Source organism: Murimonas intestini (genome assembly GCF_024622195.1).
Lineage (GTDB): Bacteria > Bacillota > Clostridia > Lachnospirales > Lachnospiraceae > Murimonas > Murimonas intestini.
Genome location: NZ_JANKBI010000008.1, coordinates 115,344 through 214,179 on the forward strand (window position 1 = coordinate 115,344; position 98,836 = coordinate 214,179).

At 46.8% G+C, this 98,836-nt stretch carries 81 protein-coding genes and 1 other annotated feature (1 of these 82 running past the window's edge); of the genes, 15 read left to right on the top strand and 66 right to left on the bottom strand.

Translation table 11 applies throughout. From position 1 onward, the window contains the following. On the top strand, positions 1-692 hold the 3' portion of the coding sequence (locus NSB28_RS13165; protein ID WP_109625788.1) for a 6-phosphofructokinase. The gene continues 526 nt to the left of window position 1, outside the view; only the last 692 of its 1,218 coding nucleotides appear in the window; its start codon lies off the left edge, out of view; its stop codon occupies positions 690-692. Between the two features lie 61 nt (positions 693-753). Here NSB28_RS13165 and proS read toward each other — a convergent pair whose 3' ends face one another. Together proS and NSB28_RS13175 are read right to left on the bottom strand one after the other, a co-directional pair. Then, on the bottom strand, positions 754-2,193 hold the full coding sequence (gene proS, locus NSB28_RS13170; protein WP_109625789.1) for a proline--tRNA ligase: 1,440 nt from the start codon (positions 2,191-2,193) through the stop codon (positions 754-756). Positions 2,194-2,256: 63 nt separating this feature from the next. Further along, positions 2,257-2,469: a binding site (T-box leader), on the bottom strand. 71 nt (positions 2,470-2,540) lie between these two features. After that, a complete protein-coding gene (locus tag NSB28_RS13175; RefSeq protein WP_257497784.1) occupies positions 2,541-4,784 on the bottom strand; it encodes a bifunctional diguanylate cyclase/phosphodiesterase in 2,244 nt (747 codons plus the stop codon). A 274-nt stretch (positions 4,785-5,058) separates the two neighbouring features. On the opposite strand from NSB28_RS13175, the gene NSB28_RS13180 reads away from it, so the two are divergent. Further along, on the top strand, positions 5,059-5,223 hold the full coding sequence (locus NSB28_RS13180; RefSeq protein WP_257497785.1) for a hypothetical protein: 165 nt from the start codon (positions 5,059-5,061) through the stop codon (positions 5,221-5,223). A gap of 129 nt (positions 5,224-5,352) precedes the next feature. Here the strand turns inward: NSB28_RS13180 and NSB28_RS13185 are convergent, their stop codons facing one another. Together NSB28_RS13185 and NSB28_RS13190 are read right to left on the bottom strand one after the other, a co-directional pair. Beyond that, a complete protein-coding gene (locus NSB28_RS13185) occupies positions 5,353-8,622 on the bottom strand; it encodes a hypothetical protein (protein WP_109625791.1) in 3,270 nt (1,089 codons plus the stop codon). Positions 8,623-8,766: 144 nt separating this feature from the next. Further along, positions 8,767-10,560, bottom strand: coding sequence for an L-fucose isomerase (locus tag NSB28_RS13190; protein ID WP_109625792.1), 1,794 nt, complete (start codon positions 10,558-10,560; stop codon positions 8,767-8,769). Positions 10,561-10,752: 192 nt separating this feature from the next. Between NSB28_RS13190 and NSB28_RS13195 the strand changes: the two genes are divergently transcribed. Next, positions 10,753-11,676, top strand: a complete 924-nt coding sequence (locus NSB28_RS13195) for a helix-turn-helix transcriptional regulator (RefSeq protein ID WP_257497786.1) — start codon at positions 10,753-10,755, stop codon at positions 11,674-11,676. A 54-nt stretch (positions 11,677-11,730) separates the two neighbouring features. Then, positions 11,731-12,228: a ribonuclease FAU-1 family protein gene (locus NSB28_RS13200; RefSeq protein ID WP_109625794.1), complete on the top strand. Its 498-nt coding sequence runs from the start codon at positions 11,731-11,733 to the stop codon at positions 12,226-12,228. A 190-nt stretch (positions 12,229-12,418) separates the two neighbouring features. Here the strand turns inward: NSB28_RS13200 and NSB28_RS13205 are convergent, their stop codons facing one another. From NSB28_RS13205 to NSB28_RS13275, 15 genes are all read right to left on the bottom strand, one after another. Beyond that, positions 12,419-14,626 carry a transglutaminase-like domain-containing protein gene (locus NSB28_RS13205; RefSeq protein ID WP_109625795.1) on the bottom strand — a complete coding sequence of 736 codons (2,208 nt, stop codon included), beginning with the start codon at positions 14,624-14,626 and terminating at the stop codon, positions 12,419-12,421. A gap of 9 nt (positions 14,627-14,635) precedes the next feature. Further along, the gene (locus NSB28_RS13210; RefSeq protein WP_109625796.1) at positions 14,636-15,739 is read right to left on the bottom strand and encodes a DUF58 domain-containing protein; all 1,104 of its coding nucleotides are present in this window, start codon (positions 15,737-15,739) and stop codon (positions 14,636-14,638) included. Positions 15,740-15,744: 5 nt separating this feature from the next. Beyond that, complete coding sequence (locus NSB28_RS13215; RefSeq protein ID WP_109625797.1) at positions 15,745-16,692, bottom strand: AAA family ATPase; 948 nt, start codon at positions 16,690-16,692, stop codon at positions 15,745-15,747. Positions 16,693-16,854: 162 nt separating this feature from the next. Continuing rightward, positions 16,855-17,484, bottom strand: coding sequence for a uracil phosphoribosyltransferase (gene upp, locus NSB28_RS13220; RefSeq protein WP_109625798.1), 630 nt, complete (start codon positions 17,482-17,484; stop codon positions 16,855-16,857). A gap of 125 nt (positions 17,485-17,609) precedes the next feature. Next, entirely contained in the window at positions 17,610-18,038 is a 429-nt protein-coding gene (gene rpiB, locus NSB28_RS13225) for a ribose 5-phosphate isomerase B (protein ID WP_109625799.1), read from the bottom strand. Further along, complete coding sequence (locus NSB28_RS13230) at positions 18,032-18,493, bottom strand: arsenate reductase/protein-tyrosine-phosphatase family protein (RefSeq protein WP_109625800.1); 462 nt, start codon at positions 18,491-18,493, stop codon at positions 18,032-18,034. Before NSB28_RS13230 ends, rpiB begins: the two co-directional genes overlap by 7 nt. A gap of 15 nt (positions 18,494-18,508) precedes the next feature. After that, entirely contained in the window at positions 18,509-19,555 is a 1,047-nt protein-coding gene (locus tag NSB28_RS13235; RefSeq protein WP_109625801.1) for an L-threonylcarbamoyladenylate synthase, read from the bottom strand. Between the two features lie 290 nt (positions 19,556-19,845). Further along, complete coding sequence (locus NSB28_RS13240; RefSeq protein WP_109625802.1) at positions 19,846-21,333, bottom strand: DUF6612 family protein; 1,488 nt, start codon at positions 21,331-21,333, stop codon at positions 19,846-19,848. A gap of 341 nt (positions 21,334-21,674) precedes the next feature. Next, positions 21,675-22,451: an N-acetylmuramoyl-L-alanine amidase gene (locus NSB28_RS13245; protein ID WP_257497787.1), complete on the bottom strand. Its 777-nt coding sequence runs from the start codon at positions 22,449-22,451 to the stop codon at positions 21,675-21,677. A 60-nt stretch (positions 22,452-22,511) separates the two neighbouring features. Then, positions 22,512-22,682, bottom strand: coding sequence for a hypothetical protein (locus NSB28_RS13250; RefSeq protein WP_187374393.1), 171 nt, complete (start codon positions 22,680-22,682; stop codon positions 22,512-22,514). A gap of 146 nt (positions 22,683-22,828) precedes the next feature. Further along, positions 22,829-23,290, bottom strand: a complete 462-nt coding sequence (locus tag NSB28_RS13255) for a hypothetical protein (RefSeq protein WP_257497788.1) — start codon at positions 23,288-23,290, stop codon at positions 22,829-22,831. 118 nt (positions 23,291-23,408) lie between these two features. Continuing rightward, positions 23,409-24,239, bottom strand: a complete 831-nt coding sequence (gene rhaD / locus NSB28_RS13260) for a rhamnulose-1-phosphate aldolase (RefSeq protein ID WP_109625803.1) — start codon at positions 24,237-24,239, stop codon at positions 23,409-23,411. A gap of 189 nt (positions 24,240-24,428) precedes the next feature. Next, entirely contained in the window at positions 24,429-25,544 is a 1,116-nt protein-coding gene (locus tag NSB28_RS13265; protein ID WP_109625804.1) for an aldo/keto reductase, read from the bottom strand. A gap of 242 nt (positions 25,545-25,786) precedes the next feature. Beyond that, a complete protein-coding gene (locus NSB28_RS13270) occupies positions 25,787-26,620 on the bottom strand; it encodes an alpha/beta hydrolase (RefSeq protein ID WP_109625805.1) in 834 nt (277 codons plus the stop codon). Between the two features lie 321 nt (positions 26,621-26,941). After that, positions 26,942-28,369, bottom strand: coding sequence for a DUF6612 family protein (locus tag NSB28_RS13275; RefSeq protein WP_109625806.1), 1,428 nt, complete (start codon positions 28,367-28,369; stop codon positions 26,942-26,944). Between the two features lie 228 nt (positions 28,370-28,597). Here NSB28_RS13275 and NSB28_RS13280 point away from each other — a divergent pair, with 228 nt between their 5' ends. The 7 genes from NSB28_RS13280 to NSB28_RS13310 are packed head-to-tail and all read left to right on the top strand — an operon-like array spanning position 28,598 to position 34,119. Then, positions 28,598-29,302: a lantibiotic protection ABC transporter ATP-binding protein gene (locus tag NSB28_RS13280; RefSeq protein WP_109625807.1), complete on the top strand. Its 705-nt coding sequence runs from the start codon at positions 28,598-28,600 to the stop codon at positions 29,300-29,302. Next, positions 29,302-30,063 carry a lantibiotic immunity ABC transporter MutE/EpiE family permease subunit gene (locus NSB28_RS13285; RefSeq protein ID WP_109625808.1) on the top strand — a complete coding sequence of 254 codons (762 nt, stop codon included), beginning with the start codon at positions 29,302-29,304 and terminating at the stop codon, positions 30,061-30,063. Before NSB28_RS13280 ends, NSB28_RS13285 begins: the two co-directional genes overlap by 1 nt. After that, a complete protein-coding gene (locus NSB28_RS13290; protein WP_109625809.1) occupies positions 30,060-30,788 on the top strand; it encodes a lantibiotic immunity ABC transporter MutG family permease subunit in 729 nt (242 codons plus the stop codon). Before NSB28_RS13285 ends, NSB28_RS13290 begins: the two co-directional genes overlap by 4 nt. 16 nt (positions 30,789-30,804) lie before the next feature. Then, a complete protein-coding gene (locus NSB28_RS13295; RefSeq protein ID WP_109625810.1) occupies positions 30,805-31,479 on the top strand; it encodes a response regulator transcription factor in 675 nt (224 codons plus the stop codon). Further along, positions 31,455-32,807, top strand: coding sequence for a sensor histidine kinase (locus NSB28_RS13300; protein WP_109625811.1), 1,353 nt, complete (start codon positions 31,455-31,457; stop codon positions 32,805-32,807). The genes NSB28_RS13295 and NSB28_RS13300 overlap by 25 nt, the downstream gene beginning before the upstream one ends. A gap of 35 nt (positions 32,808-32,842) precedes the next feature. Beyond that, positions 32,843-33,676 carry a helix-turn-helix domain-containing protein gene (locus tag NSB28_RS13305; RefSeq protein WP_109625812.1) on the top strand — a complete coding sequence of 278 codons (834 nt, stop codon included), beginning with the start codon at positions 32,843-32,845 and terminating at the stop codon, positions 33,674-33,676. A gap of 35 nt (positions 33,677-33,711) precedes the next feature. Continuing rightward, positions 33,712-34,119 (top strand): VOC family protein, encoded by a 408-nt coding sequence (locus NSB28_RS13310; RefSeq protein WP_109625813.1) that lies wholly within the window; start codon positions 33,712-33,714, stop codon positions 34,117-34,119. 75 nt (positions 34,120-34,194) lie between these two features. Here NSB28_RS13310 and NSB28_RS13315 read toward each other — a convergent pair whose 3' ends face one another. The 13 genes from NSB28_RS13315 to NSB28_RS13370 form a co-directional block, all read right to left on the bottom strand. Further along, complete coding sequence (locus NSB28_RS13315) at positions 34,195-35,406, bottom strand: DUF4185 domain-containing protein (protein WP_109625814.1); 1,212 nt, start codon at positions 35,404-35,406, stop codon at positions 34,195-34,197. 11 nt (positions 35,407-35,417) lie between these two features. Beyond that, a complete protein-coding gene (locus NSB28_RS13320; protein WP_109625815.1) occupies positions 35,418-36,257 on the bottom strand; it encodes a carbohydrate ABC transporter permease in 840 nt (279 codons plus the stop codon). Continuing rightward, positions 36,254-37,108 carry a carbohydrate ABC transporter permease gene (locus NSB28_RS13325; RefSeq protein ID WP_109625816.1) on the bottom strand — a complete coding sequence of 285 codons (855 nt, stop codon included), beginning with the start codon at positions 37,106-37,108 and terminating at the stop codon, positions 36,254-36,256. Before NSB28_RS13325 ends, NSB28_RS13320 begins: the two co-directional genes overlap by 4 nt. 95 nt (positions 37,109-37,203) lie before the next feature. Beyond that, complete coding sequence (locus NSB28_RS13330) at positions 37,204-38,454, bottom strand: ABC transporter substrate-binding protein (RefSeq protein ID WP_109625817.1); 1,251 nt, start codon at positions 38,452-38,454, stop codon at positions 37,204-37,206. A 101-nt stretch (positions 38,455-38,555) separates the two neighbouring features. Beyond that, on the bottom strand, positions 38,556-40,613 hold the full coding sequence (locus NSB28_RS13335) for an alpha-amylase family protein (protein WP_109625818.1): 2,058 nt from the start codon (positions 40,611-40,613) through the stop codon (positions 38,556-38,558). Positions 40,614-40,730: 117 nt separating this feature from the next. After that, positions 40,731-42,329, bottom strand: a complete 1,599-nt coding sequence (locus tag NSB28_RS13340) for a response regulator transcription factor (protein WP_257497789.1) — start codon at positions 42,327-42,329, stop codon at positions 40,731-40,733. After that, the gene (locus tag NSB28_RS13345) at positions 42,322-44,112 is read right to left on the bottom strand and encodes a sensor histidine kinase (RefSeq protein ID WP_187374390.1); all 1,791 of its coding nucleotides are present in this window, start codon (positions 44,110-44,112) and stop codon (positions 42,322-42,324) included. The genes NSB28_RS13340 and NSB28_RS13345 overlap by 8 nt, the downstream gene beginning before the upstream one ends. 64 nt (positions 44,113-44,176) lie before the next feature. Further along, positions 44,177-45,070, bottom strand: a complete 894-nt coding sequence (locus tag NSB28_RS13350; protein WP_109625821.1) for an ADP-ribosylglycohydrolase family protein — start codon at positions 45,068-45,070, stop codon at positions 44,177-44,179. A gap of 212 nt (positions 45,071-45,282) precedes the next feature. Further along, positions 45,283-45,510, bottom strand: a complete 228-nt coding sequence (locus NSB28_RS25140) for a helix-turn-helix transcriptional regulator (RefSeq protein ID WP_416388932.1) — start codon at positions 45,508-45,510, stop codon at positions 45,283-45,285. A gap of 367 nt (positions 45,511-45,877) precedes the next feature. Next, entirely contained in the window at positions 45,878-46,846 is a 969-nt protein-coding gene (locus NSB28_RS13355) for an aldose 1-epimerase family protein (RefSeq protein WP_109625823.1), read from the bottom strand. Between the two features lie 13 nt (positions 46,847-46,859). Beyond that, positions 46,860-48,344, bottom strand: coding sequence for an FGGY-family carbohydrate kinase (locus tag NSB28_RS13360; RefSeq protein WP_109625824.1), 1,485 nt, complete (start codon positions 48,342-48,344; stop codon positions 46,860-46,862). Between the two features lie 90 nt (positions 48,345-48,434). Further along, the gene (locus tag NSB28_RS13365) at positions 48,435-49,841 is read right to left on the bottom strand and encodes an L-fucose/L-arabinose isomerase family protein (RefSeq protein WP_109625825.1); all 1,407 of its coding nucleotides are present in this window, start codon (positions 49,839-49,841) and stop codon (positions 48,435-48,437) included. 15 nt (positions 49,842-49,856) lie between these two features. Further along, positions 49,857-50,783, bottom strand: a complete 927-nt coding sequence (locus NSB28_RS13370) for a class II fructose-bisphosphate aldolase (RefSeq protein ID WP_109625826.1) — start codon at positions 50,781-50,783, stop codon at positions 49,857-49,859. Between the two features lie 218 nt (positions 50,784-51,001). Here NSB28_RS13370 and NSB28_RS13375 point away from each other — a divergent pair, with 218 nt between their 5' ends. Then, positions 51,002-51,823 (top strand): PocR ligand-binding domain-containing protein, encoded by an 822-nt coding sequence (locus NSB28_RS13375; protein WP_109625827.1) that lies wholly within the window; start codon positions 51,002-51,004, stop codon positions 51,821-51,823. 158 nt (positions 51,824-51,981) lie between these two features. Then, positions 51,982-52,197: an Lrp/AsnC family transcriptional regulator gene (locus NSB28_RS13380; RefSeq protein ID WP_257497790.1), complete on the top strand. Its 216-nt coding sequence runs from the start codon at positions 51,982-51,984 to the stop codon at positions 52,195-52,197. A 381-nt stretch (positions 52,198-52,578) separates the two neighbouring features. Here NSB28_RS13380 and NSB28_RS13385 read toward each other — a convergent pair whose 3' ends face one another. The 17 genes from NSB28_RS13385 to NSB28_RS13465 all read right to left on the bottom strand — a co-directional run bounded on the left by NSB28_RS13385 (position 52,579) and on the right by NSB28_RS13465 (position 75,234). After that, on the bottom strand, positions 52,579-53,952 hold the full coding sequence (locus NSB28_RS13385) for an alpha-L-fucosidase (RefSeq protein ID WP_109626027.1): 1,374 nt from the start codon (positions 53,950-53,952) through the stop codon (positions 52,579-52,581). A 173-nt stretch (positions 53,953-54,125) separates the two neighbouring features. Further along, positions 54,126-55,976 carry a beta-N-acetylhexosaminidase gene (locus NSB28_RS13390; protein WP_109625829.1) on the bottom strand — a complete coding sequence of 617 codons (1,851 nt, stop codon included), beginning with the start codon at positions 55,974-55,976 and terminating at the stop codon, positions 54,126-54,128. Between the two features lie 47 nt (positions 55,977-56,023). Continuing rightward, positions 56,024-56,938: a carbohydrate ABC transporter permease gene (locus tag NSB28_RS13395; protein ID WP_109625830.1), complete on the bottom strand. Its 915-nt coding sequence runs from the start codon at positions 56,936-56,938 to the stop codon at positions 56,024-56,026. 10 nt (positions 56,939-56,948) lie between these two features. After that, positions 56,949-57,872 (bottom strand): ABC transporter permease subunit, encoded by a 924-nt coding sequence (locus tag NSB28_RS13400; protein ID WP_109625831.1) that lies wholly within the window; start codon positions 57,870-57,872, stop codon positions 56,949-56,951. A 96-nt stretch (positions 57,873-57,968) separates the two neighbouring features. Then, entirely contained in the window at positions 57,969-59,693 is a 1,725-nt protein-coding gene (locus NSB28_RS13405; RefSeq protein WP_109625832.1) for a type 2 periplasmic-binding domain-containing protein, read from the bottom strand. Between the two features lie 330 nt (positions 59,694-60,023). Then, positions 60,024-61,739, bottom strand: coding sequence for a cache domain-containing sensor histidine kinase (locus NSB28_RS13410; protein ID WP_109625833.1), 1,716 nt, complete (start codon positions 61,737-61,739; stop codon positions 60,024-60,026). Next, positions 61,736-62,869 carry a response regulator transcription factor gene (locus tag NSB28_RS13415; RefSeq protein WP_109625834.1) on the bottom strand — a complete coding sequence of 378 codons (1,134 nt, stop codon included), beginning with the start codon at positions 62,867-62,869 and terminating at the stop codon, positions 61,736-61,738. Before NSB28_RS13415 ends, NSB28_RS13410 begins: the two co-directional genes overlap by 4 nt. A gap of 161 nt (positions 62,870-63,030) precedes the next feature. Beyond that, positions 63,031-63,342, bottom strand: coding sequence for a type II toxin-antitoxin system RelE/ParE family toxin (locus tag NSB28_RS13420; protein ID WP_109625835.1), 312 nt, complete (start codon positions 63,340-63,342; stop codon positions 63,031-63,033). Continuing rightward, positions 63,339-63,617 (bottom strand): type II toxin-antitoxin system Phd/YefM family antitoxin, encoded by a 279-nt coding sequence (locus tag NSB28_RS13425; protein ID WP_109625836.1) that lies wholly within the window; start codon positions 63,615-63,617, stop codon positions 63,339-63,341. Before NSB28_RS13425 ends, NSB28_RS13420 begins: the two co-directional genes overlap by 4 nt. Before the next feature lie 153 nt (positions 63,618-63,770). Beyond that, positions 63,771-65,519 carry a glycoside hydrolase family 3 protein gene (locus tag NSB28_RS13430; protein ID WP_109625837.1) on the bottom strand — a complete coding sequence of 583 codons (1,749 nt, stop codon included), beginning with the start codon at positions 65,517-65,519 and terminating at the stop codon, positions 63,771-63,773. 39 nt (positions 65,520-65,558) lie between these two features. Then, positions 65,559-67,853 (bottom strand): glycoside hydrolase family 2 protein, encoded by a 2,295-nt coding sequence (locus NSB28_RS13435; protein WP_257497791.1) that lies wholly within the window; start codon positions 67,851-67,853, stop codon positions 65,559-65,561. Positions 67,854-67,866: 13 nt separating this feature from the next. Next, positions 67,867-69,234 (bottom strand): carboxylesterase/lipase family protein, encoded by a 1,368-nt coding sequence (locus NSB28_RS13440; RefSeq protein WP_109625839.1) that lies wholly within the window; start codon positions 69,232-69,234, stop codon positions 67,867-67,869. Positions 69,235-69,253: 19 nt separating this feature from the next. Next, positions 69,254-70,012, bottom strand: a complete 759-nt coding sequence (locus NSB28_RS13445) for a response regulator transcription factor (protein ID WP_109625840.1) — start codon at positions 70,010-70,012, stop codon at positions 69,254-69,256. 20 nt (positions 70,013-70,032) lie between these two features. Beyond that, positions 70,033-71,751 (bottom strand): sensor histidine kinase, encoded by a 1,719-nt coding sequence (locus NSB28_RS13450; RefSeq protein WP_109625841.1) that lies wholly within the window; start codon positions 71,749-71,751, stop codon positions 70,033-70,035. A 62-nt stretch (positions 71,752-71,813) separates the two neighbouring features. After that, positions 71,814-72,698, bottom strand: coding sequence for a carbohydrate ABC transporter permease (locus NSB28_RS13455; protein WP_109625842.1), 885 nt, complete (start codon positions 72,696-72,698; stop codon positions 71,814-71,816). A 13-nt stretch (positions 72,699-72,711) separates the two neighbouring features. Then, positions 72,712-73,638, bottom strand: coding sequence for an ABC transporter permease (locus NSB28_RS13460; RefSeq protein ID WP_109626028.1), 927 nt, complete (start codon positions 73,636-73,638; stop codon positions 72,712-72,714). 147 nt (positions 73,639-73,785) lie between these two features. Beyond that, positions 73,786-75,234, bottom strand: a complete 1,449-nt coding sequence (locus tag NSB28_RS13465; RefSeq protein WP_257497792.1) for an ABC transporter substrate-binding protein — start codon at positions 75,232-75,234, stop codon at positions 73,786-73,788. A gap of 181 nt (positions 75,235-75,415) precedes the next feature. Between NSB28_RS13465 and NSB28_RS13470 the strand changes: the two genes are divergently transcribed. Together NSB28_RS13470 and NSB28_RS13475 are read left to right on the top strand one after the other, a co-directional pair. Beyond that, positions 75,416-76,312: a helix-turn-helix transcriptional regulator gene (locus NSB28_RS13470; RefSeq protein ID WP_109625844.1), complete on the top strand. Its 897-nt coding sequence runs from the start codon at positions 75,416-75,418 to the stop codon at positions 76,310-76,312. Positions 76,313-76,432: 120 nt separating this feature from the next. Then, positions 76,433-77,182, top strand: coding sequence for an N-acetyltransferase (locus NSB28_RS13475; protein ID WP_109625845.1), 750 nt, complete (start codon positions 76,433-76,435; stop codon positions 77,180-77,182). Here the strand turns inward: NSB28_RS13475 and NSB28_RS13480 are convergent. From NSB28_RS13480 to NSB28_RS13560, 17 genes are all read right to left on the bottom strand, one after another. Beyond that, on the bottom strand, positions 77,177-78,109 hold the full coding sequence (locus tag NSB28_RS13480; protein ID WP_187374387.1) for an AEC family transporter: 933 nt from the start codon (positions 78,107-78,109) through the stop codon (positions 77,177-77,179). The two genes, NSB28_RS13475 and NSB28_RS13480, sit on opposite strands and share 6 nt — an antisense overlap. Positions 78,110-78,477: 368 nt before the next feature. After that, complete coding sequence (locus NSB28_RS13485) at positions 78,478-79,122, bottom strand: helix-turn-helix transcriptional regulator (protein ID WP_109625847.1); 645 nt, start codon at positions 79,120-79,122, stop codon at positions 78,478-78,480. Between the two features lie 136 nt (positions 79,123-79,258). After that, a complete protein-coding gene (locus NSB28_RS13490; protein WP_109625848.1) occupies positions 79,259-80,212 on the bottom strand; it encodes an L-lactate dehydrogenase in 954 nt (317 codons plus the stop codon). 14 nt (positions 80,213-80,226) lie between these two features. After that, positions 80,227-81,600, bottom strand: a complete 1,374-nt coding sequence (locus NSB28_RS13495) for a M61 metallopeptidase family protein (RefSeq protein WP_109625849.1) — start codon at positions 81,598-81,600, stop codon at positions 80,227-80,229. Between the two features lie 17 nt (positions 81,601-81,617). Beyond that, complete coding sequence (locus tag NSB28_RS13500) at positions 81,618-82,559, bottom strand: ornithine cyclodeaminase family protein (RefSeq protein WP_109625850.1); 942 nt, start codon at positions 82,557-82,559, stop codon at positions 81,618-81,620. 28 nt (positions 82,560-82,587) lie between these two features. After that, positions 82,588-84,600 (bottom strand): S9 family peptidase, encoded by a 2,013-nt coding sequence (locus NSB28_RS13505; RefSeq protein WP_187374386.1) that lies wholly within the window; start codon positions 84,598-84,600, stop codon positions 82,588-82,590. Continuing rightward, positions 84,593-86,650, bottom strand: coding sequence for a S9 family peptidase (locus NSB28_RS13510; RefSeq protein WP_187374385.1), 2,058 nt, complete (start codon positions 86,648-86,650; stop codon positions 84,593-84,595). The genes NSB28_RS13505 and NSB28_RS13510 overlap by 8 nt, the downstream gene beginning before the upstream one ends. Positions 86,651-86,675: 25 nt before the next feature. Continuing rightward, on the bottom strand, positions 86,676-87,863 hold the full coding sequence (locus NSB28_RS13515; protein ID WP_109625853.1) for a MalY/PatB family protein: 1,188 nt from the start codon (positions 87,861-87,863) through the stop codon (positions 86,676-86,678). Between the two features lie 15 nt (positions 87,864-87,878). Beyond that, the gene (locus NSB28_RS13520; RefSeq protein ID WP_109625854.1) at positions 87,879-88,841 is read right to left on the bottom strand and encodes an ABC transporter ATP-binding protein; all 963 of its coding nucleotides are present in this window, start codon (positions 88,839-88,841) and stop codon (positions 87,879-87,881) included. Next, entirely contained in the window at positions 88,838-89,884 is a 1,047-nt protein-coding gene (locus tag NSB28_RS13525) for an ABC transporter ATP-binding protein (RefSeq protein WP_109626029.1), read from the bottom strand. Before NSB28_RS13525 ends, NSB28_RS13520 begins: the two co-directional genes overlap by 4 nt. Before the next feature lie 18 nt (positions 89,885-89,902). Then, positions 89,903-90,835 (bottom strand): ABC transporter permease, encoded by a 933-nt coding sequence (locus tag NSB28_RS13530; RefSeq protein ID WP_109625855.1) that lies wholly within the window; start codon positions 90,833-90,835, stop codon positions 89,903-89,905. Positions 90,836-90,845: 10 nt separating this feature from the next. Continuing rightward, complete coding sequence (locus tag NSB28_RS13535; RefSeq protein WP_109625856.1) at positions 90,846-91,766, bottom strand: ABC transporter permease; 921 nt, start codon at positions 91,764-91,766, stop codon at positions 90,846-90,848. Between the two features lie 136 nt (positions 91,767-91,902). Continuing rightward, positions 91,903-93,753: a peptide ABC transporter substrate-binding protein gene (locus NSB28_RS13540; RefSeq protein ID WP_109625857.1), complete on the bottom strand. Its 1,851-nt coding sequence runs from the start codon at positions 93,751-93,753 to the stop codon at positions 91,903-91,905. Positions 93,754-94,219: 466 nt separating this feature from the next. Further along, positions 94,220-94,336, bottom strand: coding sequence for a putative holin-like toxin (locus tag NSB28_RS13545; RefSeq protein ID WP_243134949.1), 117 nt, complete (start codon positions 94,334-94,336; stop codon positions 94,220-94,222). Between the two features lie 169 nt (positions 94,337-94,505). After that, on the bottom strand, positions 94,506-95,723 hold the full coding sequence (locus NSB28_RS13550) for a metal-dependent hydrolase family protein (protein ID WP_109625858.1): 1,218 nt from the start codon (positions 95,721-95,723) through the stop codon (positions 94,506-94,508). Continuing rightward, complete coding sequence (locus NSB28_RS13555) at positions 95,720-97,162, bottom strand: M61 metallopeptidase family protein (protein WP_257497793.1); 1,443 nt, start codon at positions 97,160-97,162, stop codon at positions 95,720-95,722. The genes NSB28_RS13550 and NSB28_RS13555 overlap by 4 nt, the downstream gene beginning before the upstream one ends. After that, on the bottom strand, positions 97,149-98,639 hold the full coding sequence (locus NSB28_RS13560; RefSeq protein ID WP_109625860.1) for a S10 family serine carboxypeptidase-like protein: 1,491 nt from the start codon (positions 98,637-98,639) through the stop codon (positions 97,149-97,151). The genes NSB28_RS13555 and NSB28_RS13560 overlap by 14 nt, the downstream gene beginning before the upstream one ends. Between the last annotated feature and the right edge of the window lie 197 nt (positions 98,640-98,836).

Sequence of the window (98,836 nt, forward strand, 5' to 3'; positions counted from 1 at the left end):
ACACAAAATCAGTCACTATCGTGGAAATCATGGGGCGCCATGCAGGCTGGCTGACAGCAGCGGGCGTATTAGCCAGGAAATTTAAAGGCGATAACCCTGTCCTGATCTATCTGCCTGAAACCGACTTCGACCAGGAACAGTTTATTGCTGATGTTCAAAAGGCATTCCAGTCTAAAAATAACCTGGTTGTCTGTGTATCTGAGGGTATCCACGATAAGACAGGCAAATTCATATGTGAATATGAAAATGAGGCCGGCACTGACACCTTTGGCCACAAAATGCTGACAGGCTGCGGGAAATACCTGGAAAATCTTGTTAAGAGCCGCCTGAACGTAAAGGTGCGTTCTGTGGAGCTGAATGTCAACCAGAGATGTTCCGCTTTCGCCCAGTCCCTGACTGATTCCAGAGAGGCCGCCAAGGCGGGAAGCTTTGGAGTCACCGCTGCGCTTAAAGGTGAGACAGGCAAAATGGTTTCCTTTATCCGGGACAATTCCGTCTCCTATGATATATCATGCGGACTGGTGGATGTGGATGAAGTCTGCAATAAAGAAAAATGTGTTCCCCTGTCCTGGATTACAGGAAATGGAACAGATATCAGCCAGGAATTCATAGATTACGCACTGCCCCTGATCCAGGGAAATCCTGCGATCCCCATGAAAAGCGGGCTGCCTAATTATGCGTACAGAAAATAGCTTATGATACGAAAAACCGCTCTCCAGAAGTAAAGCCCCTGGAAAGCGGTTTTTATTAGTATTAGTATGCCTTGCCCCAGTAAACCATCTGTTTCGCTGGTTTGCCGCAGTGTATGCATGTGCCATTTATCTCTTCCTGCTCGAACGGGATGCAGCGTGATGTCACTCCTATCTCTTCTTTCAGAGCATCTTCACACTCCTGGCATCCGCACCACATAGCCTTAATGAATCCTGGCTTGTTATCAGCAATATCCTTCATCTCTTCCATGTTGTGAGCTGTATAGGTGTGGGCATCCCTGTGGGCTTTTGCCCTCTCATACATATCATGCTGCATAGTCTCCAGCACTTCTTTCACTTTCTCCAGCAGTTCTTCCAGAGAAGACTGGATCTTCTCCCTTGTATCCCTGCGCACGATCACTGCCTGGCCAGCCTCGATATCCTTTGGTCCAAGCTCGATCCTGACAGGTATGCCGCGCATTTCCTGCTCAGAGAATTTCCACCCCGGACTCTTGTCTGTATCATCCAGCCTGACACGAAGCCCTGCTTCTGCCAGTGCTTTTCTGACTTCACATGCCTTATCCAGGACACCTTCCTTCTTCTGCTGGATAGGTATAACCATCACCTGGACTGGAGCGATCCTGGGAGGCAGCACAAGGCCGCTGTTATCACCATGTACCATGATGATCGCGCCTATCATTCTTGTCGTCATTCCCCAGGAGGTCTGATATACGTTTTTCAGAGTGTTATCCTTATCTGCAAACTGGATTCCAAATGCCTTGGCAAATCCATCACCGAAATTGTGGCTTGTACCGGACTGAAGTGCCTTCCCGTCATGCATCAGGGACTCTATTGTATAAGTAGCCTCTGCTCCGGCAAATTTCTCTTTGTCAGTCTTACGCCCTTTGATAACAGGAATAGCCAGGACATCTTCACAGAAATCTGCGTAGACATTAAGCATCTGGATCGTCCTCTCCTCTGCTTCCTCTGCTGTGGCGTGGGCAGTATGCCCCTCCTGCCACAGGAACTCCCTGGAACGCAGGAACGGCCTTGTTGTCTTTTCCCAGCGTACTACAGAGCACCACTGGTTATACACCTTCGGCAGATCCCTGTATGAATGGATGTCATTTGCATAAAAATCACAGAACAGTGTCTCAGATGTAGGACGCACACAGAGCCTCTCCTGAAGGGGTTCCAGGCCTCCGTGGGTCACCCATGCCACCTCCGGTGCAAATCCTTCCACATGGTCCTTCTCCTTCTGCAGCAGGCTTTCAGGAATAAACATGGGAAGATATACGTTCTCCACGCCAGTTTCCTTAAATCTTGTATCCAGTTCTTTCTGGATATTTTCCCAGATTGCATAACCCGCCGGCTTAATTACCATACAGCCCTTAACGCTGGTATAGTCGATCAGCTCCGCCTTTTTAACAACATCCGTATACCACTGTGCAAAATCTTCTTCCATGGAAGTGATCGCTTCCACAAGCTTCTTGTCTTTCGCCATTTTTCTCTCCTCTTTTCTCACTTACTGTCTTGCAAAAAAACCGGCCTCTCATGCATAATATGCACAAGGGGCCGGCAGTCATTCTCTACCCGGCGGTACCACCCTTATCAGCAGCCCTCAGGCTGCCATCTCATTTCACCGTTAACGCCGGATATACGCTGCATTTTCATGCAGGGCTCCAAGGCAGGTTCTATCTGTTATCCACAAAGGCCTCACACCAACAGCCCTCTCTCTGATGAGTTTCCCAGATATACTATCCCTTTTCTCAGCCGGTTTCTCTCAATACGCCCATTCTATGCCAATTTACTGTATTTGTCAAGACACCATTTCCGCAGTTTATCTGGTTGTTACTGTTCACGCTCCGGCTTCCTGCCTGAATATGCCAGCTCTGTATAACTGTCTGCCGGCAGGGGCTTTGAACAGAAGTATCCCTGTATATAGTCACATCCGATACCCGCAAGAAAATCATATTCCTGCTGTATCTCCACACCTTCTGCCACTACCTCCAGTCCCAGCTCATGTGACAGGCTGATAATGCTTTTTAATATCTTCTGCACACGCACGCTCTGTCCATAATCCTCCACAAGTGATTTGTCCAGCTTAATCTCATCTATAGGCATATCCTTGAGCATACCTATTGAGGTGTATCCTGACCCAAAATCGTCCATCAGTATCTGTATACCGGCCCTGCGGAATTCTTCCAAAATAGTTTTCAGCATCTGCTCATTGTCAAAAAGCACTGTCTCTGTTAATTCCAGCTGGAGAAGCTCCACAGGCACCTTATATCTTCTTATGATCCCCAGATACGATTCCACGAAGTCTGTCCTGTACAGGTGGACCTTGGAGACATTGACAGAGACTGGAGTGACCTCATATCCCAAATCCAGCCACCGCCTGATCTGTATGCATACTCTTTCAAACACATACTGATCCAGCCTCACTATCATTCCATTTCCCTCATAGATCCCGATAAAAGAGTCCGGAGCAATCAGGCTTCCATCCGATGTCTTCCACCTGATCAGCGCTTCAGCGCCAAAGAACCTGTCCTTTCTTATATCATATTTAGGCTGATAATAAACTACAAATTCCCCTGCCCTCAGGGCCGCTTCAAAACTGTCTTCAATTTCCTTTTCCCGGATCTTTCTGTCTCTTATGGTATCATCATAAAAGGTACACCTCTGGAAGGGCTTTCTGTCATCCCTGGCAAGGGCCATCTCTGCGCGGTCTGCCATGGTATCGATAGATATCATCTTCTCCTCTATCTTATACACGCCTGCCAGCAGCTTGATCTCATATGGCTTCTTCTCCTGCCTGGCAAAACTGCATGTCTCCTCTATCAGAACTTCCATCCTCTCCTGCATGGCTTCGTCCGATCCGTACTTCATGAGGATTATAAAATGATCCCCCTCTTTGCGCCCAAAGATTTCCTCGCCTGTGAGGCTTCTGGATATAACATCTGCGATATGCCTCAGTACCCTGTTTCCTTCCTCATAACCGAACAAATCATTTATATACTGAAATTTGGAAATATTCAGGACTGTCATGGCATATGTCCCGCCTCTGTCCGTTCTTAAAACCCTCTGTGCATCCATCTTAAACTTGGCAAAGGTATTTCCTCCTGTAACCGGATCCACAAAAGCCGCCTTCTCAATCGCCTCCCTGCCCCGTCTTCTCTCTCTTCCTATATTCAGCAGCAGTATGATAAGCGCTATGATACAAATGGCAGCAAACAGGTACGTAAGTACAAGAGATCCGTTAATATCTCTCTCCACCACAGAGACAGGCACAATATTTAGAAGATACCAGCCATTTATCTCCATAGGCTGATAGTAAATATAAGACTTGTCACCTGCAGTGACCGTAACGCTTCCTGAAGCTCCGCTGCCCATATCTGATTTCATCTGGCTTACAGCCGCCTGATTCTTTTCCGAAGCACCCAGCAGCTCAAAAACATTCTCAAAGGCTCCCAGTCCGCCTTTCATACTCTGGCCCGCTATATGTTCACCATCTTTTTTGACCACATAGCTGTGCCCTGTTCCCTTGAATGTGGTTGTTGAAAGCGTATTTTCAAAGGAAACCATCTCATATGTGGCAAATAAGACACACCTGCTGCCATCCCGGAAAGTGACAGGCGCACTGTATACATTGATCTTGCCGCCGCCCTCTACATCTATGAGAGTATCTGACACCGCCTGCTCACCATTCATTGATATATTAAAATACTCCCTGTCTCCCAGGTACATTTCTTTAGAATCTGTAGTAAATGCCTGTCCGTCAGGCCTAATGATCCCCATCCTCTTAAAACCATTTACATTATCAACTGCCGTAAGCTTCTTAAGGACAGCTTCCATGTCAAGTGATTCATCCTGCCCGATATACACTGCCAGATTATTAAGCGTCTGCTTCCCTTTCTCAATTTCCTTGCGGAGCACCTTCACTTCCTGCTCAGATATTTCCCCCAAAGTATTCAGGATCTTGTCCTGGGAGCTGATATAGAACAGCCTGGCAAAAACGATACCCAGTGTCACGATGATAATAGCCGCCAGAGCTATATTAAAATATCCCCATTTCCTTTTTTCCTGTTTCATCATCTTCTCTCCCGAGTCTTCCAACTATTTGTCCTCCATGTCAGTATAGCATGCAAAAAGCACGGCGACAACGTTAATTTTATTCCTGCCGGCAGCGGGACAAAGTCAGGCCCGCTTGATCCTGACTGCTGTCTAATCCGTGTCCGGCGGCTTATTTTTCACTTGTATTCTGTCCTGAAAGTGATATATTTAAAGTATCAGAAAAGACACCGCTTTATAAGTATTGGGGACTTGCACGCGGGACTAAAGCACATGTCTGCCGGAAAGGAGTAAGGTTATGATAAAATTAAATTTTGAGAGTAAGGAAACAGAAGAATATTACCGCAAGATGAGGCGTGAGCTGGGTATAAGCCATCCAGGACGCTGGAACAACAAACCTTGCATCACAAGAGAAGATGTAGACAATTATGTTAAAGATGCCAAAAATATTCTGGCATGCTGACAGATTTGGGATATTCAGGATCTATATGTATCAAATAAGAGGCTGCCACAGCAAAAAGTGGCAGCCTCTTATTTAATATATTCTAGTGCTTAAGCCCCCCTCCCCTAAGGCAGCTTATTTCCCCGCTGTTTATGCAGACAGTATTTCCACCCTTGACAATATTCCCGCCGGTCTCAGGCACCACGCCTCGCTCCAGTCACTTCCTGCTGTGCGGTATGAATTAGGTCCATACCACTTATATTCAGGATTTGCATTATGCAGCATTCCAAATGTATTGAATCTGTTTCCGTATGCGCATATCTCAAGTGTGTGTACTCCTGCCGCCAGTACCCCAGCCTGCAGAGTGTGAGGCGCAAATGCAATCAGTCCCGCACTCCTGCCATCTATAAATACCTCCAGGACAGACGCAGCAAAATGCGGTACTCTGACAGCTGCCTTTCCTTCATTCTCCAGTTCAAAATGCATTCTGTAATTTACATTTCCTCCATAGAACGGGAATTTCTGCCGTGTGATATCACCAAAATACAGCTTTTCCGTCCGGCTGGTGACTTCCGCCGATGTTCCCCGGACCTCCACCCCAAAATCTCCCAGAATATAAAGATTCTCCAGGTTTGTCCTGCGGCCGAACGGAATCCTCAGGATCAGTTCATTCTCACCTTTTTTGAGCGGCGGTACCTGGACTGTCCTGATGAAGGAGTCTACAAAATACTGTGACACATCACCTTCACATGCTATCCTTGCCTCCTCCCTGGGATGTTCCCACATTCTGACTCTCTCACCATTCCACCACAGTTCTGCCTTCCATGGACGCTCCATGGCAAGAAGAAGCTCTCCTGAATCAATCTCTGACTTTATAGCATATTTCAGAGTGACTGTATGGTCTTCAGGAGCTTCCCTTATGCACCAGGGCTGTTTGCAGGCATCCTGCCTCAGCGGATAGCCAAGAACATGCCTTATCTCATTATCCAGCCTCAATATCTCTTCTGCCCTGTGCTCAGGTCCGTCATCCAGCTTCCAGACAGCTTTGTCCAGGCAAAGTACATTCGGCTCAGACATACTGTAAGAGTCAGGCTCGTAAATAGTCTTCAGAATTTCATTTCCTCCGGTGCAAGCATGACGGGGTCCTGCTACAAGTCCATATGTACTGATCCTCTCACCTGTCCTGATCGGCGCTCTTTTCTCATCTTCTTCACCGATGTTTGCGTCACTCTCCCTCTCTGACAGTTTCCACAGGAGGCTGTCCTGGGCATACATCACTGTCTTTATACATGTCCAGCCTTTTTCTGTCCCCGCTTCTGCCTTCGATATCTCTCCGCTGAGCGCATCGCAGGCCGTCACCTCATATTCACCCCGGATCCTTACTAACAATTCTTGCGCCTGGTCCAGTCTTGTCTTCTTCTGATTCACATGGCAGACAAACAGCCATTTTGTACCACCGTCCTCACGCATCTGATAAAACAGGTCATCCGTAAGTCTGCCGTCCATGCGCTGTATCTCTACACTCCTGTCACTATCAAGGGCAGCCAGTATTTCTCTGCGGTCAAATGATATGACTTTTGATCCGGCAGCCAGCTCTGCTGCTCTCTGTGACGGCAGGGCATCAACCAGCTGCGGGATCCTGCCTGCAAAAATAATATTTCCGCCGGCTGCCGCAAACTGCTCCAGCTTCTCCAGCGTACTGCTCCTTATAGTCCGCAGTCCCGGAACCAGGATGGTCTGATATGACATCTCACCAACCCTGAATTCCGGCCTTTGTCTCTGCCTGTCCCTCCTGGGGTAAGGACAGGCAGCAGCCCCATCCTTCCCGCCAAGCAGAGATTCCGAGATGAGGTCAAAGTCTATCATTCCAAACAGAAGGAATTCCATCAGCTCTTTATACTCCAGATCCAGCTGGTCACGTATATCCTGTGTCTGTGCCACAGGCCCATAACTGATCCAGTAGGATTCAATGGGATGGATAACGCCTACCTTCACATCAGCCTTTCCCCTGGTCAGCACTGTGTTCACCCTGGCAAAATAATTTTCTATATAAGAATATTTCCCATACCAGGGAGACTGGTAATTAATTGATGCAGGCCAGTCCCTTTTCGCCTCCCCCTCCATAGACATAAAAGATAAATGATGGCACCTGACAGTCACTCCAAGGGCGGCCAGCCAGTCTCCCTGTACCTTATGCCCTTTAAAATCAAAGTCCCAGTTTGTCACTCCGTACAGCTCACAGATTACAGCCTCCCGCCCCTTCTGCCTGGCAACACTGACTGCCTGTTTGACTGTTGAATACTCCGGGTCCCCGCACAGGATATCCACTCCGGGAATCTGCTGATTCCTGTAGCACCTCATGGCTTCCCCCAGCCTCAGAGTCTGGGAATACAGGGTTGGCTCTGACATATAGTGTCCTGTCATGGCTATCCCATGTTCACCGCACCACCCAGCAATCGTATCAGAGTATGAGGATACAAACCGCTCTGCCAGATGGTCATGGTAATGATACCTGTTAACAGATACCCTGCCCTCCGGCAGCTCCCACAATATCTCCGGCAATACTTGAAGAAAAGGCGTCCCCCAGCTCTCCTCAAAAGTCTGCGGCAGGTCATCTGTAAACGGAAGCGTCACATCGTAGTCCGACTCACCATCAGGCAGCGCCATGCTCCCCTTGATCTGTGGTTCATCTGTAAAAATGGCAGGTATTGATTTTCCGAATTCTTCTCCCAGCTCCCTGTAATACTTCTCGTGGGTGATCTCAATAAATTTCTCCACAGCCTTCTTATTGAGCACATCCACATAAGTCTGGTCATTGTACCAGGGGCTTTCACGCATTAGCTCCACATACGCCAGCCAGAGTTTTCCTTCTTTTTTCTCATCCTGCACGGTGTCCAATTCCGGTATCTCCCCTTCTATCTGTCTGTATGATACAAGACAGCCGTCCACCGTTTTGATCCTGTAAGCTGTCAGAAAATATCCCGCCGGTTTTCCGCCTTCCACAACCTTCCTCTCGAATTCTTCTATGGATTCACACATATCTGTCTTTCTTTCCCTGCTCAGCAGCAAATGCCTTGCCCTGAATTCAAGTTTTTCTGTAACTATGCCACCGGCACTGCCTGAGGGATATCGGTCTTCATCGTAGAGCCAGATTAACATCCCCTTCTCTTTAGCCTTCTCGTCCGCGTGACGTACCAGTTTCATATACTCGCTGCTCAGATAATCATTTTCCATTCCTGTACGCGGATGCAGATGCACCCCGCCGAATCCCATTTTCTTAAAAATCTCAAGCTGTTCATCTATCAGCCCTTCCGTGACCCTGCAGTTCCAGGCCCAGAAGGGTGTCCCCCTGTATTCACTGCCCGGATCACGGAAAAGCTCTTGTGTCAATTCCTTTTTTTTATTTTTAGGATATAACATAAAAATACCTCCTGCCGCCTCTGATTTATCATGTGATTAAACCAGTCTAGCGGACAGGAGGTGTTTTTTAAATGGAAATTTCTTTTATAAATATGGCTTTTTCATCAATGTTAATCCCATTAACAGATGAAGCCCCAGGTCTATTTATTTGTAAAGCGGACCATATGTTGAGCAGGCTCTGTAATCAGCGCCTTCTTTGTCCATGCCAAATGCATTCCATGATGCAGGTCTGAAGATCTTGTCTTCCGGAACATTGTGCATAGCAACCGGGATTCTCAGCATTGAACACATTGTGATAAGGTCAGCTCCGATATGTCCGTAGCTGATTGCACCATGGTTAGCGCCCCAGTTATTCATTACATCATAAGCTGTCTTGAATGCTCCTTCGCCTGTTGTTCTCGGTGCAAACCATGTACATGGCCATGTATAGTCTGTTCTCTTCCAGAGCTTGTCAGAAACCTCTTCCGGAAGATTAACTGTCCAGCCTTCTGCGATCTGCAGCATCGGTCCTAAGCCCTTTACAAGGTTAAGACGGATCATTGTTGCAGGCATCTCAGCTCTTGTCACGAAACGTGATGAATATCCGCCTCCACGGAAGTATCCGTTGTCAGCTGCATTCCAGGTAGTAGCAGCCATGATGGCATCCTGATCTGCTTCTGTTACATTCCACCATTCTTTCATAACGCCGTTGCCATTCTCATCTTTAGCTTCGCCGCATGCATCCAGGCAGGCTGCACCGGAGTTGATCAGATGGATGAATCCGCCAGCATCTTTCGCTACGCCTTCCAGATCGTATCCTGTAGCTTTCTTAACTGCTTCCGGGCTCCAGTATGTACGCACATCAGCAAAAATCTGAGCTCTGTTTGTGAGGAGCTTCATGAACATCATGCCAAGTCCGTTTAATACGTCATTCTCTGTAGCAAGAATATATGGCTCTCTTGCTCCGTTCCAGTCAAAGGATGTATTCAGAACTGCTTCAGCGAAGTCACCGTTCGGATAGAAGTCTGTCCACTGTCTCTGTCCCTGGAATCCGGCAGCGATCGCATTATGTCCGATAGCTTCCTCGGAGAATTTAGCATCCAGGTTTTTATTTCCGTTCATCAGGTCTTTTACGATAACTGCCATCTTAACAACAAACTCGAACTGTTTTTCTTTCTCTTCCTGGGAAGCCTGCAGTTCTTCTGGGTTCTTGTCAAAACCGATATTGCATTTTTCTTTAGCCCATGCAAGAGCTTTCTGGAATTCTGCCTCGTCATAAATGCCTTCTGTCATACGGCGGATGATTTCCACTTCGTCAACAGATTCTACACGCATGCCTAAGTAGGACTCGATAAAGTCTGAATCAATGATAGATCCGCCGATACCCATACAGATAGAACCGATCTGTAAGTAGGATTTTCCTCTCATGGAAGCTGCTGCAACTGCCGCGCGGCCGAATCTTAATAATTTTTCTTTTACGTCTTCAGGAATTTCCGTGTCATCTGCATCACATACGTCATGTCCGTAGATACCGAATGCTGGAAGTCCCTTCTGTGCATGTGTAGCCAGAACTGATGCAAGGTAAACTGCGCCAGGTCTCTCTGTTCCGTTGAATCCCCATACAGCCTTGATGGTCTGCGGATCCATATCCATTGTCTCTGCTCCGTAGCACCAGCATGGTGTTACAGTCACTGTAATGTCAACACCTTCTTTTCTGAACTTTTCAGCACAGGCTGCTGTCTCGCCTACACGTCCGATCGTAGAATCAGCGATGACAACCTTTACCGGTTCACCGTTTGAATATTTTAAATTCTCTTCGAATAATTTAGCTGCTGATTTAGCCATGTTCATTGTCTGCTCTTCCAGAGAACCTCTAACGTCCAGGGCACCCCTGCGTCCATCAATGGTTGGTCTGATTCCGATAACTGGATAACCGCCGATTAATCTGCTTTCTGCCATTTCAATCTCCTCCATTTGTTTAAATAATTGGGTTTGTTTATACATTTTAACTAATGCGCCTAATTCCGGTCCGCATTTTATGTACTAATTATACAACATAATCTTCCGGTTTGCACGTAAAATTCTGTTATGATATGGACAATTTTTGTGATTTTTGGTATACTCAGTTCAAAGTACGAAAGGAGAGAAATCATGAAGGCATTTCACGAAGTGCGAAGCTATGATTCAGACTTTATGGTCTGGCATTCCTCTTACCAGGATATCAGTTTCCTGGCCCACTGGCATCAGGAAATAGAGTTTATTTTTGTGCGCTCCGGTTCTGCCCATCTGAGTATCAACGAGCACAATTTTACCGCCCATAAAGGTGACCTGGTCGTCATCGATACGGGCGATTTTCATTATAGTGATTCCTCTAAGATGAAAAATGTGCTTGATTTTATTATTTTTGATACCAGTATCTTAAGCTCACTGTATAACCACTCACATTTTGCCTCACCGCTGGTATCTGCTTCAGAACTGAAGAGATACGGCATGGAAAAGGATGTCCTGGCGCTGTTTGCCGATGTCAGCCGTGAGCTGAAGGAGAAGGAGCCTTATTATAAGGAGATCGTGACTGCCAGGCTCAGGGATTTCTGGTATCTTCTGAAAAGGAAACGTCCTCAGAGCTGCCAGGATATGACAAGTGAAAATAAACGGATGAGCCTGTTGTATGACATGCAGCAGCTTCTTTCATATATGGATGAGCACTATGCTGACAACATAACGCTGACCTATGCTGCTGAAAAGATGAATTTCAGCGAAAGCCATTTCTCCAAGGTATTTAAAAAGCTCATAGGCATTAATTTCGTGACCTACCTGAACATGGTACGTGTGGAGCAAGCCGCCGCCAGGCTCAAGAATACCTCCAGCCGGGTCACGGATGTAGCCTTAAACTGCGGGTTTAACAATGTCAGGACCTTTAACAGGGTATTTAAGGAGATCACCGGCTATACGCCCAGCCAGTTTTTGAAGCTGACCGACCCTGATTCCTACAACCTGACTTATTACAAAAGAAAATCCTCTGATCAGGAATTTGTAGAAAACGATTCTTTAACTCTGATAAAAAATGAGACTTAAGATGCGCCCGGATCTGCCTGCTGGACAACGGACGCCTCTGGAAGAGAGGTGCTTATGGAAACATTGAAAATTTACAGAAAACGGCTGATACCCGAAGAATGTATCCTCTTAAAGGATGATATCCTGCTCTATCGTGATGAACATGTGATAATCACTAAATGGGTAACCCTGCATCCCAAAAAAGACCTTGACCATGGCCTGTCATGTTATTTTCTGGAACATGGTGTGAAAGTCAGCAAATTTTATGACAGGGAAGGAAAACTGCTCAGCTGGTACTGCGATATCGTATCCTATACGTATGATAAGGAATCAGACACATATGTCTTCACTGATCTGCTGGCTGATGTGATCATCTCTCCTGACGGCTTTGTGAAAGTCGTGGATCTGGATGAGCTGGCTGATGCCAGAGAACAGGAGATGATCTCCAAGGATATGATCCTCACTTCCCTGAGGCAGCTGAATGCACTGCTGACCATCATATATAAAGGTGATTTCTGCAGGCTTCAGAAATACATAGAGGATCAGGAGGAAAAGAGCGGACAGGCGCCGTGAAACTACATAATGTTATAGTTTAGCCGTGTGAACTATAACAACGCTCCGCGATGCACACAAAATGCTGTAAACAGCATTTTGGCGCTGCAGCTCTCGGGATTTTCGTGCATTTTGCACGAAAACACCTCGCGGAACTGTGGAAGGCTGAACAGTTACCCAGGACGCTCTGCAGGACATATTTTGGAACAGTTTAGTAATAAGCTTTCAGGAACCTGAGTTTTATTTTTCCCCATCTGCCCATAATCTTACCTGTCTGTACACAGATATAGCGGTACATACTGCGCATGTAGAGTCTTTCTTCCTTTGTCATCTTCTCTCTGCCATAATTAGCTCTCATGGCCATTTCCACCATCTTGTCCAGCTCTTCCTCCGACAGCCATTTAAACTGGTCATGGACCTTCGAGACGAAATCCTGTGCGAGACAGTCTGTCTCCCCGGGCAGTCCGGCTTCTGTGAGCACTTTCAGGACATCGCTGAATATTCCGGCCACATCCTTCTTCCTCCGCCTTTCAATGATAACTGCTCTTCTTACAAAGATCCCCGCAGCCAGCAGAAAAATAAAAACTGCCGTGAATACCAGACCGCCAAGTACGCCCCAGACACTTCCGCTGCCTGTTCTGTTCCCGGCTGTCTCTGAAGCTTTATTTTTTCCCTGATCCTCAGTCTGAAGATTTCCCTGGCTGTCCGTCTGCCCCGCCGGCTGCATTTCAGTCTGCATTTCCCCTGGGGCAATAGTCTCAAAGGGAGATGCTGCCTCACTCTGTATCCCATAACCCGGCGTAGCCTCCACAGGCACCCAGCCCGTCCCATCCAAATAGATCTCCGCCCAGGAATGCGCCATGGAGTCCGGCACCTCCGCCATATAGTTTCCGCCGTTTTCATAAAATTCCCCGGCAGGGACGGCATAGCCTGTGGCATACCTGGCAGGGACTCCATACATTCTGAACATGAGCACAGCTGCTGTGGCAAAATGCACACAGTACCCCTCTCTTCTCTCATACAGAAAATATTCTGTAAAATCCTCCCCCGCAGGCAGATCGCCTGACTGAAGGTTATATGCACAGGTACCTGTCAAATAGGAGATAATATAATCCCTGACTCCTGCAATACTCTCCTGAGGATTTTCCCTGCACTGCTGCTCCAGCCTGGAGAGCCTATCCGCCGGATAGCTCAGATAATTCTCATAGACATACTGCTGGTAATCACTGCTGTCCCAGGCAGGTGAAAGTCCCATCTCCTGGCCTCGCAGAATGATCTCCTCAAAATCACGCCTCTGAAAATAAAGAAAAAATTCTGCATCAGACCCTCCGTTGGAAAGCTTCCTTGAAAAATATGGGGCATATCCCCCTCTTGATGCCTGTTCTCTTTTTATAGTAAGTTCATTTTCCCATGATTCACCCACGTAATTCTCAATCGCCTCAGCCCTGTCATAGGGATCCGACTGATATACATCTTCACTCAGAGGTTTCCATGTACTGCCTGTATATTCAGCTCCTGTAAATCCCTTCAGGTAGACCACGTTTTGTGGAATTACGTCAGTTGTCACACGCAGCGCCGTCTCACCTGTAAATCCCGGGTGCTTCTCCTCCGGCAGGTTGCCGCTGGTGATCACTCTGCCGCCATCCTGCTTTTTCGCCTCCGGCAGCAGTCCCCTGGCCCATGTGAGAAGGTCTGTATCCTGTATCGCCTGCCTCGCCTCTGCCTTATCCCCCAGAAATGCCCCCAGGGCCGGCGCCATCAGATAGTAGCTGACTGCAAAAATGATAATAGCTCCTGCCCCTATAAAAAGGACACTTTTCTGGCGGACACGGCTGATATATTTTTCTTCCTCTTCCCAGTCCTGTCCGCCGCCCATGCTGCCGTACTTCAGCCCTCCTGCCGTAAAGGCTCCCAGATAGCACAGCCCAAGCAGGCACAGGGTGAACAGAGAAGGAACCTTCCCTATGGCCAGACCGCCCACTGCCGGTATGGCAGTAGATGCCACTGCAATAAATCTGCTCCCCCTGGCTACCGTACCGTAGAACAGGAATATAGCAAACACGAACATGACAAACAGAAGCACCATTGTGACCTCCATGCTTTCTGTCTGTGTACCTGTCATGATATTCTCTTCCACATAAAGGTAGTTCCGTATCTCCATCCTGATGACATCTACGAGAATATAAGCTCCGGAACTTATCTTTTCTAAATTCAGATACATGGCCCAGATATAAACAGCCATGGTGAACGGCAGCGTCAGCTTCAGATATTTTTTCCCAATGTAAATAAGCCCTAAAAGCAGGCTGAAAAACAAAATACCGGCATATAAAAATGATGCATTATACGGGACCGGAAAAGCTTCCAGGAAGCTGAACACAGTGCCGAATATACCGGCCAGATAACAAATAAACAATACCATTCTTTACACCTAAACTTCCAATTCAAAGGACGCAAACTGCTGCTGCAGGGGCTTGTCTGAAAACTCGGCCGCCAGATCCCCGTTCCTCCACAGCTTAAGGTCTGTCCCAAGCCGGAGCACTGTAGAGAAATTCATCTCATTATACTCCGCCCGGTATGCCTCCATCATGTCATAGTTTCCCATATAAGGCGCTACCCGGAGCATTTCTCCGATAGCCTCATACAGCTGTTCTTCATCCTGGACAAGAAAACGCCTGGCGCTGTCTCTTGCTCCGTCATACCAGAATATATAATGCATACATTCCTGCTCAGTCAGGGCAAACATCAGAGAAGCAGCTGTCTCAATAAATCTGTCCATCTGCTCTTCCCCGCAGTTTCTCCCCTTCTCATGCTGAAAATCAAGGAGGATAAGCACGCTGCACCCTTTTGGAAGACTGTATTCCTTTGTCATAAGCTCGTCCGCCTTGGCGCTTAATTTCCAGTGCACTTTTTGAAGAGTATCCCCGTTCCGAAACTCCCTCACCTGAAATATCTCCGAGACATCATCCCCGCTCCGGGTCTTATCATATTCATCCCCGTCCACAGGAAAGTTTCTCGTCCTGGGCGATATGACAAGATTCATTTCATAGAGATTGGGCAGCACATTGACAGTCTCACTTCCGCTGCAGTTAACAGACATGGAAAAGACCTTCAGGTAGTCCCACACTTTTACTTTCTGCAGCGAAAACTGCAGACGGCCGCTGTACGGATAATCTACCTCATAATGACATACCATGGAATCATGGCCATCAGCCAGTCCCACTATCTTTTCTTTCTCTGACTTGAATCCATAGCTGCTTACATATACCACCTTAAACATCATCCTGCTGACAGGAAGCAGGCCGCTGTTGTCCGCCGTGATCTCCACCTGTATCTTCTGGCCTTTTTGAACTACAGGCACGCGTATCCTGATACCCGGTTTTAAGCAGCTCCGCTGCGAAAGCAGGGTCACAAACAGAAAAACAGGCAGAAGGATCTCAAATCCCAGCAGCACAAGCGGCACATCACTGTCAAACATGATGTATACATATGCCGTGGCAAGTATGAGCACCAGATAAATAATCTTGTTTTTCATAAAATTTATCTCCGCTTTGGTGTAGGCTTCGGCACCTTTTCCAGTATTCCATCCAGCACCGAATCAGGTGTCACATGATTCACCCTTGCCTTGGCATTCAGCTTTATCCTGTGCAGGGTGACATCCTTAAAAACTTTTACAGCGTCATTTGGTGTGACATAATCACGCCCATTTATATAGGCCGCCGCCTTGATCATCCTGGTCAGGGCCAGTGTGCCCCTGGGGCTGACCCCCAGCTCCAGCATGGGATCTTCACGAGTCGCTGCTATGAGCTTAGCCACATAACTGTAGAGCACATCATGGATAAACACCTGCTCCGTCTCCTTCTGCATTTCCAGCAGTTCCTTTGCATGGATGACGGGATAGAGGCGGTCAAGCGGATTCCCAACACTCCTGTCCTTTATGATCGCGATCTCATTCTCAATATCAGGATATCCAAGACTCATACAGATCATAAACCTGTCCAGCTGTGATTCCGGCAGCATCTGGGTTCCCGCAGAGCCTACAGGATTCTGGGTAGCCATAACTACAAAAGGCTTCGGCACCTCCCTTGTCACCCCGTCCACGGTCACATTCCCTTCTTCCATTACCTCCAGCAGGGCTGACTGTGTCTTCGGAGATGTCCTGTTGATCTCATCTGCCAGGAACAGGTTGCACATGACTGCACCCGGCTGAAAGGTAAATTCATTTGTATTCTTCTGATATATCGTAAAGCCTGTAATATCCGCTGGAAGCACATCTGGTGTAAACTGCACCCTGTTCTGTTTCAGGTCCATAACCTTTGAAAAGGCCAGTGCCATGGTGGTTTTCCCAACTCCCGGTATATCCTCCAGCAGGATATGGCCCCCTGCCAGCATGGCCATCAAAACCTTTTCCACACAGTCATCCTTCCCTATAACCGCCCGCTTGACCTCCGCAATGATCTCATTTGCTTTATCTGTATAAAATGCCATAATATCTCCTCACCTATTTATCGCTTATCTTGTTAAACGCAAAAATTGTTACTGTTCACTCTGTGACCAGTAACCAAAAATCTCCTATGTCAGAATATTCCCTCACAGAACCTATTCTAACATAGGAGATTTACTAAAACTACTTAAAATAACCTTAATCCATTATTTAGTGCCAAAAATACGGTCTCCGGCATCACCCAGGCCCGGCACTATATAACCATGGTCATTCAGGCATTTGTCAAGAGCGCCGATATATATATCCACATCCGGATGTGTCTCCTTCATCCTCTTAACACCCTCCGGTGCTGCTATGATGCACATGAAACGGATACGCTTTACCCCTTTGTCCTTCAGCATCTGGATAGCCGCCACTGAAGAACCTCCTGTGGCCAGCATGGGATCTACCACAAATACCTCACGCTCTGATGAGTCTGCCGGAAGCTTACAGTAGTATTCCACAGGCTCCAGTGTCTCAGGGTCTCTGTAAAGACCGATATGCCCCACTTTGGCAGCAGGTATCATAGTCAGCATCCCGTCAACCATACCAAGTCCGGCACGGAGTATGGGAACAACAGCCAGCTTCTTCCCCGCCAGCTCTTTAGCCGTCATCTCACAGATAGGTGTCTCTATATTGACATCAACAAGCTTCAGATCTCTGGTAGCCTCATAGCACATCAGCATGGCTATCTCGCCTATCATCTCTCTGAACTCCTTGGAGCCGGTCTCCATTCTCCTTATGATGCCTATCTTATGCTGTATCAGCGGATGATCCATTACCATTACTTTTGACATGTTCTTTCCTCCAACTCTCTCTTGTAAGTATTTTTTCCAATCTTAGGTTGTTTTATGCTGCTCACAGCTGCTGTTTCCAAAACCTTTTATATTCTGGATAAGCGTGGTTCCGCAACTAGTAACTATCAGTCTTCTATCATTGCTATCCTGTCTTTATGCCTCTGTTCTTCAGAAAACGGAGTATTCAGGAACGTCTCCACGATCTTAATGGCAAGGCCTGCCCCTACCACACGGCCGCCCAGGGCCAGTACATTTGCATCATTGTGGAGCCTTGTGGCTTCGGCGCTGAAACAGTCGCTGCAGAGTGCAGCGCGGATCCCGTGCACCTTATTGGCCGCGATAGAAATGCCGATCCCCGTACCACAGACCAGTATCCCTTTTTCACACTCACCGCTCACCACTGCCTCCGCCACAGCTTTGGCATACACCGGGTAATTGACGGCTTCCGTACTGTGGCAGCCAAAATCCCTGTATTCAATATTCTTTGAATCCAGCCAGGCCAGGATCTCCTTCTTTAATTCATATCCACCATGGTCACAACCAATCGCTAACATAAAAGCTCCTCCTCATTTAATACTACTACCAGTTTCGTGATCAAATCATCTAACAGCTCATAACACTCGCCGTAATCTGCAAGGCCTTTGCCCAGCGGATTGGGGATATCTCCCCTCTCCTTTATGTATTCAGTAAGCAAATATACATTTACCGCCCTGTCATACTCTTCGTATATCTTTATCTTTTCAGACTCTTCCATAACCAGAACAAGGATCCTCTCACCGAAATCTCCCTGCTCCAGCTGGCCGGACATATGTCCTTTCACATTGATCCCCTTTGCAGCCAGGACCGCCTCAGCCTTCTGGTTGACCGGTTCAGGAAACAATACTACTAATCCCTTTGATTCGATGACCAGCTCATCCAGCAAAAACTTTTTTTTCAGTACTGCTTCAGCCATAGGGCCCCGGCAGGTATCGCTGTTACTTACGAATATTAATTTGTCATACCGCTTCATTTTCCAGCCTGCTCCTTATACCTTCATGATCTGATGCCCTGCAGCCTTTATCAGCCGGTTCATGATAGCCTCACCCATCTTTGGAGTGTCAAAAGCCTCCGAATAGATTTGTGAAACCTCCAGTTCATCAAATTCCCTTAAAATCCCATACAGATGCTGTGCAATCGTAATCTCAGAACTCCTCGTTCCGGCCGATTTGACGATGCCCGTCTTATACCTTTCCACTGTCTCTTCTGTGCAGATGATTCCTACTGTTCTTCCGTCTGCCTGCGCTTCCTCCGCCAGCCGGCTGATCCTGTTAATGACTTTTTCGGGATCCCCCTCTACTATCACAAGATCTGCCTTCGGAGCATAGTGCTTGTACTTCATTCCGGGTGCTTTTGGCCTTGCCTTACTGTCAGCGCTTAAAAGCGCCGCGTCCATTTTCACCGGCCCTATCACATCTTCGATCATCTGCTGGCTGATATACCCCGGCCTGAGTATCACCGGCTCATCCACACTCATATCCACGATCGTGGACTCCAGCCCGATTCCCACGCTGCCCCCGTCTACGATCATATCAATCTTTCCGCTCAGATCCTCTATGACATGGGCTGCCTCAGTGGGACTTGGCCTGCCCGAAGTATTGGCGCTTGGAGCCGCCACATACCCGCCCCCGGCCTTTATGACTTTCCTGGCAATCTCATGCCCTGGAAAACGCACAGCTACCGTGTCAAGCCCTCCTGTTGTTGAATAAGGCACTTTCTCATTCTTCTTAAATATCATGGTAAGAGGCCCCGGCCAGAATGCCTCTGCCAGCAGCTCTGCCCTCCCGGAAACTTCCTCTGTGATTCCATACAGGTCTTCTATCGCTGCAATATGTACGATCAGAGGATTGTCAGACGGCCGGCCCTTAGCCGCATATATCCTGGCTGATGCCTCCGCATCAAGAGCATTGCCCCCCAGGCCATATACGGTTTCTGTTGGAAATGCAACAAGACCGCCCCTCTTCAGGATATCCCCGGCCCTTTTTATGTCTTCCTCTTCAGTCTCAGGCCGAATGACCACGATGCTTGTTTCCATAGTTTTCCTCACTCTTCCTTCATTATTTATTTCCGCGGGCAACGAGCTGAGCGGACACGCTGGCGTGTCCATTAGGCGGCTGCCGTCTTCACAGATTATAACTGCCCATTTAGAGTTATTATACCACCAGAGATTTAAAAGGGCAATTGAGAATTTTTTATCCGTGATACGCAGGAAGGCAGCAGTTACTATTCACACGTCACCGTCCCGCGAAGCGTGTTACTGGTCACGGAGTAAACAGTAACAGGCAGCATACTGCCGGTTCCGTTCCCGGTGTATGCCGCCTCTCTCTAAAAAGCCTGGTCCAGCTTACTGATATTCAGGCCGATAACCTTCTGCGTCTCTCTATCTACTGTTATATCCACTGAATTCATATAGTTGTCCGAATCACTATAGTAATACAGCGAGATCCAGGAATCCTCCTCATAATCATATACGTCCTGGGGATTGCCATAGGCCTCCAGCACTTCATCCAACCCGGAACCCAGCTTTATTCCTTGGGGAAATACTATTTTTACCCCGCCCGGCTCCCCTGACCAATTGTTTGTCTGGAGCCCTCCGATCTCGCAGTCCTTCAGCGCCAGGGGACCATCTGTCCTGTTCAGGAAAAATACTGAGAGTTCCGTGCCTCCTGGCTCCAGCATGAACCCATATTCATATTGTCCCTTGTTTATCACATATTCAGAATCCATATAATCTCCATATGTATACCCCATGGCTTCCAGCTCCGACACCTTAAATGGAAGCTCCATCCTTCTGCCATTAAATGAGACCTCATATGTCTGCCACCCTGTTCTCCCTTCCGTTGGCGGCGGAGCTGTCTCAATAGAGGACTGGCCGCCCCACTCTTTTTCAGTCTGAGCCCCCTCCTCTGATCCTTCAGTCTCCGGCCAGGTACCGCCTCCCAGGATCCTCTCCAGGTCGCTCACCCCTAATTCATTTGACCTTGTCTCCTCAACAGCCTTTTTGGCCTGGCTTGGAATAATAATCTCCTCAACATCATTAAAACTGTGATATGTAATGATAAGCTTTAAATCATCCAAGGAAGCTTCATCAGTCACACCTGCTATATAAGCCTGCATCGTCTTAGTCAGATCGATCTCCATAAGCGCCGGAAGCCGGGTCTTCTCATAGATACATATCCTTACAGGAATCTTTGCCTCGCCAAATTCCACCTCCCCTGTCATGCCTCCCACTCTGTCAGCGGCATTTCCTGCACTGTTCAGGATATCCAGCAGTTTATCAGCATCGAAGGTTCCTTTTAACTCATAGCATTTCTGGTCATTGACAACAGACTTGTCCTCAGACAGCAGAAATGCACCTTCATCCCCGGCCAGGTCCTTAAATGCCGTGATCCCCGCCCCAGTGTTTTCTGATTCTACACTCTCTTTCACCCACTGTTCATTCACATTTGTATATGACACGTACCCGTCATTTTCTTTTATGGTATAGTTCTCTATGTCAACAGAGAGATTCACTCCCACCATGGAAATACCAACGCTGCCTCCCATATAGACAGCCGACGGCTCCTTAGTCGACTCAATGTCCATATCCACATTGACGCCTATTGTGGATGTCTGTCCCTCCATGATCTCCCCGGTAACCTCCATCTCCACCAGCATATTGGCAGCATATGATCCAACACTGGCCATGTTCTCTGATACCTCCTGTAAAAGGCCCGCGGGTGTGGGCGGCTCCTGGCATCCTGACATGGCCAGCATGCCCATGCACAGCAGAGCCGCTGCTTTTACAGGTCCGGACTTTAATATTCTTTTCATACTATTTTCTCCTTTTGTTATATTCCAAACCACTATTAACTAATGCAGTATTCTCTTTTAACCAAGTCCTTTACCTTCATATTACCAGATACTTCCCGCCAGTACAAGCTAATAACAGATAATCTGCTGCACCTGTTATCTTATTGTTACTGTTCACACACCACTATTCCGCGAGGTGTTTTCGTGCGAAATACGCACGAAAATCCCGAGTTTTGCAGCGCGAAACGGCGTTTTTTGCCGTTTCTGTGCATCGCGGAGCGTGTTACTGGTCACGGAGTGAACAGTAACATCTTATTGTTACTGTCCCCCCCGCGGGACGGTGACGTATGAATAGTAACATCTTACTTCCTCCCTTCCAGCGCCTTAAGGACACCCTCACCCACTGCCTGGGCAACCTTACTCTGATATTCCTCTGTTATCAGCTTGGACGCCTCCTCAGAATTTGACAAAAAGCCGCACTCTACAATAACAGTGGGGCTTTTTGTCTTCTTCAGCAGATAATATGTATCATTTGCTTTCATCTCCCTGGCACGGTCCACTTCCAGAACTGTATTCAGGGACTCCTGTATGCAGGATGCAATGGCTTCCCCTTCAGTGGAATGGGTATAGTAAAATACCTGAGGCCCATGCACGCTCTCTGAAGTATAGCTGTTTTGATGGATGCTGACTGTAAAAGCCGCACCTGAAGCGTCGATCAGTTCACATCTCTTCTTCATATCCTGCTGTTTCTTATTGGCAGCTCCTGCTTCATAGAGTCCTTCCTGTGTCTCCCTTGTCATCACCACTTTGATCCCTTTTTCTGTCAGGTAATCTTTAAGCTTATGGGCAATTGCCAGATTCACATCTTTTTCCAGGGCGCTGTTGATGCCCACCTTTCCCGGGTCGTCTCCCCCATGTCCCGCATCCACAGCAATAACTGTCTGGGAAGGATCCGCCGCAGCTTTCGCGTCCTCTCCGCTCTGCGCCGCCCCCGACGATACGGCTTTCGTATCCTTTCCTCCAAGGCTCCCCTCCCTTAATTTCGTGACACCCACAGTAGCCAGCAGAGCCACGGCCAGAATCATCAGCAGCCCCATACAAGTCTCCAGGCTGAGCCTGTTCAATGCTTTATCCACCATTACTTTTCACCCTCAAGTATGCTTTCATGAAAGTATATGCGAAAGAGGGCGGAGCGCATACTAAATTTCTTCGGACTCTTTATCTTCTTCATCAAGTTCTTGAACCTGTGCGGTATCTGTTCCCGAAAGAGCTTCAAGCATCTTGGCCATCTCATTTTGGACTATAGGACCTGAACCCAGGGACAGGCAAACTATTAAGGTGAGAAATAATTTATATATTTTTTCTTTCATTCATATTCCTCCAATTCAAGCTCTGCTTCACTCTCGTAACAATTATGCAGCTTATACCTGCTGCTTATTTGCATACAAAAAGAAAGCCATTGTTTGATTTTAAAAATGGCTCCAGAGCATTTGCAATGATTTGAACAGGAATTAATTTAATTATCCAGACGTACCTTCTGATCAACTAGTGTCCAGTCATCAGGCAATAATATAAATAAGGGTAAAAAGAGAAAAACTATGATAAGAAAAAAAGACAGGCTGATTACTTTTGGAACAGCTGCGGTTATGAGTATTGGGAATATACTCTTTGCTATAGTATTATTATCAGATTTATTTTTGTTTAGAAATAAAGTATTAAGACAGGCTGTATTATCACCATCCTCATTGGTCATAACACTTTCTGAAATTACCTGCGTCTCAATTGCAGCTGTATTATCCAACAATTCATAAAGATTATAAGTCCCGCAAAAGAACACATTCATAGTTAAGCATATGGCAAAAAGAAGCATACAGAAAGAAACCCTAATTTGAGACAGATAATGTTTCTTATTATTTATTTCCATTACAAGTCCCTTCCTGGCTGCCTCTCCAGCCACTGTGATCAGCTTAAGCTGCATTTGTCTGAAAATTCCGACCGGGCGCTTTTGCTCCTCTCGAGCAGCTGCGCACAAACGCTTCTAAGCGCCGGCCTTCAAAAGCCAGATTTCTGATCTAACTTTTGAAGGCCGTTTTACTTTACTGTTTTTCATAAAGAAATTTCTCCGGCAGGCTGATATGGAAGCCTTCTGCCAGGTTTCTGAAGTTATCCGGTGTGATAGTCTGGGTCTTTACCGGACTCATGGAAAGGACCTTGATGAGAATCTCAGCTGATTTCTCAATGGTGTGCATAAGGCCGAAGGTCAGGTCAAAATCTTCCCCTGAACAGAACATACCGTGGTGGGCCCATATTGCAGCATTGTAAGTTTCCATCATCCTGCTGGTCGCAACTGCTATGTCCCTTCCGCCCGGTACCATCCACCCGATCACGCCGACACCCTCAGGAAAGACTACAGGACATTCTGTGGCCATCTCCCAGAGCTCCCTTGTGAATACTTCATCGCTGAGGGGCAGTACAAATGTCAGCGCTATGGTATTTGTAGTGTGGGCATGATAGATGACTCTGTGCTTTCCTCCTGTCACCCGTTTTTTTACTTCGTGGTTCATTAAATGGGTGGGGAGTTCACTTGTAGGACGTCCTCCCTCTACCAGTCCCCAGCGGATGCGGTAGTTCTCTCCTGACTCGTCCAGTTCTATGATCGCCAGGCATGCTTCCGGGTCAACTATGATATTCCTGAAATACTTGCCGCTGCCGGTTACCAGAAAGAATTCCCCGGCCAGACCTGGTACACTTGTCCCGATAGGCATCCAGTCCCCGGCTGCATTCAGTCTGGGCCTGATATCCTCCACCTCTGCCTCCCTGAGCCTGTATGACAGATTTCCCCCGTTTCTTTCATGCCATCCCTGATGATAGCCGTCATCCGCCATTTTTATAAATCCCCTCATGAATTTCGAATCTAAGATCCTCATATCTATTCTCCTTCCGTGTAAGCCATCTTTGTTTTATGAACTATTTTCTTGTATTTTTGTTGTTTTTATGTTGCATTTATTTGTTTTTCTTGGTTTTATTATACTTCTTCTCACAAAAAACTCAAGATACATAGTAAACAAAGATTTTAGATTTCTGAGGAATCTTTTATTCGGATTGACTGAGGGCTGCTATTTATCAAATAATTCAGACACCTGTTTCATATAGTCAATAATAGTCAGATGCTGGGGACAGTGGCTCTCGCACTGGCCGCATTCTACACAGTCGCCTGCCAGACCGCTCTTTCCCTCATGATTCTTATAGTAGAATACAGAGTTCGACTGGTCGCCAAACTGCTTATATGCATTATACAGTGCAAAATACTTTGGTATTGGGATTTCTTTTGGACATCCTTCAACGCAGTACTGACACCCGGTACATGGAATAGCTATACTGCTGTTAATGATTTCCGTCACTTTCTGTATTATTCCCATCTCTTCTTCATTCAATGGCACAAAGCCGGCCATATATGAGGTATTGTCCAGAAGCTGGTCATAGTTGGACATACCTGAGAGGACCATCATGACATCAGGCTGGCTGGCAGCAAACCTGACAGCCCAGGATGCGGGTGATGCATCAGGCGCATAAAACTTCATGAGCTCCTCTGCCGCCTCAGGCACCGCCGCCAGCGTCCCCCCTTTTACGGGTTCCATGACGATCACGGGTTTCCCATGCTTTTTACACACTTCATAACACTCTCTTGACTGAATATTTACACTGTCCCAGTCCAGATAGTTCAGCTGCAGCTGGACAAATTCTGTCTCCGGGTGCGCCTCCAGGATCTCATCCAGAAGTACGGCATTATCATGATAGGAAAATCCTATTTTTCTGATCCTGCCCTCTTCCTTTTTCTTACTGATGAAGCCAAATGCATCCAGCTTCTCTACCATCCTGTAGTTAGCGTCATTCAGACAGTGCAGCAGATAATAGTCAAAATAATCCACTCCGCACTTTTCCAGCTGCTCCCCAAAGATCCGCTCCATGGCTTCTTCCTCTGTGATCATTGCCATGGGCAGCTTTGTAGCCAGTGTATAGCTGTCTCTTGGATGGCGTTTTACAAGCGCCTCCCTCACCGCCGTTTCACTGGCATAATCATGATACATATATGCCGTATCAAAATAAGTAAAACCTTTCTCCAGAAAGGTGTCCGTCATCCTGCACATCTGTTCCAGATCAATGCTTTTCTGATCTTCCGGATCTGTCAGCGGCAGTCTCATGCATCCAAAACCTAATTTCTTTTGTTCCATTTCTGATTCCCCCTTTTTCTAACAGTATTATAGTTCATTGTATAAACAAATAAAACGTATTATCGTGACATCTTTTTGTAGTATCTTGTTATCGTTACTATTCATACGTCACCGTCCCGCGAGGTGTTTTCGTGCATATTTTGCACGAAAATCCCGAGGGCTGCAGCGCGAAACGGCGCTTTTGGCCGTTTCTGTGCATCGCAAAGCGTGTTACTGGTCACGGAGTGAACAGTATCTTGTTATCAGATTCCTACATTTCCGCTGCTCAGTCCTGCTGAATCTTCCTCCAGTGGGAGCCAGTCAATGACCTTCTTAATATAACGGTTCCAAAAATCCCATTCGTGCGCACCCGTTCCTTCCTCATATGTAACTTTCACACCGATCTCATCCAGATATGATTTATAGGCCCGGTTAGCTGCCAGCAGGGAATCTTCAATCCCGCAGGCCATAAATATCTTTGGAATCTCACTGCCTCGGTCTTTCAGTTCTTTTGCCAGCCATTCCGGATCTTTATCACTGCCCTTTACCTGGCCAAGATTTCCAAATATTCCTTCTGCATATGCCCTTCCCTCCAGAAAGAAGGGTGTGTCGTCTTTCCTGCCATCTATGCCTTTTGTGATCAGGGCAGAGGAGAGGCCGGCAATACAGCCGAAGGTATCATGGTACTTCAGTCCGTTTCTGATCGCTCCGTATCCGCCCATAGACAGCCCGGCGATAAAGGTATCCTCCCTCCTGCGGCTAAGCGGAAACATTCTTCTTGTTATCTCCACCAGCTCTTTTCCGATAAATTCTCCATAATAATTATTTACTCCTGGCTGGTCCACATAAAACATATTGTCAGCTGAGGGCATCACTACTGCCAGATCCTTTTCCTCAGCCCATCTCTGGATACATGTGTTAGATACCCAGTCTGTATAATTTCCAAACACACCGTGGAGCAGATATAATGTTTTAAACGGGCGTTCCTCTTTCACCGGCATACCGGGAAATGGCAGTTTGTCTGCCGGCAGTATCACATTAACCGTCACTGTCCTCATCAGCGATCCTGACATAAAATTCACTTGTATCAGAGCCATATAATTCGTCCTCCTGTCCAAAGACCTGTTCTTATTTATTTTATTATCCAGTTATTAATCATCCAGCCGGAAAGACCTGCGCCTCTCCAAAAAATCTGCCGCCAGGCCTGCCCATTGTGAAGTTTCCCGGCTCATCTGTCTCCCTTCCCCTGCTGAATAATTACCATTTTTATACTATGTAGCTTACCACAAATATCGAAAGTAAAGTTACACTATTACGACTTCTTTTTTTCACTTTTGGGACTTTTATCTTACAATATAAGGAACCGGTGCCCCAGCATAAATATGCTGGCACACCGGCCTGATTGCTAAACTTATATATTATTCAAATTTCCTGATAGTGATTCCACTTACTTTACCTGTCTCATTATCAATTGTAATATCCATACCGTTCCTATAACTGTCAGAATTGTAGTAGTACATGCTGGTGATGGAATCTCCCTCATATGCATCCTGGGGATTTCCGTAAGCGCTCAAAACCTCTTCCTTTGTAGATCCAAGTGTGATCCCGCCCGGATATACAATACTCATCTTGCTGCCCTCAAGGAACCAGTCATCACTTCCGATACTGGCAACCTTGCACTCAGGTATTGAGAGAGGTCCGTCTGTAGTATTCAGGAAATCTACAGAGATCAGGGCGCCATTCTTATCAGCAAGATAGCCATACTCGTATTCTCCCTTGTTTACTATATATTCCGGGTCTGTATCCTCATCAAGCGTATAACCCAGTGCCTTAAGCTCTGCAAAATTACATGGAAGAGTTATTTTCGTATTATTAAATAACACTTCATATGTCTGCCAGCCTGTATCACTGGCCGGTGCAGCTTTTTCAGTCTCTATTGTGGCCAGTTTTTCTGTACCTGCTGCCGGCTGAGTCCCAGCAGCTTCTGTTGACATCTCAGTTGTCTCTGTGCTTGCTGTTGCCTTGACAGCCTCTTCCGGAACTACGATCTCATCTACATCATCAAAGCTGTCATAAGTAATTGCAAACCGGAATTTATCCAGAGACACATCTTCCGTATTGTCTTCACTGGCTATTATTGCCCACTGCATAGCCTCTGTAAAATCGATCTCCAAAAGAGCCGGCATCAATGTATCTGCGTAAATGCATACTGTTACAGGAACTTTTGAGGTGCCTACCTCTACATCCCCCATCATATCCTCAATGCTGTCAGCTGCATCACCTGCTGAATCCAGTAAGCCGAGCAGATTCTCAGCACCAAACTTGCCTCTTAATTCATAACAGTCTCTCTCGTTTACCTGAACAGGCTCCTGGGAAATTTCAAAAGCATCCGCATCTGATGCAAGATCCTTAAATGCTGTGATCTCAGAACCTGCAGAATTACCTTCTGTGTGCTCCTTTGACCACAATCCATTAACTAATGTATATGAGACATAGTCATCTCCTTCTGCCACGGTATAATTTTCCATATCAACAGACATATTAGTACCCAACACAGACATTCCTATATTGCCATTGATATGTGCGGCCTCCGGGTCCTGGGTCACTTCCATGTCTATATCAAGTTCCATGGTCACGGTCCCCTTCTGCCCTTCAGTAATTTCACCGGTCATCGCCAGTTCCATTGCCATATTACCAGTAAATGATCCTATTCCAGCCATATTCTCCGAGGCGCTGTTCAGCAGTTCTGCAGATGTGGCCTCTTTACTGAATCCAGAAAAAACTAACATACCTGCACAGAGCAGTGCTGCCGCTGATACAGTCTTAGGATTTAAATTTTTTCCCATATCCTATTCTCCTTTAACTTAAACTATAAGGTACTTTCTTGGTACCTTTTTATTCTATCAGATATTTTAAGGCAGTACAAGCGTTTTGTATGCATTTTTATGCATTTTACAATAAATACAGACCTCCTTATAAAATCTTTAAAAATAGCTGTTAACATAACAATAACAAGCCGGCAGCTAAATATTAACCCAAGGCTGGCTGAAGCCAGAGTATAAAAGGAGAAAATTATGGGAAATGAGTACATTATAGAAGCTAATCACGTTTCTAAGAAATTCAAAAAGGCATATGCAATAAATGATCTGTCTATATCTGTACGAAAAAATTCAGTCTACGGATTACTGGGACCTAACGGCGCCGGCAAATCAACGTTATTGAAAATGATAACAGGAATTGTCAGACCAACTTCCGGTGAAATATTATTTGACAATCATCCCTGGACCCGGAAAGATTTATTAAATATTGGTTCATTAATCGAGTCTCCACCGCTGTATGAGAATCTAACGGCATTTGAGAATCTGAAGGTCAGGGCTGCTCTTATGGGAACCGGGATTGATAAATGTAATGAAATATTACAAAAGATGGATCTGGCGGATACTAAAAACAAAAAGACATCCGATTTTTCCCTGGGGATGAAACAGCGGCTGGGTATAGCATTGGCGCTTCTGAACAGCCCTCAATTATTAGTCCTGGATGAACCTACAAATGGGCTGGACCCTTTTGGTATTGAGGAATTAAGGACGATGATCCGGTCGTTTGCAGAATCCGGGATCTCTGTCATTATATCCAGCCATATATTAAGCGAAGTACAGCAAGTTGCCGATGACATCGGAATCATATATAATGGGTCGCTCTTATACCAGGATAATATCGATGCGAGCGAAAACCTGGAACAATTATTTATGGAAATCATCAGAAAGGAGCGTGCATCCTGATGCTGCAGACATATCTTAAAGCAGAAAACATGAAATTTAAACGATCCCTGTTCCGGAAACTGATTCTGTTGGTTCCGGCAGCTTTGATTTTGACATCAGTAGTATTGATGTATGTTGGTATGGGGCTGGACGGCTTCTCCAGTGTTATGGTCTGCAATTGGTGCATGCCTGTTGCGTCTTTGTCCGTTGTGTTCTTATGCCATTTAGTGAACAATAAAGATCAAAAGCACCAGTACAGGACTCTTTACAGCCTGCCCATCAGCCTGAAGAAGACATTTATTTCTAAGACAATTTTGACGGCCCTTAATCTTTTGGTCATATCACTGTTGCTGTCTCTTGTCACTGTTATCTCTGAATGTATATCATCAGGCACTTTGGCCCCGGCCGGTCTCACAGGATATTATATTATGGGTTACTGCTTATTGTGGTTCTCTTTACTATGGCAGATTCCTTTCTGTTTATTTCTGGACCAAAAAGTGGGATTTACCTGTTCTGTAATCATAAATTTGTTCGCCAGTGCACTCGGCGGCCTGTTTCTTTATCTGACTCCTGTATTTTGGTTCTTTCCATACAGCTGGACAGCCAGGTTTATGGTCACACTATTTGGAGTTACCACAAACGGTCTGCCAGCCTCCCCAGGCTCCAGATTGCTTTTAAGCTTAGGTGAAAGTCTGCTGCTGTTATTAATATCTATAACTGCTGTATTCCTTCTCTCCGCCTTGTTTTCACGCTGGTATAGAAAGCAGGTGTACCGCAGATGATCATAAGAGAATTTATATCAGATTTTACAAAAATCAAACGGACACCCTGGATTTTATTGCATTTGTCACTGCCAATCGTGATAACTGCGCTATTTCTGGCTTACTACGCTTTTGCCGGATACCGCATTATCCCTGATGTCCGGTCATTTTTCATCTTACTGCAAATAGGGTATCCAATATTTATCAGTATTGCCGTGCCGGTTTTCATCCACCTGGACAAGAATATAAACGGCATTCAAAATTCTCTTGGTCTGGTGGAATCACGAAGCTGCGTATATCTTGGAAAATTATTCTTTATGCTGTTTTTTTCAGCTATAAGTATGATACTATATGAAGTGTGCTTCTGCATTGGAGTCAATATGTTTCTGGATATAAGCATTACCGGATTCAGTACCTATGCATCAATATTTTGTATATTTTTATTTGACAGCTTATTTATATATTTACTCCATATACCGTTAGCTTTCCGGTTTGGTTCCAGTATCTCTGTTTTGCTGGGGATATCAGGCACAATTTTAGCGGGCCTCTTTGAAAATCCCATCGGTGATAAAATCTGGCCGGTCATTCCCTGGGAATGGGGAGTCCAGTTTTTAAAGAATTATCTGGGGTTTTCAAATGCCCCTGTTTTTCCCGGAATTATTTCTATGGTTATTATGACTTTGACTGCTCTTGCTGTGTCTATACTATGGTTCAGCAAGTGGGAAGGCAAAGTCTTACAAGAATAAAATAGGAGAACTAGCTATGCCGAAACTCTTAGTTGTCGATGATGACCTTGATATGCTGGCGCTGGTACGTACAGCTCTTGAAAAGGACGGCCACCAGGTAGACACCGAGGCGGATGCCTCAGCTGTAACTCCAGCCAGATGCCGTCTGTACGATCTTCTGCTGCTTGATGTGATGATGCCAGGTGAAGATGGATTTTCCCTCTGCAGCCGTATACGCTCCGAGGTGGACTGCCCCATCCTGTTCCTGACAGCCAAAGCGGAAGACTCTGCCCTTGTACAGGGCTTTGGCCTGGGCGCTGATGATTACATTAAAAAACCTTTCAGCATTGCAGAACTGCGTGCACGTGTAAACGCCCATCTGCGGAGGGAAATACGCCAGCCGTCACATACGCTGAACCGGTGCGGCGTGCGCTTTGACATGCAGGCAAAAGCTGCGGCGGCAGGCGGACACACTCTGCCCTTTACTAAGGGAGAATACGCCATCTGTGAGCATCTGGCCCTGCATGCCGGACAGGTGTTTACTAAAGAACAATTATATGAGGCCATTTTCGGCTTTGACGCCGAGGGTGATTCCTCATCTATTGCGGAGCATATCAAAAATATCCGCTCTAAATTAAAGGACAGGGACTTAAGCCCCATAGAAACTGTTTGGGGGGTGGGCTATAAATGGCGAAAAGACAACGTTCTGTGAGCCTTTCCTTCGTTCTTCTGCGATTTGCCATAGTCATGCTGGGCTGTATGCTGTTATGCTGCCTGGCATGGTACGTCATCCAGGTGCGTCTTCAAAACACAGGTGTCATTTATCAGGGAGCCGTCTCCAACCAGCAGGCGGAGAAAATGCTGTCAGGAGACCCGGAAACCTTTATTTCCCCCGGAGATGATTTTCTGCCGGAGTACGCTTTGTTTGACAAAAACGGCAGGCTGCTGGAAAGCAGCACAGACGGAAAGAAGCTAAAGAGCCTAGCCGGCAAGTTACAAGGGGAACTAAACGACATACATTTTCTCCGCCATACTTATGCGGATGGAAGTACAGTGATCTTACGCTGGCATTACAGAGCGGAATTTGCCGACCCTGTGCTGCGCAATATGCTGCCCCCAGCTGAATATCTGGGATTAGCCGCACTTGGTGCGGCATTGCTGCTCTGCCTGGTGTTTAACATTCTGTGGCTCCGGGGCTGTCTGGCTTCAAGACTGAAGCTGTTCAGCGAAGTAAGTGCGAAGGTCGGCGCGCAGGAACTGGATTTTGTAATCCCCCACGCAGGCATAAAGGAATATGACCGGGCGCTGGATGCTATGGAGCATATGAGGGAGGCATTGTATGATTCCCTGTCCTCCCAGTGGGCTGCACAGCAAAAACGTGAGGCGGAAATAGCTGCACTGGCGCATGATCTAAAAACGCCCCTTACCCTGACGGGAGGAAACGCAGAGCTTCTTTTGGAAGAAGAGCTGCCCAAAAACTGCCGGAAAATGGCAGAAACTATAGCGGCAAGCAATGAACGGGCCAAACAGTATGTTGCCGCCCTTCTCGAAACCTCCGCAGGCGCGGATGAGTCTTTTGAAATCGTCTGCCTGCCCGCCATGTTTAATGAACTTTTCCAGAGTTCAAAGTCCATAGCAGAATCCAGGGGCGTTTCCCTGCAGATCATAAATAGACTGGAGGGAAAAGCATCCATTCAAAAGGATCATTTACTACGTGCCATAGGCAATGTGGTGCAGAATGCCATCGAGCACACACCGGCTGGCAGATGTGTTTATTTGGAAGGCAGTATGACAGATGGAGGCTGGCAGGTCACTGTGCGTGATGAAGGCCCGGGCTTTGGTACGGCTGCTTTGCATCATGCTGCAGAGCGCCTGTGGCGTGATGATGCTGCGCGCAGCGCCGACGGCCACAATGGCCTTGGCCTGTGGTTTGCATCACAGGTAATAAAAGCACATGCCGGACACCTGGAACTGGGCAACTGCAGTTCCGGAGGGTTAGTCACCATCCGGTTCCTAAATAACATTAATTTAAATCATTGATTTTCCTTAGTAAATACAAAAAGGACATGTCTGTAATGATAAATAGAAGCAGTTTAATGAATATATCCGGGAACAGAAAGATACTTACCCGCGAAGAAGATTTTGCCTATTTGCTGCCCTGTGAGCAGCTTCAGATCTTAATATCAAATTTCACGGTCAGCTTCCCTGATAAATCAACAATATCGGATGATTATACCGTTATGCCTCATGGAAGCGTTACGCTCGTGCTATTTAGTTATGAAACCGTACTTTATAGTTTTTTATTCGGTCCATTAACAAAGCCAGCAAGAGTAGGCGATATTGCAAATAAATGCGATGTTATTTTTATCATAGAATTTCAGCCGGCAGGTTTTTATCCCTTTGTAAAAATAAACCAAAAGGAACTGACTGATAAGATCCTGCCTTTCTCACAGGTTCACAGTTCATTGGATAATGCAATGAGAAAACTTCTTTTAAGTGCCTTATCTGTAGATGAATTATTATCTGAGGCGGAAAAATATCTGATCCTGAATATTCAGTTCCAGTATCCCGGGGAGCTTGAACATGCTATGAATACCATTATACAGATGGAGGGTGTTCTGACATCTGCAGAGATTATAAATAATGTTTTTTATAGTCCAAGGCATCTGAACCGGCTGTTTAACCAGTATCTCGGCATGAGCATGAAATCCTTCTCCAGGCTGGTGAGGATAAATAAATCTATTCAGCTTTTGAATGAAAAGACAAATTCATTAGCTTTCATATGTGAGAAACTCGGCTATTATGATGTTTCTCACTTTGTAAAAGACTTCAGGATCGTATGTGGTGTGACTCCCCAGGAATACAGAACAAACATGTCCGATTTTTACAGTGAAATAGCAAAATACTGATTTATAATAAAAATAAAACGAAAGGAACTGTAAAAATGAAATTTGATCAAACAACAATCCGTATACTGGTACGGAAAAATTATGGAGAATGTTTCGACTTCTATACTGAAAAAATGGGCCTGGTTCCAGTTTGGGGGGACAGAAACGGTCCCTATACTTCTTTTGCCGTAAGCGACGGCATGCCCCCTTGCTTTGCCATCTTTTCTGGTGAGAATATGCCCATGTTCCGGGGATATGAGCAGCCTGACTCCTGCTCACAGCCGGATACAGTTGTGGCAGTCATCCCTTCTCCTGACTTAGACGGGGACTACCTGCGTCTGAAGGAAACTGGCGTGACGTTTCTTGGCGAACCCCAGTACATTGAAGAATGGGGAATGCGCTGTACTTATTTTAGAGACCCGGAAGGCAATCTGTTTGAACTGAATGATGACAGCGGTGTATAAAAAAAATACAAGTTCAGCTTTATCTTAAACCAAAAAGGGGGCTATCCGATATTAACCGGAGCCCCCAGTCCAAAACTAAATGTCAAGAAACTCAAAATACCGCGCCCCAAGAGGAAACGATCTATCCTCTCTGCACATGACAGCCATCTTCTGTACAACAAAATTATAATCATCCCAGGAGCCAGAGGATACCATACACATTAAACGGCCGTCCCCGCTCATCCATTTTGTGGGGAAGGACGGCTGGTAGTCCCCGTATGTCCCCCAGTTGTCATCACGGTAAAACAGTTTCCATGGCCCCCATGGATGTTCTGATTCATATAAGGTAAGCTGGCTGATATGTGATTGGGGCCATTTCATCTGATGTACAGGCCTGGGCAGCAGCTCTTCATCCACGAACCCGTAATTTCCCATGATATACCTGCCGATTCCCGGATTGTAAGATACATGGTTCTCACCTGTCATTTTATAATACTGGAAGACCGGCACAGCCTTATCCTCTGATTTATCCCAGCAGGCGTTGTCATCTCCTCCTGCATAAAATTCCCATTCCTCCCTCTGCAATATCTTTTCCTTTAATACTCTTCCCAGAAGCAGCCCGTCCCCGTTCTCCCAGTAGCTGCACCCGTCTTCATCGTATGGAAAATAAGCATATACGTATCCGTCCCTGGCACCCCTGTAGCCTCTTCCAAACTGCAGGAAATGGCACGACGAGAGCTTTCCTGTAAAAAAGTCAGGCGGTGTGGCATCCGTATTCCATGTCTTTCCGCAGTCATCTGATGTCACGATCCACCCGTGCAGGTTTTTCTGCCTGTTGAATCTGGGGCAGTCTCCATAATTATGGATCTCAACTGACATAAAAAGTTTCCCTCCTATGTCCAGCAGCCCCGCAGGCTTGATTCCCTCTGCGCTTTTATCAAGGGCATATTCCCTGTACTTTACCGGTTCCGGATTCTGCACATCCAGGGTCCAGTCACCCGTATTTGTGAGCTTCCCGAAGTCAAGTGAATCTGTCCTGGCTCCGAATGCTCCTGATGATGATATCTTCCAGAAATTCATAGGCACGCCTTTGTTATCTCCGGCAGCCCCGTAAAGGCAGCCGTCCTCTGCCCAGGTGACAGGCCACATATCTCCCTCGCCGCAGTGATACCTGACCCTGTCAAATTTTACTCCTGTAATATAATCTGATCCGGGGAACGGCGGCTCTGCCCGGGGATACTTTATATATCCAAAATCCTCCCCCTCCAGCCCTGTACACTTCTTTATCTCTCTGTATCCTTCTCCCATAAATTTCTCCCCTATCCTTTCACTGCGCCGGCCATTACGCCGCCTATGATATACTTCTGCATGAGCAGGTAAAGTATAATGATCGGGATCATTGCCATTACAAAGGCTGCAAACGCCATATTTAATTCAATATTATATTCTCCAAAGAAAAAGTATTGTGTCAGCGGTATGGTCCTGACCTCCGGCCTCTGGGCTATGATCAGGGATGTTGTAAAGTCATTCCACACAGTCAGCGCGTTCAGCACAAGCGTTGAGGATATGATTGGCTTCATGAGCGGGAATACGATCTTCCAGAAGGTATAGAACTTGCCTGCGCCGTCAATGTAGGCCGCTTCCTCCATCTCCACAGGTATTGTCCTGATAAATCCCACATACACAAAGATATTATATGCTGTCTGAAATCCGCTGATGGTCAGGATCAGGCCGATCCTCGTATTCAGCAGCCCCATATTCTTCAGCTGTACATAGAGCGGCATCATCACTACCTGGAAAGGAAGCATGATAGCTGCCAGGAAAAAGTAGTACATTCCCGAATACAGCCTGGACTTTAAATTTCTGGCGATCACATATGCTGCCATAGTACATACCACCATGAGAATGAGCACACAGGCAGCTGTCACTATCACGCTGTTCTTCGCGGCGCTAAAAAAATTTGAGACTCTGACAGCTTCTGTGAAGTTCTCCCAGTATATCCCTGTGGGGAATGCCAGCCCTGTTTTGATAGTTTCCTCAGGAGATTTTACCGCATATACGATGGAAATATAAAATGGTGCAATAAAAAACATGATAACAGTTAACTTTAAAAGAAAAAATATGACAGGCTTGGGGCCTGTTATTTTACGCTTTGTCATAGATCCACCTCCCGCCTTCTGAGGAAGAATGTCACAATGCCTGTTATGACCACAATGGCCGCCATCATGACAATAGCTGCCGCCTGTCCGTAACCGGCTTTATTATATGGGAAGGTGTAATTATAGACATACAGTGCAAACGTCTCTGATGCCCGCCCGGGGCCCCCATGGGTCACTGTCATTGCATAGTCAAATACTTTCAGGCCCCACCCCAGGAATAAGGTGATATTAATGGTCATGGCCGGAGCTATCATGGGAAGGGTCACATACCGGAATTTAGTAAAAGGCCCGGCCCCGTCAATCTCTGCCGCCTCGTAGTATGTATCTGAGATGGCATTCAGGCCCGCCAGATAGATCAGCATGGCATACCCTATATCACGCCACATGCCCATTATGCAGATACCCAGCATAACTGTCTTCTTATTGCCCAGAAGGCTCTTGATGCCCAGCAGCTCATAAAATACATCGCTGTAGATATAGGACCAGATAAACCCTGTCAGAACAAGGCTGATAATAAAGGGCATGAAGACAAATGTCCTGAAAATACGGTTTACCCTGGTATTTTTCTTTAATGCCATAGCCAGCAGGAGTCCGAACAGATTGTTCCCGATCACTGTCACAGCTGTAAAAAATAAAGAATTCTTAATTGGTTCTCCAATCGTAGGGTCTTTAAATATCTTCAGGTAATTCTTCATCCCCACAAAATTATATACTTCCGAAAAACCGTCCCAGTCTGTAAAGGAAATCTTCGCCCCGCTGATAAAGGGCAGGACCACCATGGTGCCGAACAGCAGCAGTGCGGGCAGAAGAAATGCCAGATTGGTCAGTCTCTTTTTCAATTTTATTGTCATGGCTGCACTCCTCTTAAACCGAATGCCGCAAGGGTATATGAACCGCTGCGGCATCCTTCTCTTTTACGGGCAGTGTAATTTGCCCTGGTTACATATTAATCGATCGCTGCAAACTGCTCGTCCAGCTTTTCGATATATTCATCCACATTTCTCTCCTCGTCTGCGGCAAATTCTTCCTGCCATGTCCTGAATGTAGAGTTCTGCTGCCCTACGAAGATCTCTCTGCTTTCATAGTTATAATAATTTCCTTCTTCAATAATGCTGACCCAGTCTTTAATAAGCGGAGACATATCTGCTGTGTCATCGCCTGCCTGGAACGGCACGAAGGCTGCATACTTACTCATGATGGCCACACCTTCATCAGAGGTCAGGAACTCAATAAAATGGATGGCTTCTTCTTTATGTTCAGATGCGCTTGTCACCATATAGCAGCCTGCAGGAGCGATTCCCAGAACAGCATTGCCTTCTGTATTTCCCGGAAGTGCAAAGAATCCAATCTCATTGTCAGCGCCGGCGTTGATAAACTCTGTAACGTCCCATGTACCGCCGATGAACATCCCGGCTTTTCCATTGATCAGCATTGCCCTTGCCTTTGCAGCGTCTGTTCCGAACTCATCGCCGCTCTCAAAAGAAAGCCTCTCAGCTGTACGCTCCATCACTTCCTTAAATCCCGGATAATCAGCAAATTTCTTTTCCCCAACAGCTATCTTTTCAAAGAAATCAGGGTTTTCCTCCAGGAATGTTCCATACAGGTCAGCCTGGATCTCACACTGTGCCGGCCAGCCATCCTGGAATCCTCTTGCAAATGCATAGATGCCTGTATCCTGGATCTTCTGGGCTGCAGCCATCATCTCCTCATGAGTCTTGGGGATCTCAATTCCATTATCCTCAAATACCTTCTTGTTGTAGAAGACACCCATGCCGTCACCGCTGTACGGCACTGAATATACCTTTCCGTCAATCTTCATGGACTCGATCAGGTCAGGATCAAAATCCTTCAGGAATTCCTGATCTGTGATATCCTGGATATGGCCTGCATTTATAAGCTCTATATATCTTTTAGGGGTACCCAGGATCACGTCAGGCGCATCGCCGCCGGCCAGCTTCGTCTTGAGCATATTGTCATACTGGCTGTTGTCCAGGCCCTGAAGCTCATACTTGACGCCCGGATACTTCTCCTCCAGGGCTTTGCAGACTTCCTCCATACCGTCTCTGGATGACTGCTCCTCAATGTGGTGGAAAATAGTTACAGTAACCTCCTCACCCTCGCTGGCCTGCACGCTTGTGCCTCCCAGAAGTCCTGCAGCCATTGCCGCTGATAACATAACTGCCATTTTTTTCTTCATATATCCGTCCTCCTTTATTTTATGTTTAGATTGTACTTCTTTAAGTTCATACAAACTATTATAATTTTTTGACTTTCTATTAGATATTTTAACTCAAATTTCTAATCCCGGAACCTGATCTCAACTGCCTGATATCCTTCCAGCCTGGGCAGGGTAAACTCCACGCTCCCATCCCCTGCTCTGATATCCAGGGGCTTTCCTTCGGGAACCAGAACTGCGGATTCTGCCTCTTTGTCCAGATTCAGTTTAATATGAAGGTCACTGATCGGTATCACATCCTCTACTGTGTGCAGGTCCTCAGCAATCTTCTCAGGAATATAATGCAGCAGATGCAGGATATAACGTTTCTTCTCCTCCTGGACATTTAAGGATGCAAACAAAGTAGAAGGCCCGTCATGCACGACCATCTTCTTTCCCAACAGCTCCATGACAGCATCGTTCATCATTTCCAGGCACCATCTGGGCGCCCTGGCGTTATATATAGCAAATACCGGGCTGGCAAAATAGATCACATTTCCCCTGCGGATAATGGCAGGATCTGACAGCCTGTGTGTGGACGGCGCCTGCCTGTGGGAAGAGAAGTGTTCAAAGCTCCTGTAAAAATACGGAGGCACAAATCGTGCCATCACCTGGACATCCCCCGCGGTCCTGGCCACCTCAACTCCCTTTGCATACATGACATGCTCCGTTTTAGGAAGTCTTTTCCCTATCACCTCCCCGGGCATTATATATTCCGCATAGTCATTTGAATTTGTTATGATCCCTCTTGCCAGACCGCCTTCAGAGGTCCGAAGGGGCGCCCTCAGAGCCTCAATTCCAGTCTCCCTGCAGAGCATATACCTTTCCCCGTCTTCTGCAAAACCTGACTCAAATGTAATGATCATCCTGCCTCCTGATTCCAGATAGCTGTCCAGCTTTTTCTTCAGCCTTTCATCCACAGGAATATTGTCCGGCAGGATCAGAAGGGGATAGCGCTCAAAATCAGCCTGAGAATCAATGATATCAAACTGCAGGGCCAGCTTGTCAAACATATTTTCCAGTCCCATGAGGCTGGCATTTAAGTGCCCCCTGTCTCCCCCATGGAATTCCTCAGGTGTCAGCACAGCGGCTTCCGTGACCTGTACTGCGTCATCGCACCAGGGCTCAAGCGCTTCTACCCTTTCATATACTTTTCCGATCTTCTCGTAGAGAGGCTCCAGCAGCTTCCCGTCCGCCTCCATCTGGTCTCCCACAAGGCACTTGCAGCCCATTGCCAGCATCCTGAAGCATTCGTATTCCAGCGCTTCCTGTGTCTTAAAGGAATGAAGGTCCCCCCACTCCACGTGAAAGCCCCCTGTGTGGGATACACAGTCCAGCCCCAGTGTTCTGGCATAGCGCATAGTAACAGGAAAATGCACATACCCCCAGCCCCCCGGAATGGATTCCAGCTCCAGATGTGTATATGCATCCAGGACAGGGCGCTGCTTTACTCCTATATGGCTTGTATTATAAAAGATGCTGACATCTTTCCTGAAGCTTCTGATAAACTCACTTATCTCAAACTTAAAGTCATCTATCATTTTCTGGCCATATGCCAGGCGTCTGGCGGGATCTTTCACATCTATCCCAGCCCTCTCCATCTCCCGCCTGCACACATGGCATGAGCAGTCACGGGGATACAGGATATCCAGAAAAATGCCGTCCACGTCCAGCTCCTCCAGCAGTTCAGCGATATGCTCTTTTAAAAACTCCTTATATCCTGTATTGACGCAGAGAGTCTGGTAAAAACCTGCCTCATAAGGCTCCTGCCCTATCTGCATCCCATGCTCATCCATAGCCAGCCACTCTGGATGCTCCATGGCAGTATAATAATCCCACTGTACTGTTGTATAGACTGGCACCTTGATCCCCACCCTGTGGCATTCCTCAATCATCTCTTTTAGCATATTTTTATTTTCCAGGCCCGGATGCACTCTTTCAGGGAAACGCTTAGAGTCATAGTACAGCATCCCGTGATGGCATCTGGCAAAGCATGTCACGGAATCCACATGTGCTTTTTTCAGGACAGATGCAAACTCCCTGGCGTCAAATTCCTTTCCTACTCCGGGTATCAGCGGGCTTGTATGGAAATCCAGGTGGATCTGCCTGCCGCGCAGTTTCAGACTGTTTTTTTCTCTCATTTTTTCCTCCTCCAAATTTAAAAAGCCACAAACCACTTTTCTGGTTTGTGACTATTTTACAGGAAATCCCCTGTTCCCATCTATATATATAATTTTACTAAATATTAGTTATTTTGCCTACCTTGCCTTTTTCTTATATTCTGTGGGGGATACGCCTTCCACCTTCTTAAATACCTGGTAAAAATAAGAATAGTCTTTATAGCCCACCATTCCCCCCACCACTGTAGCCTTGCTGCCGTCCTCCAGCAGCTGCTTTGCCTTTTCCAGACGAACAGAAGTCAGTATATCGATAAAATTCATCCCTGTCTCTTTTTTCAGCAGCCTGCTCAGATAAGAAGAATTAACATTTAGGGCCTCCGCCGCTGAGGTAAGTGACAGCTCTGTATCAGAATAGCGCTCCCTGATATAGACTACCGCTTCACCGGCAATGGGGTTTTCATACTCTTTCTCCTCCCGGCTGGTCCTTTGCAGCCTCCGGGCCAGCTCCAGCAGATACTTCCTTGTCTGCCCCATATCCTCCAGCTTATTGATCTCACTCAGGATATCATTAATATTTTTCTTTCTCTCATTCCCCGGAAGCCTGCCCAGATAGTATTTCCTGTACATGGTTATGCATATCTCACTTAAAAAACACTTTATCCTGAACTCATTCCCGCAGGTGATCTGCTCCAGCTTTTCCAGCAGCTTCTCCACCTCCCGGTCAATATCCTCACTCTCCCCATGAGCAATGATCCTGTGGAAATTTTCGATATCCTTAAAGGCCGCATCTCCCTCCCCGGCCGCTGCGGTGTTATAATAGCGGCAGAAGAGCACCTGTTCCCTGGCAGAAAAAAAGTTTTCCTCCAGTATATCCAGAGCCTGATCCCTCATCTCCTTCAGATTTCCCAGTCCTTCTGAAAGGCTGCTCACAGAGAAGCATACAGAGGTGCCGCACTCCTTTTCCACTATCCCTGCCAGTTCCCTGAGCCTGTTCTTCATCCGTATATCTATCATGGAAGCACTGTCCTGCTTATCAGGAAGAAAAAGAAGCTCTATCTCCCTGCCGGAGCGCTGCTCTATACAGATACATTCCCAGGATCTTCTGCTTATGACCTCCACGATCCTTTCCAGCGCCTTCTTTCCGCACTCTTCATCAAGTGTGCGGAGCCGGCCGGCCACATAGATGCACCGTTTGTCCGCACATCCCAGAATATCTTCATACCTCTGGCCTTCCGCCCTGTGCCCCTGGGCCAGGTCCTTAAGCGCCTGTACCCTCATGACCCTGTCTGCATCCTCGATCCGCTCTTTATAATGGATATTCTCTTCCACAAGCTGTTCCTGGAAGATGCGCAGCTTTTTCTCTTTTTTGATCTCTCCGATGGCACGCTCCAGTATTTTTATGAGCTCCCCGTCCTGTATTGGTTTCAGCACAAGGTCAAAGACCCCCAGCTTGACAGCTTTCTGGGCATACTGGAAGTCATTATATCCTGTGATCAGGATGACCTTTGTCTCTATCTTCCGGTTCTTCAGATACTCCGTGACCTCAAGGCCGTCCATACCCGGCATTTTAATATCTGTCAGTATGATATCAGGGCGGTATTTTAATATGGCCTCTTTCTCTTCTATCCCATCCTCCGCCTCTGCTGCGACTACGCAGTCCAGCCGGCTCCATGGTATGGTCTTCTTCAGGGCCTCCCGTATCAGATTGTTATCATCAGCTATGACTACTTTATACATCTTCATCCCCCTCGAATATAATCGGAAGCTTCACTAAAATGGTAGTTCCTTCCTCCTCACGGCTCTCCACCATGATACCATACTCTTCACCATACAGGATCTGGAGCCTCTTATGAACCGTCCATATTCCCACATGGGAATGGCCCGATGTCTTTTCCTGCTCCACGATCATATTGTTTTCTAGCCTGTCAGGCCTGATACCCACACCGTCGTCCCTGATATAGATACAGAGGTCTTTATTGCTGCATTTGATCTCTATCTCAATCCGTCCCTTTCCGCATTTCGGCTCCAGGCCGTGTACAATGGCGTTTTCCACCAGGGGCTGAAGTATCAGCTTGGGAACAATGGCATCCAGGAGTATTTCATCTGCATTTACCTCAAACTGCAGCCTGTCCCCGTGGACTATCTGCTGGATTCCCGCATAGTCCATCACATTTTCCAGCTCCTGTCCAAGAGTGATAAACCTGTTTTCCCTGCTTATGGTATCCCTGAGATAATTCCCCAGAAGCTGGATAGCACGCGCTATTTCCTCCTCCCCATCTATCTTTGCCATGCTGTTGATGCTCTCCAGGGTGTTGTAGAGAAAATGAGGATTTATCTTTGCCTGCAGTGAATCATACTCGGACTGCAGCGCTTTGATCTCCGCGTCTTTATTCTTCAGCTTTTCCTCTGCTATATCCTCCAGCAGGCACTGGATCTCGTCTGACATCTTGTTGAACTCAATAGAAAGCTCACCGATCTCATCACGTGTGTCCGGCTCAATACGGTTGGAGAAATCCCCCTTGGAAAAGCTCTGTATCTTCTGAAGGAGCAGCTTGATGTTCTTAGACATGGTGGATGAGAGGAGTCCGGACAGTATCACAGCCAGGACGATGGCCAGGGCTGAGGCATATAAAAACGGCCTGAATATCTCCTTTGTATCAGACATCAGCCTCTCCTGATTGACTATGTTCATAATATACAGATTATCCTTCTGCGTCTTTTTGAGTGAGTAGATATATTTCTGGAACTGGTAATATATCTCCCTGTCTGACTCCTGTGACAGCTTTTCCTTTTTGATGACAGCCTCTGCAAACGCTCTGCTCTCATCATTAGTGGAGAGAAGCACGTTCCCATCCTGGTCAAGCAGGACCAGCCCGTTTATCTTATTATCTGATATACCTGCATATATTTCTTCAAAAAATCTCTTATCCACGCCGAGAGTCATGATCCCTGCCGTCTGCATGGTATTCCTGTCATATAATACGCGGCTGGCCAGGATCATCTTCTCATCATATGCATGCCATACAAGTCTGCCCCGCGCCTCAACAGCCTGGTCATACGACACAAGCTCTGCCAGCTTTTCTGATGAAGGCGCCAGGTCCTCCAGCTCCCTCATATTTGTATAAAAGCAGCCATGACTGTCCTCCACGGACACCATTTTGACCTCTGTCCTGTAATTCATCAGGTTGTAGGCATAGCTCTCTATGTATTTCTTTCTGCTGTACTGCTTTTTAACTGAATCCTTCTTGGAATCATAGTCCAGGTATTCCGATATGGCAGAGTTCATATACTGGGCTGCCGCAAAATCGCCCAGATCATTTATATGGCTGCTCAGGTTCATACTCAGCTGGTTCATAAGCTTACTGGAATAGGTTTTAAAGGAGTCAACAGCCAGCTGGCCTGAAAACCTGTAAATGGATACTCCCAGCACGAGGAAGATCAGCAGGATTATGGTCAGATTCGAATATAGGATCTTATCACGTATCTTCAGGTTTAAAAATTTTTTCCAATATTTTTTCATATTTATCCGCATTCAATATTAATGTACTTTATCGTGCACAGCACGCCCATCCGGAGGATTTGAATTATGGGATGCACGGAGGTGTATACTTATTTACCCATACCGGGTCTTCTTGGGCGGTATACTCATTGATCCGGCAGCCCATATAAAGATCATCAGAAAGTTCCAGGATTAATTTCTCTAATTCCAGCTTTTCCTTCCACTTATCCGGTATCTTATCATAGCCGCAGATTGCTCCTGCAATATTTCCTGCCACGGCGCCTGTTGAATCGCTGTCCCCACCATGGTTGACAGCTGCAATGACTGCCTTTGAAAAATCGTCCGGGTATCTCAGGCAGCAGTAGACGGCAATAGCAAGAGTCTCCTCAGCCACCCAGCCCTCTCCCAGCTCCCGTATATTCTCTATATCACTGCGGCTGTTGCCCGAAAAGTGCACAGCCTTATCAAGGACGTTATTCAGCCGCCGCAAATATGGCTCGCCGGGAAAAATGGATGCCATTGTATCCTTTGCCTCTATCACTATATCCCGCAGGCTATCCCCATTTGTACATCCCCCTCTGAGTATCCTGCTGATCATGTGGACCAGAACTGCCGCTGAAATGTATCCCAGCGGATGCCCATGGGTGATGGCTGCCGCGCCGGCCCCGATCATGTCAGTCTCTTCTATGGGCTTTTCCCTGAAATACAGAGCCACCGGGGCCACCCGCATGTGCCCTCTGGTAATACCAAACAGGATGCCGTTCGCCGTAAACAGCGACATCTGTGTGTCATCTGAGATCAGGGCTTTGCCCGAAAGGCTGTCACAAGTATACTCTTTGATACCCTCTTCCCCATATTTATCTATGATCTGCCTGTATCCCATAAATTCTACAGGATATCCCAATGCATCCCCCACGGCTCCGCCGATCATGCATCCCCTTACCTTATCCTGTACTCTCTCACTTAACTTCTCTGCCATTTTCAGCCCTCACCTTCATATGGATTCCTTATCCAGCCGGTCTATAATCTGTTTAGGTTCAATTCTGTTTGTTCAATCCACATATTGAGTCCATATATGACTCAAAATGACACGGCAGCTTTGCTTACTTTTATCCGGTTCCCGGAAAGTCTTGACCTCATGTCAGTCGGGAATATATGCCCGCCACTGCCGTTAAGCTTGTTTTTGGCGATTCATCCCTCAACCTTTTCTTTTTCCTGAAGTCTTGGCAACAATCGTTTGATAGTTCTTAATGTGATTCCAGTAGCTTCTTGAAGCTGTTTTTGTGTTATTTTCGGATTACTCCGTATAGCATTTAGTACACTCTGCTCATCTTCCGACAGTAAAGCAGAAAGATTAGTCGCATCAGTCGCATGATTAGTCGCATCAGTCGCACTTTTAGTTTCTAAACCGATCCCCATATCAAAAGAGTATCTATCATCCAACAGCACTACAATACGAAATACATCGCCTTCCTGGAATACCGGGTCTTTTCCAGAATATTTCTGAAAAAGGATGCAAGCACCGTTACAGACAATATGTAATGACCCCCAATTGTAGCTACGTGGTTTTACCGGTATACTATGAGTTGGAAAACATCAAAGGTAACAGGAATTACCGCGTTCAAAAGGAGGTCATCAAATGAATTATAGCACAGTTTACATAGGAATGGATGTACATAAAGAAAGTTTTTCTCTCTGCTGATACACATATGGTTACCGTTCACACGTCACCGTCCCACGACGTGTGAATAGCAACAAGGCGGCCTCTTGATACCCTGCCCTGGCTTTACCTCTGGAATATGTTTACTTTTACCTGGTACTCAGCTTTTCCGCCCGGCTCCAGGAATTTCAGCATCCCTGTCTTTCGCATGATGTCACGCCCGTCAGGATAACAGTTTCCGCATTCCAGGCCAAGCACATAATCCCGGATGCCCATCATTTTCCATTCTACAAATCCGTCCAGTTTTTCTGCATCAAAGGCAATCTCCAGTCCACAGCCCAGCTTCGGCTGATAAATAGATGCCCTGCCATCGGCATCCTTAAATTTGTGATAATAGCATCTCTCCACATAGCCTGCCTGGGGTTTTTCCATCTTAAGGCAGTTTTCTATATCCCCGGCGGCATGTCCGTCCCGCGGCACTATTGATTCTGCCGGTATTACCACCTCACTGTCCTCGTCCAGCAGCGGATAGCCCATATTCATATGATACAGGATCTCTATCGGTTCTTTTCGCGCCCCGGTGTTTTCTATGGTGTCTGTAATAACAAAGCTGTTTTCTTCAAGGCTGATGCGCAGTTCCCTGTTCAGGCGCAGTTTTCTGCCAAAAATCACCTCATCTTCCACAACTGCCTTTATTACCAGGCAGCCCTCCTCCCTGGTCCAATATGAGTGCCCGGCCGGTGTATTGCCAATGGAACCATGCAGAGGCAGCTCCTCCCCTTCATCCACGCAGGGAGTACCGACAGCCTGCAGGCCGCAGGTTGTCAAAAAACCGGCTGTAAAAGAATTCAGCCAGTTACTGCCAACAGAATCATAATATGCAGGAGCTACATAGCCGCACGGGGAAAAATAGCTCATATTGATTCCCTGGAAACGAAGGCGTGATATATCTGCTGCCCTGTCCAAAGACACTGTCAGTTCCAGTCCTTTTCCATTATTCACCTCAAGAAGGCGCATCCCATCGCCTCTGCCCCCTGACAGGCGGTGTTCCTCTATTCCATAAAGCTGTGACTCATTTCCTATATAGGGGTTCATGTTTTTCCTCCCTTCACATTAATGGCCGTACCGCATGGTAGACATCGCGGTAACGTCTGTATACTTTTTCATATTTTTCATGCATTTTGGCCCTTGGAAGGTATACTTCCTTTTTTACCACCATTTTCTCTGCTGCATCCTTAAGACTTTTGAAACAGCCCGTGACGATCCCCGTCAGCATGGCGCTTCCTACGGTGCCTGCATCCATCGTCTCCAGAGTTGTAATCGGGATATTCAGCATGTCCGCCTTCATCTGTGTCCATTCTGCCGATCTGGCGCCGCCCCCGGCTGCATGCAGCATTTTAAAATCCACACAGGATTTTTTAAGGTATTCCATATTGACCATCATCTCGTAGCCTACGCCCTCCATGCAGGCACGGTAGATCTCCGCCGCGGAGGTATCTGCTGTCAGCCCAAGAATGGCTCCTTTGGAACTAGTATCCATGTATGGTGTGGCTGCCCCGGCAAAATGAGGAAGGACCAGTATACCTGTAGGGCTTTCTGCCTGCCGCTCCAGATAGGTGTTTGCTGAAATTCCCTCTTTTTCTGCCAGTTCTTTTTCCTTCTTGGCAATTGTATCCACGCACCATTGGATCAGCGCGCCGCCAGTATAGGAAAAAGCATAACATACATATTTTCCGGGCACGACATAGGGTACCACTGCATAATTGCCTGCACTCATGGTTTCAATCTCCGGAAGGCCATCACATATAGGTGTGATACACTCTACAGTCCCAGCCCCTTCCACAGCTATATCTGGATCAAATACACCCGCACCCACTGCCGCAGCGACCTGGTCATGGCTGATACTGACAATTACAGTATCCCCGGACAGACCCACAGCTGCCGCAATTTCTGATCTAATACTTCCCGCACTTGTCCCTGCAGGCACTGTATCAGACAGCAGGGATCTGTCAATTTCCGCTGCCCTTAAAATCTCATCGCTCCATCTCAGATGCCGGATATCAAAAGCCATGGTGCGGCTTGCAAGAGAATAATCAATCTGGGCTCTGCCCGTGAGATGAAATACAACAAAATCCTCAATTAAAAACAGGTGGGAACCCTTAGCGTATATTTCCGGCTCGTGCCGTTTCAGCCACATCATTTTAGAAACACTGTACATCTCATGAGGGTTGACCCCGGTGATGGCGGCGATCCGCTTTTCCCCTAACTTTTCTTTCAGCTCTTTGCACTCCTTCGCTCCTCTCGGATCCGTATAAAGCATAGCCGGATACAGAGGGCTGCCCTTTTCATCTGTCAGGACAAATGTCTCACCAAAGCTGGTCACACCAATGCCGGCAATATCAGGATGCAGGCTGCCCATTTCCTTCATGACCTTTTTCACACCTTTGAGGATACCGGCGGCATCGATCTCGTGGCCACTGACCTTTCTGGTTACCGGATAATCACAGTACGCTTTATCTAAATAATTTCCGTTCTCATCAAAAACTGTAAGTTTACATCCTGTTGTGCCAATATCCAGCCCTGCAATTTTCATTATTGTCCATACCTCCTTTTGACCTGCCTTTTTAAAAATGGCAACATACGAAAGTACGTCACCATTTTAAAGGTTAATTAAAACAAAATGTCAGCCATCAATATCAACCCACTCATAATTCAGATATGTAGTAAATGCCTCTTTCAGAATTTCCTTCATATGGCCTTCTCCAATTGCGGTGTGATGCTTAAATCCTCCTCTTGTAAGCCTGACCAGCTTGTTCTGCAGGTCTGTAATCTTCGCAACGCCGCCGCACCCAAAGAACGCATCCTCTATGATATCGTCTGTAAATTCTGCTTCACTTGCATAGACAAAAATTTTTCCATCCTTTGTCTGGCAGTTGGAGATAGTGACATCCATAGGTTTGATTCGTCCTTCGTTGCTTCCCCAGCCTGAGCCCGGATCACCCTTATCAAACATTTTATGATTCGTCACCGTTCCTCTGCCAGCCATCAGGGACTGTGCCACCGGCCCGCAGTGGAACAGTATGACCTTGTCCTCTTCATCACCGTAATTGTTGTTCCAGTCCAGTACAGCAGTTGGAATTTCGCTTGCCAGGTTCATGGCCCGCATTACAATTGCCGAACACAAATCAATCTCACAGGATGCAACAATGCCCCTGTCGTTTAATTCGCTTAAAAGTACACATGGACATACACGCAAATATGTTTCCATCTCATTCCAGCATCTTAAGGTAATGGCATCAAGCTGGTATCCATCAATATACTCGTCAATAACAACTGAAATCTTGGCCAAAGTGAATTTGTTCTCTCTGGGAACAAGTGAAAAATCTGTATAATTTTCCAGCCTTTCTGCCTTTGCCAGGACAGCCGGGTCATCATCTTGTTTTGCCTTTACTTTTTCAAACAATTCGGACAGATCAAAAGATTCTACTGTAATCCCATATTTCTGCATGGCGATCTCATCAAAGCGCACTGTCTTAAATGCGGTAGTCCTGGCTCCGATGCACCCGATGGAAAATCTTTTCATCCCGTTTACCACACGGCAGACAGCTGCAAAATCCCTCAGATTTTCAGCAAATTTCGGTGACAGCGGATGCACGACATGCGGCTTTAGTACAGTAAACGGTACTCCATACTGGGTAAACACATCTGTCACAGAAAACTTACCGCAGAAGGCGTCACGCCTGTGATTAAAATCCATTTTACCGATCTCATCCGGATATGCCTGTAGCAGGACCGGCACGTTTGCATCTTTCAAGGCCTCAATAGCTCCGTTTTCGTCTGCAAAAATAGGCATGGAGAAGATCACGCCGTCATAATCTCCGTCATGCTCCTTCAGCCACTGTGCATACAATTTCCCTTCTGCACGTGTCTCAACCCCGCCGTAGCGGGTCGCATTTTCATCCATAATAATATAATCATATCCTGCTTCTGTTACTGCCTTTACCATGTCCGCGCGGGCCCCGTAGATCAATTCTCCCGGCATAAAGCCGCGGTTACAGAAACACAGCGCAAATGTCATTTTTTTACCCATAATAAATACCTCCTGCTATTTTAGATCACTGAAAATTTTCAGGGCATCAAGTACGTTCTTCTTCATCGCTTCCATGCCCCATTTTACAATATCATGGTAGTACACCGGCTGCTGTTCATTTTTCGCCACTAATGCATAATACATGATGTACTCCTTATTCCCCTGCCTTATTTCCTGTGCATTCATATGAAACTGCTTCTCAATCTTCTGCCCGCCGGCCTTTGCCATATAAGTGTAATAATTAATCTTGCGGATTCCCTTTTTGATCACAGTCCGGTAATCTTCTTCACTGACTCCGCTTCCGCCGTGCATCACCAGAGGGACGTGGACTCGTTTCTTTACTTCATCCAGTACCTGCATGTCCAGTTTTGGTTTTGTCAGATACAAGCCGTGGGCTGTGCCAAAGGAACATGCCAGGGCATCTATCCCTGTTTCCCTTACAAACCGGCAGGCGTCCTCCGGATCCGTGTATACCTGCTTTGGGTCGTCCTCTCCTGTCTTTGAAGGACTGTAGCCAAGTTCACGTTTGCCCAGTGTACCGATTTCCGCCTCTATGGATGCTCCCAGTTTATGTGCCATAGCTGCGGCGATCGAGGTATTTGCCACATTCTCTTCATATGGCAGGGCAGAACCGTCATACATGACAGAGGTAAATCCAAGTTCCAGGGCCTTGTTCAGATAACTGAGGCTTTCCCCGTGATCCAGGTGCACACATACCGGAACCTTTGAATCCCTTGCACACTGAAGCATCACTTTGCCAATTACGTGAATCGGGCTCAATGTCTCATGTACTTCAGCGTGCATGATGATCACCGGTACATCCAGCTCCTCCGCCGCGCCGATAACAGCCTGGATGCTTTCCAGATTTGGCGTATTAAAGGATCCCACAGCTATCTTTCTTGCTTCTGCAATTTTTAAAATCTGTTCCAGGTTTACTAACATCGTTCTCCTCCTGTTCTTTACTGCTATTTACTGCTTTTTTTGTTTCTTCTTTTTATTATAAATTTTTCATGTTGTAAGGAATAGTCAATTGCATCTTAAAAACTGTAAAATCGTCCAAATATATTTTTTATATGTTATACTGTAATTTATCAGCAGAACATTGTGACTGTGAAGGTACTGCACAGTTACAGAATATTTAAATCTGGGGGAATCTGTCCATGAGACTGGAATTTAATGAAGAGCATCTTTTAAAACTGATGAAAGACTTTTATATATTAACAAATATCCGCATTGTCCTGTTTGACGATGAATTCAGGGAAGTCCTGTCTTATCCATATACGGACTGTCCTTTCTGTAAAATGATGAAGCAGCATCCCGCTGCCGGCGCCCTCTGTAAGGAAAGCGATACTCATTCCTTCCGGCAGAGCCGTGCAGATAAACAGCTTCTGATCTACCACTGTCATGCAGGCCTTATAGAAGCCACCATTCCTCTGGTGGACAATCACGCTGTCATTGGATATCTGATGTTCGGCCAGATTTCCGATGCAGAGTCGCTCCATGACCTGGAACAGATGCTTCTCGGTGTGCTTAAAAAACATCAGCTCCCGGCAGTAAAAGACTGCTGCAGGGATATTCCTTTAAAAACAAATGAAGAAATCGAGGCTGCCGCGAAGATCATGGAGGCCTGTACCTTTTACGTATTATATGATGAAGCAATCGCTCTGCGGCGTCAGAATTTCGTCAATAATCTGCAGACCTATCTCCGCTCACATCTGCAGGAAAACCTTACCGCAGAGGCCATTGCCGACAGCCTGAATATCAGCCGCAGCAAGCTGTATCTGGCCTGTGATAAAAATCTCGGAATGGGGATCGCAGAATATGTCAGGCTCCTGCGCATTGATGAGGCAAGACGGCTATTAAAGGAAACTGATTACAGCATAACCCGGATAGCCAATATGACAGGCTTTGCAGATTATAATTATTTCTGCCGTGTCTTTAAAAAAATGACAGGTGTTTCCGCGAAAAAATACAGGTCTTAAGAATCGGCACTGTTTCAAGGACAGCCGCACGATCATTCTTCCCGGCATGTGGCTGCCACCGTATGTGCAACCTCAGACGAGCCGAAAGATGTGCTTATGGAAAAGCTGCACCGGAGAATCGTATTATTCGTTCTGTCACCCGTAAGGTGACAGATAAAGTGACAGAAAAAGTAACAGATAATTTGGATGAAAAATCCATTCATATTTTGGCTCTTATTTCCGAAGACCCTGCATATACTTCTACGGCGATGGCTGAAAAATTATTGGTGAGCAGAAAAACTGTATCACAACGATTGAAAGAATTGAAGGAAAAAGGTATTATCGAACGCATTGGCTCTGATAGAAAAGGCTATTGGAAGATAAACAACGAATAACATGCGACAAAATGCCCCCACAGCTTACTACCAGGTAGCTGCGGGGGCATTAATCATACATATCAATATGGCACAGTAATTATTAATCAACCAGAGAATACATATGAACAGAGAATTACCCTTTCACGCCTCCGGCCGTCAGACCTTCGATGAAATATTTCTGTGTAAACAAAAACAGCACATACAGCGGAATTGTAATCACGCAGATTACCGCCGCGGTTGCCCCCCAGTCTGTGGAATACAGTCCCTTGAAGTTCAAAAGACCGAGCAATGATCTTCGCCATGGTTGTCATCTCTGACGCTCCGTCAATTCTGGAAGACTCAATCAGCTCCAGGGGGATGGTCTTAAAGAAATTTGTCAGGATCAGAATGGTTCCCTGCTTAATAAACCTTAATTTCCTTTATAAACACCTCATCTCTCGCTGCGGTGACCTGCACCTTCAGCGTGGATATGGTCTCATCACTGTCGTTAATCAGAGGATTCTGCAGGGCAAAGGGATCCTGAAGCTGGCAGATCTTCTTATGTCCGATGCAGGTTCCCTGGTACAGCGGATACTGGCTGCCGCTGCCGGATTCTGCTACGATGCGGAAGCTCTCCACCCGCTGCCCCTTGGCAATGTCCTCCTTTATGACCACGTATTTCAGTTCCTTCACAGGCCTGTCCAGAGTGATGGTGTAGACAGGCTGAGTGGGAGGCTCTCCCTCCTTCTTTTCCACGGAGGCAAAAAGCTCTGTGCCGAATTCCTTTTTCACCAGATCTCCCAGCTCTTTTAAGCGCTCCACGTCAGCCTCATCCAAAAGCCCTTCCGTTGTCGGAGGCAGATTCAGATGCATACAGGCATTCGCACCTACGCTTGTAAGATATGTGTGGAAAAGCCGTTCCAGAGAATGAGGCTTTTCATCCGGATGCCAAAACCAGCCCGGACGAATAGACATGTTGATCTCGGCAGGCGTATAGGTCAGACCTCTTGAATAAAGAATGGTGGACAGGGTACCCAGCTCCTCGTCAGTATTGTAAAGGTAAGAAAGACTGCCTTCCTTTGCCATTGGTCCCGGACCGGTCTGGATGGGGCTATAGAAGCACAGCTCCGAGGGAACTACGGCCCACTCTTCATGGCGGGCTGCTCCCGCCTCGTTCCCGCACCACCTCACATCAGGACCATAATCATTAAATATCACCGCATTGGGCTGATATTTATGGATCAGTTCAAAATATCTGGGAAAATCATAAATCTGTTTTTTTCCATTTGGGCCTTCACCGCAGGCGTTGTCAAACCAAACGTAAAAAATATCCCCATAACCGGTAAGCAGCTCCGTCAGCTGATTACAGAAATAATCGTTGTACTCCGGGGTACCGTAATATTTTGAATTCCTGTCCCAGGGAGACAGATAAAATCCAAACTTGATCCCTCCCCGGCGGCAGGCCTCTGCTGCTTCCTTTACCACGTCCTTCTGACATGGGCTGTTTTTCACAGAATGCTCCGTATATTTGGACGGCCACAGACAGAACCCGTCATGATGCTTGGCGGTCAGGACCATGCCCTTCATGCCTGCCCCCTTGATGGCCTCTACCCACTGATCACAGTTCAGTTTAGTGGGGTTGAATACGGATTCCGGCTCCGTACCCTGTCCCCATTCCCTGTTCATAAACGTGTTGGGGCCAAAATGAATAAACGCATACCACTCCATATCCAGCCAGTCCATCTGCTTTCTGGACGGCTTTACCTGCGCTGCTTCTTTTAAAAACTGAATCATTCTATCTTCCCTTTCCGGAGTCATACATCTTTCTTTATGTCTCCTGTAACAGTTCAATACCTTCACAGTTACATGCAAAAATCCATTTAGAATCGCCTTCGGCGATGGAATTTTTGCACCCTTGAATCATTTTCTTACGGTCTGTGCAGTAAATGCACAGACCTGCTGAATAGTTACAAATTCCTCAGAATATCGCAATACCCGTCAAGAATACTTTGAATGCGTCCTAACTCTGATTCCTTGCTGACGGCCCTCCAGGTTTCTTTGTAGCTGGCGAACCATTCTTCAAGGGATTGTGCCAATTTCCATGCCTGTTCAGGGTCTGTCTTTTCTCCCGGACCCTCTCTCCTTCCGAGAATACTTCCCAAAAGATTAAAATATCTGACCCCGTCAGCTGAAAGTATGTAGGAAGCCAAAAGCTTCCTTTTTTCAGGCCTGGCCAGAGCCATGGCCCCGGAGAGTTCTCCTTTGATTTCCAAAAGCTCCCGGTTTGCCTCATCCAGATGGTTTATCTTCTCTGGGTCCATAAACTTCTTTTCCAAAATTTCCTGATGAAGCTCCTTCTTATCCTGATCCTCCATCCAGGTGCAGAAGTCCATCCACTGATACAGGCAGTTGGAGCTGATTTTCCACAGGGTGTCAGCCAGTTCTTCCAGCCCGGCTCCAAATTCCAGGCGTGAAACGGCCCGGTTCAGTTCATGGGCTTCCATGGAATCTCCCCAGGAAAACTGTGCGCCATAGATCATTCCCAGCATTGAGTGTTCGGGCTGGGAAAAGAAGTAATAATCTCCCCAATCCGTGTTCAAAAGCCCTGTTCCGTGATTTCTCTTGGCATACTCCGCCATGCGCCTGTTGTTTTCAAATGCCTCCTGAAAGTCAGGAACCAGCCTGGACCAGTTGTTCACCCCCGGACAGTTATAAAAAGGCACCTTGCTCTCTCCGAAAATCTTTGTCACGTCTTCCTTCACGCCTGCATCATAGGCCCAATTCAGAAAAACTGTTCCCTCAGGCAGAGAAGAAAGGAGCTGCGGGTACTCGCAGATCACATCCCCCCACATCATAGGCGTGCAGCCCAGCTCCTTCACGTACTGGCAAAGCTCTCTCACATACCCCACGTAGGCCTTCCCAAGTCCCTGCTCTTCACAATAAGCCCGGCTTCTTCCCTTTCCCAGATCAAAAGTTTCATCCGCACAGATATTAAACCTGCGGCTCCTGAACAGGGGGCGGTATTCCTTCAAAAGTCCCTTGATCAGCTCCAGACTTTTGGGATTGGAGATATCAACAGTGTGATGAAGCTGCCGCTCCCGTGCCGTGAAGGCTTCACCACCGGGATTTTCAAGCTCACACAGATTTTCCCACTGTTTGGTGCGAAGTACCTTGTAAAGATGGCTGCAGGTAGATATGGAGGGCACCAGCTCTATCCCCCTGTCATAACAATATTCGTCCAGTTCCAATATTTCCTCCGGAGTCAAAGGGGTATCATCCCTCCAGACTTCGCTGAAATCCCGGAATAAATAAGTATGCTCAATGTAAAGCTGAAACTGGTTCAGCTTATAACGCATCATCTGATCAGCCAGTGTCTTTAAGTAAGAAAGCCTGGGCACTCTGCCCCTTGTCGCATCGTGATAAAAGCCCCGGAAGGGGAGCCTGGGGCGGTCTTCTACTGAAAGTCCGGGAAGCCTGCCCCCGGACTGCTCCAAAACCTGGATAAAGGTCTGGATCCCATAGATTATGCTCTGTTGTGTTCCTTCTATCCTGACACACTCAGGATCAATCTCCAGCCGGTAATACTCGGGATCCGGCACATTTTCACAGTAACTGATCAAAATATCTCCGGTTCTGGCCTCCCCCTTGGTCAAATGGAGAGAAAATCCTGTGTTTTTTTCAATCGCCTCCTGCAAAAAGCGTGCCTGCCGGTATATATGCCGTGTACACCCTCCCTCCAGAACCAGATAAGTGTTGTAGCTCAGCAGGTAAAAATTTTGATGTTCCTTTAATGACAATGGCTGTGGTATGATGTTCATCTTCTTGTCCTCCGTTTATGCATAGTAGTCTGTTTTTGTTTCTGCCATCAGCCTTTTACTGCTCCAACCATAATTCCTTTAACAAAATATTTCTGCATGAACGGATACACCATGAAGATAGGCAGAGACGCCAGAACGGTGATCGTCATACGCACTCCCTTGGGAGAAATGGACGTGCTGATCTGGCTCATGCCGGCAGCGTTGGTAGTATTTTTGATCTGGTCGGCGAGCCTCTGGGCCTCATTCAGGTAATTATAAAGCAGATATTGGAGCGTTGTCAAACTCTCATTTCCCCTGGCGTAAATATGGTTGTCAAACCAGGAATTCCAATGGTTCACAGCCACAAAAACAGCCACGGTAGCAATAATAGGCTTAGACAGAGGCAGGATAATCTTTGTAAATATTGTCAGGTAACCGGCCCCGTCCAGCTTTGCCGACTCCTCCAGGGAAGCCGGAAGCTGCTCCACAAAGGTCTTGATCAGCACAATATTATAAGCTGATATGAGCATAGGCAGTATGTAGACCCAGAAGTTGTTCAAAAGTCCATAGGATTTTACCACAATGTAAGTAGCGATCATGCCGCCGCTGACATACATTGTCAGGATCAGGAAACGATACATCAGTTTTCTTGCCGGCATCTCCTCTTTGGTAAACAGATACCCCAAAAAGGAGCAGGACAGCACTGATGCAAAAGTTCCCACAACTGTTCTGAGCACAGAAATAAAAAGGGAATGAAAAAAGCCGTTCAGTTCAAAAATATCCTTATAATTAGAAAGAGAAAAACCTCTTGGCAAAAATACCGGTGGATTCACGTCGGCCAGCCTTGCCTCGCTGAAGGTATAGATAATAATATACCAAAACGGATAAATGCAGATAAAGGCGATTCCCAGCATCAAAAGATAATTAAAAACCTGAAATACCTTTCTGGATGCGGAAGTCTGAATTTTATTTTTCTTGTTCATATTGGCCCTCCTATATCACCGTATTTCCACGGATTTTTTTAGCTACCAGATTGGCCAGTACCACCAGGGCAATGCTCACGATGGATTTCACGATGCTGATGGCCACACCGTAAGAATAATCCATGTTTTCCAATCCAATCCTGTATACGTACAGATCCAGTACCTCAATGGTGGGCGCTGTCACGGCATTTTTAAACAGCATGTACTGTTCGTATCCGGTGTTCAGGAAGTTTCCGATATTCAGGATAAAGAGAACCACATAAGTTTCCATCATGGCCGGAAGGGTTACGTGGACAGCACACCGGAAATGTCCTGCACCGTCTACCTTGGCCGCCTCGTACTGCTGCTGGTCAATTCCGGCTATGGCCGCAAGATAGATAATTGAATTCCACCCCAGCATTTTCCATTGCCCCAGAAAGCTCTGGAACCAGTAGACGGACTCCTTGGAGCTTAATACAGAGCTGGGATTTGTTCCTGTAAGCCTTGCAAACGCGTTTGTGAGTAGACCGTCTGTGGAAAACAGGGAGAATGCCAGTGAAAAAATGATTACCCAGCTGATGAAGTTAGGCAGAGTAGTAAAGGTCTGGACGAACTTTCTCACAGGCCCGCATTTTATCTCGTTCAAAAAGATTGCAAAAAACATGGGCAGGGGGGTCAGCGCAATACTAATCACTGCAAAAATTGCCGTATTCTTCAGGGAACGAAGCACATTTGCATCCTTCAGCATCATTTTAAAGTAATCCATTCCCATATAGTCACATTCCAGGATGGGCACTCCCGGTATATAATCAAATACTGAGTAGATCCATCCAAAAATAGGGACATAATTAAACAGGAATATGATCAGCATGAAGGGAAGTACCATAAATAATAAACTGTACCGTTTTTTTGGCTTATGCAGAGCAAGAGCCGCTGTTTTTCTATTTGCCGTCATGGGCTTCTCCTTTCCCGGCTTATGACAGAGAACAGGCGCCGCTGCAGGATCTGATTTTCATCCACAGCAACGCCTGTGCTTCCGCTTCTAAGCCTTTTATTTATTTAATCCCTCTATGGTCGTCTTCGCTTCTGCCCATGCATTAGACCACCATTCTACGGATTCCTCTGCTCCGGCATCCTTCAGCTGTGCTAAAAGATCTGCCTTGGCTGCTTCAAATTCTTCGTCGCTCTCAGCCTGAACCAGATTGGGAATAGCGCTCATGGCGATCTCTTCACAGTTGCTGTCGATACGTGTAATGTTCTTTGGAGTGGTTGCAAGACCCATCTGGATTGCGTTCAGACATGTGCCCAGGTCAATGCTGGTGCCGGCCTCTACTTTGTTTTTCAGAACATCGCTGGGAAGTGTCAGTCCCATGGTTTCACACATATCTTTTTCCGCAAATGTCATACTGTCATCCAGCATATCGTCTTCAAACCACAGATCGATCATGCCGCCATCATCAGCCACGTTGTAATAATCTTCTCCGCAGATATTTACGAGAATGCCGTTTCCGATACCGGATTTTCTCCACTCTTCCACCCTGCTTCCGTTATTCTTCAGATCAATGGTATCTTCTGTGAGAGCCACTTTTCCGTCTGCTCCTGTTTCCCATCTGCCTTCCACGCCGGAATCTGCATCTCTGGAGAATTCTTCACTCTGGAGATAGTCCAGGATCATAACCGCACGTTCTACATTTGGTGAATGGGATGATACAAAGAAATATTTTCCAAACCAGCCTCCCAGGTTCTTTTCATTTCCCCAGCCCAGGTATTCAGGCAGAGTCACGTATTCCTTCAGTGTCTCAGGATCAGCTGCTCTCTGGTTTTCATTGTAGGTTCCGTAATACCAGTTTACATTTCCGCCTATATACTGTCCCTTATTATATTTCTCCTGGACATCCTCAGATTTGGTGATAAAGCAGTCCGGATCTAAAAGTCCTTCCCGGTACAGTTTATTGTAGAATTTAACACCAGACCAGAAGGGAGTAGTTCCTTCCACACCCACATCGTAAAGGTCAGGCACCAGCTCGTTAGTCGTTACGTTCTGGACATACACGCCGCCCTCCAGATTAACATAACCTTCGGCCAGGCAGCCCTTGTAGAAGTAAGCATGAAGCTGGGAATCGTTGTAAGCGCTCATAGCATATGTAGGAAGCCCGTCCTCAGTTTCCGGGTATATCTCCTTCATGGCCTTTAACGCTGCAATGTAGTCGTCATCATTATTAATCTCAGGGCAGCCGATCTGTTTGTACAGATCCCAGCGTACAACATAGCCGTTGTTCAGAGTTGTTCCGTAATTGAATTTGGAACCTTCAAAGGTAACCCGGGGAGTAACAAAATACTGAACGCCCTCACCGTTGCTCTTGTAAGTCTTCATCAGATCGTTCCTGAAGGTCATGTTTTCGGAAAAAATATTCTGAGCCAGTGTATCCTTGTAATCCTCCAGATTAACAGCATGTTTTCCCTTCAGAACTCCTTCAAGATGATCGTCGTTGATCTGAACTATGTCACATGTGGTCCCTCCTGAGAGATCCAGATTCAGGCTCTCGTTGTCATAGTTCTTGACAGTGAAAGTCACGTTGAATTTCTCTTCCAGCTTTTGGACCACTTCGTTTGGCCATCCTTCATTAGAATCAGAACCGTTCACGTTGACTCCCCCAAGGGTGATCTCCACATGTTCGGATAAATCATCCGTTGCGTCCGCCGCGGTTACCTGGGTACACATTCCAGCCGTCATGGCCAGTGTACAAATCAGTGCTAATACTCTCTTTGCTTTCATACTTTTCCTTCCTTTCAATAGAAGATGGTCACACCTTTTTTGCAAAAGGCTTTAGTGACTTGCTTTTGTAAGAGTATTCTAACGGATTTTGTAAATTTTTTGAATGATGTATTTTTATAATCGCTTGTGTTATTTTATGCTTTTTTAATAAAGTGCCGGGGATTTTAGACTTATTTTATGATTGAAACAGAAGGGGTAAAAAATTAGTCAAGTTTCTGTAACTGTTCAGTAAATGCACAGACCTGCTGAATAGTTACAAGTACAGCCGCAACAGCAACACCTAAACTGTTGCTGTTGCGGCTGACTGCAGGCAATTTTTGTCTGCGGAAATTAAAAGCAAATATATACAAGAAGCCCTCTCTCAGGGATGGATTCCAGCCATATTTCCGTGGTGTCCCCATACAGCAGGACAAGGCGTTTACGGATATTGGAGAGCCCGATTCCCTGATCCTCTCCCTCATTCTGGTTTATCTTTTTATTGATCTCATCAATTTTTTCTTTATCCAGGAAGACTCCTGTATTCTGTACTTCGATAGCGAACCGCTCTGTTTTCCGCAGTCTCAGGTAGATATGACGTATTTCATCCTGGCTGCTTCCATGTACGAAGCAATTCTCAATTATGGGCTGAAGGATAAATCTGGGAAATGTAATGTCCTTGATGTCTTCCGGACATTCCAGATTAAATTCCATCCCGCTGCCATAGCGGATACGCATCATTTTCACATAGTTGTCCAGAAACTCCAGCTCGTCTCTCAATTTCCAGGTAAAACTGGGATTGCGGAAAATGGGCATGATGATTTTGCAGAGAGTCACAAGAGAATCTGCCACTTTGGTATTATTTGTCATCATGGCCATCCAGCGGATGGAGTTCAGAGAATTATAGAGGAAGTGAGGATTGATCTGATATTGCAGAGCCCGAAGCTCCTCCCCCGCCTTCTCTTTCTCTGCCGTCTGCAGCCGCAATATATAGCCTTTCAGCTTTTGCACCGTGAAATAAAACTGTTCATTCAAATGGTCAAGCTCCGGCCAGCCCACCTGGGCGGGTTTTCCAATGTCCAGCTGTTCTTTTCCCACCATCTCCATCTGATCCATAAGAATCTGGATAGGGCGCGTATATTTCCGGTTCCAGATCAGACAGAAACCCAAGACTCCAAACATCGCAAGGACACCGGAGATGAGTCCCACATTCCGGATGTCATGGGCTTCTCTTAAATATTCATCCTTTGGGATCATGTCCACCAGCTTCCACTGGTGATAGCTTATGGGATATTCGATATTCTGGTCCTGTCTGTCAGGACTGTACTGCGTCTCCAAAAGCTGTTTATCCGTGCAGGAAATGATCTTGCCTGAACTGTCCACCAGAGCTGCACGGCTTCCATTATAAGACACAGTCTTATAGCTTTTTTGTACCGCCTCTTCGTCCAGAGCCACTATAAGATACCCATCCTCCTCCGGTTCCTCAGCCTCGCCAAGTGACCTGATGCCCAGAAGCACCGGTCTGTTGACCAGACAGTATAAAGGAGAATCTTCAGGAAGCTCCAGCTCCGCCCCCGTAATCCATGCCACGTAGGGATAGACTTCCTTGCTCTTCTTCATGGCAGCTGCAACATGGCTGCTTGTCTCTATCTTTCCTGTCCTGCTCTTTTTTTCAACAGTGGAAACCACACTTTTACCGTCCCCGTTCACCACTGCAAAAGCGTACAGATTATTATCAGCATACATCCTTTGGTCAAAATTCCACACAATTTTCTGGATAGTAACGGAGTTTTCGCTCTTACTTGGAAATACATCATGATAAAACTTCCAGATCAGGTTATCGTTGGCAAACTTCATCAGATAATATTCCGCATTTGCTATCATGACCCTTAAATTGCCCTCGGTCTCCTGAAAACGCATATTGACAATCTGCTCGTTAGTGGCCGTCAGCTTCTGCACGAAATAGTAATATGTTCCTCCAAACAGCAAAAAAATCACCAGCAGAACGGCTCCAAATATGCTCAGAAACCATCTCGTCTTCCAATTCAGTCTTTTTCTTTTTGGCCTCATCGATTCTGCTGCCTCCACTTAGCCGGTGAAACTCCTGTGGCTTTCTTAAATAAACGGCTGAAATATTCAAAATTGCGGAAACCGTTCTTCTCTGCAATGACCGCAATCTTAAAGTCGCTGTTCTTCAAATCCTCCATAACTGCCTTCAGCCGTATTTCGTTCACAAATTCCACATAGTTCTTTCCGGTCTTTTTCTTAAACAGATGTGAAAAATAGCTGGGGCTGATCCCCAGAATGGAGGATATGTCCGTCAGTGTCAGGTTCTCCTGATAATGTCCCTGTACATAGCTCACCGCATCCTGGATAACCTGATCGTTCTCCCACTCTCCGGCCCCTTCTTCCCCGGCCTTCTGAATTCTCTGATAAAGCTCCCTGAGGCTCTCTTTTGGCTGGCGCATCCTTCTTCGGATCCAGAAACGGACTCCCAGGAAATCTTCCACGGAATGGTTAATCCGTTCACAGACGTTTTCTGAGATCCTCCTCTCCCCGGGAAGCAGGAGGCAGAATTCCTGATCTTTTGTCTGAACGATGATCCCCTCCGGCACCTGACGCCGGACCAGGTCAAAGACAAATTTCATTGCCAGGCTGTTAATTTTATCCTGATCTTCCTCCTTAAGGCTAAATACATGTATTTCCTGGATTTCTTTTTCCATGGGCCATTCCGGGTCCTGCTCCGTACCCGACAGATAACCCGCCAGGCGCATCTCCAGGCTCTGGGGCTCCTTACTCTCCTTTAAAGCCCGGCGTCCCGCCTTCTCCAGATATTCCTTCGTCTTTTGAAGGACCTGGAAAATTTCTTCCATGGTCATGCTGGCCTTCAGAATATAAGCAATGATCTTATACGGAATCATTTTCCGCAAAGTCTCAAAATCATCCAGACAGGACAGCACAATAATCGCACATTCCTTGTCCAACTCCCTGATCCGCTGTATAAGCTCAAAGCCATCCATGCCTTCCATGCGTATATCCGTGATCACCACGTCTGGGCGGATCTCCTGAAACAGTTCAAAGGCCCGGACGCCATTGTCCGCCTGGGCCGTCAAATCCATGTCGTACTTGTTCCAGGGAATAGAATTCTGTAATCCCAAACGTATCAACAATTCATCTTCTGCGAATAATACCCGGTACATATAGTCGCTCCCTCCACACTGTTCAGGGTCATCAGGCCTTGCGGCCATGACGCTTTTTCGTGTCTCATGAAGTTAGTATAACATAACCTTCTGAATTTTGCGACCTTAACCCAATAGATGCAGTAAATGCACAGACCTGCTGAATAGTTAAATTGAAATAGTTAAATTAAATTTCTATATTCACGCCTGCTGTCAACTACTGCATAAATTGTTACGATTTTTTCTTTTGTATTAATTTTATAAAAAACGAGATGTTTCTCAACAACCAATACTCTGTATCCCTGCCGCTGGAGAGTGACATATCTGGGCAGACTCCCTGATTCAGGGAAGTCCTCCAGCTTCTTAATACTCTTTTCAATTTTATCCAGATAATTCAAAGCTATCATAACATCTCCTGAATCATCTGCTATATAAAAAATAATATTTCTTAATTGCTCATCGGCCGTAGCTGTTCTGATAACCCTGTACTTCATATACTTTTCTTCTCCATGAGAGCTGCCCTGATGTCATCAAAGGTATCTTGTACAGGCGCAGTCCTTCCCTGGGCAGCATCCTCCTCAGCCTGAGATAATGTTCTCAATAATTCCAGTTCCGACTGCATCTGGTAAAACTCCTGTAATCCTAAAAGTACGGTATCTCCCCGGCCATTTACAGTAATAATGATCGGTTTCCTGTTTTCATGGCATTCCCTTGATATCTCACTATAATGATTCCTTAAATCCTTAGACGGCCTTATTTCAGCATTCATATGCGCACCTCCTTATAGTCATATAATATCACTCTATGTCTATATTGGCAAGATTTATACTTTAAAGTTATCATAAAAGAGATCCAATTCCTCTTTCTGGCGTTCAATTGTATATTTCTGCCCACGGCCGCAAGGCCCATGTTCAAGCATGCCCTAATACCGTGTATCCTCACGTCCGCAGAATACCGTTTCATTTGCAGTTCCTTTAAATTCAGATTTCCCGCAGATTTTTTCAATGGCTGCACGAATATTCTCACGGTTCTCTCCATATGCATTTACATAAGTATGCACCTGGGGAATGTCGATTAAATGATTTGTATAGTTCAGACTGACAGCAACGGTGGGAACCTCTTCCACGTACCAGGGCATCTCACAGGAATGGTTGCAGCTCCAGCGCATGCGGACCACATTCTCCTGGGCATAGCCTCTCACATTGATAAATAGAAAAACCACATCGTATTTTTGCTTAAACACTTCCCTTGAACCACAATTTAACATCTTGATGAAGTTCATTTGAGAAACACCATTGTGCCCCTCCAGATCATAATAATTTGGTGATTGGTCCACTTGAAATCCTGCTGCCTCTAACTCTTCAGTAATCACGCATCGTACGGGATCTCCCGAATATGCTTTACTGTTTGGTGTACTCTGGACGTAAACCAGCAGTGCTCTCTTTCTTTCGTTTGTGCTGATTGGCAGGATACGGTCAGTATCCTTCACAAGAGTAATCCCTTCATCAGCGGCCTTTACAGTATAGCTGTGATGCTCCTTTGTTCCTACCCACTCTTCAAGGTATTTTTTATCTGTGAAGCGGATATCGTCACGATATAATTTCAGATGTGCCTTCATACCGATAATCCTGTGAAGTGCATCTGAAAACCGTTCTTCTGTCACTATTCCCTTTTCCAGTCCTGCCTTAAAATAAGCCATATCTTCTTCTATATCATTTGCAAACAGGAACATATCACATCCTGCCGCAAAACAGCGGGGTACGGCATCCTCCCGTTTCATTACGGCCGCCATGCCGATCATATGAGAAGCATCGGAAATGATAACCCCATTGAATCCCATCTTTTCTCTCAGAAGGTCTGTCAGTAATTCCGGTGCCAAAGAAGCTGGCATTATATCTCTTCCTTTAATTCCGGGACGGAGTTTTCTGCTCATTTTAGGAAGTGCGATCTGACCAGTCATAATTGTCTCAAGCCCTTCATCAATCATAGTCTGATATACTCTTCCAAAAGTCTCCTCCCACTCTTTTGGGCTTAATGTATTTTGTGCCAGCGCCAGGTGGGGATCCAATTCATCTACTCCATCCCCCGGGAAATGCTTGCAGGTACATGCCATATTCGGATTTGCAGCTTTAACTCCTCTGATGTAAGCCCTGACATTCTCTATTACCTTGTCTGCATCGCTGCCAAAGCTCCTGGTGTTTACAATAGTATTTCTCCAATTCATAAAAATGTCCGCCACAGGATTGAACAGCCAGTTTACGCCAATTGCGCTGGCCTCCTTTGCAGCTACATATCCCATATAATATGCCGTATCTGCTGAGGCAGCCGCACCTGCCTCAGCTGCGGTTGCCACAAAAGTTCCTTCCGGAAAGCACCCATTTCCGCCTTCATCACAGTTTGCTGCTATGAATACCGGCACCTTACTATATCTTTGGAACAGCATGTTCCGCTTCCAGGCATCTGCTTTATTTCCCCCCTGCCAGCGATGGCCTCCCTGATGATACTTCTCAACAGCTGCTTTAATTGCCTCTTCATTAACACCTGGCTCAGCCTTTAATAATGTAAAGAGCTGGCCTGTTTTCTCATCTAACGACATCCCTGCAATCGTGTCTTCTACCCACTTGATCTCTTCCTCATTCAGGTAAAATGGTTTTTCTTTTAAATTTACCATCTGATAATCTCCTATTATCTGTACCTCAAGCGGCCTGCACTAATCCTGTTTTTTAATCTTGTTCAGCCGCTCATTTACTATATAGATCAGCTCATCAGGAAGCATCTTTTTAATATGATGCCATATACCCGCAAAGCTCATTGGACCGCCCTTGTCCATTCTGGAAGCCATTGCAGGATTACTAATTGACAGGGGCCTGGCAACAAGCTCCTGTATAATCTGAAAGCCTTCCTTATATTTGTAGACCTCTTCCATTGGGTCATAGACAGATAAGCACCCCTCATTTACCACAAGCTCCTTATTGTCTGCCCTGCCCGGATTGCCGGCCTGTATACCTGCAAACCACTGTGTCACTGCCTCTGATATATTTTTTGTTTCTTTTAGTATATATTCCTCAGGGACCTGTTCCACCTTTTCAAATACTAATGAATCCATAAAGCCTTCCGGCGTCTTCACTAAAATTTCATTAAATTGTCTTGTCAGACTCACATCCTTAAATTCAAAAATTGTTTTCCCGGAGAGCTCTCCGGTAAACACCCCATTTACCCACAGCTCTACATGCTCCAGATTACTGTACGCTTTGATATTTATTTTGCCGTCTGCATGCTTTGTAAATCTCTCCCCACAGAGATAGACAAAAGGCTCTCTGCTCCAGCAGGCTTTATAAAAATAAAATGCCTGCTTTTTAATTTTACGGTCATAGGTCACCAGACCCTTATTATTTCGTCCTCTGCATCCGCCTTCATCTCTGGCATCTGCAGCAAAGTCAAACATATTCCACAGCCATGTGGCCCAGAGATACGGTCTTGCCTCAAAAGCCTTTTCTGCCTTTTCATGCACCAGCGCCTGGTATTCTTCACTATAATCCTTCACCCTGGGCTGTTCACTGTGCCAGGACAATATGCCCTCAGCGCCATATTCACTGATGGCCAGGGGTATTGCCGGTATTTGTCCATGCCTCTCATCGCAGAATGCTCCATGGTCATCCGCAGTTCCCTCATACCAGCCATTATATTCATTGTAGGAGGTGACATCTGTGATATGAAAAAGCGGACTGCCGGTTTTGGTCATGCCAACATTGGCAATAGCTGTCAGCCTTGTGGGGTCCAGCTTTTTTGCCAGCTGATCCAATTCTTTTAAGATTGTATACATGGCTTCTGATTCCCCGCCGATTCCAACTTCATTGGCAATTCCCCAGAAGCAGACAGAGGGATGATTATAATTCTGCAGCACTAATTCCTTCATCTGTTCTCTTAAATTATCATCGGCCTCTTTTCTTTCATCATGGACGCTGATAAATGGTATCTCAGCCCAGACCACCAGCCCGTTTCTGTCACACAGGTCATAAAAGAACGGGTCCTGCTGGTAGTGGGCAAGGCGAACTGTATTTGCTCCGATCTCACGTATCAGCGCCATATCCTCCAAATGCTCTTTTTCTGTGATCGCCCATCCCATATTTTCCCGGTCCTGATGGCGGCAGACACCACGAAGGGGATAGGAAGCTCCATTTAAGAAAAATCCCTCCTCTGCGCTCACAGAGAAATCCCTGAAGCCAAATGATACACATACCTCATCAGCAATCTCATCTGTACTTTCCCCGCACAGAAATACTTTTGCCTGATACAGATACGCACCCTTCGTTCCATTCCAGAGTTTCAGATCAGGCACATGTAATATATAATGCATTGCTTCTGATATTTGAGATTCTGCAGCACATTTTCCGTCAGCATCATAAATCCGGGCATAGCTTCTGCCTTTGCCGTTCACATAAGCATCCACCTGAACCTTCCCGTCCGGAGATGGTGTAATAAATACACCATCACAGCCAAAACATGCCACATCAAAATGAGATGTGCCTGAAAAGCAGATCAATTCCACACTCCGGTATATCCCTCCAAAAAATGTAAAGTCTGCCTGTCTGGGATAAACCGGCAGCTCATTACTGTTATCTGCCCTCACAAAAATCTCATTTTCTCCCTCCTGCAAAAATGGCGTCAGTTCAAAAGCAAAAGAAGAAAAACCGCCCCGATGCTCTCCCACATACCGGCCATTGCACCATACCTGCGCCAGCTTACTTACGGCGCCAAATCTCACATAAACTTCCTTCCAGCCTTCTTCCGCCGTAAAGGTCTTTTTGTACCAGGCAGCTCCCTGATAATAATCATTTCCTCCATCCTGCCCATCCAAAGCATTCCAGGTGTGGGGAAGATCAACGCTCTCCCAGCCCGGCGTTTCACCTGGTATAATCACATTTTTTCCTGACAGTAAAGCATCCTGATCCAGTTCCCCTTTATAAAATCCCCATTTATCATTCCAGTTAAATATTGTTCTCACATTCCACCTCAATTTACTTGTCTGCATCTAATACCTGAAAATATGGTTCCTCTTTCGTACATGGCTTCCACTCATCTTTTCCTTGTTCATTCGGGTTTCCTGTTTTCATAAAATTGCTCCAATAAGATATCATTTTTTTTGAGAGCTGATAATCCGCCGCCTCCAATGGCCTCCAGCAGTAATCCAGGCTTCCAAATACATACCAGAGCTCTGCAGAATGAAATGCCCCGCTTTCATCCCCCGGCATTTTCCTGTCAAAATAGTACACGTATGCTGAATTTGAATCACGCATATTTGCCATCCGGGCAAAGGCAACGTCTCCCTGATGCATCAAATTTGTTTCCGGAGATACGTCCGGCTGGCCTTCTGCCGTAAGATCATTTGCATTAGCTCCTAACATATAGGAAACGTGATGATATTTTCCTTCCTCTATCAGAAGGTTTCCATCTTTTTTTAATAGTTCTCCATCGATCACAGGTACAAAGGGGATTCCCTTTTTCTGTTCAAAAGATGATGCTGTCACCTTTCCAACTGCCTGCATCAAGTCTTTCGCGGAAGTTTTATACAATGCATCTAACGCTGCCTGTCTCTTTTCTTCACTTTCCATCCACTCTTTACCATGGATACCCAGCGCCTCCAGCAGCTCCTCTGCCATCTCAGATGCCTGTTCGATCCGGCGGTATTCTGCCAATGGATTTCTGTAACCGCCTCCGCTTTGTAAGATCATACGCTGATATAAGCCCTCTGCTTTTTCAGTAACAGCTAAAGCCTGAAGGCTCATAGCCCCGGCGGACTGTCCAAAAACCGTGATGTTTTCTTTATCACCGCCAAAATTAACGATGTTTTCTTTTACCCATGTAACAGCTTCTAACTGGTCCCACAATCCATAGTTGCCGCCAGCCTCATTCTCACCTGTCACCCCCAATAGTGGATGGCACAAAAACCCAAAGGCTCCAAGGCGGTAATTGATAGTTACTACGATCACGCCGGATTTTGCCAATTCATTGCATACAAACGGCAGATTGCTTCCGGCTCCCCCCATAAAGGCCCCGCCATGCACATATATGGCTACCGGCAGGTTTTCTTCCGCCCTGTTTACAGGAATCCAGATATTTAAGTAAAGGCTGTCCTCACTCATGGGCAGGTCAAATTCAGGGTTGCTGTAAAACTCTTTATGGTAGAATCCTCCTCTGTCCGGTCCCTGCATACTGCGGAAACGGAACTTGTCCGCCCGGTAAATCCCCTCCCAGCTTTCAGGTTTTTCCGGCTTATGAAAGCGCAGCTTTCCTACCGGCGGTTTTGCATAAGGTATCCCTTTAAAAATCTCGCATCCATTTTCCGTAATACCTTCTATTTTCCCATATTTTGTCGTTACAATCATATCGCAATCTCTCCGTTTTCTACTTTGTCTGCTGTCTGTACTCCTGAGGCGTCATCCCAACCTGCTCTTTAAATATTTTTGTAAAATAAGATGAATATGTGATTCCAACGCGGGCTGACACATCTGTAACAGATAAGCTTGTCTTGGTAAGGAGCTGTTTTGCAACAGCTACTCTCTTTTTAATAATATAGTCTGTCAATGCCAGACCTGTTTCTTTTTTAAAAATTCTTCCCAGGTACCCGGAACTCACATGTACCATAGCAGCTAATTCATCCCGCTGGATATTTCCCACTGATAAGTTCTCTGCAATGATCTTTTTTACCCTGCTGACGATCTCCTCTGAATCCTCCCGGGTACAATCTTCCGCCAGCTCCGACAGATCCACTGTCTTTTCTTTTACAAGAATTTTATTTTCTATTTCATATATGATTTTTTCCAGCTCATCATAAGGAACAGGTTTTAGCAGATAATCCTCCACTCCCAGCCGGAGCGCCTCCTGGGCATAAGAAAATTCAGCATGTCCTGTGTAAAAAACCGATTTGATTTCAGGTTTGTTTTCTTTGACCCACTTGATTAATTCCAGACCATTGCCATTTGGCATCTCGATATCAGTGATAATGATATCCACAGGATACATCTGCATCATCCTTATGGCAGTGTCCTTGCTGTGGCACTTATATACCTTATCAACATTCAGGCCTTCCCAATTGACACCCTCTTCCAGCCCCAGAAGCGCCAGTTCCTCATCATCAGTCATTAATACGTGAAATTTTCTCATATCCTTCTTCTTCCGCCTTTCTACTCTAAATCTGCATCATCCACTGCTATGTATGGAATTCTCAGAACAGTAACCGCACCATTGTGATTTTGAAGCTGGATCTCTGCTTTTTCATCATAGATTAATTTTAAACGGCGGTACACATTCGTCAGCCCAATGTGGCCTTTTTCGTTTTTCTGATCCCAATCCAGGGAAAGAAGCTCATCGCTGTACCCCTCCCCGTTATCACATATCCTGATGATCAGCTGTTCCTTCGTTTCATCTGTCTCCACATGAATGGTGATCTCACAGTTTTTCTTCGTAGTAAATGCATATTTCACGCTGTTTTCTACAAAGCTTTGGATAATGAACGGCGGTATCAGTGCGCTCTTTATCTCTTCCGCCACCTCTATCCGGCAGGAGATCTGCATTACATAGCGTATTTCCTGGATTTCCATATAGTAGCGGACATGCTCGATTTCCCGCTGCAGCTCCACCAATTCACTTGCATCACGGAACATATATCTGGAATAATTTACAATTGCTTTTGATATCCTCTGGATTGTTTCATAATCCTTCCGTTCTGCCAGTGAATAGATAATATTTAGTACATTGGCGTAAAAATGCGGCTTGATCTGAAGCTGCAAATACTGCATAGTAGCTTTCTGCGCCTCCAGTTTTACCTCATATTTTTCGATCTTCAGCTTCTTTATCCGCCCGATCATATGGTTGAACGCCCGGACAAGCTGTGCAAGTTCTATTATTTTAGAATCTTCTTCAACCGCTGCATCCAGTGCACCTTCTGCAATCTGATTCATGGTTCCTGAAATATTCTCAATTGGTTTTTCCACATAACGGTAGACGACATAGAAGGAGCCTGGAACAATAAACATCAAAACTAAAAACATTATCATAAACAGTATACGGAAAATCCACATCTGGCCTATAATACTATCTTTTTCCGTCAGCATGCCAAAATAATATCCTGTTTTATCTGAAACGTACCCTGTCTGCAGATATTGTTTATTGCCGGCTGTAATATAAGAGCCTTCCTGATCGGGAGTGACCACACACTCAAATGGTTTTGACTTAAAAATGACTGTTCCATCTTCTTCTGCCGCAAAGGAAATACTATTATTGTCATACGCTGCATACTGCAGTGTAGAAAGTATTTTCTCTTCTGATACTCCAATCACAAAATAACTGTCCTCAATTTTGATCAGGCGGATCATATAATTATACTGTTCTCCATTACAGATCATATAGCGCCCCAGACTGCCAATTTCACTATTTTCAATTATCTCACTGATGATCTGTTTTACCTCTCTGCGCTTCAGATAATTATCGGCCTTTCCCGCTTCCAGCCATGCAGGCTCATCTTCTCTGTCTGTGTAGATCATAATGAAATCTATCATGTCAGAAAAAACCACGATACTTTGCAATGAGGTTACGACAGTATTGCGGATCGCTGCAAGCTCTACCGGATCTGTCTCATTTTGCAGCGAATGATAAAGCTGTGATGTAGACTGGGTAGTCCCGCTGTACAGGGCTTCATAGATAAAGCTGTCTACAATCTCCAATGACTCTTCAATTCCATTTGAAGCAATGTAAATACTTTTCTGTACATTTCCTTCAGCCTGTTCTGTCAGCATCTTAACCATATAAGATTGTAAGAGGAGATACACGATGGTGAGAAATAAGAACATTCCAATCCAGTATCTTCGCAAGCATCTCTGCAGTGAGACCTCCTTTTTAACCATCCTGTATCTCCTCCTCTTCACTTGTGGAATTCCGTGCCCGTATTTTGCCTATAGGACAAAAATCAGCCCTTTACTGCCCCAATGGTAAGCCCCTTCATGTAATACTTCTGAAAAAACGGATAAAGAGCGATCATTGGAAGCATACCCACCACAGCTACTGCCATGCGGATACCCAAAGTTGGAATATTTGCCATATCTGTAGCTATACTTGAGGCATCCATGGACTGCGCCAGATATTGTACATTAGTGAGCATATTATTTAGTAATGCCTGGACACCGACTAAATTCTTATCTGTAATAAAGTATAAACTATTCTTCCAATCATTCCAATACATTAAAGCATTCATAAATCCTATCGTTGCAATTATAGGAACGCTGAGCGGGAGCACAATTTTAAAGAAAATCCCAAATTCCGACATACCGTCGATCCGTGCGCTTTCCAGGACTTCTTTTGGAATATTGTTCTGAAAATATGTTCTGGTGATCATAATATGAAAGGCACTGCACAGCAAAAACGGTAAAAGCAGCGCCCAAATAGTATTTTTGATATGAAATATATTGCTCCACATCATATAACTGGGAACAAGCCCGCCTGAAAACAGCATTGTGAAAAGAATAAAAAAGCTTAATATCCTTTTTCCTGGAAGCCCCGGCACCGTTAAAATGTAAGAAACCATTGTGGTAACTATGACGCTCAAAACTGTCCCCACTATAGTCACAAAAACTGTAACCATATAGGAGTGAAAAATACTTCCTTCCCCAAATATGAATTTATATGATGTAAAATCAATATTTTTAGGGAATATAGTATATCCATATTTTATAATATCCGCCTCTGATGAAATGGAAGACATGATTAATAATGCCATTGGAAAAACAACTGTTATTCCCAGGATTATCATAAACACATGTGCAAATATCTGAAACCCGGTATCTTTTCTTACCATTATTTTCTCCTCTCTAAAACATTGCGTTTTCACTGCTGGTTTTTCTGACTATTGCATTTGTAATCATTACTAAAACAAATCCTACAACGGACTGATAGAAACAGGCCGCAGCCGACATACCCATATTTGCCGTGTTTAACAGGCCCCGGTATACGTATGTATCAATAGTCTGGGTTACATCAATAAGCGCCCCGCTGTTCATGGGAACCTGGTAGAATAAACCGAAATCAGAGTTGAAAATTTTGCCGACAGAGAGAATCGTCAATGTGATAATCGTAGGCACCAGACATGGCAGCGTTATATTCATAAAACTCTTACGGCGGTTTGCACCGTCAAGGCTTGCGGCCTCATAAAGCCCGGGATCTATAGCCGACATATTTGCCAGATAGAGAATACAGTTTGTTCCTGTCATCTGCCACAGGCGGACGAAGATAATGATAAACGGCCACCACTTCTGTTCACTGTAGAAGGATATAGGTTCAAAACCAAGGGGCTGCAAAATATGCATATTTATAAAACCGGTATCCCCTGCCAGCAGTGCATTAGCCAGGTAGGAAACAATAATAATAGATAAGAGGCCAGGGAATAAAATGAGTGTCTGATATACCTTCCTTGATAAACTGCTTCTGATCTCATGGAGAATGTATGCAACAAAAACTGCCATAAATGTCCCCAAAATAATAAATGCCAGATTATAAAGGAGTGTATTTCTGGTCATGATCCATGCATCTGCACTTTTAAACAAAAATTTAAAATTGTCCAATCCGACCTTTTCGCTTCCGAAAATACCGCCTTTTATCGTATATTTTTCAAAGGCAAGTATTAGTCCCCCCATTGGAATATAATTGTTGATTATAAAATAAATACAGGCCGGCATGGCCATCACATAAAATGGCCAGTATTTCCTTACTTTCTTCACAAATGATGTTTTCTTATTCATGCTTCCAGTCACTTCTCCATTTCTAAAAAGCGGCGCCATTTTGCTTCTGCCAAAATGCGCGCCCCTTTTATTTTTTAGGTCTGTGCAGTAAATGCACAGACCTGCTGAATAGTTACGAAAGTTCTCGGTTACTGTTCGGTGTCCCGCTTATTTGCCTAAAAAAGCATCCAACTGTTTTTGTTTTTCTGCAATAACAGTTTCAATTCCTGCATCTTTTAATGCCGCATTAAATTCCGGCAGATATTTCTCAGGGTCTAATGCTCCGCTTTCCAGACCAATCTGGTATTTACTGCAGACATTATCCAGCTGCGTAATCTCGTTTGTTACATTTGCCGTATCGAAACCAAAACCAAGACCCGCGGACTTTTTCGCATTTGTATTGCTCTCTACAAGCAGTTCGGCGTATTCCGGATTCTCACTCTCCCAGCGGATTCTGTTAATATTGGAAATTGAAGCTCCAAGATGGTAAGCACATGTTGTGGCATCTTTTCCTTCTAAATATTTACCCATTCCATTTTCGTCTAAAACATAGTGTTCGCCCTCAATACCATAACTGATCAGGTTTCCTAATTCCTCATCAGAGAACCACAGATTTAAGAACTTCATACAAGCCTCTGCATGTTCTGTATTAGACATAACCGTATATGTTACATTATTATAAGTTCTGGCAACCGGTACATCTAACAAAATAGCTCCCATCTCCTTTTGGCAGGTTGTAGTCTGATAGTAAGCTGTATTAAAATCTGTCTGTCCTATTGTAGAAAAAGCCGCATCGTTCTTTGTAAGAACAGGAAAAGCATCTGTCTGTGTCTGAATATCTTTGTTGGAATATCCTTTTTCATACCAGTCATGCATAACCTTGCACAGTTCGGCATATTCTTCTGTTTCAAAAAGGTTTACAACATCTGTTGTTTCTCCCCCATTCATTAAAACTCCATAATAATTTCCAAGATCGTCCCAAAGGCCATACGTGAAATTGGGCGCTGTATTGCCGTTGTTAGTAACGAAAGGCGTCATATCTGGTTTCTTCTCTTTTACAACTGCAAGGATATCTCCCCAGTCTTCTAAGTTCTTAACCTCTGCCACCTGTTCTGTAAGTCCAAGCTCATCCACAACATCCTGTCTGTAAATAATACCCATTGTCCAGGCATAGGATGCATAAATTGGAATTGCATACTGGACGCCGTCTATCTGGCCGCTCTTTAAGAAGTCTCCTTCCATTTCAATAATATCCTGCCCATACTCCTGTACCAGATCAGTAAGGTCATACGCAGCTCCCTGTGAAACTGCATTCAGATATCCGCCATAGTTGGCAATAATATCAACGTCTTCCGTCCCGCTTAAAAATAATGAATACTGCTGGAACCATTGTCCAAATTCAAAAGGTTTGAATTCAACCTCCACCCCGATTTTTTCTCTTGTGATCTCATTGACTGCTGCCATAACATTGTCAATGTCCTCTGATGCACCGGACGTGGGAACATAAATCTTGATCTTTTCTACCTCCGAGGCCTCCGCCTTCGCTACGCTGCCTCCGGCCAGCATAGAGACTGCCATTGCTGCTGCTAATACTGCACTTGTTACCTTCCGTTTCATAAATAAAACCTCCCTGTATTTGATAGAGTCATTATATAAAAAAAATTGTTCTTTTAATATCATTTTAAAACCTTGAATTTATACTTTGAGAACCTTTTGAAGATTTTGGGTAAAGGTTCATAAATATTGACATGAGATGTCAGGTATTATCTGCTATAATAAGCGGAGGAGGTGACAGGAGATGAAAGAAAGCAGATTATTCCGTATCGTATACTACCTGCTTGATAAGGGCCATGCTACCGCCCCGGAACTGGCTGAAAAATTTGAGGTGTCCATCCGCACAATTTACCGGGACATTGATGTCATCAGCAGCGCCGGCATTCCTGTTTACGTTACAACAGGAAGGAATGGCGGGATAGAGATCCTGGACAGCTATGTATTGGAGAAATCTATTTTTTCAGATAAGGAAAAACAGGATATCATGGCAGCTCTGCAGAGCCTGGCCGTTATAGATAATACATATGAAAAAGAAATATTGATTAAGCTGTCTGCTCTATTTAATATCCGCTCAGAGAACTGGTTTGAAGTGGATTTTTCCAGATGGGGCGGCAAGACACAGGACAATGATAAATTTGAACTGCTGAAGGCTGCCGTCATCGGTCATCAGGCTGTGTCCATCACCTATGTCAGCTCTTACGGCACACAAAGCCAAAGAAAAATACATCCCCTTAAGCTTCTGTATAAATCAAAGGAGTGGTATATAAAGGCATACTGTACTTATAAGCAGGATTTCCGCATCTTTAAATTCAACCGCATTACGGATCTGGCACTTTTAGATGAACACTTCACTCCTGTTGATTTTCCGGACCTTCAGGATGATCCAAAGGGAACTTACAACAGGATCATCATTAAGTTTTCAAAGGAAATGGCCTACCGTGTCTATGATGAATTTGAGGCAGAAAATATCGGGAAGCAGAAAGACGGAAGCCTGATCGTATCCGCAGAAATGCCGGAAGACTCCTGGCTGATTGGCTATCTGCTTTCCTTTGGAACGCAGGCGGAGGTTTTAGAGCCTGCTTATCTAAGAAAAGTATTGTCAAATGAAGCAAGAAAAATATATGAAATGAACAAACCATGACACAGGTTGTCAGGGTATGTATGGTATGCTTGTAATTATAAATACAAAATAATTGTATATCTGGTATAGCTCAAAATAAATAACTTGATGGGAATTATACCGGAGTAGCGGAGGATTAAAATGAGTGAAGAATTTAAAAATATAACAATCGATAACATTGAAACCGAACATCTCTGCTGTGCCATCGCAGATAAAAAGCACCAGTGTGGTGTCGGCGTCAAGAAACAGTGGTTAAAGGAACGCATCCCGGAGGGGCATGTATTCCGCAAGCTGGACGCAAAGGGAAAAGTCTTTATAGAATACGCGCCGCTTGAGAGTGCATGGATACCTGTCCAGGGTGATAATTTTCTCTATATATACTGTCTCTGGGTGTCAGGGTCGTTCAAAGGGAAAGGCTATGCGTCAGCTCTTCTGGAATACTGCATTAATGATGCTAAAGCACAGGGGAAGTCCGGGGTATGCGTACTCAGTTCCAAAAAGAAAAAACCATATTTAACGGATAAAAAATTTATGCTTAAATATGGTTTTGAAGTGGCTGACAGTATTAATGATGACTATGAACTTCTGGCTTTATCCTTTGACGGGAATAAGCCCTCGTTTACAGAAAGTGTCAGGCAGATGAGCGTCAGCAGCAAAGACCTGACTATCTATTATGGCATGCAGTGTCCGTTTATCCCCAACTGTCTGGAACAGATCAAAAACTACTGCAGCGAAAACGGCATCCCCGTCCGTCTTATTGCCGTAGATACCTTAGAGAAGGCCAAGAATGTACCATGCATCTTCAACAACTGGGCTGTCTTCTACAACGGTAAATTTGAAACAGTCTCCCTGATGAATGAAGGAAGTTTGAAAAAATCACTTGGATTATAATAACAAAATCCCGCACAGCAGCGGAAATGTGACGATAGAGAGAATCGTGGTCAGGAATACCCCGGCTGCCGCTGTCTCCTCGCCGCTGCCGCATTTATTCGCCATCATGACACAGAGGGCTGCACTTGGCATGGCTGTGGAAACAAGGATCACGCCCTGTATCTGGGCGTCAGGAAAGAGCAGCCGCCCCGCCAGCCATATAAGGACAGGGAATACGATCAGCTTCAGCAGGGATATTTTATACATCTGCTTATCTGTGAACAATTCCCTGACAGGATATTCCGCCAGCATGCTGCCCAGCACGATCATGGACAGTGCCGGTGTCAGGTTTCCCACAAAGGCTATGCCTTCATGGACAATGGGCGGTATCTCCCATCCTGTGAAGAAAAGCACAAGTGCCAGGATACCTGAGATGGTTCCGGCATTGACCATGCTTTTCCAGTCACTCTTTCCTGTGCGCCCGCTGCCCTTCATCAGAAGATGGATCCCCAGCGTGTACATATACAGGTTAAATCCCAGGTGCAGCATACTTGTAAAAAAGACTGCCTGGTCCCCGAACAGGGACTGTGCCACAGGAAGCCCCATAAAGCTGCTGTTGGCAAAGATAAGCAATACCTGGCATACACTTCTCTTTTCAGCCGGGATACGCATTACCCTGCACATCACCCATGACAAAAGGACAAGGCCCATATACATGGCCAGTCCAAAGAATATCAGCAGGATGACCTGCCCCTTCTGCGCCGCATCCACATTCTGGACTGATGCCAGAATAAGAGCCGGACATGTCACAGTCACGATCAGGCCCGACAGTTTCTTATTTGAAGCTGTGTCCAGCATCCCTTTTTTATTACAGAAAAATCCTACGGCCATTGCCAGAAATAATTTGAGCATGGTCTCCGCCAGTGAATTCCACATTTTCTTATCCAATCCCTTTTGCCTATTTATTAGATACATAACTGTTCAGTAACTGTACAGGCCTATACAGCCGCTTCTCTCAACTGAATTAATCATAACCACAGTGCATGTATTTGTCAACGGAGAGTTTTCGGCTCCACAAAGCATGTTACTGGTCACGGATTAAATGAAAAGGGTACTTGAAAAAATCAAGTACCCCGTGTATAATTTACTTAGAAGTAATCAAAAGACATTTCGCAGTCTGATGATTGCGCTTTGGATAACTGTGCAATTTATAGTTACAAGCTATCCTCTATTGCAGTAGAGGATAGCTATTTTTTGTTTTGATGGTTATCTGTGTAAGCGAGTGCGGCGAAAGCTGTGTCCAGCATCCCTTTGCCCTATTGATTAGGTGTCTCTATCTCATTTAAATATTTGTAGATCGTATACTTAGATACCTGAAGCTGCTTTGACGCATATGGTACGCTTTTCTGCAGGCTGAAGAAATTCCTTTCTTTCAGCAGCTGCACCACGGCCATCCTCTCTTTTTTCTTCATCTGCTCTACGGGCTTATTGAACATGGCCAGACATGACTGGAAGATATTTTCCAGATGTATCTCTCCTGTCTGATCCTGGCTGATATTTGAAAACAGGTCGCCCTGGCAGGACGTAAAATCCTGCAGCAGCCCCTTCATCTGTGACATCAGCGTAATATCATAATTGATCCCAAGCGCAAACTGGTAATCTTCCCCATTTAAGAAAAAGGTGGACGATTTTATCATCTTCCCGGACGGGTGGATAACCAGCTGGTTCGTGATATCCTGCAGCATCTTTTCCTTGCTGAACACTTCTATATCAATTTTTTCCCCGAATATCCCCTGATTCGTCATACCTGTCCGCCCCGACACATGGCCATTGAAGATATCTATAGACCAGACCTCGCCATCCCTCACCTCATGGATGACAGTCTCGCAGTTCTTCCCGAACATCTCAGAAATTCCCTTTGCCAGCTTATATAGTAAATCATAGGCTTCATCTCTAGTCATAACTTCCTCCCATTATATATCCCGGCAGACGCGCACATATACCGTTACTATTCGCAACCCCTCTAAAAACACGGTTCCGTAAATAGTAACCCTCTGCCTGCAGCTGAATTAATCATAACCACAGTGAGTATATTTGTCAACGCAGAGTTTTAATCCTTCTTATTGCCTGCCTCAGCGTATCCGCCGATCTTCCCAGCTGCTCCTTTTCTTCCTCCCGCAGGTGGAATTCCCCTATCTCCTTCACTCCGCTTCTGTTTAATATGGCCGGGACACCGCAGTACACATCCCTTTCTCCATACTCACCGTCCAGAAATACTGAAACTGGCAGCATCTTGTTCTCATCGTGGAGCACAGCCTTTACGATACCTGTGACAGCGCTTGCGATGCCGTACTGGGTATTGCCTTTTGCCGTCAGCACCTCCCGGCCTGCAAGCCTTGTCTGTTCAACGATCTGCTCCAGGGATATTCCCGGGAAGCGCTGGGGTGAATCATTCAGAATCTCTGCAAAGCTCTTTCCCCCGGCTCTGACATGGCTCCACGGCACCATCATTGTATCTCCGTGCTCACCCATGACATAGGCGTCCACACTTCTGGGGTCCATGTTCATGATCTCCCCGATGGCATGCTTTAGTCTGGCTGTCTCCAGGACCGTCCCTGTCCCGATGACTCTCTCTTTTGGCAGTCCTGACAGGCGGTAGACAAGATACGCCATCACATCTACAGGATTGGAAACCACAAGGAAGATACCGTCAAATCCGCTCTCCATCACCTGAGGGATTACAGAAGCCACTATTGCCTCTGACTTTTCCTGCATCGCCAGCCTGTCAGTCTCCCCATTTAATGGGGCTGCTGCAGTAATGACAACTATATCCGCATCATGGCAGTCACTGTAATCCCCGGCGTAGATCCTGACGTTCCTGTTCTGGAAGTCCATGGAGTGCTGCATGTCCAGGGCCTCGCCCCTGGCCTTCTGCATATTTCTGTCTACCAGCACCACCTCCGCGGCAATACCCTTGACCACAAGGCTGTAGGCCACTGTGGAACCCACGGCTCCCGCCCCCACGATCACAACTTTTGTAACATTAATCACAGGACACCCTCCTCTTACCGGAATTCATATGTAACACAGGGCTTCCCATCTCTCCTGGAAATCCCCTCTTTTTTTATAATTTCAATATCTGCTCCGTCAAAGCAGCTGATGATGGGGCTGATGACAGCTCCTTTCATCATTGCTTCAAATTCTTCTTTCACATCTCCATCCAGCACCTTTGAGAGTTCCTGAAGCCAGGCCTCATTCTGAAGCACCTCTCCTGCCTTTGTCCTCTCCAGGATGGCAAACATCACATCATCCAGGGACCTGCTGCCTCCTGTCTTTTCCCTTATCCGGGAATCTATTGCCATCAGGTAGAAAAATCCCCGTCCGTATGGAACTGTCGTGGCCTCTTTATCTTTAAAGAGCAGATCACCCAGCTCATTTGCAGGATAAGCGGCACACGGGTTCTCATAATACTGTTCTGCCCTGTCATTTAGCTGCTCCAGCAGTTCCTCCCTGGAAGCCAGCCCGAATCTCCATGGCAGAACAAGACAGTAGAATTCTGCCATGCCCTCTACATACCAAGTGCACGTCCCAAACGGCTCATCCAGGAGTGTTACCCAGTTATGCACCATCTCATGAGGAAAGAGGAACTTCAGTTCCGTCATAGTGGGAAGGGCATCCGGATCGTAGATATAAGAATAAGATCTCTTAAGCGCTGTGCCTCCGCTTTTACGGCACTGGCGGGCCCTTGCGAAAATCTTGTACGCCTCGTTGTCATCCCTGAAGAAATCAGCCATTTTCAGAAAGACTTCACTTGTCCATACAGCGATTTCTGAAGCGTCAAAGCCTTCCCTGTCAAACCAGTAATAGCCGAAATTTTTATTTTCCACTCCTTTAGCCAGGCCAAAATAATAAAATGTTTCCTGAAGGTCAGCCTTCTTCATGGTCCGGCTGATATGTTCCTCCCCATATGACCAGAGGACCTTTGCCCCGTCCGGCAGCCCGTCTTTGAAAATTTTCATGTCCAGCTCATATTCTTCCTGAGTCAGCCTGGGCATCCAGTTCTCTCCCGACCCGGACACGCCTCCTGCCTCCTGTCCCATATCCATGACAGGGTTTGGCCTGGCCGGCAGGAACTTATTTCTGTAGGTGATAGTTATGGTGCCTTTTGTATCACGTCCCGCTGTAATGCTGCGCAGGAGCTGATGCTGGATACGTTCATCATCTGCAGTATATCCCAGCTCACCAGCCTCATCCTCCATATAAAAGCTGTCCCAGTCCACGCTGCAGGGAATTCCATACAGATCCTGGTTGAAATCACAGATCAGGCTGCCGCCGGGATGTTCCTCACCCCGGATGCGGATGACCACATCTGCACCGCCAACTGTATTCCCTTCCCAAAACGGCTTAATCTCTGTTTCCACCTGGGGTAATCTGACCATACTTAATTCCTCCATTCTTATTGGACTACTAGATATCTGCCGCATATTACGTCCTCTGCTGCAAGACCGAGGGCATCAAATAAAGTGATCTCCTCTTCATCCTTCCGCCCTGGCGCCTCTCCCAGAAGCACCTGCCCCAAAGACCCCACAATCTGATCTTCCGTTATAAGCCCCTCCTGAAGCGGCACAAGATACTCGCCCGATTCTTTCTTCAGGGCCTCCACCTGATCTGCATAGATCCTGGCTTTTGCCATAAGCTCTGACGTAACCTCCCTAGTGGAGGGTGTGAAGGTGCCCACAGCATTGATATGGGCGCCCGGTTTGATCCACTCAGCCTTCAGATATGCCTCTTTGCTTGGTGTTAGAGTGCAGATGATATCACATTCCTCTGCAGCCTCCCGGGCTGTAGCCGCCACGGTCACGTTAATTCCAAATCTGGCTTCCATCTCCGCCTTATAGCTTGCTGCCGCTTCAGGCCTGATATCATAGACCCTGACCTCTTTGAGGCCGGGCCGCACACAGAGCATACCCTCCAGATGGGAACGCCCCTGGGCACCGGCTCCTATGATCCCCAGTACCCTGGCATCCTTCTTCGCCAGAAGCTCAGCAGCCACCGCGCTGGCTGCTCCTGTCCTTATCTGCGTGATGGCTCCCGCATCGGCCATGCCCACGCAGCAGCCATGTACTGCCTCAAACATCATTACATATCCTATATGGGACGGATAGCCCGTCCCTGCATTCTGAGGAAACGCATTTAGTACCTTTGCCCCGAAGTAATCTCCTTCACCCAGATATGCGGGCATAAATCCAAAGGATTCTCCATGGGGCAGACGGCATATAGATCTCATGGGCTGCACAGCCCTGCCGGATTCCAGAGCTATGAATGCCTCCTTCATCAGGCCTATACATTTCTCCATAGTCAGACGCTCAAATACTTCCTTTGCTTCTACGATCTTCATCTTGAAACCTCCCTTACGGTTTTTATATCTAAAGGTATTTCTCAAACCACCGGATCAGATATTCCAGGTATTCTGTCTTTTCTCTTATATCCCGGGGAATATCATGGTTCAGCCTGGGCCAGAGTATCATTTCCACAGGAAGATCAGGATGGCATTCCTTAAGAGCTGTGAACATCTGATGGGCTCCTTCTACAGGGCACCTGTAATCCTCCTCCCCGTGAAGGATAAGGAACGGCACATGGATGTCCTCTGCATATGCAACCACAGAATTCTTCAGGCAGTTCACCATAAATTCTTCAAAATTCTTATATCCGGCGCTGGAACCCTGCATGTCCGAGCTGGCATACTGCATCAGTTCGCTGTACACGGCGCGCTGTGCCGCACATGCCCTAAACCGCTCAGTCTTCTCCGCCAGATATGTGGTCAGATACCCTCCATAGCTGCCTCCTGTCACACCAATGCGCTCCCTGTCGATCCATTCATATCTGCGCACAGCCTCATCGACTGCCTGCAGACAATCATAGGCAGCTGTACCGTCGTAGGCCAGCTTAAGATCCAGATGCTCCTTCCCATAGCTGCTGCTTCCCCTGAAGTTACAGTAGATTACTGCAAAACCTCTTCCCGCCAGACACTGGTACTGATATTCCAGGGCAAACGGACAGAACGGGTGAGGGCCTCCGTGTATATACAATACAGCCGGATACTTCTTCCCCTCCGCTCTGTTCTGAGGCGGTATGATCCAGCCCTGCACTTTGCCCCTTCCATCCAGAGTATCAAAAACCATTGTCTCAGGGCGGCTGATGGCCCTGTCTTTTATAAAGTCATTTGCTGATGTCAGGGGTTCCCCTGTCTCTCCTGTCTCCACATCCATAAGAAAATAGTTGCCCAGCTGGGAGAAATCGCTTCTTGCCACAAGCATCCTGCCATTCTGGGGTTTTCCGATCCCCCGGTAATTCTGCTCACCGCCTGAGAGCAGCTCCACCTTTGGCTCACCATAAACTGCAGCTCTGTAAATATTGCACTGTCCCTTCCATCCGCTGATAAAGTAGACAAAACGCCCGTCCTCTGATACCTGCATTTTCTCCTGACAGCCTGCCGTCCCGCCAAAATACGGAAAAGCCACGCAGTCAAAGCACTCCTCTGTGGTCTGGAAAATATCCACATCCTCACTGCCGTCCACAGCTACCCTGTGGAGGCGGCACAGGGGATATCCTGCTGAAAATCCTGGGTCCTGCACCATGGAGGAATCCATAAATGCCATAATGACCCACTTGCCGTCAGGCGTAAAGACTGGATTCACAGGATTTGGGTAAGAGACTGCCCAGTCCCTGGATGATATCCTTCTGGAACTGCCGCCCCTGGCAGGGACCATAAAAAGGTCAAGCGCCAGCGCCTCCTCCTTACCTCTCTCCTGTCCGCTCAGATAGACCAGCTCCTGTCCGTCAGGAGACCAAGCCGGATGCAGGGCATCCCAGTTTCCCTGGGTGAGGCAGATGATCTCACCTGTCTCCACGTCCACGGTGTGCAGCTGGGTATGGCCCGGCTGTATGAAACCCGCCCCGTCAAATTTGTAGCCAAAGTCTTCTATTACCACCGGCTTGACTGTCCCTGCCGGGTACAGCTCATCAATATATGTAGGAGCAGGAGGCTTCACCGGGCTTGATAGAAAGGACATCATCCTCCCGTCAGGTGACCACAGAGGAGAAGTGACCCCTCCGGGCACTGCTGTTATCTTCCTGCATTCTCCTGTTTCAAGAGAGGTACACCATATCTGCATTCCTCCCTCTGCATTGGAGAGAAAAGATACACTCTTTCCGTCCGGTCTGAAACGCGGGGACGTTTCCGTGGTCCCTCCTGCTGTCAGCATCTGTTCTTCACCTGACGCCAGATTTTTAAGAAGTATGCTGCTCCTCCCTGCCTGAAGCTGTTCATCCCAGGCTGTCCGGCACCAGACAAAAAGCCCTGCATCTGCCAGATATTCCCCTCCTGAGAGCTCTTCGATCAGGCGGTAGTCTTCCAATGCGGAAACCTGCTTATTCATCTGCATCTCCCCCTTCCTTCAGATATTTGCAGAACCAGTTTATAAGCTCCTGCAGATGGCATATCTGGTTATAAAGATTGCCTTCTCTTGTAATGTCATGATTTTCCTCAGGGAACATCACCATGCGCACAGGCACCTGGGGATTTCTCTCCTTCATGCCGATAAATATCTGTTCTGCCTGCTCAAACGTACAGCGGTAATCCTTGTAGCCGTGAAGTATCAGAAGAGGCGTGGAGATAGAATCGATCTGGCCCATCAGGCAGCTTCGCGCCCTTCTCTCCAGCACCTTCATCATCTGCAGGGATTCTCCTTCCTTCAGACGTCTGGATTCAAATCCCATATCCCCGCATCCATAGGATGTGGCTGTATTGATCAGGCATCTCTGTGTGACTGCGGCTGCAAAACGGTCCGTCTTTGCTATCATCTTGTTAGTCATCATACCTCCGTAGCTGCCCCCTGTGATGCCGACTCTTTCACTGTCTATAAATCCAAGCTCTGCCGCTGCCTCTATTGCTCCCAGCAGATCCTGGCACGCTCCCTCCCCCCAGGAATATTCATCCCGGGAAAATTCCACGCCGTATCCCAGGCTGCCTCTGGGATTGCAGTAGACAACTGCCATGCCGTCTGCCGCGATTGCCTGGAATTCATGCCAGAAGTCAACCGTATAGCTGCACTCCGGCCCGCCGTGCACATCCAGAATAGCGGGATATTTTTTTCCCTCTTCCATATTGGCCGGCGCCATGACCCAGACCTGTATCCTGGTTTTCTTATCTGCCGTGGGAACCCATATCAGACGGGGCACTGACAGATCGTACTCCTTCAGCCACAGATTCTCATCTGTCAGCCGCGTATACTTCTTTGTCTCCATATCCATCACATGCAGTTCAGTGATGGTTGTATAATCGCCCGCTGTAAAGAACATCCTGCCGTTTGCCGGCAGACAGAAGGAATGTACGGACATGGGAAACTCTGTCACCTCCCTGATCTTCTGAGTGCCATCCAGGGACAGGGCAAAGACCCTCTCGTATCCCTCACAGGAAGCTCTGTACCAGATCTCACTTCCCTCTTTATTCAGCTGGTAGCAGGGCGTTTCCGTTCCGTAAACTGTCCTGCTGCAGGGTGCTCCGTTAATGCCGTGGCTTTTTGTCTCCTCCACATCTCCCATAAGAGCCGTTACCTGCCCGTCTTCTGCAGAAACCTGGTAAAGCCTCTCCTCACATCCTCCTTCTTTCCCCTCATAGTAGGACGAATAGATCACAGCTGAACCATCCATGTTAAAGCAGGGCGGATCTTCCGTCACCGGACGCCCTTTCCGGGTCAGCTGTTTCAGACCGCTGCCGTCACCGGCGCATATAAATACCTCAGGATCAGGCTCCCATACACCCTTGTAAGGGAATCCGTAAAATGCAGCCTTCTGCCCATCCCTGGAATAGACAGGATATCTGGCCTTAAAGCTTATCCCGCCAAACAGCTCCATCTTCCCGTCCGGAAAAACCTTCACTATCCTGTCAACCCTGCCGTCCAGCAGGCCATATGCGCTGTTATCCTTGCAGAAAGGTTTGTCAATGACAACAGGAGCCCTGTCCTTCCTGGCCTCCCACGCTTTTCTCTCTTCAGAGGACATCTCCTTATCCCATGTCCCATTTTCAATCTCCTCCTGATAACAGCCTGCCTGGATCAGGAATTCTTCCCGGTCCCTCCTCATATCATACCAGTCCGCACCTCTTCTGAGGCTTGTGAGCCTGCGCCTTTTTCCATCCTCCAGATCCAGTATCCACAGCTGTTTCTCTCCAGTCCTGTCGGATAAGTATGCCAGATGTTTTCCGTCCCCGCTGTATCTGGGCAGGAAAGCGTTCTCGCACTCCCTGTCAGTAAGCTCTTCCCTCCTGCCTGTGACAGCATCGGTGCGCACCAGCCAGCTCTGGTATTTCCCATCGGATTTCCTGTGCATACTGCACACATATACAGCCTCATGTCCGTCCGGGTGTGCCGCCGGGTATGACATGTACCTGACCTGCTCTATTGTCTGTGCTGTAAACTTTTTCCCCATACTTTCTCCTGCTTCCTCCTTTGTCTTAAGACCTGCAGCCCTGTTTTTTAAGAGCCCTGCGCAGCCTGTCCAGGGCATTGTCCATCTGCTCCCGTGTGGTAGCCAGATTCATGCGGCAGTAATCCTGGCACTCCTCGTCATAATCCATTCCGCCGTCAAGGGCCAGCAGAGCTTCCTGCACAAGAAAGTCCTTCAGGCTTGCTCCGTCATGGACGATGCCCTTCCAGTGGATCCAGCAGACATATGTCCCCTCAATGGGAAAGACATAGTTAGGCGCAAACTCCTCTTTAAATGCCTTCAGCACTTTCTTCCTGTTCTCATCCACAAGGGCGGTCATCTCATTTTTCCACTTCAGCCCTTCCGGTGTATATGCACCCATGACAGATGCATAGGCAAAAGGCTCCAGACTGCCGTAATGGTCTGCATTCCTCTGTGTAATAAACCGTTCTCTTAAGTTTTCATCTGCAATCAGTACGTTGGCATGGTTCACCCCTGTAAAGTTAAAGCATTTTCCCAGTGATGTGCACACTATAGCCTGCGCAAGCCCCTCCTGTATTTCCAGAAAGGGGACTGTCCTGTGCCCGTCAAAGGTCACCTCGGCAAATATCTCATCTGAGAATACAATGACACCGTACTTTGCGGCAAGTCTCCCCACCTCTGTCAGTTCTTCCCTTGTCCACACTCTGGCCGTAGGGTTATTCGGATTGCAGAGAACGAAGAGCCTGTTCTCCGGAACAGCCATGCATCTTTCCAGATCCTCAAAGTCCATTGTATACCTTCCGTCCTCTTCCTTCAGGCGGCTGACAACAACTTTTCTGTGAAGGCGTTCTGCTGCCTGGGCATATCTGTGGTACCCCGGATTCTGTACGATCACGCCCTCCCCCTCTGCTGTGGACATACGTATGGCAGTGGCTACGGAATATATGGTGCCCATAGTGGGCACTATCCAGTCCAGATCTATCTCCCAGTCTCTGGCATTCTTCATCCACCAGATAACTCTCTCTTTATACTCATCAGTCATCAGTGTAAAGCCAAATATCCCCCTCTGCACCATCTCTGTTACTGACTTTATAATGCTGGGCGCTGTGGGAAAATCCATCTCGGCAGCTGAAAAAGACATATAGCCGGCTTCCCTTACCTTTTCAGGCGTAATGCAATATTTCAGACTGTCCTTATCTCTTGGGACGATCTGTTTAAATGAATCGTTCAACACATTTCTTCCTCCTGGTTATTTCAGATGATGGCATGCCGCCAGATGTCCCTTAGCCACCTCTGTAAGCGGCGGCATCTCCTGGCTGCAGATATCTGTAGCCCTCTGGCATCTGCCGCAGAACCTGCATCCCGGTTTGGGATTGATGGGGCTTGGCACTTCCCCCGCCATGATATGGTGCGGGTTGCTCCTCTCATAATCCGGATCTGCTATTGGCACGGCCTCTAAAAGCCCCTGGGTATAGGGGTGCGCCGGATGGTTATAGACCTCCTCCATATCCCCGTACTCCACCATAGTCCCCAGATACATCACGGCAATCTTGTCAGATATATGGCGCACCATAGACAGGTCATGGGAGATGAACAGATAAGTCAGATCCATCTCTTTTTGAAATTTGATCAGCATGTTCATGACCTGTGCCTGGATAGATACATCCAGAGCTGAGATAGCCTCATCACAGACAATGAACTCGGGATTCAGCGCCAGGGCCCTGGCTATGCCGATGCGCTGTCTCTGCCCTCCTGAGAATTCATGGGGAAACCTGTTATAATGCTCACGGTGAAGCCCCACCATTTCCAGCAGCTCATATATCCTGTCCTGGCGCTCTTCCCGCTTCCTGTATATTTTATGGATGTCCAGTCCTTCTCCTATAATGTCTCCCACAGTCTTAAACCCGCTTAATGAGGCATAGGGATCCTGAAAGATCATCTGCATCTCTCTCGTCAGCTGCTTCTTTTCCTTCCTGGAGCATCCCGCGATATTTTTTCCTTTGAATAAGATTTCTCCCGCATCCGGCTCATACAGCTGCAGAAGTGTCCTTCCCACTGTTGTTTTGCCGCATCCCGACTCACCTACCATACCCAGCGTCTCCCCTTTTTCAATTGAGAAGCTGATATCATCCACAGCCTTTAAGACTGCCTTGGGACCGGCTTTAAAATATTTCTTCAGATGGTTTACCTGAATCAGCGGCTGTCCGCTCATACCGACGCCTCCTTCCTGGGCCTTGTGTAAACGCCCTCAGGCGGCTTTACCTCACTTGCCCTCTCGTCCATAAGCCAGCACTTTGACACATGGCCGTCTGAACATTTATAATATCCCGGCTCTTCCTTCAGGCAGGCTTCCAGGCAGTATTCACACCTAGCTGCGAAAGCACAGCCCCTGGGCGGGGCAAACAGGTCCGGAGGCGTGCCCGGTATGGAATACAGCTCCTCCTTTACCTCCTGGATCATGTTCGGCATAGCACCCAGAAGCCCCCATGTATATGGATGGCTGGGATTGTAGAAAACCTGCTGGGCTGTGCCGGCTTCTATGATCTGGCCCGCGTACATAACGCTGATCCTGTCAGCCATGCTGGCCACAACCCCCAGATCATGAGTCACAAGTATAATAGCCGTCCCTGTCTTTTTCTGAAGGTCACGCATCAGCTTTAATATCTGCGCCTGCATTGTCACATCCAAGGCCGTAGTGGGTTCATCAGCAAACAGAATAGACGGATTGCAGCTGATAGCCATGGCGATCATGACCCTCTGGCGCTGTCCCCCTGACAATGTATGAGGATACCGTTTGTAGATCGCAGCCGGATTGGGCAGCCCTACCTGGGTCAGCATTTCTATAGCTGTTTTTTCAGCCTGAGCCCTGCTTACCTTCTGGTGCTTGATGATCCCTTCACAGAGCTGCCTCCCGATCCTCATAGTCGGATTCAGCCCTGTCATGGAGTCCTGGAATATCATGGAGAATTCCCTGCCTCTGTATTTCTCCATCTCTTTATCTGATTTCGTTGTCATTTCTTCGCCCTTATAGCGGACGCTGCCGGATTTCAGCCTGGCGGGAGGCATATCCAGAAGCTGCATGACCATCTTCATGCTCACAGACTTGCCGCTGCCGGACTCACCTACGATAGCCAGCGTCTCACCCTCATCCAGGTGGAAGCCCACTCCCCTGACAGCCTGCACCTCACCTGCATATGTATCAAAAGAAACTGCCAGATTCTCTACCTCAAGCAGATGTCCTTTCTTGTCGCTCATCATTTATCTTCCTCCCTATCAGTTTCTCAGATGCGGATCCATAGCGTCTCTCAGACTGTTCCCGAACAGGTAGAACGCAAGTATTGTCACGCTTATAATAACGCCCGGGATAAACAGCTGGTACGGATACTGCCTGAACACCTTCTGCCCTGTCTGGGCCAGCTGGCCCCAGGATGTCATGGGTGAGGCCACGCCAAGGCCTATAAAGCTTAAGTAAGCTTCCATAAAAATGGCTGCCGGTATCATACTCGTCAGGCTCACCACCTGCTGTCCCAGGATATTTGGAAGGATAGATGAAAATATCTGGTGCAGCCCGCTTCCGCCCAGTGTCCTGGATGCAAGCACGAATTCCCTGTTCTTAAACTGAAGCATCCTTCCCCTCACCGACCTGGCAGTGCCCATCCAGCCTGATATGGCTATAGCTATGACGATAGAACCAGGACCAGCTCCCAAAAAGAGCATGATAAGGGTTATATACACCAGATCAGGTATACATGCCCCCACATCTATAATACGCATGATCACCATATCCACCCAGCCGCCGAAGTAGCCGGAGATACCTCCGATCAAAGTTCCCACGATCATTGGCACCACGGCGCCGCCGAATCCAATGAGCAGGGATATCCTGGCGCCCACCCAGATGCGCGCCCACAAATCTCTTCCTGCCTGGTCTGTTCCGAACCAGTGCGCTGCCGACGGTCCTTCATTCAAATGGGACAGATTCGTAGAATCATAGGAGTACTGACTGAGCAGGGGGGCCAGAACCGCCATGGCAATGACGATCAGCAGATAGACCATGCAGATGATCGCCACCTTGTCTGTCTTCAGGCGGCGCCACACGTCCTTCCAGTAGCTGATGGACGGGCGTGCGATCACATCAGAATCCATGCCGCGGTCCACCCGCACAAAATCACTTGCAGACACACAGCTGTTTTTCACTTCTTCATTCATTTTTGCCACCTCACTTCGCCACACGGATTCTCGGGTCTACCAGACCATAGATCAGGTCGACCAGGAAATTAGCCACTACCACAAATATTCCCAGGAATACTGTCAGTCCCAGAGTCATAGAGTAGTCCAGAGACTGCACTGACGTCACAAAGTACGCTCCTATGCCCGGAATAGAAAATATATTTTCTACTACAAAGGATCCCATGAGGATACCCACGATCTCCATTCCCATAGTGGGAATCATGGGAATGATCGCATTTCTTATCTGATGCCTCCAGACTATCTCCCTGGCGGATAGCCCCTTTGCCTTGGCTGTCTTTACATAATCCTCACTCATTACCTCAAACATCAGCGTCCTCATAGATCTTGTCCTGCCTGCAATGCTGCCAAAGCTTAAGGTCAGCACAGGAAGCACGGTGTAGCTCCACCCTCTCCATCTGGATACAGGGAACCAGCCCAGCTTGATGGCAAATAAGTACTGGAACAGGGATGCCACGATAAATACCGGCACCGACACGCCCAGCACTGAAAATGCCACCAGTCCATAGTCCACAGCAGTGCCGTGCTTTCTGGCTGCAAGGATGCCGAACAGCAGTCCCAGGGGAAGAGAGACAAGCCACGACATAATTCCCAGCATGGCGGAGACAGGAAACTTTTCCGCGATGATTCCATTCACGGACTGCCCCGGATTCTTCAGAGAATATCCGAAATCGCCGTGAAGAAGGTTTTTCATAAAAGTCCCGTACTGCTCCAGGATGGGACGGTCCAGGCCATAGTAGGCCAGCATCTTTTCCTTTGTCTCAACACTCATGATCCTTTCTGTTGAAAAAGGATCGCCCGGGAGGGCATGTATCAGGAAAAAACTGCAGGTAGCGATCAGCCAGACCGTAACCAGGGAAATCACTACCCTCTGCAAAATGTATTTTTTCATAGGTATACCTCGCCTTTTATGTAACAGAAAGAGGGACCCGGGGCATCAAATGCCAAACTATAATGCCAGGTATCCCTCTTCAAGTTAATTCGATCATTTACAGGTAACTGTTCAGTGTTTTCACAGTTATTTTTTTCTATTTATTTACTTTGAGGTCTTTAAAGAAATATCCGTATCCCTTCTTAGCCACACTGAAGTTTTCCACATAGTCCTGGGCAACTGTAGCCTGGCCCTGCATGTACAGCGGGCAGTATATGCCTTCATCAAGGATAAGCTGTTCCGCCTGGTTCAGGATATCATTCTGCTCTTTTGCGTCAGTACTCTCACTGATCTTGGCGATCAGGCTGTCGTACTTTTCATTTGACCAGTATCCCGGGTTCAGGTCGCCCCCTGTCTTGAAGTTCATTGCATTGCTGTAAGGGAAGACACCGCCCTCTGTTCCAATGACGAACATGTCAAAGGACAGGGCATAAAAGTTTCCGATGGCTGTATTGATGGGGTACTGCTCATATTTAATACTGGTGATCCCAAGAATGCTCTTCCATGCGTCTACCATCATCTCACCCATCAGCTTGTGGTCATCGCGCTCATAGCTCATCAGTGTCATATCCGGCAGCTCGGACGCATCTGCATATCCCAGTGCCTTCAGAGCCTTGTCCAGATATTCTTTAGCTTTTTCCTCATCACCTGCAAGGGGTGCACATTCTACAGGATATTCATCTGTAACCTTCTTGCCGTTCCCATCTGTGTATACCTCTGTCGTTATCCTGTTGTAGCCGTGGAATAACGGATTTACAGCCTGGGCGATACCCTCTCTGTTCAGAGCATAACTGAGAGCCTTGCGGAAATCAGCATTTGAGAGTACTTCCTTTGCAGCCTCATTTTTCGTATTTTCATTGAAATACATAGCTTCGATTCCGTTTGAAGAGAACGGTGTAACAGCTGCCCCATCCTCTGTCATCTGGTCTACATACTGGCCTCCGATGGTATATATGGCGTCAATCTCACCATTTTCAAACATCGCCACCTTTGTGCCGTCGTCTGCGATCTCCATGCCTTCGATCGTCTGTATCTGCCAGTTATCCTTAGCATCCCAGTAAGTATCATTTTTAGTAAGCACATACTTGCTGTCCAGGATCCATTCTGTACAAGTATACGGACCGCTGTACAGGGACTTGTCTACAGATGAGCCGTATGCATCCCCATACTCCTCCATCTTATCCTGGCGCAGAGGATATGGTGTGATAAAGGCAAGAACTGTGAGCAGGTCTGTCCCCGGATTTGTCACCTTTATCTCGAGAGTCTTATCATCTTTTGCCTTTACAGCTACATCTTCCCACTTACCTTCACCTGACGCATAAGCCTGCGCTCCCTCAATATATGTCAGGTAGCTCTGGTTGATCCATGCCAGTTCAGGATCCAGGTACTGTGAAAACGCATATACAAAATCATCTGCCTTAACCGGCTCCCCGTCAGACCACTTTGAATCACGCAGATAGAACGTATATGTAAGCTTGTCCTTTGATATCTCCCATCTCTCTGCCAGATCCGGCTCATATCCGTCCTCAGTAGGCCTTACCAGCCCCGCCTGGGTGAGATAATATACATCGTAATCATTATTAGAATTTGACTTTACAGGGTTCATGCCGATCAGAGAAGGACATGCCCATACAAATGAACCGCTTCCCGTGGCCTCAGAGCCTTCTGCTTCAGTTTTAGTTTCTGCTTCTTCTGTTTCTGCTTTAGCCGTATCCTTTGTTTCCCCGGCGGCGTCAGCAGTCTCGTTCTCAGATGCGGATTCTTTTGCATCTGCCGCTTCTGTCTCTTTTGCCGCAGAAGTCTCTGTATCATCCTCAGCTGCTTCCGTGGATGCTTTTGTTGTTTTTGTCTTTGAAGAAGAATTATCAGATTCAAAGGTGCTGCACCCTGCAAGCAGGGATGCCGACATACTGGCCGCCAGGATCATAGAGATCAATTTCTTTTTCATAGAGTTCCTCCTTGTGGTTATCTACCTGTAACGTTAATTACACTTTCCCTCCTGTATGGACCTTCTGGAAAATATTGACTTTTTATCAACTTATTCCCATGGGCGGTTTTTTGCGTCAACACTTTGCCACGTCAACGTGCAAATTTCTAATAAAAGACGCCAAAGGCCAATTTTTTACCGTTTGTCTCCTTTGACGCCCCGTGTGCTGTCCGCTGGAATCCATCTGGACTTCTACGTGTGTTTATAATTCGGATTATACAAAAACCTTTCCAATTTGTCAACTATTATTTCTGCAATATTACAGTACTGTCTCTCAAGGATATAAAAAAATACTTGAATTTAGCAAATAAATTGATTATAATAAAGACATAAAGAAAGCACCCACTCCAAAAGTGGATGCTCCCGATTAGATGTTAGATGTCCTTACGGACAACGCCCATCCTGTGGATCAGACAGGATGGGCATTTTATTTTCGCTTGTTTCTCTTATCGAGAAAGGCGATCAACGCTACAATCAGGCTTCCAAAGGATATCAGCAAAGCTAATATTCCTATAAAAATCGAAACGATTTCGTATGCTGTCATGGGCGCTACCTCCTTTCCTATGTATTCCGGCATTCCGGTTTTACAATTCCGGGAGGCTGTCACTCCTGTCGTGAGTGCTTTCCTGTCATTATTTTATCATACGTATTTTCTCATTTCAATCTATATAAGGACTTTTACAATTGTTACTGTAACATTATTACAACTTCTTTCACTTCTGCCTTTTGCCATCGATCCACACATGTAAGATATTCTCTGCATCCCCCAGCACTCTGATATCCTCCAGAGGGTTTCCCTGCACCAGAATGATATCCGCCAGCCTGCCCTCTTCCAGTGTACCTGTCTGGCCGGCAGTATTCATCAGGTATGCGCCGTTTCTGGTAGCTGCCTGTATAGCTTCCATGGGCGTGTAACCGCATTCGCAGATGCCCTCCAGTTCCTTCCCAATATGTGCATAAGGTGTATTCCTGCTGTTGGAAAAGTCTGTCCCCATGGCCAGCCTCACTCCTGCTTTTCTGGCAAGCCTGTAGGATTCTCTGATGGCCCTGCCGCATGCCATGCCGCGTTCTACCATATCCGCAGGAAGGCTTGTCATTTTTGAAAAGCCCAGGGGGATATGGCAGGTGGAGACAAGTGTAATATCTTTTTCTTTCATCATATCCACACATTCCTGATCCAGGTTCACCCCGTGCTCCACAGAATGCACGCCTGCCCTGATCGCCTGCTTTGTGCCTGCCAGCCCTGTGCAGTGGGCGGCTACATAGGAATTGCGCCTGGCTGCCTCCTCTATCATGACTTGAAGCTCTTCCTCTGAATACTGGATATCATTGGGATTATCTACTGAGGAGGAAACTCCTCCTGTAGCGCAGATCTTTATAAACTGCGCCCCCTCCCTGAACTGCGTCCTGACAGCTTTAAGGCAACCTTCCTTCCCGTCAGCCAGATAACCAATCAGGCTTTTGGCATTTACTTCCTCCACGCTCATCTCTGTGTCAGTATCTACATGACCCGCAGTGACACTGATCACCCGGCCTCCCGGCATGATCTTTGGCCCTCTTAAAATTCCTGCCCCGACGGCCCTCTTAAGCGCCGGGCCAAACCTGCTCATATCCCTCACCCCGGTTATGCCCGCATCCACCAGTATACCGATGTCATGGGCAGCGGCCAGAAGGCTGTCATATGCAGACCCGCCCTGCCTGTTCTGGCTCTCCTCCCCTGAGAGGTGGGCATGACAGTCGATCATTCCCGGCATGATGGTCCCATTCTCAGCTTCGTATACCGGGTATCCGCTCAGAGGGCATCCTCTCTCCTCCCCCGCATATACGATGCGCTCCCCCTCAACAGCCACAGCGCCTTTCTCTATACATGTGTCATGGCAGCCGTCTATCAGCCTGCCTTTTATAATGAATATATTCTCCTTTGTTTTCATACTTTCTCCTCCCCGGTAAATTGGAACACTGTGCATGTCCTGTGCTCCCTTCTGGTTTTCCCCTCTGTTTCTTTCACTTTTATATTATCTCCCAGGAATGTCCCGTCCGGCACGAAAAGGCGGCCTCTGCGCATATCTTCGTATGCAGGCCTGGAATCACAGCCCAGCATGGCGCTCAGTTCCCGGTTCCACAATTCATTTGTCACCTCAATGCCTGACTTCTGGCACTCAAGTATCTTCATGACAAGATCATCCAGACACAGTTTATTCTCTGAAGCTCTGCGTATATCTCTGTTTACAGCTGTCAGATAAAAGAACCCGCGGCCATAGTGGACCCTCATCAGCTCGCTGTCCCCGAAAGCCCTCTGCATGGGCTCGTAGTCATCAGAGTCCGCAAAAGGGTTCTCATAGTAGCGCAGTGCCCTCAGGTTCAGAACTGTGAGTGCGTCCTTTACGGACATGAGCCCGAATCTGTACGGAAGCAGAAGGCCGTAGTATTCTGCCGTCCCCTCCACAAACCATGTCATATTTCCAAATGGTTCATCCGGCACAGTAGTCCACACATGCACCATCTCATGAGGCAGGGTCGTGAGCATATGATTATGCCAGCTGTAATTATCCCTGTCATATTCCTCTAAAAGCCCTTCAGGCAGACCGGCAAAATCGTCGATCCCGTACTTTTTATCTCTCTCATAGAGCAGGATGAAGGAGCGCGGCAGGGCCATTCCATTCATCTGTCCCCTGTCATTCCCCCTCATGAATATCCTGAAGGTCTTTCCCTCATCCCCGAAGAAGCCGGCCATCTTCTCATACAGGCCCATAGTCCATTTGCCGATAGCCTCCCCGTCAAAGAGAGGGTTCTCATACCAGTAAAAACCGAAGTTCTCTTTTTCCTCCCTGCAGATCTTCCCTATGTAATAGTAGCAGTATAAAAGAGCAGATGACGCCTCCTCTATGTCAATCCCGCCTTCGCCATAGGTGGTAACTGCCTCCCATCCTTCGGGGAGCTTTGACATGTCCCAAAGAAGCCTGATCCTGTACCTGTCAGCAGTAAACTCCGGCAGAAAGGCAGTTCCCGTCCCATTAGCGCCGCTGCCCTCATACCCCATGTCGTAGGGGGGATTGCCTGTGGCCTCATGGAAATGGCAGGTATATGAAAGTGAAACACTGCCCTTTGTGTCCCTGAGTACATATGCCGCCTGGCTCCGTGTCAGAAACTTCTCTTCCTGTTCAAACATGACAGGAACCTCCCCCTTTTCATCTTCAACAACAATTTCTTCCCTGGGGCAGGTAAAGGGATACCTGATCAGGTTCTCTAATATAGTAAATAATTTTCCGCCTTTTTTTATTTCAGGCGCATCCTCCCTGATATTTACCTGCATTCCCGGTATCTTCCGGCCATCCCACAGGGGTGTCAGTCTGTATTCAAGCTCTCTCACCAACAGTTACCTCCTCACTTTCAGGGCTCTGCCCTGGCACCATCCCTTCAATTTTCCGCTCTGTAAGCATTTTCCTTACATCCTGCAGAAATTGCCGTTTTCCTTCCTCTGATGAATAGACGCCATGTCCGCCTGCATATTCCCGGGCCGTCACCCTCTCCATGGGAAGGCCGCTGTGGGACAGTACATAACGTGTATTTCCCGCAAAGGTACACAGATCGTACAGGCCGCTGGCCATAAGCAGATGCATCTGTGGATTGCTCTCCATGGCTGCCTTCAGGCACTGGATATGAGTCCGCTTATCCTCCACCTCTTCTGTCTCAAAATTCCACAGAGGATAAACCGTCAGATTTCCTGTATAGTACAGCCGTTCCATATGGATCCCCAGCTTTGGCGCCAGCAGTCCGTTCATGACCGCCAGGGGTACATTTTCATTACCTATGGAATTATACGATTCCTGCAGGGGTGTCAGCTGTCTGCCATCATAGATATCAGCTCTCCCTCCCTTATCTGCCGCTACCTGCAGCATAAAATCTTCCTCTGACTCAAGTCTGAGGCGGTTTCGTACAAAATATTCCTTCTCCATTCCCGTATAAAAGGCCAGCTTCCCCGAAAGCTCCCTGACCCTCTCATCCTGGCAGCTGTCCCCCTCAAACAGGGCCGACAAAAGCTCATCCTTCACAAAGCTCCACGCCTCCTCCACAAAATCCTCCAGGCGTCCCTTTCCCTCCGGGTGATGATACCAGTTGACTGCCGCCATAGACGGCATCATGGCTGTAACAAGATCCAGCCCCGGCTCCATGGGCCTTCCGCTCTCATCTTCAGATGTGGCCAGCCCGATGAGCACTGCTCCTGCCACAGGTATTCCAAGCACCATCCTGCTCTCAGAATACGGGCTCCTGCCCAGCTCCGCCAGCACCCGGCAGGCCCTGACCGTGCCGTAGCTTTCTCCGCAGAGATAGAGGGGGCTGTCCCATCTGTTATATTTTTTGATCCACTGTACTATGAAAAATGCCGTACTTCTGGCATCTCCGTCCACACTGTAATATTTCTCTCTCTTCCCCGGGTCAAGGAGCCTGGAATATCCCACTCCTACAGGGTCCACAAAAACCAGGTCACAGATATCCAACAGACAGTCCCCGTCCTCCTTCAGCCCGTAGACCGGCTTTCCTGATTTATCTCTGTCCATCTGCCACGGCCCAAAACATTCCAGATGGAGTGTGCTTGTTGCCGAGCCGGGTCCCCCGTTCCAGAAGAACATGACCGGGCGGCCTTTACTTTCCGTCCCTGTCCTCATATAAGAGAATGAAAAAACAGACGCCTCCGCCTCCCCTGATTCAGAGTAAAAGAGGCAGTCCTCTCCTATAGTCTGAAAGGGGACAGAAACGCCCCGTATCTTAACACTGTGCTTCTCCTCAAACCGACCGGGCGTAAACCTCTCAGTAGTATATCCCGGCGGCAGCTTATTCTGTTTCATATCCGTTCCTCCTCTAGTCTGCTACATTTCAAGAACGCCTTCTGTGGCGGGCTTTTTTGCACCCTTGAATCATTTTCTCACGGCCTGTGCAGCAAATGCACAGACCTGCTGAATAGTTACATCTTTTTGTAACTGTTCAGTACCTTCACAGTTACATGCAAAAATCCATTTAAAATCGCCTCCGGCGATGGGATTTT

Coding starts and splice junctions, on each gene's coding strand:
- proS (WP_109625789.1), bottom strand. CDS start 2,193: ATGGCGAAAGACAAGAAGCTTGTGGAAGCGATCACTTCCATGGAAGAA.
- NSB28_RS13175 (WP_257497784.1), bottom strand. CDS start 4,784: ATGATGAAACAGGAAAAAAGGAAATGGGGATATTTTAATATAGCTCTG.
- NSB28_RS13180 (WP_257497785.1), top strand. CDS start 5,059: ATGATAAAATTAAATTTTGAGAGTAAGGAAACAGAAGAATATTACCGC.
- NSB28_RS13185 (WP_109625791.1), bottom strand. CDS start 8,622: ATGTTATATCCTAAAAATAAAAAAAAGGAATTGACACAAGAGCTTTTC.
- NSB28_RS13190 (WP_109625792.1), bottom strand. CDS start 10,560: ATGGCAGAAAGCAGATTAATCGGCGGTTATCCAGTTATCGGAATCAGA.
- NSB28_RS13195 (WP_257497786.1), top strand. CDS start 10,753: ATGAAGGCATTTCACGAAGTGCGAAGCTATGATTCAGACTTTATGGTC.
- NSB28_RS13200 (WP_109625794.1), top strand. CDS start 11,731: ATGGAAACATTGAAAATTTACAGAAAACGGCTGATACCCGAAGAATGT.
- NSB28_RS13205 (WP_109625795.1), bottom strand. CDS start 14,626: ATGGTATTGTTTATTTGTTATCTGGCCGGTATATTCGGCACTGTGTTC.
- NSB28_RS13210 (WP_109625796.1), bottom strand. CDS start 15,739: ATGAAAAACAAGATTATTTATCTGGTGCTCATACTTGCCACGGCATAT.
- NSB28_RS13215 (WP_109625797.1), bottom strand. CDS start 16,692: ATGGCATTTTATACAGATAAAGCAAATGAGATCATTGCGGAGGTCAAG.
- upp (WP_109625798.1), bottom strand. CDS start 17,484: ATGTCAAAAGTAATGGTAATGGATCATCCGCTGATACAGCATAAGATA.
- rpiB (WP_109625799.1), bottom strand. CDS start 18,038: ATGTTAGCGATTGGTTGTGACCATGGTGGATATGAATTAAAGAAGGAG.
- NSB28_RS13230 (WP_109625800.1), bottom strand. CDS start 18,493: ATGAAGCGGTATGACAAATTAATATTCGTAAGTAACAGCGATACCTGC.
- NSB28_RS13235 (WP_109625801.1), bottom strand. CDS start 19,555: ATGGAAACAAGCATCGTGGTCATTCGGCCTGAGACTGAAGAGGAAGAC.
- NSB28_RS13240 (WP_109625802.1), bottom strand. CDS start 21,333: ATGAAAAGAATATTAAAGTCCGGACCTGTAAAAGCAGCGGCTCTGCTG.
- NSB28_RS13245 (WP_257497787.1), bottom strand. CDS start 22,451: ATGGTGGATAAAGCATTGAACAGGCTCAGCCTGGAGACTTGTATGGGG.
- NSB28_RS13250 (WP_187374393.1), bottom strand. CDS start 22,682: ATGAAAGAAAAAATATATAAATTATTTCTCACCTTAATAGTTTGCCTG.
- NSB28_RS13255 (WP_257497788.1), bottom strand. CDS start 23,290: ATGCAGCTTAAGCTGATCACAGTGGCTGGAGAGGCAGCCAGGAAGGGA.
- rhaD (WP_109625803.1), bottom strand. CDS start 24,239: ATGAGGATCTTAGATTCGAAATTCATGAGGGGATTTATAAAAATGGCG.
- NSB28_RS13265 (WP_109625804.1), bottom strand. CDS start 25,544: ATGGAACAAAAGAAATTAGGTTTTGGATGCATGAGACTGCCGCTGACA.
- NSB28_RS13270 (WP_109625805.1), bottom strand. CDS start 26,620: ATGGCTCTGATACAAGTGAATTTTATGTCAGGATCGCTGATGAGGACA.
- NSB28_RS13275 (WP_109625806.1), bottom strand. CDS start 28,369: ATGGGAAAAAATTTAAATCCTAAGACTGTATCAGCGGCAGCACTGCTC.
- NSB28_RS13280 (WP_109625807.1), top strand. CDS start 28,598: ATGGGAAATGAGTACATTATAGAAGCTAATCACGTTTCTAAGAAATTC.
- NSB28_RS13285 (WP_109625808.1), top strand. CDS start 29,302: ATGCTGCAGACATATCTTAAAGCAGAAAACATGAAATTTAAACGATCC.
- NSB28_RS13290 (WP_109625809.1), top strand. CDS start 30,060: ATGATCATAAGAGAATTTATATCAGATTTTACAAAAATCAAACGGACA.
- NSB28_RS13295 (WP_109625810.1), top strand. CDS start 30,805: ATGCCGAAACTCTTAGTTGTCGATGATGACCTTGATATGCTGGCGCTG.
- NSB28_RS13300 (WP_109625811.1), top strand. CDS start 31,455: ATGGCGAAAAGACAACGTTCTGTGAGCCTTTCCTTCGTTCTTCTGCGA.
- NSB28_RS13305 (WP_109625812.1), top strand. CDS start 32,843: ATGATAAATAGAAGCAGTTTAATGAATATATCCGGGAACAGAAAGATA.
- NSB28_RS13310 (WP_109625813.1), top strand. CDS start 33,712: ATGAAATTTGATCAAACAACAATCCGTATACTGGTACGGAAAAATTAT.
- NSB28_RS13315 (WP_109625814.1), bottom strand. CDS start 35,406: ATGGGAGAAGGATACAGAGAGATAAAGAAGTGTACAGGGCTGGAGGGG.
- NSB28_RS13320 (WP_109625815.1), bottom strand. CDS start 36,257: ATGACAAAGCGTAAAATAACAGGCCCCAAGCCTGTCATATTTTTTCTT.
- NSB28_RS13325 (WP_109625816.1), bottom strand. CDS start 37,108: ATGACAATAAAATTGAAAAAGAGACTGACCAATCTGGCATTTCTTCTG.
- NSB28_RS13330 (WP_109625817.1), bottom strand. CDS start 38,454: ATGAAGAAAAAAATGGCAGTTATGTTATCAGCGGCAATGGCTGCAGGA.
- NSB28_RS13335 (WP_109625818.1), bottom strand. CDS start 40,613: ATGAGAGAAAAAAACAGTCTGAAACTGCGCGGCAGGCAGATCCACCTG.
- NSB28_RS13340 (WP_257497789.1), bottom strand. CDS start 42,329: ATGTATAAAGTAGTCATAGCTGATGATAACAATCTGATACGGGAGGCC.
- NSB28_RS13345 (WP_187374390.1), bottom strand. CDS start 44,112: ATGAAAAAATATTGGAAAAAATTTTTAAACCTGAAGATACGTGATAAG.
- NSB28_RS13350 (WP_109625821.1), bottom strand. CDS start 45,070: ATGGCAGAGAAGTTAAGTGAGAGAGTACAGGATAAGGTAAGGGGATGC.
- NSB28_RS25140 (WP_416388932.1), bottom strand. CDS start 45,510: ATGGGGATCGGTTTAGAAACTAAAAGTGCGACTGATGCGACTAATCAT.
- NSB28_RS13355 (WP_109625823.1), bottom strand. CDS start 46,846: ATGAACCCCTATATAGGAAATGAGTCACAGCTTTATGGAATAGAGGAA.
- NSB28_RS13360 (WP_109625824.1), bottom strand. CDS start 48,344: ATGAAAATTGCAGGGCTGGATATTGGCACAACAGGATGTAAACTTACA.
- NSB28_RS13365 (WP_109625825.1), bottom strand. CDS start 49,841: ATGGGTAAAAAAATGACATTTGCGCTGTGTTTCTGTAACCGCGGCTTT.
- NSB28_RS13370 (WP_109625826.1), bottom strand. CDS start 50,783: ATGTTAGTAAACCTGGAACAGATTTTAAAAATTGCAGAAGCAAGAAAG.
- NSB28_RS13375 (WP_109625827.1), top strand. CDS start 51,002: ATGAGACTGGAATTTAATGAAGAGCATCTTTTAAAACTGATGAAAGAC.
- NSB28_RS13385 (WP_109626027.1), bottom strand. CDS start 53,952: ATGATTCAGTTTTTAAAAGAAGCAGCGCAGGTAAAGCCGTCCAGAAAG.
- NSB28_RS13390 (WP_109625829.1), bottom strand. CDS start 55,976: ATGAACATCATACCACAGCCATTGTCATTAAAGGAACATCAAAATTTT.
- NSB28_RS13395 (WP_109625830.1), bottom strand. CDS start 56,938: ATGAACAAGAAAAATAAAATTCAGACTTCCGCATCCAGAAAGGTATTT.
- NSB28_RS13400 (WP_109625831.1), bottom strand. CDS start 57,872: ATGACGGCAAATAGAAAAACAGCGGCTCTTGCTCTGCATAAGCCAAAA.
- NSB28_RS13405 (WP_109625832.1), bottom strand. CDS start 59,693: ATGAAAGCAAAGAGAGTATTAGCACTGATTTGTACACTGGCCATGACG.
- NSB28_RS13410 (WP_109625833.1), bottom strand. CDS start 61,739: ATGAGGCCAAAAAGAAAAAGACTGAATTGGAAGACGAGATGGTTTCTG.
- NSB28_RS13415 (WP_109625834.1), bottom strand. CDS start 62,869: ATGTACCGGGTATTATTCGCAGAAGATGAATTGTTGATACGTTTGGGA.
- NSB28_RS13420 (WP_109625835.1), bottom strand. CDS start 63,342: ATGAAGTACAGGGTTATCAGAACAGCTACGGCCGATGAGCAATTAAGA.
- NSB28_RS13425 (WP_109625836.1), bottom strand. CDS start 63,617: ATGAATGCTGAAATAAGGCCGTCTAAGGATTTAAGGAATCATTATAGT.
- NSB28_RS13430 (WP_109625837.1), bottom strand. CDS start 65,519: ATGGTAAATTTAAAAGAAAAACCATTTTACCTGAATGAGGAAGAGATC.
- NSB28_RS13440 (WP_109625839.1), bottom strand. CDS start 69,234: ATGATTGTAACGACAAAATATGGGAAAATAGAAGGTATTACGGAAAAT.
- NSB28_RS13445 (WP_109625840.1), bottom strand. CDS start 70,012: ATGAGAAAATTTCACGTATTAATGACTGATGATGAGGAACTGGCGCTT.
- NSB28_RS13450 (WP_109625841.1), bottom strand. CDS start 71,751: ATGGTTAAAAAGGAGGTCTCACTGCAGAGATGCTTGCGAAGATACTGG.
- NSB28_RS13455 (WP_109625842.1), bottom strand. CDS start 72,698: ATGGTAAGAAAAGATACCGGGTTTCAGATATTTGCACATGTGTTTATG.
- NSB28_RS13460 (WP_109626028.1), bottom strand. CDS start 73,638: ATGAATAAGAAAACATCATTTGTGAAGAAAGTAAGGAAATACTGGCCA.
- NSB28_RS13465 (WP_257497792.1), bottom strand. CDS start 75,234: ATGAAACGGAAGGTAACAAGTGCAGTATTAGCAGCAGCAATGGCAGTC.
- NSB28_RS13470 (WP_109625844.1), top strand. CDS start 75,416: ATGAAAGAAAGCAGATTATTCCGTATCGTATACTACCTGCTTGATAAG.
- NSB28_RS13475 (WP_109625845.1), top strand. CDS start 76,433: ATGAGTGAAGAATTTAAAAATATAACAATCGATAACATTGAAACCGAA.
- NSB28_RS13485 (WP_109625847.1), bottom strand. CDS start 79,122: ATGACTAGAGATGAAGCCTATGATTTACTATATAAGCTGGCAAAGGGA.
- NSB28_RS13495 (WP_109625849.1), bottom strand. CDS start 81,600: ATGGTCAGATTACCCCAGGTGGAAACAGAGATTAAGCCGTTTTGGGAA.
- NSB28_RS13500 (WP_109625850.1), bottom strand. CDS start 82,559: ATGAAGATCGTAGAAGCAAAGGAAGTATTTGAGCGTCTGACTATGGAG.
- NSB28_RS13505 (WP_187374386.1), bottom strand. CDS start 84,600: ATGAATAAGCAGGTTTCCGCATTGGAAGACTACCGCCTGATCGAAGAG.
- NSB28_RS13510 (WP_187374385.1), bottom strand. CDS start 86,650: ATGGGGAAAAAGTTTACAGCACAGACAATAGAGCAGGTCAGGTACATG.
- NSB28_RS13520 (WP_109625854.1), bottom strand. CDS start 88,841: ATGAGCGGACAGCCGCTGATTCAGGTAAACCATCTGAAGAAATATTTT.
- NSB28_RS13525 (WP_109626029.1), bottom strand. CDS start 89,884: ATGAGCGACAAGAAAGGACATCTGCTTGAGGTAGAGAATCTGGCAGTT.
- NSB28_RS13530 (WP_109625855.1), bottom strand. CDS start 90,835: ATGAATGAAGAAGTGAAAAACAGCTGTGTGTCTGCAAGTGATTTTGTG.
- NSB28_RS13535 (WP_109625856.1), bottom strand. CDS start 91,766: ATGAAAAAATACATTTTGCAGAGGGTAGTGATTTCCCTGGTTACGGTC.
- NSB28_RS13540 (WP_109625857.1), bottom strand. CDS start 93,753: ATGAAAAAGAAATTGATCTCTATGATCCTGGCGGCCAGTATGTCGGCA.
- NSB28_RS13545 (WP_243134949.1), bottom strand. CDS start 94,336: ATGACAGCATACGAAATCGTTTCGATTTTTATAGGAATATTAGCTTTG.
- NSB28_RS13550 (WP_109625858.1), bottom strand. CDS start 95,723: ATGAAAACAAAGGAGAATATATTCATTATAAAAGGCAGGCTGATAGAC.
- NSB28_RS13560 (WP_109625860.1), bottom strand. CDS start 98,639: ATGAAACAGAATAAGCTGCCGCCGGGATATACTACTGAGAGGTTTACG.